Raw genomic sequence first — 87912 nt, forward strand, 5'->3', positions numbered from 1 at the left:
GGACACGGCTGGTCCACCTTCATACACGTCATGTGACAACGACCAGCTACGTGGACAGGTCGGCCCAGGTGCCGGTCCCGGTGCCCCGGCCGACCCGTCCGGTCGTCTTCTGCCCCTGCACGTCACGGCGGTAACGTCCAGGTGTCGATCCCTTGGAAGTGTGGAGGGCTCGGTTATGCGGTTCGGGCCTCCAGAGCCTGCACCGTTGATCGTTCGTAGTCGGTAGGTGATCGAGGCGGCGGTCCGCCGTCCCGGTAGCTCGTCCACCGATCTCGGCACCGGCACCCCTCCGGCCGTCGCGTCAGGACGGCCGGGCGTGGCGACTGGCCGCCGGTCGGGAGATGACTGCGGCGATGGCGACGGCCGCGACGGCGCAGCAGCTCGCGACTGCGGCCAGAACCGGGGCGTAGCTGCCGGTGGTGGCCTGCAGGGCGGCCGCCGCGAGGGGGCCGGCGGCTTTGGCGAGGGTCATGGGGACGACGAGGATACCGGCGAGGGTGGCGTAGCGGCCGGTGTCGTAACGTTCGGTGATGGTGGCGGCGAAGGCCGGCCGGTGGCCCCACGAGACGAGAGCCGCGATGAGGTGGACGGCGAGGGCGCTGATGGCGGCGGTGTGGGCGGTGAACCCGAGTGCGAGCAGCCAGAATCCGCGGTCGGCCAGCGCCCCCCGTATCGCCCCGTTGCTCGCCGCCGCATCGTGCCGGGGCCGGACGGGGTGCGCAGGCCGGCGTACCAGCAGGGCGTGCAGTGGCACGGTCACCGTCTGAAGGGCGGCCAGTGCGAGCAGGGCGGTGCGCCAGCCGTGGGCGTCGACCAGCCACCCGGTCAGCGGCAGGAACACCGTGCTGGCGAAGCCGGCGACGACGGTGACGGCAAGCAGGGAGCCCGCGCGGCGTTCGGGGCTGGTGAGGGCGATGACGACGGCGAACGCGGCTTCGTAGAGGCTGGCGGCGCAGGCGGCCCCCATGCCGACCTGCACCGCGTAGAGCTGCCACAGCTGGTCGACCCGGCTGAACAGCAGCAGGAGCAGCACTCCGGCCGCGGAGCCTGCGGCCATCAGGGCCCGGCCGCCGTGGCGGTCGAGCCACCGACCGACCGGCACTGCCAGGACGGCGCCGACGAGGACGCTGGCGGTGAACGCCCCGGTGACCGCCGTGGTGCTGGTGTGCAGGTCGGCGGCGAGTGGGTTGAGCAGGACGGCGAAGGCGTAGTAGAGGGTGCCGTAGCCGATGGTCTGGGTGATGGCGAGCGCGGCGACCGTGGTCCGTCCGCGGCGGTCCCCGCCGACGCTGGTGTGGCCGGCGGGGACGTCGGTGGTGGGGCTGGTGGTCACCCGCAGCAGCCGCCGCCGCCGGAGGAGACGTTGGCCAGGCCGAGTTCGGCGCGCGGGAGACCGGCGTCTGCCGTGCCCTGGCCGGTGGTGTCGAACTGGTTACCGGCGAGGGACGCGAGTTGCAGCGCGATGTCGGGGTCGATGCCGAGTTCGTCGGCGGCGGCACGGGTGGCGGCGGCGATGGTGCCTGCGGTGGGCAGGTGGCGCAGGGCTGCGGAGATGAGCTGGTTCGGGACGTCCGGGGCGAGGCCGTAGCGGCCGGCGGCGTCGTCGAGCATCGCCTGGTAGCCCTGGGTGGAGGAGCAGACGCCGGTTTCGGGGAGGTCGAGCTGCACGTCGCGGGCGGCCGTCCAGTCTCCGGCGAGGGCTGCGGTGATCGAGCGGACCTGCTCGTAGCCGGTGGCCATCAGGAAGGTCGGGGCGCGGCCGTAGGACTTCATGCCGACGGCAAAGTAGCCGGGCTCCGGCTGGGTGAGTTCGTCGACGCCGTGCGGGCGCACGGTGCCGCAGGAGTGCTCGTTCGGATCGATCAGCGGTGCCAGCGTCCGGGTGCATCCCAGCGCGGGGTCGAGGTCGAGGCGCAACTCGGCGGCGATGGTGTGGTCGGGACGGAAGCCGGTGGCGGCGACGATCCGGTCGGCGACCAGCGTGCGCCCGTCGAGGGCGGTCAGCTCGGCGTGCCCGTCGATGGCGGTGACGGCGTGTACGGCGAAGCCGGTGACCAACCGGACGCGCCCAGAGTCGACGAGCAGCTTGGTCCCGGTGCCCAGCGCGCCGCGGCCGGGCAGCGCGTCGGCGTCCCCGCCGCCGAGCGCACGGTCGACGGAACCGCCACGGGTGGCCCAGGTGATGGTCGTGCCCGGCTCCTGCTCGGCCAGCTCGGCGAGCGCGAGCAGCGTGTTCGCGGCGGAGTGCCCCGCGCCGACGACGACGGTGTGTCGGCCGGCGAACCGGTCACGGTCGGCGCCGAACACGTCGGGCAACGCGCCGTCGATCAGCGCCGTGCTCTGCGGGTCGGTCTCGCCGTGTGCGGCAAGCCCGTTGGCGCCGAGCACGTTCGGGGTGCGCCAGGTGCCGGAGGCGTCGATCACCGCCGCGGCGAGCACGTCCTCGCCGGTGGCGAGCCGGACGACGAACGGCGCGTTCTCGCGGCCGGCGGTCTTGACCCGGTCCACGCCGACGCGGCCGATCGCCACAACCGGGGCGTCATAGCGGATGTACGGCGCGACCTGCGGCAGCTTCGCCAGCGGCTGCAGGTACGCCTCGACCAGGTCGGCACCGGTGGGCAGCACGTCGGCGTCGGGGGCGGCCCAACCGGCGGCCTCCAGCAGGCGGCGGGCGGCGTGGTCGATGTTGTACCGCCACGGCGAGAACAACCGTACGTGCCCCCACGCTGCCACGGCTGCCCCCGTCGACGGCCCGGCCTCCAGCACGGTGAACGGTAGTCCCCGCTCGTGCAGGTGTGCCGCCGCGGCCAGCCCCACCGGACCGGCGCCGATGACCACGACCGGGTGCGGCCCGTCGACCCGCCCGGCCCGACCGGCCACCCCGGCCGGCTGGGCCGGCACCGTGTCATCAGCTGTGGCTGATGCGTTGCTGGTGCCGCAGCAGCTCGCGCCCGCGTCGATCGCCTCGGTCTTCGTGCCCGGGTCGCGGCAGGCGTCGGCCTGCTCGGCGGCCTGGGCGGGGCCGCAGCACGGTGCGGCGGTCTGGTCCTTGCTCATCAGACGACTCTCCCTGGTTCCTGGCGTGGGCAAACACGTGTCGCCGGACACGACGCCCGGATCGATCACGCAGGCTGGTCGACGGTTGTGACCCGTTTCAGGTCCAGGGGTATCAACCCCGACTGATCGGTGTCTCGATTCCCGTCGAACCGGATAGCCCACCTTGCATCTCGGTTAGACGCCTGTCAAGCTAGGCGCATGTCGGTTCTTCCCGTGCCGGACACCACGGGGGCGCAGGGCTGCTGCCCTCCCCTGTCGGTGCAGGCTCTCGCGCCACAGGCCGCCGGCGAGTTGGCGCCGCTGTTCAAGGCGTTGGGCGACCCGGTCAGGCTGCGGCTGCTGTCGCTCATCGCCGCTACCACGGAGATCTGCGTCTGCGATCTGACCGATGCCTTCGAACTCACCGGGGCGACCATCTCGCATCACCTGCGGGTGCTGCGCGAGGCCGGCATGGTCGACTGCGAACGCCGCGGCACCTGGGTCTACTACTGGGTGCGCACAGAGGCGCTGAACCTGCTCGGCAACCTGCTGACCAGCAACGCCGCCACGCCGCCCGGAGCCGGGTCTGCGGCTTCCGGCACCTCCTCGTTGGCAACTCATCCCGACTTGAATCAGGGCGCGCTGATATCAGCTAATTCTGATGTGGTGCGGTTGTTGGGAGACCCGCTACGGGCGCAGATCGTGCGGAGCCTCGCCGCCGGCCCGGCAACGACGTCGCACCTGGTCGCGGACACCGGCGCGAAGCAGCCCAACGTGTCCGGGCACCTCAAGCTGCTTCGCGAAGCTGGCGTCGTGACTGCCGAGCCACGCGGCCGCTTCACCTACTACCGGCTCGTCCCGGACGCCCTGCAGGGTGCGGCACTGCACCTGGCCGACCTCGCCGCGCAGGCCCGGGCCCACTCCGAGAACTTCAGGACCTGCTGACATGACGAACACCGCCACCGTCGGCGACGCATCGCCGACGGTCGTCGCGCGGCTGTCGCGCCTCGACCAGTTGCTCCCGCTGTGGATCGGTCTGGCCATGGCTGCCGGCCTGCTGCTCGGCCGACTCATCCCCGGCCTGAACACCGCCCTGGAAGCAGTCAGGATCGGCGGGATCTCCCTGCCGATCGCGCTCGGCCTGCTCGTCATGATGTATCCGGTGCTGGCCAAGGTCCGTTACGACCGGCTCGACACCGTCACCGGCGATCGTCGGCTGCTGCTGTCCTCGCTGCTGCTCAACTGGGTCCTCGGCCCGGCCCTGATGTTCGCCCTCGCCTGGATCTTCCTCGCCGACCACGCCGAGTACCGCACCGGCCTGATCATCGTCGGCCTGGCCCGCTGCATCGCCATGGTCATCATCTGGAACGACCTGGCCTGCGGCGACCGCGAAGCCGCCGCTGTCCTCGTCGCCCTCAACTCCGTGTTCCAGGTCCTCGCCTTCGGCCTGCTGGGCTGGTTCTACCTGTCCGTGCTGCCGGACTGGCTCAATCTGTCCGGCGCGCAGTTGCAGGTGTCTGGGTGGGACATCGCGGTCAACGTGCTGATCTTCCTCGGCATCCCCCTGCTCGCCGGCTACCTCACCCGCCGCCTTGGCGAGAGAGCCAGGGGTCGCACCTGGTACGAGAGCCGTTTCCTGCCGAAGATCGGGCCGGTCGCCCTGTACGGGCTGCTGTTCACCATCGTCATCCTGTTTGCCCTGCAGGGTGACGCCATCACGTCGCAGCCGTGGGACGTCGTGCTGATCGCCGTGCCGCTGCTGGTCTACTTCGCGGTCATGTGGGCCGGCTCCTACGCCTTCGGCCGGACCATCGGCCTGAACTACGAGCGCACCACCACCCTCGCGTTCACCGCCGCCGGCAACAACTTCGAGCTGGCCATCGCCGTCGCCATCGGCACGTTCGGCGTCACCAGCGGCCAGGCCCTCGCCGGTGTCGTCGGCCCGCTCATCGAGGTACCCGTGCTGGTCGCCCTGGTCTACGTCAGCCTCGCCCTACGCCGGCGCCTGTTCCCGGCCGCGAGCTCTCCTCGGGCCGCCACGACCTCTGGGGGCCGGTCATGAACCAGATGCCGCCGCTGACCGACGACGTGCTACGCGCCGTGCGTGACGACATCGACACCCGCGTACGGGCCCTGCTTGCCGACCTCACCGACCGATAAGGAAAATCCTCGTGCCCGACAAGCCCAGCGTCCTGTTCGTCTGTGTGCACAACGCCGGCCGCTCCCAGCTGGCCGCCGGCTGGCTACGCCACCTCGCCGCCGGCCGCGTCGAGGTCCGCTCCGCCGGCTCCACACCCGCCGAGACCATCAACCCCGCCGCCGTCGAAGCCATGCGCGAAGTCGGCATCGACATCACCGACCAGACCCCCAGGCTCCTCGAATACGACACCGTCGAAGCCTCCGACGTCGTGATCACCATGGGCTGCGGCGACGCCTGCCCCGTCTTCCCCGGCAAACGCTACGAGGACTGGAAACTCGAAGACCCGGCCGGCAAGGGCGTCGAGGCCGTGCGCCCGATCCGCGACGAGATCAAGACCCGGATCGAGAAACTGCTCGCGGACCTCACCCCCACGAACTGACCATGGCCCCGGTCCGACCACCAGCACGCCCGGAACGGCTCCCGCCGGGCGTCAGAGGTCGATCCCGGTGAGGACCATGACCCGTTCGTGGGTGTAGTCCGCCATGGCGTACCGGACCCCCTCCCGGCCGACCCCCGATTCCTTGACACCGCCGTACGGCATCTGATCCGCCCGAAATGACGGCACGTCGCCGATGATGACGCCGCCGACCTCGAGGTCGCGATGTGCGCGGAACGCGAGCTGGAGGTCGTGGGTGAAGACACCCGCCTGAAGACCGAACCTCGAATCGTTGATCCGCCGGAACGCGTCGTCGGCCCCGTCGACCCGTTGCAGCACGAGGACCGGGCCGAAGATCTCCTCGCGGACGACCCTCGCGTTCGCCGGAGCATCCTCCAGGATCGTCGGTGCGTACGTCGTTCCGGTCCGGGTCCCGCCGGTGAGCAGCCGGGCACCCGCCGTCACGGCGTCGGCCACCCAGGACTCGACCCGTTCGGCCGCCTCGCGGTTGATCAGCGGGCCGACCTGGGTCTGTTCGTCATTCGGGTCGCCGGTGCGCAGCGCCGCCACCGCCGCCACGAGGCGTTCCTTCAGCGGCTCGTACACCTGCGCGTCGGCGTAGACGCGCTGCACTCCGATGCAGGACTGGCCGGCCTGGTAGTTGGCGAAGGTGGCGATCCGCCGCGCCGCCCAGTCAAGGTCGGCGTCGCCGCCGTAGTCGGCGCTGACGTAGGCCGCGGCGTTTCCGCCCAACTCGAGGACGACGTGCTTGTGCGGTACCGAGGCCGCGATCGCCGCGCCGACCGGACCGGAGCCGGTGAACGAGACGACCGGTAGGCGCGTGTCGCCGACCAGCGTGCCGACCCGGTCGTCGGGCACGTTGAGCACGCTCACCATGCCGGCCGGCAGCCCGACCGCAGCGATGATCTCGCCGAGTAGCAGCGCCGACAGCGGCGTCTTGGGCGCCGGCTTGACGACGACGGGGGCGCCCACCGCGATCGCCGGTGCCACCTTGTGCGCGACCAGGTTCAACGGGAAGTTGAACGGGGTGATGGCCAGCACCGGCCCCTTGGGTACGCGGCGGACGTAGGCCAGCCGCCCCTCGGCGGACCCGTCGGTGTCCAGCCGCATCACCTCACCGGACCAGGTCCGGGTTGACTCCGCGGCCACCCGGAACACCGAAACGGCGCGGCCGACCTCGGCCCGCGCCCACTGCACTGGCTTGCCGCTCTCGGCGGTGATCAGCCGGGCGAGTTCCTCGGCCCGCTCGGCGAGCACGCGACTCGTCGCGGCCAGTGCCTCGGCGCGCACATGGATCGGAAGCGTGGCCGCTTCCCGGCGGACGGCGTCGGCGGCGGCCACCGCCCGTTCGGTCTGGGCGTCGGTGGCGTAGGTCGTGCACGCCACCGGGCGGCCGTCGTAGGGGTGGCGCACCTCTAGTGTCGTCTCGCCGTGGACCGCGGTTCCGGCGATCCACAACGGCAGCGGTTCGGTCATGGCTGGAAGGTACGCGCGGGCAGGGGGCGTCGCCGTTGTACGAAGTGGCACTGCTGGCGTGGTCACTTGGTCGGTGTGGACAGCGTCCGCTGCCGCGCGGTGATCGCGAACCACAGCTCCATCCTGGCGTCGACGGAGGAGAGGTCGCGCCCGAGCAGTGCCGCCGCCTTCTGCACCCGGTATCTGAGGGTGTGCCGGTGGATCCGGAGCGAGGCGGCCGCCGGGTCGTACTGCCCGTGCTGTCCGAGCCACGCCGCCAGCGACGCCACCAGGTCGATCCCGGTTGCTCGCGCGTACTCGTCGAGCGGGCCGAGCAGGCTGTCCGCGTACGCGGACAGCGCGGGCAGGTCCACCAGGCCGACCGCGCTGGTGCGCCGGACCTGGCTGTAGTCGAGGACGGGTGGCATCAGGTGGCGGGCGGTCGCCGCCGCCTGGCGAGCCTGGTGGATGGCCTGAGCCAGCCCCGCAGCGCTGGATCCGACGCTGGTGCCCGCCGCGACGCGCCCGTCGTCCGGAATCCTGGCCAGCAGGACGTCCTGGTCCCGCTGGTCGGCGGTGACCGCCAGGAGGTCACCGCCGACGACGGCCGCGAACACGTGGTCGTCGAGCCGGGCGATCAGGTCGAGCAGCAGCTCATCGAGGACGTCCGGTGGGCCGGTGAGGGCCGTGACGTGCAGTCGCTCATTGGTGAGCAGCGCCGCACCGAGCCCGACGAGGATCTCCTCGTCGGGCTGGCCCCCGTCGAGCAGCAGGCGTAGCAGCGCCGCCGAACGCGCCGTCACCTCCCCGACCTTCGTCTGCTCCAGGTCGAAGGAGAGCAGGGCGGTCGCGACGTTGATCAGGGACTGGTCGGTGGCGCCCAGCGGGCGGTCCATGCCCACGGCGAGGAAGCCGCGGCCGGGAGCGTGGCCGGCAGTGGCGGGCGACAATGGGTGGACCACGACGTGGGAAGCCCCGTGGACCAGGGAGAGCGCGGCGTGCCGCCGTCCCCGCAGCCGGCCCACCTCGTCGGCGAGCCCGGCGGCGGAGGGGCGCGCGCCAGCGGGCGAGACGTGCCGGATCTTGCCGCCGGGACTGAGGAGGGCCGCCCAGCCGCCGAGGGTCGCCGCGAGCCGGCTGACCACTCCCGGGGCATGCCCGGTGACCGCCGCGCGGGTCAGTGCCTGCTGGCCGGCGAACCCACGTTCCACCTCCGCGTACCGCTCGGCGGTGAGGAGGTCGGAGACCGCCTTGCTGATGGCGATGAACGGGGTCGGCTGGTCGACCTCGATGAGGGGCAGGCCCCGTTCCCGGGCGACCTGGACGAGCAGCGCCGGCACCGTGTCCGTGACGAGTCCGACGCCGTAGCCGAGCGCGACCACGTCGGCGTCGAGCAGACGGCCGAGGTACGCGTTGACGCCCGCCCGGTCCGGGGGCAGGCGTAGGCCGGTGGTCAGCAGCAGCTCGCCGCCCTGTAGATACGGCGTGGGATCGTCGAGTTCACTGGTGGCCGCCCAGCGGATGGGTACCTGGAGGGCGGCGCCCTCCGGCCCCGGGCTGGTCAGCATCCGCAGACCCAGGTCCGGGTGTGCGAGCAGGGCGTCGAGGGTGACCGGCATGTTCCCCCTCCCACGAACTGTTGTGCAGACTGTATAAGAGCCGTTTCGCAACTTGTACTCAGCGCCCGACGCGGCACCCCGCCCGGCTACCTACATTTGCCGGCATGCCGAACAGGATCTCCGGAGGCCCAGACCTTCCCCAGCAGCGCCGCGTCGTCACCGACATCCCCGGCCCGGCCTCACGGGAACGTGCTGCCCGCCGCCGGCGTCTCGTCGCCGACGGCGTAGGCACCACGCTGCCGGTGTTCATCGAGGCCGCCGGCGGCGGCGTGCTGCGCGACGTGGACGGCAACTCGCTGATCGACCTCGCCTCGGGCATCGCCGTGACCGGTGTCGGCAACGCGGCCCCGGAGGTCGCCGACCGGGTCGCCGCGCAGGCGCGGTTGTTCACGCACACCTGCTTCATGGTCACTTCCTACGACGGGTACGTCGATGTCTGCGAGCAGCTCGCGGAGCTGACCCCTGGTGACCACGCGAAGAAGTCCGTCCTGCTCAACTCTGGGGCGGAGGCGGTGGAGAACGCCATCAAGATCGCCCGTACCTTCACGGGTCGGGACGCGGTCGTGGTCTTCGACCACGCCTACCACGGCCGTACCAACCTGACCATGGCGATGACGGCGAAGAACATGCCGTACAAGCAGGGCTTCGGACCGTTCGCCGCCGAGGTCCACCGGGCCCCCGTCTCCTACCCCTTCCGGGACGACCTCTCCGGCGTCGAGGCGGCCGAGCAGGCGATCGACCGGATCGAGCGGCAGGTCGGTTCCGGGAATGTCGCCTGCGTCGTGATCGAGCCGATCCTCGGCGAGGGTGGATTCATCGTTCCGGCCGAGGGATTCCTCCCCCGACTCGCCGACTGGGCGCGCGAAAGCGGCGTCGTCTTCGTCGCCGACGAGATCCAGACCGGGTTCTGCCGCACCGGAGACTGGTTCGCCTGCGACCACGAGGGCGTCGTGCCGGACCTGATCACGACCGCGAAGGGGATCGCGGGAGGTCTTCCGCTGGCTGCGGTCACCGGCCGCGCCGAGATCATGGACTCGGTGCACGGCGGTGGGCTCGGCGGCACGTACGGCGGCAACCCGGTCGCCTGCGCCGCCGCGCTCGGCGCGATCGAGGTCATGCGGAGCCGGGACCTGAACTCCGCTGCTCGGCGGCTGGGCGAGCTGATGGTCGGCCGGCTGAGGGAGATCGCCCACGAGCACCCGGCGATCGGGGACATCCGCGGCCGGGGCGCGATGATCGCCGTAGAACTCGTCCGCGACGACGGGCGTACGCCGGACCCGGCCCGGGCGGCGGCCGTGTCCAGGCACTGCCACGCGCAGGGCGTACTGACGCTCACCTGCGGCAGCTACGGCAACGTGCTCCGGTTCCTGCCGCCGCTGGTGATCTCCGAGGATCTTCTCGCCGAGGCGATGGACGTACTCGCCGACGCCTTCACCACAACCGCCTGACGAGCGTGTCCGCCGGCAGGACCAGAGCGTTACGGGAGACGACATGAGCAGCACCAGCAGACGTACCGCGATCGTGACCGGGGCAGCCCGGGGCATCGGTGCGGCCATCGCCCGGCGGCTCGCCGCCGACGGCTTCTCCGTCGCGGTCCTCGACCTCGACGAGGCCGGCTGCGGACCGGTCGTCGACGCGATCGAGTCCGGCGGCGGTCGCGCCCTGGCGGTCGGCGTCGATGTCACCGACGCGGTCGGCGTCGAGGCTGCGGTGGCCCGGGTCGCCGCGGAACTCGGGGCGCCGACGGTACTGGTCAACAACGCCGGTATCCTTCGGGACAACCTCCTCTTCAGGATGAGTGCCGAGGACTGGGACGCGGTGATGGCGGTCCACCTGCGGGGTGCCTTCCTCCTGAGCCGCGTCGTGCAGCGGCATATGGTCGACCACCGGTGGGGGCGCATCGTCAACCTCTCCAGCACCTCGGCGCTGGGTAACCGCGGTCAGGCCAACTACTCTGCCGCCAAGGCCGGTCTCCAGGGCTTCACCAAGACCCTCGCCATCGAACTCGGAAAGTTCGGCGTCACCGCCAACGCCATCGCGCCGGGCTTCATCGAGACCGAAATGACCGCCGCGACCGCGGAGCGCGCCGGTGTCCCGTTCGAGGAGTTCAAGGCCCGGGCCGCCGCGCGGATCCCGGTCGGCCGCCCCGGCAGGCCGGAGGACGTCGCCCACGCGGTGTCGTTCCTCGCCAGCGAAGGGGCGGGCTTCGTCTCGGGCCAGGTCATCTACGTCGCCGGCGGTCCCCGCGCCTGAGCGGCCGGAAGGAGTACGGTGAAGGTCTTCCACGGCATCGAGGAGTTCGCCGACGCGGTCGGCACCCACCTGGGACACAGCGACTGGCACACGATCACCCAGGAACAGATCGACCTGTTCGCCGCGGCCACCGGTGACCACCAGTGGATCCACGTGGACCGGGAGAGGGCGGCGCGCGGTCCGTTCGGATCGACCATCGCGCACGGCTACCTGCTCCTGTCGCTGGTGCCGAAGCTGGTCCTGCGGGTCTATCGGGTCGAGGGGCTGACGATGGGCGTCAACTACGGCTGCGACAGGGTCCGGTTTCCCGCACCGGTGCCGGTGGGCTCCCAGGTCCGCGCCGGGGTCGAGCTGATGTCGCTGGTCCCGCGCGCCACCGGGGTACAGGCGATGGCCCGCGTCACCATCGAGCGTGCGGGGGCCAGCAAGCCGGCGTGCGTGGCCGAGACCATCAGCCTGCTGGTGCCCTGACCCGCGCGCACTCCGGTCGCCCGGCCCGCCCGGCACCGTCTGCCGGCCCGCCCGTTATCTCCCGGTTGTCCCCGGCCGGAGCCGCCCCGGCCACCCGGCTCGGTGCGACTTCCTGCCCCTGGCGTGGCTGCCGGCGGTCCGCCTGGACCCTCGTCCGCCTCGCCCGCCGCTGATGCGACGTTCTTTTCGCCATGCAGCATGCGGGAATCTCCGCCAGCCGTGCTCCACGACACCGTCCACTGTCCGACGGAACCGACCGGGCCGTCCGGCGGGCCGATGGACAAAGGGAGCGCCGCAATGACCTGCTCTCGACATCTGTCCGATGACAGCGCAGCGGACCTGCCGGTAATTCTTTAGCGACCTCACCGATGGGGAGCGGGATGAACAGTGATCATGGGCGACAGTCCGGACCAACGATTGAGTACGCGGCCGAGGCCGGAGTGGCGCGCATCGCGCTCAATCGCCCGAGCCGGCTGAACGCAGTCATCCCGCAGCTCGTACGTGAGCTGCTGGAAGCCATCGAGCAGGCCGACCGGAGCGGGGCGCGGGTCATCGTGCTCAGCGGCCGGGGCCGTTCGTTCTCCTCGGGTTACGATCTGAAACACGAGGTGGTCGGCAGCCCGCCGGACAACGAGCGCACCGAACGGCTGAGCCGGATCCAGGCGCTGACCACCCGATTGCGCAACTCGCCGAGTTGCGTTATCGCTCAGGTCCACGGGTACGCGTTGGGCGCGGGTGCCGAACTCGCCCTCGCCGCCGATTTCGTGGTCGCCGCCGAGGACGCGGTATTCGGGTTTCCCGAAGTCGAAGCCGGGCTGAGTGTGACCGGTGGCGTCTCCGCCATCCTGCCCCGGCTGATCGGGCCGGCCCGGGCCCGGCGGATGATGATCCTGGGGGAGCGGGTCGACGGGCAGCAGGCGTACGAGATGGGGCTGGTCAGCCACGTCGCCACCGCGGCGGATCTGCCGGCGGTCGTGAACGCGTTGGCCGAGACGGTCCGGAGTCGTCCCGTCCGCGCCGTCGAGGGCGCCAAACGGCTCCTCGAAGAGGGCACCTGGACGGACCTGGCGACCGCGCTCGACGCCGAGGTGCGCTTCGCCCTCCGGGCCCAGGACTCGGGCGAGGCTCTGGCAGCACAGCAACGATTCGACGCGAGGTCCAGCGGCTCACAGGCGGAAGGTGCGTGATGACGGCAGATCAGGACGGGGACGTCCTGCGGGTGCGGGACCTGGCCACGCTCGTCCGGCGGGCGGCTCGGCTGTGGCCGGACCGGCCCGCGCTGAGATTCGACCAGCACGACATCGGCTACACCTTCGCCGAACTCGACCACCTGTCGGACCACTACGCGGCCGTACTCGACACGCTGGGCATCGGGTACGGCGACCGGATCGCGCTGGTCTTCGACAACCGTCCGGACTATCCGCTGCTCTGGCTGGGCGCCGCCAAGATCGGTGCAGCGGTCGTGCCGGTGAACCCCAGGTACTCGGTCCGGGAGATTGTCCGGCTGTTGGAGCACGCGGAGCCGGCCCTCACCGTGACCTGCGCCGACTACCGGGATCTCGTACTCGCCGCGGCGGGCGGGCGGTATCGGGTGGCCGTCACCGACCCCGCGCCCCAGTCAGAGGTGATCCACCTGGCCGGCGTGGATGTCGCACCGGCGCCCGTGCGCGCGTCGGTGTACCCCGAGACGTTGGCCAACATCCAGTACACCTCGGGCACCACCGGCCAACCCAAGGGCTGCATGCTGTCGCACGGCTACTGGACGACGATGGTGCGCAAGTACGCGGACGGTTTTCCCTATCTCGGACCCGACGACGTGCTGCTCACGGCTCAGCCCTTCTACTACCTGGATCCGCAGTGGAGCCTCGCGGCGTGCCTGCTGGTCGGGTCGTCGCTCGTCGTCCTGGACCGCTTCCACCCCACCTCGTTCTGGGACAAGGTGCGGGCGTACGGCGTCACGTATCTCTACTGCATCGGAATGATGCCCACCCTCCTGCTGCGCCAGCCGGAGCGGCCCACCGACCGTGCTCACTCGCTGCGTGCCGTCGCCTGCTCCGGCATCCCGAAGCACCTGCACGCCGCCTTAGAGGCGCGGTTCGGGGTTGCCTGGTACGAGGGCTTCGGGATGACCGAGACCGGGGGCGATCTTCGGGTCCTGCCCGACGACCATGACGAACTGGTCGGCACCGGGTGCGTGGGGCGGCCGAACCCGCACCGTGAGGTCAGGATCGTCGACGAACACGGCCGGGCGGTGCCGCGTGGTGCCACTGGGGAGCTGGTCCTGCGTGGCATCGGCATGATGGACGGCTACTACCGGGACGAGCAGGCGACCCGCGCGGTGTTCCGGGACGGGTGGTTCCACACCGGTGACCTGGCCCGGATGGATGAGTACGGCCGGGTGTACCTGACCGGCCGGTTGAAGGACATGGCACGTCGCAGTGGGGAGAACATCGCGCTGAACGAGGTCGAGGCGGTGTTGACCTCGGCCGGCCGGGTCAGCCAGGCAGCCTGTATCCCGGTCGCCGACGACCTGCGCGGGGAGGAGGTCCAGGCGTTTCTCGTGGTCGGCGGGGAGGCTGACACCGCGACGACGCTGGGCGAGGTCGTGGCGCACGCGAGTGCGAACCTGGCACCGTTCAAGGTGCCGCGGTACTGGAGCCTCGTCGACGAGCTGCCGCTGACGCCGTCGCAGCGGGTTGCCAAGGAGAAGTTGCGGGCACTGTCGGTCCCGGCCTTCGACCGCACGACGGGGCAGCACGTCCGCCTTGGCCCGTCCGCCGCTCCCGGTGGGCACGTCGCCGAGCGATCCGATGGCTGAGCCGAGACTCACGATCGCGAACCACTCGGTCAGCGTGTCGGATGCCTGGGTGCTCCTGCAGTTGCCGTCCGATCTGGAGTTCGTCGGCTTCGACTACGCCGGCAGCCTCCGCAACGGCCCGCCGAGCCCGACCGACGTGGTGGAGTTGCAGGACTTCGGTCGGCTGCTGCTGCTCGGTGTCTCGCTGACCGCCGACGATGTCCGGTCGTGCCTCATGGCGGCCGAGCAGGCCCCGTGGGCGGCGGTCCCGAAGGACGCCCGTCTCGCCGACACCCCCTACGGCGGCGCGGGGACGCCGTACGCGCACGCCATAGCGCTCTACCGTCACTTCCGCTACCGGCACCGTCTCCGCGTCACGGTCGCGTCGGCGATCCTCCATCTGAAGCGTCCGTCGCTCGTGCCGCTGTTGAACAACCGGACCCTCGCCTTCTACAGCGAGCAGGCGGTGGACCTCGCCGCTACCAGCGGAAGCGACTCCCCGCTGTACTGGGAGGTGTTCCGGCGGGACCTGATCGCCAGCGCCGAGGGCGTCGACGCCCTTCGGCGGCAGTTCGCCGAGGCGGATGACGTCGTCTCGCACGCGCTGTCGCGACTGAGCGACGTACGGCTGTTCGGGATCGCGGTCAACAGCCTGGCGGCGAACTGACCGTCGCCGGCCGCTGCACCGCCCGATCCGGGCGGGGCCCGTTGCCGGATCTCTTCGTGGTCAGAGGCTGGCGTCCAGGATGGCGTGCATCTGTAGGGCGATTCCGAAGCTCAGCAGCCACTCCGGGCCACGGGGGTCCTTCCCGGTCAGCTCGGCGACCCGGTCGAGCCGGTAGGAGAGCGTGTGCCGGTGGATGCACAGCCGCTCCGCGGTGGGGCCGGGACGGCATCCCAGGTCGAAGTAGGCGGCCAGCGTCCGGACGAGTTCGCTGTTGTGCGTGGCGTCGTGGCTCAGCAGTTCGCCGAGCAGCGTGTCCACGAACGGCTGCATGACGCCCTGCGGGTCGAGCCCGGCGAGCAGTCCGGGCAGTCCCAGTGCGGTGACGTCCTGGATCTGGCTGGCCGTCTGCCTGGAGGACTGGGCGGCGGTGGCCGCCTCCCGGATGGCCAGGGCGAAGCTCTCCGCGTCGGTCTTGGGCCGGCTGCGCCCTACGGTGACCGCCTTCCAGCCGCGGTGGTGGCAGGCCTGGAGGAAGTCCTCGGGCACTGTACTGTCGACCGGCTGGACCAGGCAGAAGATCTTGCCCTGGAGCCCGCCGACGATGGGTTGGGTGCTGGCCGCCGCGATGTCCTCGAGTACGGTCAGCGCACGTGCGCCGGGGATGCTGCGGTCGAGGCGTACCGCGAGGACGCAGTAGCCCTCGGCCGGCTCGAGCCCCAGCCCGCGCAGTGCCGACGTCAGCTTCTCGTGGCTCATCGAGCCCTCGACGGCGGCCCGGAGCAGCTGCTCCACCGTGGCCCGCCGGGCATCGCGCCGGGACGTCTCGCGGGCGAAGCGCAGGAGGACCGCGGCGCGGGCACGTTCGACGAGCAGCAGCTCAGGGGCGCTCAGCCGACGGGGCCCGAGGTACACGATCGCACCTTCGACCTGGTTGTGCAGACCGACGCTGACCAGCACCGCAACCCGGCCGTCGCCCACCTCGACCTGGGTCGTGTCGATCGGCGGGGAGGTCTTCAGCACCATCGCGAGGTCGGCGGGCAGTCGCAGGCTGCGCTGGCCGCGATGGCTCCACGAGGAGATCACCGCGCCGGTGTAGTCGACGAACATCGCGTCGAACCCCGACACCTGACGGGCGGTGAGCTTCAGGATCGTCTCCAGTTCGGCACCCGACATGACCGCCGCGACCAGCGCATCGTGCAGTTTCAGGATTTTCGACAGGCTGGCCCGTCGCAGGGTCTCCACAACCTGATTCAGATCCCGCACGTAGGTCGTCACGTCGACCTGCTGCGCGCAGTGCGCGACCGACATTCCCGACGTGTCGACGGAAGCGGCCAAAGCCGACTGCGCGGCGATCTCGGGCAGCCCGACCGCGACAAGTGTCCCGCCGGGCTCGGGCAGCTCGCGGATACGCGCGACGGCGGCCGGTATGGTGGCGGCGTCCACGACGAGGATTTCGCCGCCGCCGTGAAAGGCCGCTGGTTCGGTGACGACGGCCGTCACCGGCAGCATTGCGTGGTCGGATTCGCGAATGAACCTGGTCGGGTACTCAACTGCGCTCAGCACAGCAGAAGTGGACACGTCGAGCACCCGTGAAGTGCTGGCGTGTGGCAAATTGTCTCCTCGTGCTGTGCCGCCGGGCAGGTCTTTCTAGTGGTTTGTCCCGTCACTGTCTGTCAGTTTGCGGCGGGGGACGGGCGGGCGATGGCCGCGGGGCGGTCGGGTGCCGGGCTGCCAACCCCACCTATTCTAGCGTTCTCAGCAGGCACGTTGGAGCGGCCGGCGGCCGTGCTCGCGTCCGGCGCCGTCCGAGGGAGCGCGCCACAGCGGGTGACCGCCCGGTTTTGGCCAGTTGGCCATGCGCCTGGGGAAGAGACTATCCATCCGTCGGCTGACGTGATTCGGGCCACGTGTGACTCTCTTACGACCGATCCGCCATAGCGCAACCGCTGTCGGCGTATTGGCTTGCGACGAGCCCTTCCGGTCGGCAGCTCCATAGCGGGTGGCCGATCACAAATACATGATCGGGAGATGAATCGTGACCAGGAGAATATCCCGGCGGGCCTTGCTGCCGCTCCTGTTGGCTCCGGTGGTGGCGCTTTCGGCGTGCTCGACGGGAGGCGACTCGGACGGCGTCGGCGACGGTGAGACCACCATTCGTCTGATGGCGTACGCGACCGGCGGCTTCAAAGAGAAGTACCTCAAGTCGGTTGTTGAGCAGTTCGAGAAGACAAACCCCGGCATCAAGGTGGAATACGACGGCGTCGTCTCGTCCGCCGAGATGCTCGGCCGGCTTCGTACGCAGAAGAGCAATCCGACGATCGACGTTGTGATCATGGATCTGTCGGTGGCTGAGAGCGCCAACAAGGAGAACATCTTCGCGCCGCTGGACCCGGCGGCCGTCCCCAACATGAAAGACCTCAGCGAGCACGCGAAGGTGCGGGACAACTTCGGTCCCGGTGTCACGTTCGACAACCTGACGCTCGCCTACAACACCAAGGCCGTGACCACCGCGCCGACGTCCTGGAACGACCTCTGGGACCCCGCTCACAAGGGGAAGGTCTCGATCAGCGCGCCACCCCAGCTGGACGGTATCGGGCTGACCGTGATCCTCGGCGACATGCTGGGCGTGGACTACCAGCGCTCCATCGACCCCGTGGTCGGGCGCCTGCGCGAGCTGGCGCCCTCCGTGCAGACCTGGAACCCGCAGCCAGACACCTACACGCTCGTCAAGTCCGGGCAGGTCAGCCTGGCCCTGGCCTGGAACGCGCGCAGCCAGCTACAGCGTGACCTGTCCGACGGCGCGCTGGGGGTCGCCCTCCCGAAGGAGGGCAGCATCATGCAGGTCAACACCATCAATCTCGTCAAGGGCAGCAAGCGGGCGAGCGCCGCGCAGACCTTCATCAACTACGCCCTCGGCCCCGAGGCGCAGGCCGCGTTCGCCGCGGAGATGTTCTACGCCCCGACCAACACCCTGACCAAGGTCAGTGACGCGGTCGCCCAGCGGACCGTGATGACGCCGGAGAAGCTCGAAACCATGATCCCCGTCGACTGGAACTGGCTCGCCGAGCACCGTGCCCAGTGGACCGACATCTGGCGCGAGGACGTCATCTCGAAGTAGTTCCGCCCACGTCGAGGAGTCCAGCGTGGAAGACGCCTATCTCGTACTAAGCAAGCTGACCAAGACATATCCGAACCAGCCCCGGCCGGCGGTGCGTGATGTCGACATCGACGTCGCGCGAGGCGAGTTCATCTCGCTGCTCGGGCCGTCGGGCTGCGGGAAGACGACGACCCTGCGGATGATCGCGGGTCTGATCGTTCCCACCTCCGGCGGTATCCGTGTCGGCCGCGTCGACATGACCAACCGCCCCGTGCACAAGCGGGACATGGGCATGGTGTTCCAGTCCTACGCGTTGTTTCCCCACATGTCGGTAGGGGAGAACGTCGACTTCGGGTTGCAGATGCGCCGGATCCCCAAGAGCGAACGCCGGCGCCGGGTCGCCGAAGCGCTCGACATGGTCCATCTGACCCACCTCGCGAACCGCCGGGTGAGCCAGCTCTCCGGCGGGCAGGCCCAGCGGATCGCCCTGGCCCGGGCGTTGGTGATCGAGCCGACCGTGCTGCTGCTGGACGAGCCGCTGAGCAACCTCGACGCGAAGCTCCGCGAGGAACTGCGCGTCGAGATCCGGCGCATCCAGCAGGAAACCGGGATCACGACGGTGTTCGTCACCCACGACCAGGACGAGGCCCTCGCGATGTCGGACCGCCTGGTGGTGATGTCCGAGGGGCGTGTCGAGCAGGTGGGCGAGCCGTGGGCGGTCTACGAGACACCGAGGAACCGGTTCGTCGCGGACTTCATCGGCAGGACCAACTTGTTCGACGGGCTGGCCGTCGGCCGCGACGACGGCCTGCTGCGCGTCGCGGTCGAGGGGCTCGGCACGCTGTCGGTACGGACGCCGGAAACCGGTCGGACGAGTGTCACCGTGATGGTACGGCCGCATCGCGTCCAGCTGGAGCCCGTCGAGCAGCTGGCGAACGAACTGAAGGGGCGCGTCGTCCAGTCGAGCTACCTGGGCGACGTGGAGTCCGTGGTGGTGGAGGTCGACGGCGTCCGCATCACCGCCGAGCGGACGCACAGCGGTCGCCCGCTCGCGCTCGGGGCTGAGGTCAGGCTTGGATGGGGTGACACGGATGCGTACGTCATCCCGCAGTAGCGGGGGCCGCACCTCCAGGGCGGCGCGGGCCGCCCTGCTCGCCCCCGGCCTGGTGGCCATCGGGGTCAGCTTCCTCGTGCCGCTGGCGTGGCTGGCCCGCATGTCCTTGAACCGGACCGTCGGGTCGGCCGAGCTCCAGTCGGCGGTGAGCCCGCAGTCCTACGTCGACGTGCTGACCGACGAGTTCGTGTGGAAGATCGCCTGGCAGACGCTGCAACTCGGGGTCCTGGTCACGGTGCTGGCGATCGCGGTGTCGTACCCCATCGCGCTCTTCCTCGCCCGGACGCGCTCGCGCCTGCGCGGGCTCCTGATGGCGTTGGCCATCGCGCCGCTGCTGACGTCGTCGGTCGTGCGTACCTTCGGCTGGCTGACCCTGCTCTCCGACGACGGGGTCGTGAACTCGGTCCTGAGCGGGCTCGGTGTCACCAGCGAGCCGCTCACGCTCACCAACAATCGCACCGGTGTGGTCATCGCACTCGTCGAGATCATGATGCCGTACGCCATCATCGCGATGATCGCCGGATTCGGGCGGGTGTCGAAGGACCTGGAGGACGCGGCCGGATCGCTCGGCGCGGGCCGGCTGCGCTGCTTCCTCCGGATCACCTTTCCGCTGAGCCTGCCGGGCGTCCTCACCGGGGCGTTGATGGTCTTCGTGCTGACCATCTCCGCGTTCGTCACACCACGTCTCATGGGTGGGGGCCGGGTGTTCGTGATCGCCACCGAGATCTTCGACCAGGCGACCACGACGCTGGACTGGCCCCGCGCGTCGGCACTCTCGATCCTCTTGCTTTTCCTCTTCGGAGTGTTCCTGGTGTTGTACCAGCGACTCTTCCGCCTGGTGGAAGGACGGTAGCCGACGTGAAATACCTGCCTGAAGCGATCTACCGCACCATCGGGGCCGTCGTGGTCATCGCCTGCTACCTGTTCCTGCTGGCACCGCTGCTCGTGGTCTTCGTCATCTCCTTCGACGCCGGCGCCAACCTCGAGTTCCCGCCCAAGGAATGGTCCCTGCGGTGGTACGCCGAGCTGGCCGGCAACAGCGAGTTCCTCGAGGGACTGCGGGTGTCACTGGTGCTCGGCCTGGTCGTGACAGCTGTCTCGCTCATCGTCGGGGTCACCGCCGCGCTCGCGCTCACCCGGTACGACTTCACCGGACGCGACGGCCTGGTCGGTCTGTTCACCTCGCCGCTGCTGCTCCCGAGCGTCGTGCTGGGCCTGGCCCTGCTGCTGGTGCTCGGGCCGGTGGGTCTGGTCGGCACGTATCCCGGCCTGGTCCTCGCGCACCTGAGCCTGACCATCCCGTACGTGGTCCGCACCGTGATGATGAGCCTCAACGCGGTGGACGCCTCCTGCGAGCAGGCGGCCCGGACGCTCGGCGCCAGCCCGTTCACCACCTTCCGCCGGATCACCCTTCCGTTGATCACGCCTGGTCTGATCGCCGGTGGGGCGCTGTCGTTCATCATCTCCTTCGACGAGGCGGTGGTGTCGCTGTTCGTGGTCGGCACGGGCCGCACCACGCTGCCCGTGGTGGTGTTCCGCTACGTCTCGAACAACACCGACCCGCAGGTCGCCGCGTTGTCGGTGGTGCTCATCGTCTTCTCGCTCGCGGCCGTCGTGTTGATCGAACGGGCGCTCGGGCTCAAGCGTGTGCTGAGCAGGGCGTGACGGCCATGGCGGAGATCATGACTGCGACCGGCGCCGTCGACGCCGCCGGGCTCGGCCTGACCCTCATGCACGAGCACCTCTTCATCAACCTGTTGCGCGAGTATCGGGGCACCGGGCTGATCCAGGACTTCCCGTTGGTGCGGTCCGAACTCGACCGCTACCGGGAGGCGGGCGGTGTGACGGTGGTGGACGTGACCCCTGCGGAGTTGACCTGGGGAGCGAGCCCGGACCCGAACGGCGTCTACCGCCCGGGTGGTGGGCTGGCCGCGGCCTCGGCCGAGCACACCAGGGCCCCGGACAACGTCGCGGCCCTGCGTGAACTGTCGGTGGCGACCGGCGTGCAGATCGTTCTCGGGACCGGGTACTACCGTGATCCCTACCTCGCGTCCGAGGACTTCGACCGCAGGAGCGTCGGCGCCATCTCGGAGTTGCTGGTCCGCGACCTGTGCGACGGGTTCGCCGGGACCTCGATCCGCGCCGGTCTCATCGGCGAGGTCGGCGCGGACCAGTGGTTCATCTCGGCCAGGGAGGAGCGGAACCTGCGTGCCTCGGCCCAGGCGAGCCGGCGTACCGGGGCGGCGATCAGCACCCACGCGGCGCGCTGGCCGGTGGGTCGACAGCAACTCGACCTGCTGCTGGAGGAAGGGGTGCCGCCCGACCGCGTGATCATCGGTCACTGCGACACGGTGAACATCCCGGAATACCACCTGGATCTGGCGAGGAGCGGCTGCTACGTGCAGTTCGACACCATCCGGCCGGGCTCGGAGTTCGCGCTGGAAACGCGGGTCACGCACGTGGTGTCGTTGATCCGGGCCGGCTTCATCGATCGCGTACTCCTCAGTCACGACGTGTGCGGTAGGGATCACCTGACGGCGTACGGCGGGGGAGGTTTCAGTTACATCCCCGAGCGGTTCTCCCAGCGGTTGCTGCGGGCCGGTGTCGATTACGGGGAACTGGAACACATTCTCGTCCGGAATCCGCGGCGAGCGCTGTCGGGGGAGGCGGGATGACGGCGTCCCGTGATTTCGAGCAGACCGTCCGGATGGCGGTGCGATTCTCTGATCTCGATGTCGCGGGGCACGTCAACAACGTCGCCTGGATGAGGTTCGTCCAGGTCGGGGTGTCGCAGGTGCTCGCCGCCCGGCGGGCGGGCGCGTCCGGCCGGCCCGGGCACGCGTGGGACCACCGGGAACGCGGGTGGCTGTGGGCGGACGTGCGATACCACCGAGCGGTCCGGGAGGCCGGAACCCCGATCACCGTCCGGGCCTGGGCCGTCGACCACCGCGATGGGGTCCTCGTCGCCTGCGAGGTGGGTGCCGGCACCCCGGACGGGCGGCTGGTCGGCTGCGTCACCGCGCAGGTCCGGGTCGGCCCGCCCGGCCCGGCCGGACTCCCCGCGAGAGCGACTGCGCGCCTCGGGCCCGGACCGGCCCCGCCGGCTGGGCAGTGGCCGTGGTCGTTGGTCGTCCCGGTCCGCCCGACCGATCAGGCGCACGGCGGATCGCTGGCCCCGCTCGGTGCGGCCGATCTGCTCCAGGAGGCCCGGCACGACGCGGTGTCCTCGTGGCGGCACGGGATCGACGGCCGCCTGGTCGTGGCCCGAACCGTCCTGGAGTTGACCCAGGCGTCCCTCGGGACGCGGATACGCCTCGACTCCCGGTGCTCCCGGATCGGCCGCGCGTCCTTCGACCTGGCCTCGCGCGCCGTCGAGTTGGCCAGCGGCGCGGTGGTGGTCTCGTCGACCACGAGGGTCGCCCGGATCCGGTCCGACTCCGACCAGTCCGCCGCCCCGTGGTCGGCGGCGGAGCGGGCGCTGCTCAGCGAGGTCCAGCGGGGTGTCGGGCCGGGCTCGCCCGGGCCTGTGGCTCCAATTGGCCACGCCCCGTCCGGCGGTTGTGGACAGATGGATATATGACCTGAAATCCGTAGCTCATACAGTTGCGGAGGTCGACGGAGAAAATTCAGTCCGGACAAACCCGAGTGCGATGTCTCGCACAGAATTAGGGACACCAGATGTACCGACTTGGAATTGACACTGGCGGGACGCACACAGACCTCGTCCTGTTGGACGAAAAGAGCGGTAGAACGTGGGTCGAAAAGGTCCCTTCAACGCCCCGACGGATAGTCGACGCCGTACTGTCGGGAGCCGCACGGATTCTCGACAAGGCGGCCATCGAGCCGAAGGACGTACACACGATCGTCTACGGGACAACCGTCGCGGTGAACATGATTCTCCAGGGCGAGCGGATCTCGGCGGGCCTGATCACGACCGCCGGATTCGGCGACGTCCTTGAAGTACGGAACTCCTACCGCTACGGCAACATCTATGACGTGCAGTGGGAACCGAGCCCGCCGATCATCGAACGGCGTCACTGTTTCGAGGTTCGCCAACGCCACGACTTCCGTGGACAGGAGGTGGAACCGCTCGACGAGGAGCAGGTCCGGCAGACCGCTCGGGCGATCAGGGACCTCGGCCTGGAGAGCGTGGCGATCTGCCTGCTCCACGGCTACACCCAGCCCGGCCACGAGGTGCGGGTGGCGCAGATTCTGGCGGAGGAGTTGCCCGGGCTCCCGGTGTCGTTGTCCTCGGTGGTGAGCCCCCGGATCTCCGAGTACGAGCGCGCCAGCACGACCGCCCTGGACGCCTACGTGAAACCGAAGCTGAGCGCCCACTTCGTGGACTTCGCCGAGCAGGCGGAGAAGGCCGGGTTCGGCGCCACGTTGTTGACGATGCAGGGCAGCGGGGGCACGTTCAGCCTCAGGCGTGCCGCGGAGCGACCGATCCGCGTGGCCAACTCCGGGCCGGTCGCGGGTGCCATCGCCGGTGCGTACTTCGCCGCCGAGGTCGACTGCGCCAACGTCATCACCTACGACATGGGCGGTACCAGCACCGACCTGGCAGTGGTGATCGACGGCGCGCCCACCGTCGTACCCCGTGACGAACTGCTGGGACACCCGATCCAGTTGTCCAGCATCGAGATCACCCCGATCGGGTCCGGCGGGGGGTCGATCGTCTGGATCGACGAGGGTGGCGCGTTGCGGGTCGGACCGGACAGCGCCGGCGCGAGCCCGGGACCGGTCTGCTACGGCGCCGGCGGGACGCGGCCCACCCTGACCGACGCGGCCGTGGTCACCGGCCGCCTCAACCCGGACTACTTCCTCGGCGGGCGGCAACGGCTCGACCGGGAGGCCGCCCGCGACGCGCTGGCGCTGTCGCGGGACGACACCGACGACTGGGATCCCGAGCGGTGGGCCGCGGGCGCCATCGCGATTGCCGCTGCCGACAGCGTCCGGGCGATCAGGCGGGTCTCCATCGCCCGCGGCCTCGACCCCCGTGACTTCGCGATCGTCGGGTTCGGCGGCGCGGGAGGTCTGATCGTCAGCGACGCGGCCCGCGAACTCGGCATCCCGACCGTGGTCATCCCACCGAACCCCGGCAACGTCTCGGCGATGGGACTGCTGCTGGCGGACCAGAGCTGCGACGCCGTCGCATCGCGGCTCTGCCCGTTGGACGAGGTCGACGTCGGCACCGTGACCGAGTGGTTCGACCAGCTTGAGGCCGAGGCGGCGAAGGAACTCCTGTCCGAGGGCATCGCAATGGACCGGATCACGGTGCGGCGCACGGCGGAACTGCGCTACCGGGGGCAGAGTTTCGAGCTCGTGGTGCCCTTCGAGAAGGGGTACGGCGACGGGGCACTCGAACACCTGGCCAGCTCCTTCCACCAGCTTCACGAACAGCGGTACGGCCACGCCTCGCCGAACGACCCGGTGCAACTGGTGAGCCTGCGGGTCTCCGCCGTCGCCACGACCGCCAAGCCGTCGTTCCCGAGACTGCCCCGAGCAGCCGGCGCCGGTGCCGACGCGGCGGTGAAGGAACGTCGCCCGGTCATGTTCGACCGGAAGATCGACACTCCCGTCTACGACCGGGCGCTGCTGCGCCCCGGCCATGTCATCGAAGGCCCGGCGATCGTCGAGGAGCCGGGTAGCACCACGGTGCTGTGGCCCGACCAGAGGCTGTCCGTGAGTCCGATCGGCACGCTCGTGCTCACCGCGCGCTGACACCACTTCCGAACAGGATTCAACACATGAGAGAGAAGTTCGTGAAATCAGCGGATACCCGAGACGCCAGCGCGGGCAGCGGCCCGGACGTGGTGACCGTGGAGGTCATCCGCAGCGCCCTGGAGTCGCTCGCGGAGCAGATGACCGAGACGATGACCCGTACGAGCTACTCCCTGCTGTTGAAGGAGGGCAAGGACTGCTCGTCGTCCATCTTCGACGCCCAGGGGCGGCTGGTCGCCGAAGGCGCGAACGTCCCGGTCCACCTCAACGCCCTCGGGCCCTGTCTCAAGGGCATGTTGAAGCACCACTTCCCGCCGCACACCCTCGTACCCGGCGACGTCATCCTCACCAATGACCCGTACGTGGACGGCAGTGTCGGGGCGCACCACACGGCCGACTTCATCGTCTACGAGCCGATCTTCTACGACGACGAACTCGTCGGCTTCTCCACGATCTTCGCGCACCTGGCCGGAGCGGGCGGTCTGGACCCGAACGACTGGCACACCAGCATCTTCGAGGAAGGTCTGCGGATTCCCCCGGTCAAGCTGTACTCCGGTGGAGTCCTGGATGAGGACCTGCTCAAGTTGATCCTCACCAACACCAGCGTGCCGTACGCGCAACGGGGTGACCTGCTGGCCCAGGTGTCGGGGGCGCACGTCGGTGCGGAGGGGTTCCGGCGCCTGCTGGACCGCTACGGCCGCGACGTGGTGCTGCAGGCGGTCGACGCGCAGATCGACTACGCCGAGCGCCGGACCGCGGAGTACATCCGCCGGGTCCCGGACGGGACCTACCAGACGGAGAAGCTGCTGCTCGAAGACGGCAGCATGGGCGGGCCGGTCAGGCTCAGGCTCGCCATGAGGGTCACCGGTGACCGGATCACTTTCGACTTCACCGGCTCCGACGCCCAGATCGCCGGGCCGATCAACTGTCCGATGTCGGCGACCATCTCGGCCTGCCTGTTCGGCCTGCTCGCGATGATGCCGCCGGACATCCCCAAGAACCAGGGCCCGGCGGACCTGGTGACGATCGAGGCGCCCGCGGGCTCCATCGTCAACCCCACCCCGCCCGCCGCCGTGTACCAGCGGATGGCGGTCACCCACCAGATCGTGGACATGATCTTCGAGGCGATGGCCGGGGTGCTGCCCAGGGCGGTGGTGGCCAACTCGTGTGGCCTCATCTACGGCCGCGGCTCGGCGATCAACACCACCACCCACCCCGACGGCGGCGACGTCTCGGCTCGGCAGGAGTGGCGCATGGGCACCGGACCGAGCACCGGTGGGCTCGGTGCCCGGGCGAGCCGCGACGGCCTGAGCGCCATGCCCGGATGGATCACCAACGTCGCCAGCCCGTCGATCGAGAGTTCCGAGTGGGAAGCGCCGGTGCTGTACCAGTCGAAGACCCTCTACACCGACTCCGGCGGCGCCGGTGAGTGGCGCGGCGGACTCGGCCTCAGGCTGAGCTGGCAGGTCAGGGGCGAAGAAGCCAGGTTCTCGCACACGTCGCAGTACTCGGCGATCCCGCCGAAGGGCCTCTTCGGCGGCCACAGCGGCGCACCGAGCCGGTGGATCATCAACGAGGGCAGGGAGTCGGAACAGGTCCTGCGGTACCAGACCGGCCCCACCATGCCGCTCGACCACGGCGACACCGTCACCCTCTACACCCCCGGCGGCGGCGGGTACGGTGATCCGCTGCACCGGAACCCCGACCGGGTACGGACCGACGTGCTCAACCGCAAGGTGAGCGTCGAGGCGGCCCGGGACGCCTACGGTGTCGTGATCACCGACACCCACGAGGTCGACGAGCCGGCGACCGCCTGGCAGCGGGCCACCCTGCGGACGGCACGGGACCAGGCATGACGACGGTGAACACGAAGAACGGCGCAACGGCGTCGAGGCCGACGGTCCTCGTCGGTGGTGGTGTGCTCGGGCTCTGCGTCGCATGGGAACTCGCCCGGTGCGGGCACCGGGTCGTCGTCCTGGAACGGGACCGAGTCGGCAGCGGAGCGTCCCGGGGAAACGCCGGGGAGATCTGCTCCCCGATCGTGGGTCCGCTGCCGGCCCCGGGCATCGTCAGCACGGCGTTGAAGAACATGTACCGCAAGGACAGCGCCCTCTACGTCCATCCGATGGCCGCACTGACCATGGGGACCTTCCTGCTGCAGATGGCCCGCAACGCCACCGCCGAGCGCTTCCGCGCGGGGGTCCGGGCGCTGGCGCAGCTCGGCGCGGACACGTACGACCGGTTCGCCGCCATGTCCGACAGCGGGGTGGACATCGAGGTCACCAGGCGCGAGTACCTGTACCTGTTCCCGTCCCGGGACCGTGCCGAACGCAAGCGCGCGTTCCTGCGCGAGCACTACCCGGTGCGGGACGATCTCGGCGAGCTCCTGGACGGGCCGGAGCTGCTCACGCTGGAGCGCTGCCTGGGGGAGCGGGCCCGGGCCGGGTTCGTGCTCTCCGGCCAGGCGCAGGTCGACCCGAGCACCTTCGTGGACGCGCTGGCCGACGCCCTGCGGGCGAACGGCGTCGTGATCCACGAGGGTGCCCGGGTGACCCGGATCGAACCCTCGTCGCACGAGGTCCGGGTCGAGTCCAGCGTCGACACCTTCGCGGCCGGGCACGTCGTGGTCGCGGCGGGTGCCGGTTCGGCCGTGCTGACCGCGAACCTCGGCCTCGACCTGCCCGTCCGGGCCGGCAAGGGCTACAGCTTCAGCATCGCGCCCGCGCAGCCGCTGACCCGGGTGCTGAAGCTGGAGGAGGCGCACGTGGGCGCCGTCCCGCTGGGCGACGGGGTGCGGATCGCCGGCACGATGGAGTTCGACGCCCGGGAGGACAGCTTCAACCCCAACCGGATCCGGGAGGTCGTCAACGCAGCGGCGCCGTACTTCACGGGCGTCGACTGGACCCGGCGGACCGCGCAGTGGATGGGGGCGCGTCCGATGACCCCGGACGGGCTGCCGTTCATCGGGGCGGCGCCCGGCCATTCGCGGGTGTACCTCGCGACCGGGCACAACATGCTCGGCGTCATGATGGCGCCCTCGACCGCGCACCTGCTGGCCCGGCTCATCGGCGGCCACGAGGTGCCGGCGCTGCGACCGTTCGACCCGGCGCGTGCGCTCGGGCGCCGGGCCCGCCCGGTCAACCGGACCGTACCGGGTACGTCGCGACGGAGGGATGAGTAGGTGCCCGAGGCGATGATTGTCGCGGCGGTGCGGTCGCCGATCGGCCGCGCGGTGAAGGGTTCGTTGGCCTCGGTACGGCCGGATGACCTGGTCGCCCAGGTCATCCGGCACGGCCTGGCGGCGGTGCCCGAACTCGATCCGGCGGACATCGAGGACCTGTTGCTCGGCTGCGCGCAGCCGGCGGGAGAGTCCGGCTTCAACATGGCCCGGATCGTGGGGATCCAACTGGGCCTGGACCGGCTTCCCGGGACCACCGTCAACCGGTACTGCGGCTCGTCCATGCAGACGACCCGGATGGCCTTCCACGCGATCAGGGCCGGCGAGGGCGAGGTGTACCTCTCGGCCGGTGTCGAGACGGTCTCCCGGTTCGACCGGGGGACGGCCGACGGATGGCCCGGTACCCGGAACGAGGTCTTCGCGGAGCCGGGCCAGCGGGCCGCCCGGCGGGTCGAGGAGCGGATCCAGGGGTGGGACGACCCACGGGAGCGCGGACTGCTGCCCGACGCGCACATCCCGATGGGTCAGACCGCCGAGAACGTGGCCTGGCTGAAGGGGATCGAGCGGACGGAGATGGACCACTTCGCCGTGCGCTCACAGTGGCGTGCGGAGAAGGCGACCGATATCGGGTTCTGGGCCCGGGAGATCTGCCCGGTGCGCCTGCCCGACGGACGGACCGTCAGCACCGACGACGGGCCGCGGCGCGGCGTGACGTACGAGGTGGTCTCCCAGCTTCCGCCGGTGTTCCGGCCCGACGGCCGGGTCACCGCAGGAAACAGTTGCCCGCTGAACGACGGCGCCGCGATGCTCGTCGTCATGAGTGACGCCAAGGTTCGCGAGCTGGGGCTCGTCCCGCGGGCGCGGATCGTGGCGACCGCCGTCACCGCGCTGTCACCCGAGATCATGGGCCTTGGCCCGGTCGAGGCGACCCGTACGGTGCTGCGGCGGGCCGGCATGAGCATCGCCGACATCGACCAGGTCGAGATCAACGAGGCGTTCGCGTCGCAGGTGCTGGCCTGCCAACGGGAACTGGACATCGCCGACGATCGGTTGAACGTGAATGGTGGCGCGATCGCCATGGGACACCCGTTCGGGATGAGCGGCGCCCGGCTGACCGCGACCCTGCTGAACTCGCTCGAGTTCCACGACGGTGAGATCGGCCTGCAGACGATGTGCACGGCGGGCGGGCAGGGCATGGCGATGATCGTGCAGCGGATCTCTTGACGTCCCCCCGTCATGAACCCGGGCACTCCGGTCTGCTACCTCCCGCAGGGGGTGAGCTTCCGGTGGGTTACCGCTTCCCGGCGCGGTGCCGGCATCGCCGCGTTGACATCCCGGTCCTGACTGGCCCCGCACGGGCAGGTCCACGACCGGACGTTCAACGCCAGCTTCTCCCCGACTACACCACCCACCCCGCACGTGGAGGTCGACGGAACCCATGACCCGCCGTCTCGCCCGCGGCGCACCAGCCACGCCCCAGAAAACGCCGCACCTGCGGCCGGCCTCGCCGGTCATGGTGGTGTTTGTCGATACCCTGATTAGATGCGCCTTTCCCGTGCGAGCATCGGACTGCTGCTGCTTCTTGCCCTCGCCGCCTGCTCGGGTCCCGACCCGGCCGCGACCGCGCCTTCCTCGTCGCCGGCCGCGCCGCCCCGGCCCGGGCGGCTGGTGTCGAGCACCCACCCGTACACCGCCGACGGCCCCGCCACGCCCACGGACTACGGCAAGCCCGGTACACCGCACGCGGAAGTCATGTACAAGCTGCAACAACAGGTGCTGAACCAGGCCGGCGCACCGGCGCACACGTCTGTGACCTGCAACAAGAAGTTCATCACCGGCAACGTGAAGGCGAGGTGCACGGTAAAGTTCGACGATCTCGCGGTGCCCATGGACGTGACCGTGTCGATCGCCGACCAGTACCTGACCTGGTCCGCCGTCGCCTCGGTCGGCGTGCTGTCCCAGAGGAACGTGGGCTGGCTGTGGATCAACGAAGCAGGCAACAACAACGCCCGGCCGGGCACCGCGATGTGCGACGCCGCGATGCCCGAACAGGCCGTGTTCCCCTTCGGCCCGACGCCGTTCTTCTGCTGGTACACCACAGAAATCGGCACCGTGGTGGAGAAGCAGGTGGCGATCGACCGGCAGGGCGTCACCTTCGAGAAGGCCTGACCGAGCCATGGGCAGACTTCGGCACGCCGCCGAAGCGCTCGGCCACACCGCCCGTCGCGGGGGTGCACGGTGCGTCCGTCGGACGACCAACAGAAGGCCAGGCCTTCTTCGGGTTGAGGGCGCAGCTCGTACCCCGCGCCGGGACATGGCAGCCCTACCTGTCCTGGCCGGTGCCCCGATTGCCCGTCGGCGGCTGCTGAGGAACGGCAACCGGCCGGACCGCGTGGGCCATCAACCTTCGGGCAGCGAATCGACCAGGAACACCTGGTCCGCTCCACCGGTGCACGGCTCGACCGCCGCCTCGGCCAGCACCTCGGTGTCATCGTCCCGGATGCCCATGCACAAGTCGCTGCCCGCCGGGCGGAGGCGGTAGGCGGTCGGCGCAGATCCGGTCGGCTCGAAGCGGAACAGTTGGGGCCAGAGGTCGCTGCGGCAGTCCTTCCAGGGCTCGATCAGGTTTCGGCCGGGATCCTCCAAGCGGACGGTGAGGCAGCCCAACCCCTGCACCGGGTGGTCCCACTTGATGATGTACAGGCCGTCGGCCACCGGCTCCAGGTAGGTTTCCGGTGGGGTAGCACCGGCGCAGGGACGCTGGACCGCGATCTCGCTGCGGTACCGGCCGCTGCGGTCACGCCCCTCGGAGATGCAGAGCTGCGGGGAGCGGGCGGGGCGGATCTGACTCCGGCCGCCGCTCGGCCTGGCCGAGGCGCCGGCGCTGCCGCTCGCCGAGGTGGCCGCACCGGCGCGCTCTGCCGCCGGCCGCTGCCCACCGTCGGGGCGACGGATCCAGGCGCCGACGCCGAGTGCGGCCAGCAGGACGCCGACGATGAGCAGGGCCAGCGGCGCGGGCCGCGCGAACCAGCGCCGACCCGCCGCGCCGGATCGTCGTACTTTCGTGCTCGCGTCGCCTGCGGTGGCATCGGCCGGTGGCGGTTCCGGCGGAGGCGTGGTCGGCATCGGATCGTACGGGGCGAGTGCGCTGGCGGCGAGGCGGTCCCGCGCCCGCAGCCACACCTCCACGTGATCCTCCCCGCCGCAGGCGCGGACGAACGCGGCCAGCACCTCGGGTCGCGGCAGAGTGGACCGGCGCAGGACATCGGCGGCGGTGCTGCGGGCCAGCACGTCACCGGCCGCAGCCGCGCGCTGCTCCAGTTGTCGGTACGTCAGGCGGGACCGGTCCTTGAGCCGGCGCAGCATGTCGACGAACTCGGCCGGGTCGGCCGCCTCGTCCGGTCGAAGCTCCCCCGTGGTCATCGCCCGATTCTCCAGACACCCGACGTGCCGGGGCAAGTCGCCGCCGAGCGGCTGTCCGAGATGGTCGGACAAGGACTCGGACAAGCCGCATTGAGCTGCCCGGACACGGCATCGTCCCGACCATGGGATTGTCCCCGCCGACCCGCTTGTCTAGCGTCGTTCACCGATGGCCGCACCGCTGACGGTGTACGGCCCGACGGGCTCGGCCCGGCACCGGGCCGAGCCCGACCACATCGACGACGCGGGGGATTTGATGGATGACTCTGCCCGGGATCCGGTGCCACAGGCCGCCACGGCGGGGGAGTACGTCGTGCTGCTCGGAAAGGTGCGACGGTGTTCCGGCCTGACCTACCGGGAGATCTCCCGGCGGTCCTCGGCTGCCGGGCACTGGCTGCCGCCGAGCACCCTCGCCACGATGCTGGGGCGGACTACCCTGCCCCGGGAGCGGACCGTCGTGGCGCTGCTGGCCGGGTGCGGTATGCCGGCCGGGGACATCGAGCGGTGGGTCGGGTTGCGGCGTGACATCGAGGCGCGACTGGGCGAGCCAGCGCGAGGGGACAGCCAGCCGACGGACCCCGACCCGACGTCTCCCGACGCTGGGCTCGCGGCCGTCGACCCGGCCGAGCCGCAGCAGGCACCAGCCGAGGCGGACCGGGCCAGCCGGCCGGCCCGTCGACGGCTGCGGCTGGGGGTGCTCGTGCTGGTGGGCGCGCTGGTGGGCGCGCTGGCCGTCGGCGCGTCCGGGGCGCTGCTGTCGCACGCCGACGGTGACGGCAGGAACGCCGCCTCAACCGATGGCTGCCCGCTAGTCCTGCGGCAGGGCATGTACGGCCCCTGCGTGCTGGATCTCCAGGAGCGGCTGGTCGCCGGCGGGCTGCGCGTACCGGTGGACGGCTGGTTCGGCCCGGATACCGCCAGCCGGGTGATGGCCTTCCAGGCGCTGGGTGGCCTGCCGGTCAGCGGCACGGTGGACGGGCGGTTGCTCGACGAGCTGTCGGGCGACCCGATGGTGCCGGCCAGTTGGCCGGAGGACCGGATCAGCAGTCGACTGCGGAAAACCTTCCCGGAAGACCCGGCCGGGGCGGTGCGGTTGGCGCGGTGCCTGTCCGGGCTGGACCCGTACCGTATCGAGGTTCTCGCGGACGGATCGCGGCGCTGGGGGCTGTTCCAGTTCAGCGACATGGAGTTGTCCCGGCTCGGCGTCGACCGCCGGACCGCGTTGGATCCGGACTGGAGTATTGGGGCGGCGCGGGATGTCTGGTCGCGCACCGGCGACTTCGGTCACTGGCGCTGCGCACCGTCGTAGTGAAACGCGCCTTCCCCTGCCCGGTTACGGACCGGGCAGGGCGCCCCCTCGCACCGGTGGACGACTCCCGGTCGCAGCCGGTTGACGTAGACGTACGCACCCACGGAATCGCCGGCGGCGCGGCCGAAGCCGGTCATGTGCCGGACCACGCCCTTAGCAGGTGGATCGTCGGTGGTGGCATCGAAACTGAAGCAGAGGAGGCGGCGGAGACTGCGACGGCGGTCGGGCTCGGCGACAACAGTGTTGCCGACAGGTTGGCCGGTTCGGGCATTCATCAAGCTCTCCTCTGAAGGGCGTTGCCGTCGCCACCGGTCGCCTTCTATCCGGCGAAAGTCGAGTTCCGCCGGAACGGCGTAAGCCGGAATCGTGCGGTTGGTTCAGATCCCCACTACCGCCGCGGCACTGGCGTCAACCATGAATCAGGTGCGGGGGCACGGGCAAGGAGTACGCCTGTTCGGAACTGTTCGGAAAGGGATCGGTACGCCCCGCCGGGTTGGCCGGCTCGCGCCCCGGACCACGGCCCTGTCGGCGTACAGCTTCACCCACACAGGCACGCAGCGGCGGACCGCGTCTACGGCTGAGGTCGCCGCTGCCGACCAGTTCATCCGTGGCGCAAGCCCACCCCGTCTGCACGTGGACTGACCAAGGCACCTCCGGCGTGGTCACCCTTCACCGGCAGAACGCAGGAAGTTTGGTCGACCTGCCGCTGCACGAGGCCGCTGACGACACCGCGACGTGCGCACCGCCCACCCGCCTTACCGGCGCATCCGGCGTCACCACAGCGGCATACGAGAGCAGTACCACGCCAGTCAGCCGACTGCCGGACCTGGCACGGCCAGGGACGATGCGGGCGGCGATGTGCCATGAACCTGTCCACGAACGGACGTCGGCAACGGTCAACATCAAGTCACCGCTCTCGCACCGAGCCGATGGGACGACGACCATGACTCTCTCCGTGACAGCCGATGATCCGCTATTCAGCGAGGAGGTCGTGACCGGGCTGACCAAGGATCATCTGGTTCGGCTGGCCACAGGAACCCTTGCCTGCGTGCACGCCCGCGCGTTCCTGCCCGCCGAACTGCGGGCGGATCTGGCCGGGCTGGTGGACCGGATGCCGTTGAGCTCGGTCAACTCGAAACGGGTCAACCCGCCTGTGCTGCGGTTCGGCCCGACGGTCAACGACTTCGTCGCCGATGGCCAGCTCGATCCCGGCTACTGGACGCACGTCGAGTCGGCGCGCACGGCGTGGGCGGCGGCCGACCTGGACCCCGATCCGCTCCGGATCTGCCTGGAGGGGCTCGGCGAGGTGTGGGGCGGGCCGCCGGAGGCGGCCCGGATAGCGGGTCGCCCGGTCATGGCTGGCACGATCCGCGAGTCGAACGGTGGGCTGCGGGTCCACTTCGACGACGTGGCACGGGAATTCCCGCGCGGGCTGTTCGACCAGAAGCTCGTCGCCCAACTGGCGATCAACGTCTACCTGATGATGCCGTCCGTCGGGGGTGAAACCACCATCTGGCGCCGCACCTGGGAGCCCACGGACGAGGCGGCCCGGATCGGCTTCGGCTATGACAGCGAGGTGGTGGCGGGCGTCCAGTCGGTGACGGTGCGACCGGAGCCGGGCGACGCTCTCGTGTTCAACCCGCGCTTCTACCACTCCGTGGCAGGCGGGCAGGACGGGCGCAGGGTGTCGGTCGCCATGTTCATCGGCATCACGACCGGTGGGAATCTGGCGATCTGGTCATGACGACACCGCGCGCCCGCGGTGCCTCCGCCGAGGAGATTCGTCTGGAGTTCGCCAGAAGACATCCGCGACTGCCGATGTTCACACCCACGGGTGGAACAGTGGTCGTGCTTCCCTCCCTCACCCTCTCGCCGGGGGAGTTGGCGCACATCGAGGGCTATGCCCGCTATGAGGAGCGACTTCTGTTCCTCCTGCTCATGTTGCGCGAGCCCGCCGTCTCCGTGATCTTCCTGTCCTCGGTGCCCGTCGACGCCGAGGTCGTCGACTACTACCTGAGCTTCCTGCCCGATCCGGCGGGCGCCCGTGCCCGGCTGCGGATGATGCCGGTGGGCCTGGCCGAGAACACCGAACTGTGCCCGTTGACGCACAGGATCCTCGCCGACCCCGCGATGTGCCACGAGATCGCGCGGGCGGCGGGCACCGATGCCTGGCTGTTTCCCTTTGTCGTGACCGAACACGAGGAGCGGCTGTCGGAGATCACTGGCCTTCCGCTGTACGGCGCGCCTGCGCGGCTGGCCGTTCTGGGGACGAAATCTGGCAGCCGGGCGATCGCAGAAGGCGCTTGCGTCGCGACGGTCCCTGGCGCCGGGGGGCTGGCCAGCGTCGGGGAGGTGGAGGCCGTCGTGGCTCGACTGGTCGCGGACGGCCCGGTCATGCTGAAGCTGGACGACGGATACGGAGGCCTTGGCAACGCCATCGTCGAAGCCATGCCGAACGGACGCCTGGCCCAGGCCCGGATCAGGTTCACCGCACCGGACGAGACCTGGACGTCGTTCGCGGCAAAGATCTCCGCGCGGGGCGCGACCGCGGAGCGGTACCTCACGACACCGGGTCTGCGCTCGCCGAGCACGTTCGCCAGCATCACCCCGGACGGAACGCCCGAGGTGATCGTCACCCAGGACCAGGTCCTCGACGGGATGGTCTACGTGGGATGCCGGTCCCCGGCGGACAGCCGGTATCGACCAGCGCTGCGCGCCGCCGCCCAACGCGTCGTGGACGCCTTGTCCGCACGTGGTGTCATTGGCGTGTTCAGCCTGGATTTCCTGGCCGTCGAGCGTGGTGGATGGGAAATCCTGTTGTGCGAGACCAACCTGCGGGTCGGCGGCACAACGCACCCGTTCGGTACGACGTTGCTCGTGACCGGCGGTTGCGTTGACGGCGCCACTGGCCAGGTTGTCGACGGCGGGCGCGCCAAGGCCTACGTCGGCACGGATCACCTGTGGGTTCCCCACTTCCGCGGCTGCCGCCCCGCCGACATCATCGACCGCTTGGGCGCCAACGCCTTCGACCCGCGCCGCGGTACTGGCGCGGTCCTGCACCTGCTGGGTGCCGCATGCGTGTACGGCAAACTGGGAATCACCGCGATAGGCGACACTCCCGGCGAAGCCGAGCAGGTCTATCAGGACAGCCGCCGAGCGCTCGGCGCGGCCGACTCCTGAGCCCGCTTGGCTTCGCCGTGGGTGTTACCGAAGTTCGGCGCGAATGGCGGCACCAGCCTCCTGGGTGCTCAACGAGCCACCGATGTCGGGCGTGCAGCGCCCTGCTGACACCGCCGTCGAAACCGCTCCACGGATCGCCAGTGCAGCCTCGGAGAGGCCGATTCCCTCACAGAGGAGCGCGGCGCTGAGGATCGCTCCGACGGGGTTCGCCTTTCCCTGCCCCGCGATGTCCGGTGCGCTGCCGTGGACCGGTTCGTACACGCCGAATCCGGTCTTTGGGTTGAGGTTCGCCGATGCCGCCATGCCGAGGCCACCGGCCAACTGGGCGGTGAGGTCGCTCAGAATGTCACCGTAGGAATTGTTGGTCACGATGACGTCGAACACTGACGGGTCGGCGATCAGTTTCATCGCCGCCGCGTCCACGTACAGGTGGGAACAGTCGATGTCGGGACGCCGTTCGACCGCCTCGCGCCAACAACGCTGCCACAGTTTCCCGCCATTGGGAACGGCGTTCGACTTGTCCACGAGGCACACCGACTTTCGCGCTATCGAGAACGCGTAGTCGAGCACGCGTGAGACACCGCGGTAGGTGTTGACCTCCTCGTCGATCGCGATCTCGTCCGGTGTGTCGGCACGCACCCTGCCGCCGACGCCGACATACAGTCCTTCGGAGTTTTCTCGCACGATGACGCAGTCGACGTTCCTGCGACGTTCGTCCCGCAGGGGGCTCAGCCGGGCGTCCCACAGAAACGCTGGCCGATGGTTCACGTACAGGTCGAGCTCGAAACGCATCTTGATCAGCACGCCCCGGCCGTACTCCGAATTGTTGATGCCGGGAGCGCCGATGGCACCGAACAGCACCGATTTCGCGGAACGTATCCGTTCGAAGTCCTCCGGGGACAGGCCTGCCCCGGTTTTCCGGAACGTGGTGGCGTTGACCTCGTCGAGGTGGTCGAAGTCGAGTCCGAGCCCCAGTTCATCGAGGACCTTGACGGCCTCGTCCGTCACCTCTGGTCCGATTCCGTCACCAGGTACAACAGCGATCACCGTCACTGTGATCTCCTCATAATCGTAGCCGTCACCGCTTGGGCTCCAGGGTCGCCAGCCGCCCCTGCGCGGTGTCGAGATATGCGTGCGGTTTGTTGAACGCGATACGAACGAAGCCGGAATCCGATGTCCGGTCGGACAGAAATAGCTGCCCCGGCGCGAGGAGCACACCCAGGTCGATCGCGAGCCTGCGAACGAAGGACCGGCAATCCTCTCGGCCGTATGGCCCGAGTTCGGCGACGACATAACAACCGCCCCGAGGAGACGTGCAGCGTAACCCCACACCGCGGAAGATACGCACCGCCTTGTCCCGCAGCTGCTGAAGATCCGGCCGTGGATCCCATTCTTGCCCGTCAACCAGTCCGGACCGGGCCACGGCCTGTTGCAGGGGCACCGGAGCTCCGCCCGTCAGGCCGATGTGGATGCTGCGCAACGCACGGGTGAGTGCGGGGGCGGCACGGAGGAAGCCGATTCTCCAGCCACTGATGGCGTGGCTCTTCGAGAAACTGCCGACCACGATCGCTCGGTCTCGCAGTCCCGGCACGTCCGCCGCCGAGATGTGCTGTCCGCCGTCGTAGACATATGAGGCGTACACCTCGTCGGAAATGACCAGCAGATCGTGCCGCTCACACAGTTCCGCGATGACCGCCCACTCGTCTTCCTCCAGCACATGGCCAGTGGGATTGTTCGGCGTGTTCACCAGAATCGCCTTGGTACGGGGACCGATCGCGGCGGCGAGTGCCGTGGCGTCCCACCGCCAGTCCGGCGGCCGGACCCGGACGAATCTCGGCACGGCCGACGCCGTTGCGATCGAGACGAGATAGGGCTCGAAGAACGGCTCGAACACGACGATCTCGTCACCCGGATCGAGGACGCCGAGCATCGCGACAGCCAGCCCTTCGGCCGCTCCCACCGTGATGGTGAGCTCGGTGTCCGGATCGGCCGGTGTCCGGAACGACTGGCCCAACGCCGCCCGGAGCTCCCCGTTGCCACGCATGTCGCCGTACTGGTTGTTCCCGTCCCGCAGCGCGGCGCACGCCTGGTCGATCATCGCCTTCGGCGGCCGTGGCCATCCGGGGCTGCCCAGCGCGAGGTCCACCGCACCCATCCTGCGGCCCGCCTCGATCAACTCGCTGAGGCCGTCGGCGGGTAGTCGAGCCAGACGACGTGCGCCGGTGGCCATGGGCGCACCGCCTGTCACCGCGTGCCCGCCCTGGCTTGCGTTGATCCACTGCCCCGCGGGATCTCGGGCAGCCACGATGGCCGGCTCCGCTCGTAGTCCGCGATGTCCGCCGCGTCGCGCAGCGTCACTTCGATGGTGTCGAGTCCGTTGAGCAGCAGCCAGCGTGCCCGTTCGTCGATGCTGAACGACCAACGGTCCTGGCCAGCGGCCACTTCGCACTTCGTCAGGTCGACACTGATCTCGAAGGACGGATCGGCTTCGGCGCGGTCCATCAGCGACGCGACGGCTTCGTCCGGCAGGACGACCGCCAGCAGGCCGTTGCGCAGTGCGTTGCGGTGGAAGATGTCGCCGAACCGGGTCGAGACGACCACCGCGAATCCCCACTCGCGCAGCGCCCAGACCGCCTGCTCACGCGAGCTTCCGGTGCCGAAGTTCGTGTCCGCGATCAGTACCGTCGCGCCTTCGTGTTCCTTGGAGTTGAGGATGAAGGCGGGGTCCTTTCGCCACCGCGCGAACAGGGCGTCAGAAAGGCCGTGCCGCGAGATCCGCTTGCCGAACTCGGCCGGAATGATCTGATCGGTGTCGACGTTGCTGCGCCGGAGCACCACTGTCCGGCCGGTGTGCGAGGAAAACGGTTCCATTGCCTACTCTCAGACCAGATCGTGTGGGGCGGCGAGCCTGCCGGTCACCGCTGTTGCCGCCGCGACGGCGGGTGAGACCAGATGGGTACGGGCCCTGCCACCCTGGCGCCCCTCGAAGTTCCGGTTCGACGTGGACGCCACCCGGTTGTTGCCGGAGATCCGGTCCGAGTTCATGCCGAGGCACATCGAGCAGCCGGGCAGGCGCCACTCGGCACCCGCCGCCTTGAAGACCTCGTGCAGGCCCTCCTGCTCGGCCTGGACGCGCACCCGGCCGGAGCCCGGGACCACGAGCATCCGGACACCGGGTTTGACCCGGCGGCCACGCAGGATCTCGCCCGCCGCCCGTAGATCCTCGATCCGCCCGTTCGTGCACGAACCGATGAACACCGTGTCGATCGGGATGTCACGCATCCGGGTGCCCGGCCGGAGGTCCATGTACTCGAGCGCGCGCTCGGCGCTGGCCCGCTCGACCGGATCGGTGAACGACTCGGGCGAGGGCACCGCCGCGTCGAGCGGAAGGGCGTGCCCGGGATTGGTTCCCCACGTGACGTGCGGGCTGAGCTCGGCCAGGTCGATCCGGACCACTCGGTCGAAGGCGTCCGGGTCGTCGGTCACCAGCGTCTCCCAGTCCGACACCGCGTCCTGCCAGGCCGCACCGGACGGCGCGTAGGGCCGGTCCCGCAGATAGGCGAGCGTGTTGTCGTCCGGGGCGATCATCCCGGCACGCGCACCAGCCTCGATGCTCATGTTGCACATGGTCATCCGGCCTTCCATGGACATCGAACGCACCGCCTCACCGCGGTACTCGATGAGGAAGCCCTGGGCACCGTTGGTACCGATGGCGCCGATGACCGCGAGGATGATGTCCTTCGCCTCGGTTCCCGCCGGGGGCAGCCCGGTGAACTCGACCGCCATGGTCCGGGGGCGGGCGACCGCGAGTGTCTGCGTGGCGAGCACGTGCTCGACGTCGCTGGTTCCCACGCCGAAGGCGAGTGCGCCAAGGGCGCCGTGGGTCGACGTGTGGCTGTCGCCGCACACCACCAGCATTCCGGGCTGTACCAGGCCGAGTTCGGGACCGACGACGTGCACGATGCCCTGGCTGGCGTCACCGATCGAGTACAGCTCGATGTCGTGCTCGGCGCAGTTGCCGCGCAACGCGTCGATCTGCGCCCGGCTCGCGTCGTCGGCGATGGTCAGCGAGTGGGTCGGCACGTTGTGGTCCTCGACCGCGAGCGTCAGTTCCGGGCGACGGACCCGGCGGCCGGACAGCCGGAGACCTTCGAACGCCTGGGGCGACGACACTTCGTGGATCAGATGCAGGTCGATGTAGAGCAGATCGGTCCGTTCGTCCAGTTCGCGGACGACGTGGCGCTGCCACAGCTTCTCGGCCAGCGTCCTACCGGTCATCGGGCCGACTCCGCGGTGTTCGCCATCTCGGCGAGGATCTCCTCACGCAGGACACCCAGCTCGACGCAGTCGCCGTCGGCACGACCGTTGACGTACTTCTCGTACAGCGAGTCGACCATGTCGTCGTGAAGGTCGAGCTTGGCCTGTGCGGCGACGTGCCGCAGCACCGCGCGGCCGGAGTGGCGGGCCACCAGCAGTTGCGACTCACGGCCGAACCGGCCCGGCTCGACGTACTCGTAGGTCAACGGGTTCTGCAGCATCCCCTGCTGGTGCATGCCCGCCGCGGTGGCAAAGGCGTACGTGCCGAACAGCGCCTTGTTGCGTGGCTCTTCGAGTCCGATCGCCGCGCGGATCGCCGAGTAGACCTCGTACATCCCCTCGGTCTTGACGTCGGTCGTGGCCCCGTAGACCTCACTCTTGTACGCCAGCAGGCCGACGACCTCCTCGAGTGCCGTGTTGCCGGCACGTTCGCCGATGCCGCCCAGCGTCACCTGGACCTCGTCCGCGCCCGCCTCGACGGCCGCCATGGTGTTGGCCAGTGCGAGTCCGAAGTCGTTGTGGCAGTGCACGGTGAGGCTCGCCGATGCCGGTGCCCACTCCCGGACCGTCGCGACCAGCTCGCCGAACTCGGCCGGTGTCACACACCCCATCGTGTCCCCGACACCGACCTGGGTCGCACCGGCCTCCAGCGCGGTCTCGACGGTGGCACGCAGGAGGTCGAGTGAACCGCGGCTGGAATCCTCCATCGCCAGGGTGATGAACGGAACGCCGAGCGAGGAGGCCAGCGAGATGGCGTCGTACAGCTCGCGCAAGGCGGCGTCGCGGGTGATGCCACGCTTGTGCTCGAGGTGGATCTCGCTGGCGGTGGCGATGACCTGCAACTGGTGGTTCTTCGTGCCCGCCGCCTCGACCGCCGCTTCGACGTCACCGCGGGCCGCCCGGCACAAGGTCGCCACCCGCGCGGTGGTGAGTGCCTCGGAGATCAGCCGGGTGGCCTCGACGTCCTTTGCCGACGAGGCAGGGAATCCGGCTTCGACGGCGTCGACGCCGAGTGCCTCGATCCGCAGGGCGAGGTCGAGTTTCGTCCGCGGACTCATCGCGTTGCGCGGGGCCTGCTCACCGTCCCGCAAGGTCGTGTCGAAAATCGAAATGCGCCGCGGTGCGCGGCCGGTGCTGTCAGTCATCCCAACCTCCTCGTTGGTGGTCACACGACGTTCAATTCGGGACGGCCTGCGGCGCCGGTGAACCGGCCCGCGTGGAAGCCGCTGATGTCGGTGAAGGTCGGCCGCTGCAGGCAGAGGTCACGCAGAACCTCGCCGACGGCGGGGCCCATCATGAAGCCGTGCCCGGAAAACCCGGCGGCGTAGAGGAATCGGCCGTCGCCGGCGGTCCCGATCAGCGCGTTGTGATCAGGAGTCATCTCGTAGAGGCCTGCCCAGCCCGTGGTGAGACCCACATCCGCGAGCGCGGGTGCCCTTCGCTGCACGGCCGCGGCGACACTTGCCAACCAGCTCTCCGACCGGTTCGTGTTGAATCCGGGCTTCTCGTCCGGGTCGGACATTCCCAGCAGCAGTCCGGCACCCTCGGCGCGGAAGTAGAAGGCGGTGCCGAAGTCGATGGTGAAAGGTGTCGCCGGATCGAGGCCGTTCATCGGCTCGGTGAGCACGATCTGCCGCCGCAACGGGACGACAGGCAGGTCGACACCGGCCCATGCGCCCACTTCGCGAGACCAGGCACCAGCCGCGCAGATGACCGTGTCGGTTTCGATCCGGCCGCCCTCGGTGCTGACCGCGATGATCCGATCCCCGTCGTACTCGATACCGGACGCAGCACAGTTGGTGACCAGCCGCGCACCGAGCCTGCGGGCCGTGGTGGCGAACCCGAGCACCACCGATTCGGGGGTGCAGTGTCCGTCCGTCGGCGAGTACACCGCCGCCAGAAGCCCGTCGGTGCCGATCAACGGCGACAGACGCCGCGCCTCGGCGACCGAGATCATCCGGCTGGGCACGCCGAGGTCGTTCTGCACGGCGACGGCCGACTCGAACTCGGCCACGGTTTCCGGCTGGTCCAGCAGGAACAGGTAACCCACCTGCCGCAGGTCGATGTCCTGGCCGAAGCGTTCGCCGAAACGTTCGTACGTCTCGAGACTGCGCGTCGCCAGCTCGATGTTGACGCGGTCGGAGAACTGGGCGCGGACTCCGCCCGCCGCGCGGCAGGTGGATCCGGACCCGAGAGCACCGCGCTCGATCAGCACGACGTCGCGCACTCCGGCGGCGGCCAGGTGGTACGCGGCGCTGACTCCGATGACTCCGCCGCCGATGATCACAACGGACGCCTTCGATGGAATTTCGGTCACTTCACGCCTCACAACCCACGTACCATCGAATGCCCAGCCTGCTCAGGAACTCGCCATGCGCTCACGCAGACTGCGCGGCCGCATGTCGGTCCATACCGTTTCGATGTGGGCGAGACAGTCCTGCTTCGAACGGGCCGTACCCACCGGCTTCCAGCCAGCCGGAATTTCCCGGCCCTCCGGCCAGATCGAGTACTGCTCCTCGTCATTCACGACGACGAGATACGACTGGTCGTCATCCTCGGTTGAGTTCATCTGCCTGCTCTCCTTCCCATCCTTTGGCAGAGGGGTGGTCCACGGTCGAATGCTCGGCGAGCAGCCGTTCGATCTCGTCGTCGGACATCTCGTCGACCTGACGGGCCAGCCGGGTGACGGTCTCGATCCGCCCTGGCGTGCCGGCGTGACGGACCACGTCGGCGAACGACGCGATCGTGGGAGCGCCGAACAGGGCACGCGCGGACAGGTCGATGTCGAAGGTCGCGTTGACGCGAGCGATCACCTGATGCGCGCGCAGAGAATGCCCGCCCAGCGTCAAAAAGTTCGCATGGATGTCGATCTGACCAGGCTCCGGCAGGTCCAGCACCAGAGCCCAGATCGCGGCGACCAGATCCTCAAGCGGATCCCGTGGCGTCTCGACACCGGATGACTCCGGAACAGGAAGATTGCCGACGTCTATCTTGCCGTTCGACGTGACGGGAAACCGTCGCAGCGGGACGAGGACCGCCGGAACCATCTGGCCCGGCAGGTGATTCACCAGGTGTTCGCGTACGGCGTCGACGTCGATCGCCCCGCCCGTCGCAGGAGTGACATAGCCGACGAGGTAGGTGTTCTCACGCTCGTCGACGCGCGCGGCGACCACGGCCTCGGCCACTGCCGGGTGCTCCCTGAGCCTGGCTTCGATCTCGCCGGTCTCGATGCGGACACCGCGAATGCTGACCTGACTGTCGATTCGCCCGACGAACTCGATCGCACCGTCGGGGCGGTAGCGGGCGAGATCTCCGGTGCGGTACATCCGCTCACCCGGCCGAGTGGCGAACGGATCGGGAACGAACCGCTCGGCGGTCAGACCCGGGCTGTCGACATACCCACGCGCGAGGCTCGTTCCGGCGATGTGCAGTTCACCGGAAACGCCTATGGCGACCGGCCGCAAGGCGTGGTCCAGGATGTAGGTGCGTACGTTGTCGATCGGCCGTCCGATCGAGGGTGCCCGCCACGAACCGGTGCGCCGCGGGACGACACCGGCCGTGGTGACCACGCTGGCCTCGGTCGGTCCGTAGTGGTTGATCAGCTCGTATCCGGTGTCGGATCGAGGTCGCTCGCCGAGCCTGTCACCGCCGGTGAGTAGCGCGCGCAGCACCAAGCCTGGCGGCGACGGCAGTTTCACGACCTCCGCGGCGAGCGGAGTCGGCAGGAACGTGACCGTGATCCGGTTGTCCGCCAACCAGTTCAGCAGCAGGTCCGGCCGCAGCCGCTCGTCGTCCCCGGCGATGTGCAGGGTGGCTCCGGCGGCCAGTGCGGGCCAGATCTCCCACACCGACGCGTCGAACCCGACGGCAGCACACTGTCCGACGCGGTCGGTGTCGCCGATCCGGTACGAATCCAGGTGCCACGCCACCAGATTGGCGAGACCCGCGTGCGCGACCGCGACACCCTTCGGCCGTCCCGTCGATCCGGACGTGTAGATGACGTACGCCAGATTGCCCGGATCCACCGGAGCATCGACCGGATCAATGCCTCGGGCGTCCGGGCGGAGGACTCGCACGCCCTCGGGGACGGAAAGCCGTGCACGAACGTCGTCCGTGGTGATCAGGACGGGAGCGCCGCAGTCCGTCAGCATGTACTCGAGGCGTGCGTCGGGGTGCTCCGGATCGAGTGGTACGTAGGTGCCGCCCGCCTTGAACACGGCCAGCATGGCGATGACCAGCTCGATCGAGCGCGGCAGGCAGATCGCCACCGCGACCTCCGGGACCACGCCTGCCTCACGAAGACAACGGGCCAGCCGGCCGGCGTCGGCGTCGAGATCCGCGTAGGTCAGCGACCGTGTCCCGTTGGTCACGGCGACCGCGTCCGGGCGCTCTGCGGCTTGTGCCGCGACCTGGACATGGACCAGGGTGACGGGCCGTGCCACCTCGGTCGCGTTCCACTCGACGACCTGGCGGTGGTACTCCTCGGGGGCCAGTACGGGCAGGCCGGGGTCTTCGTCGACGGGCATACGCATCACGGTCTCTTTCGCGTGGTTTCGCTGCTCGCCCATAGTGGATCGCGCGCTTGGTGTGGCACCGACGCGCAAAGGTCACCGAGATCAACGGCGCAGGCGTCGGTATCTCCTGGTGATCGCGACCTGTGCCGGATTGGGTACGGGTAGCCTACGGAATGCGTGTCCGGGCGGCGGGGGAGAGCGGCGTGGCTGGATGCTCGCGTGCCGGACGATCGGCGGGGTGCCGCCCGGACCGTCGCCGCTATCCCCGTACTCGACCCGTAGCAGTCCCTTGGACACCAATGGCAACGTGTCCGACCAGCGGTGTCGTCGCAGTCGGCCGACCACGAACGTGTCGATGCCGTACCAGCAGGCAGAGCCATAGTGGGCACCGAACCTGGTAAGTCCGCCTCACGCGGCGTCGGAAGCGAGGGCATCGCAGGATGAGCGCAGTTCCACAAGCTCGATCGGTCGCGAACAGACAGCGACTGCTGGATCTCATGCTCACCCGGGAGGGCCACTCGAATCGGATCACCCCGGCCGACCGGACCGCGGACCTGCCGCTCTCGTTCGCCCAGCAACGGCTGTGGACCCTCGACCGCCTGCTGCCTGACCGCTGTCTGTACAACGCGCCATTGGCCTACCGGCTGCGCGGCCCACTGGACCGCTCCGCCTTGCGGAAGGCGTTCACGGGCGTGGTCGCCCGCCATGAGGCGTTGCGGACCACCTTCGCCGTACGTGCGGGAACCCCCGTTCAAGTGATCGGCACATCCCGTCCTGTCGATATCCCGGCAGTGAGTCTGGCCGGGATGCCGGACAGGGAAACCGAAGCCGTCCGCCTGGCCATGGCCGAGGCCAGGGTTCCTTTCGACCTGGAAACCGGCCCGTTGCTCCGGCTCAAACTGATCGAACTGGCCGCCGACGACCACGTCCTGCTGATCACGCTGCACCACATCGTGACCGACACGTGGTCGCTCGGTGTGATGTTCCGGGAGATCACCACGTTGTACGCCGCGGCACGCGACGGGGCCTCGCCGACCTTGCCGGAACTCGCCGTGCAGTACGCGGATTTCGCCGTCTGGCAGCGCCGGACGATGTCCGGCGAACGCCTGCGGCGGGAACTCACCCACTGGAGCGACCGACTGAGCGGCGCACCCCAGATGCTCACCCTGCCCGCGGATCGGCAACACCGTGCCGTGCCGTCCTTCGGCGGTGCGGAGCACGTCTTCACCGTGCCCGAGCCGATTCTGGCGCTGTTGCGGTCAGTCGCCGCGGCACAGGACGCGACGTTGTTCATGGTGCTGCTGGCCGCGTTCAAGGTGCAGCTTTCCCGGTACTGCGGCGAGACCGACATCGTCGTCGGCTCTCCGGTCGTCGGCCGTGGCCACGTCGAACTGGAGCCGCTGATCGGCTTCTTCGTCAACAACCTGGTGCTCAGAACCGATCTGGCCGGTGATCCACCGTTCACCGAACTCGTCAGGCGGGTACGCCACACCGCGCTCGACGCCTACGACCACCAGGAACTGCCGTTCGAGAAGCTGGTGAACGAACTGCAGCCGACGCGCAATCTGAGCGTGCAACCGTTGGCCCAGGTCAACTTCCAGGTCTACGAACCGCAGAACCTTGATTCGGCCCGGGTTCCTTCGGCGGGGCGAACCTCCGTACACGGCGACGACCTGACCTTGCCTGGCCTGCACGTCGAGTCCCTGCCTGTCGCGACGCGCACGAGCAAATTCGATTTTTCCATCATGTTCAGCGAAGTCGGTCGGGATTTCGTCGGCCAGATCGAGTACTCGACCGATCTGTATGACAAGCCCACCATCGAGCGGTTCGCCGACAATTTCGCCGCCCTGCTCGACGGAATCGTGGCCCGCCCGGACAGCAGGCTGTCCGAACTGCCGGTGTTCGCCGAGCGGGAGCGCGTCCGTGTCCTGGAGGAGTGGAACGACACCGACCGGCCGGGTGCGGGTGGGCGCTGCCTGCACGAACTCGTGCAGGCGCAAGCAGAACGTACTCCGGACGCGATCGCGGTGATCGCCGAGGATTTCCGGCTGACCTATCGAGAACTCGACAACCGCGCCAACGCACTGGCCCATCACCTACGGGCGCTCGGCGCCGAGACCGAGTCGACGATCGGTGTCTGCATCGAGCGGTCCGCCGAGTTCGTCATCGCCGTCCTCGCCGTCCTCAAGGCTGGTGGCGTCTACCTGGCGCTCGACCCGGACCAGCCCGTCGACCGGCTGGCTTCGCTGCTCACCGACGCCGGTGCGGCGATGCTGATCACCCGGGCCCAGCAGACCACGGTTCCCGCAGTGGACGGCATCGGGACCTACGTCTTCGAACGCGACTGGGCCATCACCGAGAAGTACCCCACCACGCCACCGGTCGGCACCACCGCTCCGGAGAGCCTCGCGTACGCCATTCACACGTCGGGCTCCACCGGCCGTCCCAAGTGTGTTGTCACGCCGCATGAGGGCGTCGTCAACTACCTCACCTGGTTGCAGGCCGAACACGGTCTGTCCGCAGAGGACCGTGTGCTGCAGAAGGCACCGTTCGGCTTCGACGTGTCCGTGTGGGAGATTTTCTGGCCGCTCAGCACCGGAGCCGCGGTGGTGCTGGCCCGGCCCGGTGAGCAAGGAAATCCGAAATACCTCGCCGAGCTGATCAGGGACACGCGAATCACCGTCGCACACTTCGTGCCGTCCATGCTGCGGTTCTTCGTCGCCGAGCCCGCAGCCGCGGAATGCGCGAGACTGCGTCTGGTGATCTGCGGTGGCGAGGCCATCACCACGGACCTGGTGAACCGTTTCCACCGGACCTTCGATGCCGTGCTGCACAACCAGTACGGCCCAGCCGAGGCCGCTATCCAGGTCACCGGGTGCACCCTACGGCCAGGAGCAGAGAAGGCCTCGCTTGGTCGCGCGGTGTGGAACACCCGGTTGTACGTTCTCGACGCCGCCGGGAGCCCCGTTCCGCAAGGTGCGGCCGGTGAGCTCTACCTCGCGGGTGTCCAACTCGCTCGTGGCTATCTCAACCAGCCGGGCATGACCGCCGAACGCTTCCTGCCCAACCCTTTCGGCGCACCCGGCAGCCGGATGTACCGCACGGGCGACCTCGTCCGCTGGCTTCCCGACGGGACGCTGGAGTTCCTCGGCCGCACCGACCATCAGGTGAAGATCCGTGGCGTCCGGATCGAGCCCGGCGAGATCCAGAGCCACCTGACGGCCGATCCCGCCGTTCGCCAGGCGATCGTGGTGGCGAGGCAAGATCCGTCTGGTGACAAGCGACTGGTGGCCTACGTGGTCCCGCACGACACGGCGGACCCCGGCCGGTTGTCCGCGGCACTGCGTGCCGACCTGTCGGGTCGCTTGCCGAGCTATCTGGTGCCGTCGGCGTTCGTCGTCCTCGATTCTCTGCCCCTCAACCGCAATGGCAAGGTGGACGTGGCCGCACTGCCGCTGTCCACCGTTTCGTCCGACCGTCCGACGTTGGTCGCGGCGCGCACCCAGGTGGAACGGGTGCTGGGCGAGGTGTGGCAGACAGTGTTGCGCCTGGACGAGGTGGGCGTGCACGACAACTTCTTCGCGCTCGGCGGTGACTCGATCCGTGCGATCGAGGTCACGTCACTGGCTGCGGCTTCCGGGCTGCGGCTGCACCCCAACCAGCTCTTCCAGCACCAGAGCCTTGCCGAACTGGCCGCGGTCGCAACCGAGGCGGACGACGAGAACGTGGCCGGGTGCCTGGCCGAGCAGGGCGAGGTCACCGGGCCGGTGCACCTCACCCCGATCCAGCGTTCCTTCGTGTCGGTCGGGGACCCCCGCCGGGACTACCAGACGCAGTACCTGGCGTTGGAGATCACCGCGGACCTACCCGCCGAGATCATCGACACCGCCATCGACCACCTGGTGCGGCACCATGACGTGCTCAGGACGAGATTGGCATTCGACGGCGCGGCCTGGACCCAGGCTGTGGAGGCGTACCGGCCGGAGGAGCGGCTGGTCCGGCACACTGTCGACGACCTGGACGTCGGCGTCCTGCTGGACGACTACGCGACAAGGGCGGCCGAATCCCTCGACCCGGTGGCGGGCCGGATGGTGCGAGCGGTGTACCTGGAACGTCACGGCGCCAGGCCGGTGCTGCTGGTGATCATCCACCACCTCTGCGTGGACGCCGTCTCGTGGCGCATCCTGATCGAGGATTTCGATTCGGTGTGCCGTCAGCTTCTCGACGGCCGGACCGACCCGGTGCTGCCCGCCAAGACCACCTCCTTCCAGATGTGGGCTGGACGCCTGCACGATCTGGCCGGATCTCCCGAACTGGCCGATGAGGCACGCCATTGGCGCTCGATGGTTCCCCGCGAGCTGCCGTCCCTGCCTCGTGACGGCGTGGTGACCTCCGATCGAAGCACGTACGGCGACGTGGAGCAGTTCGACTCCGTGGTGTCCCGCGACACCACTCGTGCCCTGATCGAGGAGGTGCCCGACGCCTACCGGACCCAGGTCAACGACGTGCTGATGACCGCGTTGGCGCTGGCGTTCGGCGCCTGGACCGGTTCGCCACGGCTGTTGGTGGATCTGGAGGGCCACGGCAGGGAACCGCTCTTCGACGACGTCGACCTCACCAGGACCGTCGGCTGGTTCACCTCGGTCTTTCCGGTCTACCTGGACCTGCCCGACCCCGCCGACGTCGGTGGTTGCCTGATCGCGGTGAAGGAGACATTGCGCGCGGTTCCCCGCCGCGGCGTCGGCCTCGGCCTGCTGCGGCACGTCCGCGCGGACGAACACCGCATCGACGATCTGCCGCAAGCCGAAGTCCTGTTCAACTACCTCGGCCGGATCGACACCCCCTCTGGCGGGGACGCCCTGGTCCGCCAGGTACCGGATCCGCTGCGGGCTGGAAACGCACCGAGCCGGCCGCGTACCTACCCGATCGAAGCGTATGCCCGGATCCAGGGCGGGCGCCTCGTCGTGCACTGGTCGTACGATCGCAACGTCTACGACCGGAGCCGCATCGAAGGCATCGCCGGTGACTTCACCAGGGCGTTGGAACGGATCACCGAGTTCTGCCGCCTGCCGGACAGCGGAGGGCGCACGGCGTCGGACTACCCGCTCACCGGCCTGTCCACCGCGGACCTGAAGCGGCTTTTCGGCTCCTGCCGTGGCATCGAGGACATCTATCCGTTGTCCACGTTGCAGACGGGCATCCTGTTCCACACGCTCACCGCGGCCAACGCCGACGTGTACCTGACGCAGGCGAGCTGGGAACTCGGTGACATCGACGCGGACGCGATGGATCAGGCCTGGCAGGAGGTGACCCGCAGGACCGCCATGCTGCGTACCCGGTTCACGTGGAAAGCCGTGTATCCGGCGCTCCAGGTGGTCGAGCGCGACGTGCACCTCCCGGTCACGCATCTGGACTGGTCGGACCGGGATCACGCGCAACAGCGGTCGGCACTGGAAGACCTGCTCGACGAGGGCAGGCGGAACACCTTCGACCTCGAACGAGCCCCGATCGCCCGTGTCACTCTGATCAAGAGCGGTCCCGCGAACTGGCGCATCCTGGTGGAAACACACCACATCCTGTTCGACGGCTGGAGCATCACCATGCTCATCGGCGACGCGCTGGCCGTGTATCAGGCTCTGGTCGCCGGTGCGGAGTTGCGGCTGCCGGCCCGCCGTCCGTTCCGGGACTTCATCGAATGGCAGGGTGCTCGGAAGGCAGGCGCGGACGAGAGGTACTGGCGGAACTACCTCGCGGGGTTCACCGAACCGACGAGGTTGCCCGTTGAGCCGTCCGACGCCACCGGGTACGGCGTTCACCACCGGGAGCTTCCGGCAGAGTTGTCCAACGCGGTGCAGGACTGCGCGCGACGCCTGCGTATCACCCCCAGCACGCTGTTCCAAGTCAGTTGGTCGCTGATGCTCAGCCGGTACACGAACGCCACCGACGTGGTGTTCGGGGCCACTGTGTCCGGCCGGGCCGACATGCCCGGGATGGAGCGGATGATCGGCCTGTTCATCAACACGCTCCCGGTCCGCGTCCGGCTGGGACGTGGTGATCAACGGCTCGACGACTGGCTGCGGGAGGTGCAGACGGACTGGACCCGGATGCCGTCCGAACAGACCTCACTGGCGGACATCACCGCATGGAGCGAGATTCCGCCGCGGCAGTCACTGTTCGACAGCATCGTGGTGGTCGGGAACTACCCGGTCGACGATCCGGTCCGGACCGCGCTGGGCGGCATGTCCGCGCGAACTCTGCGGGTTCGCGAGATGAACAACTACCCGCTCAGCCTGATCGTCAACGGTGGGACACCGTACGAATTCGAGATGCAGTACGACCGGAGCAAATACAGCCCGGCCATGATCGAGGACATCGAGAGGTGTGTCACCTCGGTTCTGCACATGATCGTCACCGACACCGACGTGACGATCGCCGAACTGATTACCGCAGTCGGTTACCGCCCGCTGCCAGGTCACTGAGCCCGCCGACGGCGCGGATCCTGGCGTGGTGTCGGTTGACGGTCCTCTGACGGCGGCACAGTCGGGGCGGGTGCGGGGGGCGTTCGAGAACCGCTGGGTGCCTTTACCGTGGCACGAGACGGACCGGCATCGATTCGAATCCCCAGACTAGATTGGAGGTGAGGCGCTGCGGTTGGCCGGCCAGTTCGGCATGGTCCGTGCGACGGACCAGTTCCTCGAAGAACACCTCCATCTCGGTGACCGCCAGTGGACCACCGAGGCAGAAGTGGGGGCCGTGGCCGAAGGAGAAGTGACGGTTCGGTGAGCGTGTGATGTCGAACGTCTCCGGATCGACGAAGGCTTTGGGATCGCGGTTCACCGCCGGCAGCCACACGGCCAGCTGGTCGCCGCTGCTGATGGCGTGGCCGCCGATCTCGGTGTCCCGCACCGCGGTCCGGCGTACGTGCAGCACCGGGCTGGCGTATCGCAGGATCTCCTGGACCGCGGACGGCACGTAGCTCCTGTCGACCTGGAGTGCTCGCCACGAGTCTGGATTGTCGATCAGCGCCAGGAGTCCACCAACGGTGCCGTGCCGGGTCGTCTCGTTGCCCCCCGAGAGGAGACCGGTGCAGTTGAGGAACACCTCCTCGTCGGTCAGTGGCGCTCCGTCGATCTGCCCGTTGACCAGCGCGCTGGTCACGTCGTTGCCCGGGCTTCGTCGGCGCTGTCTGGCCAGGTCGTCGTAGTAGAGGAAAATGTCGGTGTACGCCTCCCTCATCTGCTCGACGCTGGTGTGCGGATCGTTCCCGAAAGCGGTCGCGGTCAGCCGCAGCATCAGGTCCCAGTCACTTTTCGGTACGCCGAGCATGTCGCAGATGACCGCCACCGGCAATCGTGCCGCCACGTCGGTGAAGTCGCAGACGTCCTGGTCGTAGGCCAGGTCCAAAGCCTCCGTCACCACCTCTCGCATCGTGTCCCGCAGCCGTGCCACCGTCCGGGGTGTGTACGTCGAGTTGATGATCCGCTTGATCGCGCCGTGTCGGGGCGGGTCGGTGACGATGAGCATCTTGCCGGCCGCGGCCTCCGCAGCGGGCTGATCGCTGCCGAGACGCATCCCCTTCCCGGAGACGAACGTCGACGGGTCGGTCAGGACCCGGGTGGCGGGCTCATGCTCCAGGACGGACCAGAACGCACCCCGATCGCTGACCGGCGTGTAGAACACGGGGGTTTGTGCTCGGAGCATCGTCCACAGGGGTACCGGGTCGACGGCCCGGTAGAGCTCGGGATCCGACAGGTCGGGCAGCTGGCTCTCGAGATCACTGCTGGGCATGAGGTTCAACCCTTACTTGTAGCTGGATCAGGGTTTGCTGGGCGGTGGGCCCGCCGGCGGGCGCGTCCGGTGTCAAGCAGGACGGCTACGGGACGTGAATTCGCCTGTGCAAGGCCGACTCCTGCCGATTGGCCGCACACCTTGGCCGACCAATCGAATGTGCCGTCGTCCATCAATGGCTGGTCAGGGGTAGTGTGCCCGAGAAGCGCAGGAATCGGTGATAAGCAAGAACGGTCCGGGGCGCTCCGTGGTCACAGATTGGCGTCCGGCCTGCTCGCATCGAGCCGGAGACGTTGGTGATCGATCTTAGATTCAGATCGACATGAGTGGTAGTGACGAACATCACGCGCCATGTAGTGACCTGGCAGTGATGAAGCTAAAAGTGTTTGTGGATTCACGCATCGACTCACGCCTTTTGATTTATCCGTGCTATTCTGAGCACTTTTCATCGTGTGTTTGGGCTGGCCTGGACGTGAGGTAGGGCGAGGATGGCCTGGACGATCGTGGTGGCGGTTGACGGTCTTCCGGCGGCGGGACAGCCGGGGCCGGTGCGGGCGGCGGTCAGGTCGTGCACTGCGCCGGGCAGGGTGGGCGAGGCGAGGCGAGGCCCAACAGTGCGACCGCGGCCGGGTGAGACAGCACAGCGAGGCTCCCGGTTGGGGCATCGGACCTTGGTCGACCGCTGCCTCACCGGGAGCCTCGTCCTATGCCGGCAAAGCCTCTCCGCACGTACCGTGAACAGGCCCGTCACGATGAAAGGCCGCACTGATCGCGGCAATCGCTGCCGCTGCGATCGCGTCGGTAATCGATACGACTGTGGCGTCCGGTCCGTCCGGCGTCCACAGCAGCGGTAGCTCGGTGCAACCGAGCAGGGAGGTGAACCCACGTCCGCGGTAGCGGCGGATGAGCTCGTCGAGAACGTTCACCTCGGCCGGACCGGTCCGGCCGCTCTTCACCGCGGTGATGAGCCGGTCCAGGGTTTCCTGCTCCGCGCTCGTCGGGTAGTGCAGCTCGACATCGTCCGGCCACGAAGGTTCGTACAGGCGTTGCCGCCGAGTCGGTGACGTGCAGAACACCACGCACCGGGTGGCACCGCGGACGGACAGTTCCCGCGTGGCCGCCCGCAGCCCATCGACGATGGTGGCGCCGGTCCGCTCCTGGATGTCCACCCGGTAGGCGTGTGTTGTCGCCGAAGCGAGTGCCAGCACTGTGCATCCGAGTGACTGCAGGGACCTGGTCGCCGCGACCAGGTGGGGGAGAGGCGATTCGACACCGGGCACCCCACTGAGATGCCCGATCCGGCTGGGAAACGGCCAACTGAGCAGGACGGCGGAGAAGTGACCCTGGTCCGTCTCGGCTGAGGTCAACCGGACGAACCGCTCGTACAGGTGAGCTCCGGCCAGCGGCCCGAGGCCGCCGACGATCCCGGCGACCGGAGCGGTCCGGATGCCGGTGCCATTGTTCAGACCCGGCATCGCTTCACTGCTTCTCCTGCGGATCCGTTCGTGACCCGCTCGGTGTCGCATCTATTTCCCGCCACACTTTGAAGGGCACGAGGCTGAACGTCGCCACCGCGTAGACACAGGCGAAGATGAGGAGGGTGCCGGTCAGGCCGGCGTAGGAGATGAGACCGCCTCCGACGATCGGGCCGAGTGGAACCATCGCGAAGGCTGCGGCGGATATCGCGCCCAGCCCCCGGGCACGCATGTTCTCCGGAATCCGGTGGTACTGCGCGGTGCGCAGGATCGGATTGATCATCCCGGCGCAGAACCCGGTCGCCGCGACCACTATGAAGATCAACGGCAGGGCGGGTTCCGCGGCAAGCACGAGACAGCGGGGCAGCCCGACCAGCATGAAGACCACGGTGAAAAGCAGCCTGCGGGGCAGCCGATGGGCCACGGCGCCAAAGGCGATACCACCGGCAACTCCGGCGACCGCCGAGGTGCCGATGAGCAGGCCGACTGCGCCCGCACCCGACAGCACCTCATCGCCATACACCGGTAGCACCACGCTGACGTAGGCCACATCGAGCATGTTCGTCACGGCCAGGAGCAACGCGATCGAGCGCAGCAACCGATCCCGCCACAGGAAGGTAAAACCCTGCAGCAGGCCCGCCAGATAGGATTCCCTGGTCGCGGCGGGTTTGGACCGCGGCGCTCCGGAAACGGCGACGATCAACGCCGCCAGCACGAAGGTTCCCGCGTCCACCAGCAACACGTTGACCGGACCGATCAGCGCTATCAGGACACCGGCAAGCGGAGCACCAGCCATTCGCGCCCCGCGTTCGACCACCTCCAGCACGCTCGACGCCCGTTCGATGCTCATTCCGGACCGTTGCGCCAACGCGGGCAACAATGCCTCGCGTGCGGCGTTGCCCGGTACGTCGAAAGCGGCCCCGAGGAAGACGAGGGCGAGCAGCGTCGGGAACGTCAGCATACCCGCGATGTGCAGGAGCGGGATCAGAGCCACCATCGCCGCGCCGAAGAGGTCGGCGATGACGCTCGCCCGGCGGTAGCCGATTCGGTCGACCAGGACGCCGCCGAAGGTCATGGACAGCAGGATCGGCAGGAACGACGCCGCCGCCGCGATGCCCGTCTGCGTGGCACTTCCCGTCGTCTCGAGCACGAACCACGGCACCGCGAGATAGGTCATCGAGTTGCCGGCGAGTGAGATGCCGTGTGCGGTCAGCACCGCGTACAGCGGGTACTGGCTTCGTCCTGCCACACGCGTGCCAGGTGCGCTGGGGGTCGCGTCCATCATGAGTCCTTCGAGAACACGGAAATCGGTAGGTCGGCGCGGTTGTCGTCGCCGTCGCCGTCGAGCACGGAATCGATCAGCCGGTCGACAGTTCGCACGGTCGAATCCGCCCATTCCGGGTCGAACAGCACGCTGTCGTACACGAAGTGCAGATCGATGTCCGAGGGGCGCTGGGTGACGAACAGTGCGATCGGATAGCGCGACCAGGCGTCGGGCGGATCGACCGGGGTGATCGTGAGCCCGGGAATCCCGCCGCCGTCGTCGGGCGCTTCCTGCATGTTGAACAGCGCCTGTGCGAGGTGAACGTCCGAAGTGAACTCCGCCAGGCTGCCGCGCAGACTCTCCAGTGGCGGCTCGGCGTGCGCGAAACCGTCGAGCAGACTGGCCCGGACCCGCGCCAACAGTTCGGACAACGTCAGATCCGCCGTGACGTCGGCGCGTATCAGCAGTGTGTTCGCCACGAAGCCGATCATGTCCTTGCGCTCGGGACGAGCACGGTTCGCCACCGGCGTCGCGACGTGGAAAGCCTCCTGGCCGAAAGCAAGGAACAACGCGGCCTGGAACACGGCCATCAGCAGCATGGACGGCGTTGCCTGGGAGCGGGCTGCCAGCCGCAGCAAGTTCCGGGTTCGTTGCTCACCCAGCGGTTTCGCGCGGTGCCGTCGGCGCTGATACCGGTCCTCGGTGAAGGGGTACCCGTCCGGCAGCCTGATCAGCGGAACCGCTTCGGCCAACTGGTTGCGCCAGTAGGTGATGTCGGAATCCCAGGTCCCCGCTTCGAGTTGCGCACGCTGCCAGGTGGCGAAGTCCGGGTACTGAAGTGGCACGGGGGTCAGCGGCGACGGCAGCCCGGACGAGAATGCCCGATACAACTCGGTCAACTCTCGGTAGTAGTTCCCCATCGAGTGACCGTCGAACACGATGTGGTGCGCCACCAGGAAGAAGACGTGCTCCTGACGGGACAGGCGGATCAGACCGGTCCGCCACAGTGGTCCGTTCGCGAGATCGAAACCCCGTTGCACCACGGCGTGGATGCGCTCGGTCAACATGCTTTGCGGCTCGGTACCGAGATCGTCAACGGACAGGGCGGTCGGTGCGGGTGGGTGCAGGCGGACCGTCGGTTCGCCGTCCAGGTCGGGGAACACCGTGCGGAGCGCTTCGTGGCGGCGGACGATCTCCGTGATGGCGTCGGTGAGTGCGGCGATGTCCAGGTCACCACAAATGCGGAAGATGCCCGCCACGTTGTAGCAGGCGTTGCCGGGGGCGAGGTGGCGGTCGACGTGCCAGATGTGCGACTGGGACGGCGAAAGCCGTGGACTGCCGTCCGGCGACGGACACACAGGCGTACGGGTGTGGTCGCCGGTCGTCCGCCCGACGAACTCGGCCATGGCCGCCACGGTCGGCGCGTCGAACACCGCCCGCAGGGGTATCTCGGTGCCCAGCACGTCGGAGATCCGGGCGGCCAGGCGCATGGCGAGCAGGGAGTGCCCACCGAGGTCGAAGAAGCTGTCGTGGACGCCCACCACGGTCGCGTCCAGCACCTCGGTCCAGACCGCGATCAGGGCATCCTCAAGCGGATCGCTCGCGGCGGTCGGCGCATCGAGCAGCGCGGACCGTTCCGCCGGAGGTTCGGGCAGTGCCTGACGATCGAGCTTGCCGGTTCGGTTGTGAGGCAGGGCGTCCATCGACACGAACGTCGTTGGTATCGAGTGGTCCGGCAGTGCGCTGGCCAAGCTTGCCCGCAGATCGCCGATGGTCGGCTGCGGGGTCGTGTCCGACCAGGCCACGTAGGCCACAAGCGTGGCGTCCCATACCCGGCACGCCGCTTCCCTGACCGCGGGCAGGGCGGACAAGGCGGCCTCGACCTCGCCGAGTTCCACGCGCTGACCGCGAATCTTGACCTGGTTGTCCGTCCTGCCAAGGAACTCCAGAAATCCGTCCGCACCCACCCGTGCCGTATCGCCCGTGCGGTACATCCGCTCGCCTGGGCGGCCGAAGGGATTCGGCACGAAGCGTTCCGCGGTGATGCCGGGGCGATGCCAGTACCCTTGGGTCAGCCCCGCCCCGCCGATGTACACCTCCCCGGATTGACCGACCGGGACCAGATTCAGCAACCGGTCGAGTAGCTGTACGGACACACCGGTGATCGGCTGCCCGATCGGCACGTCGGTGCCGATCGTCTCCCCGGGTATCTCATACGCGGTGGCCGTCATCGTGCATTCGCTTGGCCCGTACATGTTGACGATCTTCGCGTTCACGAAGACGCGCCGCAACGCGGCGACATCCGCGTGGTGCAGCTTCTCCCCGCTGACCAGGATCACCCGAACCGCTGGAACGGTGGTGTCCAGCCTGTCCGCCTCCCGGACGAGTTCACGCACCAGCGAGGGCACGACCGCGAGGACGGCGGTCACACCGGCGTCCACGATCACCCGCAACGCCGCAGCGGCGTCCCGGCCGCCTTTCGGCGTGATCACGGTGCGGGCACCTACCGTGAGCGGGAAGAACATGTCGCGCAGCGACGCGTCGAACGAGACCGCGGCGAGCTGGACCACCAGGTCGTCAGCGTCGATGTACCGCTCAAGGCACAGATTGTCGAAGTAGTTCAGCACGCCGCCGTGCATGCCGGCGATTCCCTTGGGTGTTCCGCTGGAACCCGAGGTGAAGTAGACGTAGGCGATGTCGTCCGGCTGGACCGACGGCGGGCTACCGATGGCGGGATCGTCCTGCGCGGACAACATGGCAGCGAGGTCGAGCCACGTTGTCACCTCGGGAAGCTCCGCCTGCCGGTGATCGGTCACTCCGAGACGCGGCGGATCGGTCGACAGCATGCGCCGCAACCGATCGAGTGGCTGGTCGGAGTCGAGTGGCACGACAGCCGCTCCCGATTGCCACACCGCCAGTATCGTCGCGACGAGCCAGGGAGAACGATCCAGCTGTACGGCAACGAACGTGCCAGGTCCGGCACCGTGCCGTTGGAGCTGGCGCGTGATGCGGTCCGCGGTTTCACCGAGCCGTTGGTACGTCCACGAAACGCCGTCGAACAGGACGGCGGGTGCATCGGGCGTACGCGTCGCGCACGCCTTGATCCGGGCGGGTATGCCACCGGTCCACTCACCGACCGAGGCGGCGGCTGGCCCTTCTCCCACAGTGTTTCCTCCGGTCATGTCCGCGCGGCGGTGTCGCTGGACATCGAAACCTCCTGTAGGAGCTGTTCCGCCGTCGCGGTGACCTTCCGCCATGTCGGCTCGTCCTGCGCAAGCACGGAACAGAACTCCCGGATGGTCGGCGCCTCGAATACCTGCGTGACCGCCACTTCCACGCCGAGCACGGCGTTGACCGCGGCGATGAGCCGCATGGCGCCCAGTGAGTTCCCGCCCGATTCGAAGAAGTTCGCCTCGGTGTCGAAAGCGGTCACGCCGAGAACGTCCTCCCACAGGCTCACGAGGACTTCCTCGATGGGCGATTCCGGCGTCCTTGGGCCGCTGCGGCGATCCGACCGGGGCGCCGGTTCGGGGAGCGCGGCACGGTCGACCTTGCCACTGGTCGTGAGGGGCAGGGCGACCAGGATGGACACCACGTCCGGGACCATGTAGCGCGGCACCTTCTCACGGAGGAACTCCCGCAGGTGATCACCGTCGAGATCCTCCGAACTGGTGGTCACGTAGGCGAAGAGGCGGCGGTCGCCCGCGGGATCGGGACGGGCCACGGCGACGGCGTCCTTCACGTCCGGGTGCCCGCGCAGCGCGAACTCCACCTCGCCCAGTTCGACCCGGAAGCCCTGAATCTTGACCTGGAAGTCTTTGCGCCCGAGGAACTCTATGTTTCCGTCGGGCAGGTAGCGGCCGAGGTCTCCGGTTCGGTAGAGGGCGTCGCCGGTGCGAAAGTCGGTGACGAAGCTCGCCGCCGTGCGTTCCGGATCACGCCAGTACCCGGCGCTCACTCCGGTGCCGCCAATGTGCAGTTCGCCCGCCACACCGATCGGGCAGGGCTTGCGGTCGGGGTCCATGACGTAGAACCTCTGGTTGGCCATCGGCTTTCCGTACGGAATGCTGCGCCAGTCCGGCGCCACCTCACCGATCGGATAGAGAATGGACCAGATGGACCCTTCGGTTGCGCCGCCCGCGCTCACCACCAGTGCGTCCGGGGCCAGCGCACGAATCCGGTCCGGCAGCGGCAGCGGCAGCCAGTCGCCACTCAGCAGCACCAGACGCAGTGCGGGCAGTGCCGCCGCATCGCCGCCTCGGCTTCGTGCCAGTTCCGTCACCATGTCCATCAACGCGGGCACGGAGTTCCAGATGGTCACGTCGTGTTTGCTGATCGTGTCCAGCCAGACCGCCGCGTCCGGCACCGCGGTGTGCGGCGGGAAGACGATGGTCGCCCCGGCACCGAGAGTGCCGAAGATGTCGTAGATGGCCAGATCGAACGTGAAGGAGGACACCGCGATCACCCGGTCGCCGGGACGGACCCCGAACCGGGAGTTGATGTCGAGAATCGTGTTCACCGCGCCCCGGTGAGTGATCATCACACCCTTCGGCGCACCGGTCGACCCGGAGGTGTAGATGATGTACGCCAGGTCATCGGGCGCCGTGGCGACAGGTGACACCGGACTGTCGCCCGGCCGCTGTTCGTCGATGCGAACCCGCCGGACGTTCTCCGGCCAGCGCAGGCGTTCGTCCACATCCGCGTGGGTGATCACGCAGCGCGCTTCCGAGTGCTGGAGCAGATGTGTGATCCGTGCCGCCGGAAAGTCCGGATCGATGGGCACGAAGACAGCGCCCGCACGCAGCGTGGCCAGCGCCGCGACCACCTGCTCCCAGCCCTTCCGCAGGACGATGGCGACGATGTCGCCGGGTTCCACCCCGCGTGCGATGAGCGCGTTGGCCAAGGCTTCGGCCTGATCGCCGACCTCGCGGTAGGTCAGCTCCCCGCCGGGGTGAACGATCGCGGGCAGCTCCGGTGCCCGGTCGGCCCACGAGTAGAAGAGCGCGTGGAGGGCCGAGTCGCCGTCAGGAAAGTCGACTCGTGTGCTGTTGGCCCGAGCGATCACATCGGAATCGGCCTCGATCGGCGATCCGTCCAGCTCGGCCATGACTGCTCTCCATCCTGATCACATCGGTTCCGCGGAAGAAGGTGCTGGTGTGCCGTGGAAAGCGTTCAGCGGCTTGTTGGGCGCCGCGGCTGCTGCCGTGAGCAAAGTCGTGTAGTGGTCGGCGAGCCGTCGTGCGGTTCCGTGATCGAACAGGTCGGCGGAGTAGGTGATGGCGCCTGCGATCCGGCCGTCGTCGATTCGGACGCCGACGGCGAGGTCGAACTTGGCAGGCTCAGCGCCCAGTGGCATGGGGCTCACCTTCAGGCCAGGCAGCTCAGGAACGCTCGGTCCGCCTTCCGCGGCGGAGAACATCACTTGGAAGAAGGGTGTGCGGCCCGGTTCCCGTCGTGGAGTGAGGCGCTCGACCAGCCGCTCGAACGGGACGTCCTGGTTGGCGTACGCGTCCAGCGCCACGTCTCGTGCCCGCCTGACCAGCTCGGTGAAATCCGGATCCCCGGACAGGTCCATTCGCAACACCAGCGTGTTGACGAAGAACCCGACCGTCCGCTCGATCTCCACCCGGTTGCGGCCCGCGACCGGAGTGCCCACGGCCACGTCGGTCGTCCCGCACCACCGTGCCAATACTCCACACCATCCGGCCAGCATCACCATGAACAGCGTTGCCCCGCATTCGCGGGCCACCCCGCGCAGACGTGCGGCCACGACGTCCGGCACGGAGAAATCCACCACGCCGCCCCGGCCGGAATCCGTGATCGGGCGGGGCCGGTCGGCCGGGACTCGTGCCGTCACCAATCCGGCCAGCTGCCCCCGCCAGTACGCCAGCTGCCGTTCGGCGACTCCGCTGTCCAACCAGTCCCGCTGCCAGTAGGCGAAATCCGAGTACCGCACCGACACGTCCGGTAGATCCGGCACCCCGCCGTCAGCCACCACCCCGTACACCCGCGACAACTCATCCCACAGGATCTCCATCGACCAGGCGTCGACCGCCACATGATGCGCCGCGAAGACGAAGACGAAGTCCTCAACGCCTGTACGTACCAGGAGACCCCGCACCAGTGGCCCGGCCCGCAGGTCGAACACGTCGAAAGCGCAGCCGTCGACCAGCCGCGACAGGTCCGCGTCCAGCCGCTCGGGTTCGACTCCGGTCAGGTCGACCACCTCGGTGCGGAAGGAGCCCGGTGGCAAGGTGATCAGCGACGGGTTGTCGTCCCGGCCGTGGATGCGTGAACGGAGGATCTCGTGACGGGTGACGAGATACGACAGAGAGTCGGCGAAAGCCTGCTCGTCGAGCGCTCCGGACAGTCGCAACGCGACGTAACTGTTGTAGTCGCGACGGTTCGGGTCCAGGTTGTAGAGGAACCACAGTCGCAGCTGCGACGCGGAAAGCCTGGCCTGGACGTCGTCGGGGCGCTTGGGTATCTCCGACTGTGCTTCTCGGCCCGCGCCCTTGACGGCGTCGACGAATCCGGCCAGCACCGGGAACTCGAAGAGTGTTTTCATCGCCAGCTCGATCCGCAGCGCCTGCCGGAGCCTCGACACCACCCTGGCCGCCCGCAGGGAGTGCCCGCCGAGCTCGAAGAAGTCGTCGTCGAGCCCCACCCGGTCGACCTCGAGTTCCCGTTCCCACACGCCCGCGACCAGTTTTCCGATGTCGTCGCGGGGCGGGACGTAGGTCCGCTCGGGCCGGTTGCGCACGACGTCGGGAAGCGCCGCCCGGTCCACCTTGCCGGTCGGCGTCAGCGGGAGACGGTCCAGTGTCGCGAACACGGTGGGAACCATGTGATCGGGCAGGGTCACCCGTAGGTGGGCGCGGAGTTCCGACCAGGCCGCCCGCGATCCTGGCTGCCAGACCACGTATCCGGCCAGTTCGGGATCCCGTTCCTCGCCGCGTACGGCCACCACCGCATGGGCGACAGCGGGATGCGCGGACAATGCGGCTTCGATCTCGCCCAGTTCGACCCGGTGTCCGTGGAGCTGGACCTGGTGGTCCTGCCTGCCGCCGTACATCAGCGATCCGTCAGCTGACCAGGACGCGAGGTCGCCGGTGCGGTACACGCGTGAGCCGGGCGGCCCATAGGGATCCGGCACGAAACGTTCGGCGGTGAGACCTGGCCTGCCGACATAGCCCCGTGCCACACCGAGTCCACCGATGACGAGCTCGCCCTGCACGCTGATGGGCGTCAACTGGCCGTGATCGTCCAGGATCCGGACCGTGGCGCCCCGGATCGGACGGCCGATGGGCACCCGGACGCCGGGTGCGCTGTCCTTCACCGTGTGCATTGTCGTGTAGACGGTGGCCTCGGCCGGGCCATAGACGTTCCACAACGTGTGCACCCGCGGAACCAGCCGCTGGGCGAGATCGCCGGGCAACGTCGCACCACCGGAGGAAATGCGCAGTTCGGCGGAGTTCCACCCGTCGGGGAGCAGCGACGAGGTCGCGGGGGAGGCGTGCGTGACCGTGACCCGGTACCGATCGATCGCCGCCGCGAACTGGTCGCCGTCCGCGGCGACCTCACGGGACAGCACGGCCACCCGCGCGCCACACGTCAACGGAGCCAGCAGCTCCACGATCACCACATCGGACGCCTGGGACGCGATGGCGCCCATGGTGTCACGTGGGGTCAGTTCCAGCCGGTCGCAGACGTCCAGCATCATGCCGGACAGTCCCCGATGGGTGATCATCACGCCCTTGGGCTCACCAGTCGAGCCGGACGTGAAGGCGAGGTACGCCAGGGTGTCCGGATCCGCGGCACGTTGCCCTGCCGTCCGCGCGGAGGGATCGACAGGCCGGTTCGCCGCCGAGTCGAAGTCGATCACGGTCACCGAGGCGGGTGGTCCGTCGGCCCGGACGCCATCCCGTACCACCACGGCCTCGGCTCCGGACAGAGTCACGATGCGTTCTATCCGGTTGACCGGATACGCCGGATCGATCAGGACGAACGCGCCACCAGCCGCCAAGACGGCGATCATCGAGACAATGACCGCGGGCGAACGTTCCATCAGGATGCCCACCACGGACTCCGGCCCGATCCCGTTGTCGCCCAACGACTCGCGCACGGCTTCGACCTGACGATCCAGCTCGCGGTACGTCAGTTCGCCGCCGTCCCAGACCACGGCCACCGACTCACCGTCACGGCGGGCTTGTGCCGCGATGACCTCATGCAGATACGGCAGTGTCTCGGCGGCTTCCGGACCGGTGCCGAGCTGGATCAGGTGGTCGCGCTCGTCGGCCGAGAGAAGACCAAGAGCACTCAACGGTGCTCCGGGTGACGCGGCGGCTGCCGTGAGCAACGTCGTGTAGTGGGCGGCAAGGCGTTGTGCGGTGTCGCGGTCGAACAGGTCCGCGGAGTAGTTGATGGTGCCGATGATCCGGTCGCCGTCGACTCGTACGCCGACGCCGAGGTCGAACTTGGCGGTGTCGACGCCCAGTGGCATCGGGGTCACCGCTATGCCCGGCAATCGCGGAACGTCCGGCTCGCCGTCCTCCACCGAGAACATCACCTGGAAGAAGGGCGTACGGCCCGGTTCGCGTCGACGGACCAACTGTTCCACCAGACGCTCGAACGGCACATCCTGATGCGCGTACGCACTCACGGCCACGTCGCGCACTCGCCTCACCAGATCGCTGAAACGCGGATCGCCAGCCAGATCTACCCGCAGCACCAACGTGTTGACGAAGAACCCCACCATCCGCTCAAGCTCTACCCGGCTCCGGCCCGCGACCGGAGTGCCCACGGCCACGTCGGTCGTCCCACACCACCGCGTCAACACCCCATACCAGCCGGCCAGCATCACCATGAACAACGTCGCGCCGCAGTCGCGCGCCACACCCCGCAACCGTCGGGCCACCACCTCCGGCAACACAAAATCCACCACGCCGCCCCGACCGGAACCCACCACCGGACGAGACCGATCCCCCGGGATCTCGGTGGTGACCAACCCGGCCAGCCGCTCCCGCCAGTACGCCAACTGTCGCTCTGCGACACCGCTTTCGAGCCACTCCCGTTGCCACGACGCGAAGTCCGAGTATTCCAGCGACACCTCCGGAAGACCCGGGACTTCGCCGCCGGCCGCCGCGCGGTACGCATGGGACAACTCGTCCCACAAGACGCCCATCGACCATCCGTCGACCACGATGTGATGGGCCACGAAGACGAAAGCGAACTCCTCAACACCCACCCGTACCAACAGGCCGCGCACCAACGGTCCGACCCGCAGGTCGAACACACCAAAGGCAGAACCATCGACCAACCGTGACAATTCTTCGGCACCACCATCGTGCCCAACGAGGTCGCGGTACTCGAAGTCCAGCCAGGAGTCCGTCTTCGTGCTCAGCTCCAGCTCGCCGTCCCGCTCGGTGAATACGGTGCGGAGCACGGCGTGACGCCGGACGACCTCGGTGACCGCGCGTTCCAGCGCCACGGCGTCCACCGGCCCGCGCAGGCAGAACGCATGGTGCACGTTGTACGCGGAGTGCTCGTCGATCAACTGTTCCGTCAGCCAGAGTCGTTCCTGGGCATAGGAAGCCACCGGGCAGTCCGGGTTCCGCCGTCGCATGGAGTCCTGCTCGGTAGCCCGTAACCGGACGTTGATCAGTCGCTTCAGTTTGGCCGAGCGCTCCAGGTCCCGCGCACCATCGCTGGGCTGTGTCGGCTCAGGCACAATTGCCTCCTCGGTGCATCAGGTCCACCAGATGAGCTCGTTGTCCCCGGTCAGGCCCGTGAAGCAGGTCAGCAGCAGACGCCTGCCGCTCTCCGGAGTCGGTCCGCCGAGGACCGCGTGCACGAGATTCCCGTTGATGACACACAGATCCCCGGTTTCGGCAGGGACGACGACGCTGGGAAAGTCGTCAAGCAGTTCGGGCGGATAGGGAAAGCCGCTGTGGGTGAGACCCAAGCGGTCCCTGCTGGGATCATCCGGCTCAAGGTTCCACAGCTTGATCTGACCTGTTCCCACAGGGACGTACGGGTAGACGTTCACCGCCATTACGCGCCGCACGGTCTGGACCTCGAAACCCGCCTGGAGCGGATCGCTGAGCTGAGCCAGATCGTCGTGCGGCATCAGCAGATAGGCGCCGGTCTTGTTCCAGCACACAGCCTTGGAGTCACCGGCGACGCGGCCGTTGTGCGTGGCCGCCCGGACCCGCTGCACCATGCCCTGTCCGGCGAGACGGTCGCGGAAGCCGGCGACCGGGTTGGTCGCCTTCCGATAGAGATCGGCCACCGCGTCCGCGACCCGCGCGGCCTCGGACAGGTACTCGTCCGTGGTCACTTCGATGTGCGAGGCGCCGACGATGTAGCCTTCCACGCCGTCCTCACCGTCGCCATACCGTGGCGTCCGCATGCCGGAGACCCAGAAGTTCTCGACTATCCGTGCGCAATCCGCGGGACCAACGAAGTTCCGCACCCGGTACGCGGCCAGATCGCCGCGCAGAACGTCGAACACGGCGTCGACGTCCACGTCGCGGACTGTCTCGTGCACCCGAAACCCGTCACGCGGCAGGGCACTGCCCGTGATCCGAGGCACCGTCGCGTTGTAGTCCACGGGTTTCTCCGTTCTCGGTCGCGATCATCGTTGCTCGCCTGCACCGGCGTGGTGCAGCAGCGAGCGGCGGGTGTGGAGGAAACCGAGCATCGCGGGCACCGGGCTGACGATGCGTGTTCTGCCGTCAAGCCGGTCGCGGAACCTCTCTCGCACCGCGGGCAACTGTGACCAGTGGGAGTTCGGGCTGAGGTGGTGCTCCTGGTGATACCCGTCGTTGAACGTCAACTTGTTGTACAGGCGGCTGTAGTGGCTCACCGAGTCCGCCGCCCGATCATCGGGGTCCGCCCCGTAGTGCCGGTAGTAGTTCTGCACGTTCACCATCGTCAGCGCCAGGAAGAACGCGGGCAGGTACGACAGCAGAGCCCACTGCCACGAAATGGCCGCGAACAGCACGAGAGACAGACAGTGCGCGGCCCGGTCGGCACGTATCTGGAGCAGTTCCCTGCCACGCCGGGGTTCGCGGCGGGAAGCGAGTGACAGCAGGTCGTCCTCGTTGTCGCCGACTCGCCACAGGCGGTATACATAGGACAGCTCCCGGCCACGGCTCACCAGGCTGCTCAGCGCGCCCCCGACCGCGTAGCGCAGGAGCGGCGTGTGTTCGCCGTCCTTTCCGTCGCGATAGGTGGACGTGAGGTCTTTCGTCGCGCCGTCCTGTCCGATCTGATCGTTGTTGAAACGGTGGTGGTTGCGTACATGCGTGAGTTGGTACGCCTGCACCGACTGCCCGATGTTGATCGAATTCAACAGCGACACCATCGCGTTCAACCGTGCCGACACGAACCACGGCACATGGGTGAACAAGTGGCTCACCACGATGATGTTGTATGAGATCAGCACGGCGATGCCCGCCGTCGAGACGACTTTCCACGGGAGAGACGCGTCGTCCCACGCGGTGGCCAGCCACAGCATGACAACCAACTGCGCCATGCTGAACCCGAGCAGTAACGCGTCCTTCGGCGCGTTCTTCCACACCCGCACGTGGCCTCCTAGAAGTACGATCGCAGAGCGCCCCGGCGGCGCACGTCCAACGTGGCACAGTGGAACGATCCGCCGAAGCTGTTGAAATTGCGAAAGTTGCACGGAATCGGCGTGAAGCCAAAGTTCTTCAGCAGCGAGATCATCGGTTCGTCCTGGCGCTCGACGACCACCCGTTCCTCGTCCAGCATCAGGATGTTCATGTTGATCCACTTGCTGGTCATGTACAACGGGTGCGAGTCCGGGATGATCGGCTTCGGCGCGTGGATGACGTCCCAGCCCTTGAACAGGTCCGGCACCCGCCGGACCCGCTCCGGATTGATCAGCACCTTGCCGGGTGCCATGGGGACCAGCGTCGCGTCGATGTGCATCGGATGAGCGTCGTCGAACTCGAAGACATGGATCCGGTAGTCGTCACCGAGGTGCCTGCTCAGCCATTCGATACCGAACGCGTTGGTGACATTGCTCATCTGGGCGATGATGTCGCGCCCGCACCGCGTGAAGTCGGCCGCGTCGAAGGTCGGCTCGAACTCGGTCACCACCAGCCGCCGTGGCCCGTCCTCGCCCGGATCGGCCCAGGTGGAGTCGTACTGCTCGTCCTTCAGCTCCGGCTTCGGACCCGCGCTCCACCTCGCACCGCCCCGGAAGTACTCCTTGAGCAGTGGCCGGTAGGCGAGGGTCTCGTAATAGCGGGAGCGCCACGCGGTCGGGCATTCGATGATCTCGTCGCCGACCACCAGCAGGACGTCGCGCGGCATTGCCGCGTACATGCCTGTGCTGGACCAGTCGAGGGTGCGATACGGGACGTTCTGGGGAATGGGCTCCGGCCGCCGGACTGTCACCCCTTCGCTTTCCAGGATGTGCACGAACTCGTCGAGCTCCTGGTTGGCCGCCGCGACCGCCTCCGGTGGAAACGGCTTGCCCGCGTCGCGCCGGAAGGTGTCGTGCTGATCGGCAGGCAACACCGGTGGAAGCGCGGCGTGCCAAGGCGGGAAGTGCGCCTCGTCGACAATTCCGACGATCACCTCTTCCAGTGGATCCCACTCCGTGTGGCACCACACCGGACTTGTCCGCCGGTTCTCGACGACCGGACGTGATCCACCGGTTTCCACTGCTTCAACTGTCATGCTGTGTTCCCTCAACGGTCTCTTCCGTTCCGGCGGCCCTCCGGCTCGTGCGGTGCGGTGCGAAGGTCTGCCGGTCTCCGGACCACGCCGACCGCGACGCCACGGCTTCCAGGCGTGCCAGATCCGTGTCCGACAACGACAGCGCCGCCGCCCTGACGTTCTCGGCGACCCGATTCCGGCTGCGGGTACCGGGAATCGGCACGATGTCATCGCCTTGAGCCAGCAGCCAGGCGAGCGCGAGTTGCGCAGGCGTGACGCCGGACTCCGCCGCGAGCTCACGCATGTCCGCGAGGGCGGCGCGGTTGCGCTCCAGGTGCTCACCATGCAGGCGCGGGTCCAGATGACGGTCGTCCCCGGCCGTCAGATCCGCCGCCCGCAGGTCGTTGCCGGTCAGGAAGCCCCGGCCGAGCGGGCTGTACGGGACGAGCCCGATGCCGAGTTCGCGTGCGGCGGGCACCACGTCGTCCTCGGGGTCGCGCCACCACAGGGACCATTCGTACTGCAACGCGGCGATCGGGTGAGTGGCAGCGGCACGCTTGAGGTCCTCCGGCCCGATCTCCGAGACCCCGAGATACCGCACCTTTCCCTTGCTGACCAGTTCACCCATCGCACCGACGGTCTCCTCGATCGGCACGTCGGGATCCACCCGGTGCAGGTAGTACAAGTCGATGTGCTCGACGTTCAACCTGGACAGCGACGCCTCGCAGAACCGGGCGACGTCCTCCGGCCGCGCCGAGACCCGTGCCGGACCGTCCCGCTCCTCCCGCAGGATGCCGAACTTCGTCGCCAGCACCACCTCGTCCCGCCGGCCGGCGATGGCCTGGCCGACGAGGCGTTCGTTGTCACCGGCGCCGTAGCTCATGGACGTGTCGATCAACGTCACGCCGAGATCGAGCGCATGCCGGACGGTGGCAAGAGATTCGTTGTCGTCGGCTGGTCCGTAGTCCTGCGACATGCCCATGCACCCGAGGCCGACGGGGAAGACGGCGAGCCCCGATCCGCCAAGCGGACGTGCGGGTGCGGGACTGGAGTTGACGTCCACATGGCCTCCACGGCGTAGGTCGCTGGCGGTGGAGATTTCCACCGCGGTGATCGAACTGACGCGTTTCATGATCGTGTGCGTGCGTGGCCGAACGCGGACATAACCGCGATCACCCGTACCGGCCAACAGTGCTGGTCAAGCCCATCGGCGCGGCCGGTAGGCGGGTCGACTACGGGAGTTGCCGCCACGTTCGACGCGCGGCCGTCACGCCCGTAGCCGAGCGCCATCGGCCAACTCGGCGGCGTACGCGTGCAGCAGGGTGTGCATGCTGTACCGCCGAGGCAGGACTTCCGTGATCAGGTGAGCACGGACGAGTTCGTCCAGCCACCGGCGGACGTGATCCGTGGACCCACCGGCGACCGCGGCCACGGCAGGAAGGTCGATCTCCGTCTGTGAACGCGCTCCCAGCTCGACGAACAACCGCGCCGCTCCCGAACTGAGATTGCGGTAGGACCAGGAGAACACCGTTCGCAGATCGGTCGACGCGTCGCCGTCGTGCAGTGCGTCCAGGATCCGTCCATCCGCCAGTTCACCGGCCAGCGCGGCCAAGGGATGCGTGGGGTTGATGGCGGCCTTGGCACCGACCACGGCCAGCGCGAGCGGCAGCTGAGCGCATCGGGCGATCAGTTGGTCCGTCGCCTGCGGCTCGGCCGCCAGCCGGTCGGCTCCCAGCCGCGTGCTCAACAACGCCCTCGCCTCGGTTGTGGTCAGCAGGTCGAGTTTCAGCGGATGAGTGGCTTCCGTGGCGACGAGCCCGAGCAGCGGATCACGGCTCGTCACCACGATGTGACACCCCGGAGAGCCGGGCAGGAGCGGACGGACCTGGTCGGCGTCACGGGCGTTGTCGAGCACCACGAGCACCCGTTTGCCCGCCAGCAGACTGCGGTACGCGCTGGCCCGGTCGGCGAGTCCGGCGGGAACACGCTCGGGCCTGCCCCCGAGCGCCTCGATGAAGCCAGGCAGGACCTCGCTCGGCGGCACCGGCTCCGCCTCCGGACCGAATCCACCGAGGTTCGCGTACAGATGCCCGTCAGGGAACTGCTCCACGACGCGCCGGGCCCAATGCACCGCGAGTGCGCTCTTGCCCACGCCTGCCGTGCCGGAGATGGCCACACTCGTTATCGCGGTCGAGTGCTGGTCGTCGGTAAGGATGGCATCGAGCCGCGCGATGGACTCGGCGCGGCCGACGAAACCGCGCGGTGCGGTCGGCAACTGAGTCGGCACAGGCCGTGCGGTGAAGGCCGTCTGCCTGGAAGGCGCCGAGGGCAAGTATGGCAAGTTGCTCACACCATCGAGTTCGCCACGCAGGATCGACTGGTGCAGGTCACGCAAGTCAGGACTGGGGTCCAGCCCCAGCTCACCGGCCAGCCGGTCACGCAGCCCGATGAACACGTGCAGCGCCGCGGCTTGCTGTCCGCTCCCGGCGAGGGCGACCATCAGCCGGGCGTGCGCTGGCTCGTGCAACGGGTTGGCCTCGATGAGCCGGTACAGCACCGGTAGCACGTCATCGTGGCGGTTCAGAGCGCTTGCCGTGGCAGCGTACTCGAGGATGGCCATTTCCTGGTGCCTGTTCAGCGCCGCAACGGCGGACTGGACCTGCAGCATCGGCAGGTCCTCCAGCGTCTGGCCGCGCCACAAGCCGATCGCCTGCTGGTACACGGTGAACGCCTCTTCCAGCCGCCCGGCGTCCCGGTCACGGCGGGCACGGGACACCAGACGCTCGAACGCAAGGTGGTCGAGCTGGCTGTGATCGGCTGTGAGCATGTACCCGCCGCCCGCCGAAACCAGCACGTCACTGGTTCGCGCCGGTGACTGGGTGGACTGCAGCTTGCGCCGCAGACGGGACACCTGGGACCGCACGAGCTCGCCCGCCTTCGGCGGGGGCCTGCGCCCGTACACCTGCTCGACCAGCGCCTCGATGCTGACCGGCACGCGTGGCGAAAGGGCGAGCATGCCAAGCAGGATGCGCCGGGGTTCCGAACCGAAAGTCACCGACATGCCGTCGACTCGGACGGACAGGATTCCCAGCACCCTGATCTGCAAATCTCTGGCCAGCAGCGGATAGTCCTGGCCGACCTGGATCAGGTCACGCGCCTCAGCGGGCGACAACCCTAGCACGGACGCGATGCTGTACAATGTGTTTGCCCGCGGTCGGCTGACCCGGTGCTGCTCGAGATCACGCAGTCCACCCAGGCTGATGTTGGCTTTCGAAGCGAGCTGCTGCTGCGTCAAACCGGCGCGAAGTCGAAGTGCCTGGATCCGTTGGCCGACTGACTCGGTGTTCGTCAGACCTCGTTCAACCATTTTCATGTGCCACCGTCTCTCTCAAAGGTGGGTAAAATCGGATCCACCGCTTAAACGGCACATTCCCAGCCGTGCTGGCCATTCGTCTCGCGGCGGGCATGGGTAGCGGCGCCGGACGAGCCACGGTGATGGAGCCGATCTGGAATACGGACAGTGAGGTTTTTCCAACTAGTTGTGCAGGTGGAGGAGGCTCGGGGACCCTGATGTGGGGCTGAGGTGAGGCTCCCGGTAAGACAAGCAATCGACCAAGAAGGGTGCCCCCGCCGGGAGGCTCGTTGCTGTCTTACCCGTCCTTGATCGCGCTGTCCACCCAGGCGCTGAACCACCTCGCCGACTTGATCCACACCCACCCCAGCAGCAGCGATCCCACTGGCGCAAGTGGAACCAGGCCGTCACGCCATGCTCGCTCTGGCTGCGGTTCCCCGCGTAGCATGGCGGCCAGGACTTGAGGGATAGAGGTTCATGGCTGAAACGAGACGGCAGTACGATCCGGATTTCCGCGTTGGTGCGGTGCGGTGCGGATCGTGGGGGAGACCGGCACGTCGATCGCGCAGACCGCTCGTGACCTGGGGATCAACGACGGCACACTCGCGAACGGGGTGAAGAAAGACCGCCTGGCCCGAGGGGAAGCCGCGGCCGCTGGTGGGGTGTCCGAAGACGAGCGGACGGAGTTGACGCGGTCGCGGCCGGAGAACGCCGAGCTGGCGCTGGGGCGTGCTGTCCTCACACGATCCGTGGTCCTGCGGGAGCACGACGTGCCTCACGCGGCGGCCTGTCGAGCGCTCGGTGCGTCCGTGTTCTGGTTCGACAAGTAGGGGGGCCGGCCACCCGCACCGCGGCAGGAGCGTCGGGTCCGGCTGGCCGACGCGGTGCGGAAGGTGTTCGGCCGATGACTGTCACCCGCTACGGAGCAGGGGGCAAGCCCACCTGCCTCCCACTCCATCACGGCGGTCGGCCTGGCCGCTTACCCACAGGCAGCAACGGCTCCAACGGCCCACCGCACATCGGTCAGGTCGAACCGCCCCGTCACCGCTAGGGTGGCCACGAGGCCTCCGGCTTCAGGTTCTGCTTGGTCGCTGAACCATCTACCGGAGACCTCACCCATTTCTGTCAGGGCAGCTCAGGTGCCCACGCTGACGTCGACACCGGCCCCTGGGTCAGCCGCGGGTGACGACGTTCGTGATCCGTGGCGCCCGGACGATGACCTTGGTGATCGGCGCCTCCCCGATGGCCCGGCGTACGTGCGGCGAGGCCAGGGCGAGTTCGCGCAGCTCGTCCTCTGAGATGGCGGTGGACACCTCGGCCGTGTCCCGCACCTTGCCGTCCACCTGGAAGACGCAGGTCGTCGTCTGCTGCGTCAGCAGGTCGGGATCGGCCTGCGGCCAGGACGTGGTGGCGACCGACGGCTCGTGGCCCAGCCGCTGCCAGCCCTCCTCGGCCGTGAACGGTGCGAAGCACGACAGCATCCGCACCAGCGCCTCCGCGCTCTGCCGCACGACGGGGTCGGCAGGGCCGGGCGTGGTGTCGATCGCCTTGCGCAGCAGGTTCGTCAGCTCCATCAACCGGGCGATGGCGACGTTGAGGCGTCGGTGGTCCATGGCGTCGGTCGCCGCTGCGACCAGCCGGTGTGCGGCGCGGCGCAGTTCCTGGTCGCCGGGGCCGCCGGCGGGCACCGTGGCGACGTCGTCGGCCAGCCGCAGCACGCGGCGGAGCCACTTGACTGATCCGGTCAGCGAGACGTCGGCCCAGTCGATGTCGTCCTCCGGGGGGCCGGCGAACAGCATCGTGACGCGAACGGCGTCGGGCCCGTGTTGCGCGATCTGCTCCTGCAGCACGACCAGGTTGCCCAGAGTCTTGCTCATGGCCTTGCCATTCATGATCACCTGGCCCTGGCTGATCAGCTTGGCGAACGGCTCGACGAACGGCACCAGGCCGAGGTCGTACAGGGCCTTGGTCATGAAGCGGGCGTACATCAGGTGGCCGGTCGCGTGCTCCTTGCCGCCGATGTACTCGGCGACGGGCAGCCATCGGGCCACTCCGGCCGGGTCGAACGGGCCGTCGGTGTAGTCGGGGTTCGGGTAGCGCAGGAAATACCACGACGAGTCCACGAACGTGTCCATCGTGTCGGTGTCCCGGGCGGCTGGCCCGCCGCATTGCGGGCACGGCACGCGTACCCAGTCCTCGGCGCTCTGCAACGGCGACCGTCCGCCGTCGGGGCGCAGCTGGTAGCCCTCGGTGGGCAACTCCAAGGGGAGGTCCTGATCCGGCACCGGCACGAGGCCGCAGTCGGGGCAGTGGATGATCGGGATCGGCGTGCCCCAGTACCGCTGGCGCGAGAGCAGCCAGTCGCGCAGCCGATAGGTGACGGCGGACGTGCCGGCCGCCGCCTCCTCTAGCGCGGCGATGACGGCCGCTGCGCCGTCAGCGACCGTCGACCCGTCGAATCGGCCGGAGTTGACCAGCAAGCCCGGTCCCTCCGCGGCCACACCGGTCTCGGCCGGGTCCGCCGCGCCGGTCTCGATGACCACGCGCACCGGCAGGCCGAGCGCGCGGGCGAAGTCGAGATCGCGCTGATCGTGTGCGGGCACCGCCATGATGGCGCCCGTACCATATTCGGCGAGCACGTAGTCGGCCGCGTAGACCGGGATGCGCTCCCCGTTGATCGGGTTGACGGCGTGCCGGCCGAGGAAGACGCCAGTCTTCGGCCGGTCGGTAGCCAGTCGTTCGATCTCGGTTGCCGTCGCGGTCTGCGCGCGGTAGCGCTCGAACTCGTCGCGCTGCTCCGGCGAGCACAGTTCCTCAGCGAGCGCCGAGTCCACGGCGACCACGAAGAACGTCGCGCCGAACAGGGTGTCGGGGCGCGTGGTGAAGACGCGGACCGGCTCGGTCCGGGAGTCGACCGCGAAGTCGATGTGGGCGCCCACCGACCGACCGATCCAGTTGCGCTGCATCGCGAGGATCTCGGCCGGCCAGGACCCTTCGAGCAGGGCCATGTCGTCGAGCATGCGCTGCGCGTACGCGCTGGTGCGGAAGAACCACTGGGTCAGGGCCCGCTGCACGACGTCGGCGCCGCAGCGCTCGCACCGCCCGCCGACGACCTGCTCGTTGGCGAGCACGGTGAGGTCATTGGGGCACCAGTTGACCGCCGCCTCCTTACGGAAGGCGAGGCCGGCCTCGAACATGCGGATGAACAGCCACTGGTTCCACCGGTAGTAGGACGGATCCGAGGTGTGCAGGCGGGTGCGCCAGTCGAACGAGATGCCCAGTCGCCGGAACGACTCGGCCTGCACAACGATGTTGGAATAGGTCCATCCGCGGGGGTCGAGTGAGCGCTTGAAGGCGGCGTTCTCGGCGGGCAGGCCGAGGGAGTCCCAGCCGATCGGGTTGAGGACGTTGCAGCCGCTCATCCGCAGGTAGCGGGCAATGGCATCGCTGATGGAGTACACCTCGGCGTGGCCCATGTGCAGGTCGCCGGAGGGATAGGGGAACATGCTGACGACATAAGAGCGCGGTCGGGTGTCATCGCCCCCGACAAGACCGTCCGCCTCGAAAGAGTGCAATTCGTCCCAGACCGACAGCCACTTCTCCGCCATCATGTCGTGGTTGGGCGACTCGTTCGGGGAATCGGCCACATTCATCTCTCGCGCTCCATCCGGCATTGACTCCACAATTCGGGAAAGTATGCCACAGCGAGTCCTTTTCACCGTGATCATGCTGGTCACGGCGGGTGTGAGTAACCCGGATGCATTCGCGGCCATCGTCGGCAGCGTCGATCCCGGTGGCGGCGCCCGGGCCCCGGCCGGCAGTCCCTGCGCACCCTGGCCCACCTGCGCACCGGCGACACCTACGCCGCTGTTGTGCCGTGCTCCGTGGCAGGGTCATTGCGTTCTGGGATTGCTGTTGGTGACGGCGGCGATGATGCCGTGGGAGCGGCGGATTGCGCGTCGGGTGGCGCGGGCGATGTTGGTTTCCCGCCGATCTGGTGGTAGCCGATCGCGGTGTTACGCAGGGTGGCCATGACAGCGGGTCCCGTTGCCGGTCCGGGCCTGATGCGAATCTTCACGGAACGGCGGTGGATGGTCAGCTCGGTCTCCAGCTCGGCGACACGCCGCCGAGCGGCCATCAACTCCCCTTGGTCGTGCGAGGTGACACCCGGCATCTGGGCGGTGTCGATCAGCTCCTGGCGGCGCCAGTTGTAGATCGTCTGATCACTGATCTCCAGGTCCCGGACCAGCTCAGCGACCGACCGGCCAGCCTTGAGCCAGTCTCCACAAGATCCGGGGCGGTCCACACCAGGCGTCCGCGCAAGGGCCGATCAATCGTGACGCACCCTCGCCGAGGGCTGGCCAGCCAAGTGTTGACATCGGAGAGAAGGATGCTCCAGAGTTACTGGACTAGCCCAGTATTCTGTGCGGTACTCCACACGAAGGTGGATCAAATGGTCACGAGATCGAGATCGAGATCGAGGACGGCGCTGTCGCTGCTGACGGTGGTGACGCTGGCGACCGGCCTGCTGGCGCAGGTACCCGAGGACGTCCAGGCGGCCGGCGTCCAGGCAGTCCGCGAGCAGGCGGCCAGCGAGCGGACGGCTCACGACCAGCCCGGCTCCCGCGATGACCTGACCCTGCCCGACGGCTACGTCGACCGAGTGAACCACGCGCTGGACCAGGGGACCGACCACTGGGGCGAGAAGTTGCTCGGCCTGCCCGACGGTCCGACGATGGCCAACGTCAAGCCGCTGTTGGTGCCGGCCAACCACGGCGGCACGACGGACGCCGCCTCGCCCTGGTACTACCTGCCCTTCACCTATCCGGCGCCGGACCCCAGTCGGTGGGCCGAGAAGCGGGACTTCTCGCTGCACGTCGCCGACGGCAGCGAGCTGATGTCGCAATGGTCGGACTCGCGGGCGACCCAGCGCGTCCGCTTCTTCGTCGGCGCGGACGGGGCCGAGCGCTACGGCCAGGCCGAGGCGAGGTCGGGCGCCCCCCGCCTGACCGGCGGATACCTGCCGATCCTCGCCAACTCATATCGTGACGCCGCCGGGGTCCGCTACGAGCGCGAGTCGTTCGTCACCGAGCTCACCCCGGGCGGCCCGGCAGTCAGCATGCTCCGGTTCGTCGTCAGTGGGCCGGCGAAGGCGCACCCGCGGCTCCGCCTCAACCTGAGCCGTAACAAGGTGGCAGACGTCGTCGCCAAGCCTGGGCGGCTGACCCTCGATGGGAAGACCGTGGTCGCGTACAGCGGTGCGGCGACCTGGTCCGCGACCGACCTGAGCTTCACGCCCGACCTTAGCCGCGGGAAGGCCGAGTTCTACCTGGTCGTGCCGAACGAGCCGGCCGAGCTCACCGCCGTACGTCCGTCGGCCGAGCTGTACGCCGCCGCGAAGTCCCGCACCGGCGACTACTGGACGGCGCAGCTCAACGCCGGCGCCAAGGTCCGGATCCCGGAGAGGTACGCCGCGGACGCCATGCGCAGCACGCTGCTGAACAACCTGGTGATGGGCTTCAATCTGACCGTCGGAAACGGTTACGAGTCGCTGGACAAGTCCTTCGCCTTCGTGCCGGAGATCGCGGCGACGGTCACCTCGCTCGGCGACTTCGGCTACCAGGACAAGGCCCGCGCGAACCTCACCGAGATGCTGCTACGCGGCCAGGGCAGCTTCTTCGTGTCCTGGGAGCGCGGCATCAAGCTGCAGACGGTGGCGACGTACTACCTGCAGAGCAATGACGGGTCGTTGCTGCAGGAGAACCTGCCGATGTTCCGCGACTGGCTTGCCGACTTCAAGCGGCAACGCCTCGCGGATCCGAACGGTCTGCTGGCCAAGACCCGCTACGCCTCCGACATCCCGGAGCCGGTCTACGGCCTGCACCACCAGTCCGAGGTCTGGCGCGGTCTGCGCGACGTCGGTGTCGCGTTGCGGCTGATGGGCCGTGCCGACGAGGCGAAGCTGTTCCTCGACGAGGCGACCGGCCTGCGCTCGTCGCTGCTGGGTGCCGTGGAGAAGTCGAAGACGGTGTTGCCGGACGGTTCGGTGTTCGTGCCGATCGCACTGCTGGACCCCGCGTCGTCGAAGCCGTACGACAAGGTCACCACCGACTACCTCGGCAGCTACTGGAACCTGATCATGCCGTACGCACTCGCGACCGGGCTGTTCGAGCCGGGCAGCGCGACGGCGACCGGACTTCGGGACTACCTCTACAAGCACGGGTCGCTGTTGCTCGGCCTCACCAGGTTCAACCTGTCGACCGCCGATCCCGGTGTCTGCCAGAACATCCGGCACAACCAGTGGCCGGCGATTGCTGGATACAAGTCCAGCGGCATCGACCAGCAGTACGGCTACTCGCTGATGCGGTTCCTGGCCGACAATGCCGAGTCCGATCGCCTCGACCTGAGCTTCTACGGGATGCTCGCGCACAACTTCACGCCGAACACCTTCGTCGGCGGCGAGGGTGCCACGATCTCGCCGTGCCCGCAGTTCGGTGAGTACTACCGGTCGCAGTACTGGCCGCCGTTGTCGCCGAACAACGCCACCTACCTGGAGGCGGTGCGCGGTCTGCTGGTCAGCGAGGACCTGGACGCCGACGGCGTGCCGACCCGGCTGCACCTGGCGCCGGCCACACCGCGGCCCTGGCTCGCGGACGGGGAGCGGATCGAGGTCGCCGACCTGCCGACCTCCTTCGGCACCGTCGGGTTCGCCTCCTCGTCGGAGCTGAAGCACGGCCGGCTGACCGTGCGGGTCGACCCACCGCGCGCGGTCGCCGGACGGGCGCCGCTGACGAACGTGGTGCTGCACCTGCGCGTGCCGCGCGGTCACCGGCTGACCGGGGTCACTGTCGACGGCCGCCCGGTGACCTATGACGCCGCGCGTGAACTGGTCGACCTCGGCCGGCCGACGACGGCGGTTACGGTCCGGGCGACGTACCGGGCGACGAAGGTGGCCGACGTGCCGAGCGCGGAGGCCACGAAGGTGACGACCCCGCGTCCGTTGGTGGAGCCGGGTGAGACGTTCGCGCTGGACCTGGAGGTCGAGGCGCTCGGGCAGCGTACGGTCAACGGCACCGTCGAGGTCGGCGCTCCGGCCGGGTGGACGGTCCGCCAGTCGAAGCTGCCGTTCCGCGTGAGCAGCAACCAGAGACTGGCCTGGTCCGACCTCGCGACCTCGGTCCGGGTCCCCACTGATGCGGCGCCCGGGAGCTACCGGATCGACGTGGTCACCCGACCGTCCGGTGGTACGGCACGGACCACCTCGCTGTCGGTCCGGGTCGCCCGACCGGACCCGGCGGACTACGCCGCGCTGGTGAAGCGGGACGCGCCGGTGGGCTACTGGCGGCTCGATGACGCCCAGGGCCAACCGGTGGTCGATGCCTCCGGCAACGGAAACACTGGTGCCTACCGTGGCAGTGTCGGCCGGTCCCAGCCAGGGGCGATCGCCGACTCTGCCGACACCGCAGTCCGGCTGGACGACGGCTACGCCGAGATCCCGGACAGCGCCTCGCTCAGCATCACCGGCGCCTACACACTGGAGGCGTGGGTCAAGGACGCGGCGGGTGGACCGCAGGGCATCGTCGAGAAGTACGACGGCGGCGACTGCCTGCCGTCGCGCAACGGCTACGCCTTGCGCCTGGTCAACGGCAACAAGCTGCAGGCGCTCACGGTCGCCGACCATGAGCAGTCCGGCGCGTCCAGCCCCCGCAGCGTCCAGCAGGTGCGATGGCAGCACGTGGCGGCAACGTATGACGGAACGACGCTGCGCACCTACATCGACGGGCAACTGCAAACGTCGACCCCGGTGGCCAAGGCGCCGACCGACGGCAAGGGCAGCCTCAAGCTGGGCGCCCGCGGAGACGACGGGGCGGACCGTTTCTTCGGCGGCTTGGACGAGGTCGCGATCTACGACAAGGCCCTGACCCCGGGCCAGATCGACTCCCACTACGTCAAGGGTGTGCTCGGCAACCCCGGCCCGTCGTCCAGTGCACAGCAGTCCGGTGTGAGTTCGGTGCAGAGCAGCTCATCGCCGGCTCCGGCGGGTTCGGCACCCGGGCAGACGTCGACGGGTCGGCAGCCGGCGGTCACCGGCCAGTCCTCCTACGCGGCGCAGGTGCTGGCCGACAAGCCGGTCGGCTACTGGCGGCTGGGTGAGGAATCCGGCACGAGCGCGGAGGACTCCTCCGGCACCGGTAACCGCGGCGCCTACACCGACGCGGTGACACTGGGCCGCCCAGGCGCGCTCACGGTCGATCCGGACACCGCCGCAGAGCTGACCGGCGGCCACATCGCCGTACCGGACTCGGCCTCGGTGAGCGTCAGCGGCTCGTTCACCCTTGAGGCATGGGTGAATCTCAATGACGTCTGCGGGCAGTACAGCGTGGTCGAGAAGTACGACGCGCCCGCCTACAACGGCTACGTGTTGCGCGTCCTGCCCGGAGGCAGAATCAACGCCCTCACGTTGGGCGGAGCCGGGCAGTTGGCGTCGGTCGAGGGGCAGACGGTGGTCACGCCGGACACGTGGCATCACGTGGCCGCGGTCTACGACGGGTCGACCATCACGGTCTACCTCGACGGACGACTCGACGGCTCGGCCGCCACGAAGGTGAACCCGACCGACGGGGCGGGAAGCCTCAAGCTGGGGGCCCGTGGTGACGACGCCGGTACCAGGCTCGCCGGGCTGCTCGACGAGGTTGCCGTCTACGACCACGCCCTCACCGCCGACGAGGTCAAGCGACACTACTCGGTCGGCACGACGGGCTAATCCTCAACGTCACGTGGCTCCGGCGTCGGACGTGGCGCCGGCATGAGGACGGCCACCGCACGATCACCGATGGTCCGTGAGGACCACCGAAGATCGTGCGGTGGCCGGAGCCACAGCGTGGACAGTGAGTACGGGACCCGTCGCCAAGCGAGGGATCTGTCGGACTGGTTCCGGTGGGGATGCCACAAGACCGGCCGAGGCGGTGACCCTGGAGGAGCCTGTGCGAGAGGCACCCAGCACTGTCTTGTCCGTCGCCCTCGCGGGCTCGTGCCGGCCCGACCCGGTGCGAGTGGAAGGACCGGCAGCAGCATGGCAACCACCACGGACGAGTTCCCTGTTTCCGTCGGCTGCGTCGCTCGGGCCGGGCGACCGGATGGCGGGCAAGTCAGATCAGCTTGACGCGTACCCCGCTGCTCGTGCCGTTCTCAACGGATCCGCGGCCGGTCTATCGAAGTCCCGCGCGGGTGCGGTGGAGGCCACCCGGTACTGCGTGTTGCTCGTCGTAGCGCGGTGAGGGCCCGCACCCTGGTGCGCCCCGCCGGCCCGCCGCGAGGCGGCCGGAGTCCCCGCCGAGTGGGGTGACCGGTGACGAGGTCTACGGCGTCGGCCCTGGGCCCCGGGCTGACCTGGAGCATCGCGGCCTGGGCCAACTCCCTGCGGTTGGATCCGACCAACGCGCCACCGTCAACGCCGACCGAACCCCCGTGCGCGTCGACGACCTCGCCACCCCCACCGCTGAGCCGCTGCGGAACCGGCGCGAAAGGACCCTACTGCCGGTGCCGGTCACCCAAGCCCGGATCAGATGAATATCGTGCGGGCCGGGTCGAGGAAGTCGGTCGCGATGATCTGGGCGACGCCGTACGGCATGGCGTCGAAGCCCTTGTAGTTGTGCCAGGCATTGATCTGGCCGTCGGTCTGGATCAGGGCGATCTCGGACCGGCCGTCGTCGTTGAGATCCATGAACCGCACCCTCGCGGGGTCGGTGAACCCGATCGCGATGATGACCGACCTTCCGTACGGCGAGGCGGCGAAGCCGACGTCGTTGTGCCAGGCTTTGATCTGGCCGTCGGTCTGGATCAGGGCGATCTCGGACCGGCCGTCATCGTCCAGGTCGGTGAACACCGTCCGGGCCGGGTCGGTGAACCCGGTCGCGATGATGACCGACCTTCCGTACGGCGAGGCGGCGAAGCCGAGGTCGTTGTGCCAGGCTTTGATCTGGCCGTCCGCCTGGATCTGGATCAGCTCGGACTTCCCGTCGTTGTCGAGGTCGGCGAACCGCACTCTGGCCGGATCGGTGAATCCGGCCCCGATGACGACCGAGGCGCCGTACGGCATCTGGGCGAAGCCGAGGTCGTTGTGCCAGGCTTTGATCTGACCGTCTGCCTGGATCTGGATCAGCTCGGACTTCCCGTCGTCGTCGAGGTCGGCGAACCGCACTCTGGCCGGGTCGGTGAAGGAGGTCCCGATGATCGCGGCGGTGCCGTACGGCGTGGCGTCGAAGCCCTTGTAGTTGTGCCAGGCCTTGATCTGGCCGTCGGTCTGGATCAGCCCGATCTCGGCGAGGCCGTTACCGTCGAGCGAGGACTGTCGGCTGCCGCCCTGAACCGGTACGCCGTTGACCCAGCGGAGGTTGATCGAGTACATGTGCCTGCTGCCGTCCGTGGCCGCGGCGTGCATCACGACCTTGTCACCGCCGCCCAGCCCCTCCTGGGCCGTCACGATGTCCGCGCCACCTGGACCGCAGAGTCCCGTGTTGGCCTGGGTCATGAAGGCGGCCGGCGCAGGCGTCCAGGGGCCGATGACCGCCGGCGCGGTGGCGTACGACGTGAAGTAGCCGCAACTGGCGAAAGACCCACCGGAGTAGAACAGCAGCATCTTGCCGTCACGCTGGACCAGGTCCGGCGCCTCGATGATCTGGCCTGCCGGAACGGTCAGCATCGCGGTCGTCGGACCGATCAGGGTGGTGCCGTTGTTGGTGACCTGGCTGACCCAGAGCGTGGACGGCCGGTTGATGGCGTTGCCGTCGTTCTTCCAGGTCAGGTAGCGCGTTCCGTCCCGTGCGACGAAGGTGTTCGCGTCGATCGCGCCGCCCTGGCTGAGGGGGCAGATGAGCGGCCCCGAGCCGTAGGGCACGAACCCCCCGATCGGAGAAGTCGCGAACGCCACGCCGATGCACTGACGACCAGAGGCGGCGTCCTGGGCCGTGTAGGTGAGCGTCAGACTGCCGTCAGGGTTGGGTTGAACGTCGGGAGCCCAGGTCCTGCCGGCGACGGCCCAGCTACCGGGCCCGCCCGGCATCGCGTCACCGAGGACCTGCCACGGCCCGTCGATGGTGGGCGCGCTGGCCACCGGGAGGTGCCTGAAGTCGTTGGTGGCGTAGGCGTACCACGTCTGGCCGATGCGGACCACGTCCGGGTCTGCGAATCCTTGTGCGATGAGCTCCTTGGGGCCTTCGGCTCCTGCGGTGACGGCACTCGGGCCTGCCACGACCGGCGCGGCCGGCACTACGAGAGTGAGGGTGGCAAGCACTGTGAGCAAGGCCGCGTGGGCCTGGCTGCGGCGGATGGGCGGGATACGCACGGCGATCTCCCTTCGGGGCCGGCCGTTGTCGGCTGCGGCACGACCAATACCGGGCTAGGCCAGTATCGTGAAGGTCGACCGAGTTGTTGTCAATGGCTCGCTACGCACAGCGACCCCTGCTCTTGGGCGCCACCGGCGACCTTCGTCGCGCAGTCGTTGGGCTTCGACGTCACCGCGTGCCGCGTCGACCTCCGCTCATCGTCATCCATGCCTCATCGGTGCAGCCGGTCGAGACCACTGCGCCCGCCCACCCGACTGCTTGAATGAGTGCGTGACTGACTCGCGCGCGGTGCAACCCCTGAGCTTTGGATACTCGTTCGACGCGGAGGACGCGCGCCGGCTGCGGTTACTCGATGAGCACGGTGCTGAACTCGCGGTCGTGGAACCTCGCCGTGGCGCAGAGAAAGCGGCATGGCCGCCCCGAACACGGGTTCTGGCCTTCCAGGCCGACACCGTCACGGTCACGCTGACCACCGGTGAACGGTTCGAGTTCGTGAACGGCAGGAAAGCGCCCTGCCGCCGACGTAATGCCGGCACCACATGGACCCTCCAGGGACGCACGTACGAGGTCGTCCACACAAGCTCACGTCAGGCGCAGCTCCGCCGAGACGGAATGATCCTCGCCTCGGCGCGCTCCTCCTCCCGCCGGTACGGCCCCGTCCGCACGACGATCGAGGCAGAGTGCGACGTCGCTGACCGTATCGGCGTCGTACTCCTCGAACAGGTCATCCGCCCCGGCCGGCCGATGGCATTCTTCGCAGCTCTCGACATGCTCATGATGGCAGGGTGAGATCGAAGCCCGTCGTCGAAGCGACCATCGCCGTTCCGCTGCCGCCCCTGGCATCTGCCGTGTCCGAGACCCCGGCACACGGTGACCGTCGATGGGACGCCCTTCGGATCACCCGGGGACACGGTCTTGTAGCGCTTCAGGCAGGCGGATCTGCCGTCGATCGGGCACTCGGTGGCTGAGCGCCGACGTGCGTGGCTGAAAGGTGGCGCGTCCACGATCGTGTCGACAGGCCGGCGCGGAGCGCACAATGGGGGGATGCCCGCCCTTGCCCCGCAGCCACGTCATGCGCTCCTGCCGGACCTCGAACGGTCCCGCGCCGTGCTGGTCGCCTGCGACGACGACGCCGTCCGCGTGCCTGAGTTTCAGCCCGCGGCACGGACCGCACAGCTGGCTGAGGCGTTGGCTTCCGCTAGGACCGGTATGGCTTTCCACCCCGGGAGCGTCGCGGTGGTCACGTCGTGGCAGCATCCCGCCGAGGTGTTCGACGCCGTCCGGCGCGCCGCTGAGGAGGCGTCGGACGTTCTGCTGTTCCACTACGCCGGCTCCGGTCTGCGACACAGGGAGTTCGCCCTCACCCGTACGGTCCCGGGATCGGACAATTCGATTCCGCTGCGAGCAGTTGCCGACATCGTGCGGGACAGCACTGCGGCACGCCAGGTCGTCCTCCTCGACTGCGAGCACTTCGAGGACGCTTCGAGCTATTTCACCCGCGACCCGGTGCCCGATGGGTCCAGCACGCCGCACACGCTGTCGCTGCTCGGAAAGCAACCGAGCATGTACTTCGCGTCCGGTGACGACAGGATTCCCGCAGGCGACGAGTTCACCGACACCCTCGCCGAGGCGCTGCGGTCCGGCGTCGAGGACGGCCCGGAGGCACTGGACCTGGTGGCGCTGCGGAACGCGATCGAGGGGCGATGGGCCCAGCTTCGGTACTACGTCGAGAACGAGTACATCGGCGCACCGGACACGTTGAACCTGGTTGGCGGCCGTGACGTGGCGCTGGGTGTCAACGTTGCCTTCGGACCTGACGGTGACCGCGGCCGGGGGCCCTTCTACCTCGATGCGGGAGTCGTCGACCTCATGGAGCGATGGTGGGATTAGGCGCGTCGGGAGCCCATCGACGAGGCCCGCCTCCTTCGACGAGCACTACCGCCGGGCCGCTGTCGAGCGGCGCCCGGTAGCGAGCCACCCGGGACCGCTGCCCGGTCATCGTCACCGCGGAAATCGGTTCGTCGGAACACTGCCCACCATGCCAGGGTCAGAGCGCCAGCCGACGAGATGGGTCCCGATTCCAATGCAGCGCCAGATCCGCGCCGACTTCGACAGCAGCACGATCGTGGTGTACCAGGCATACCCGGCCAGGATCGCGGAGGCGGCACTGGCGACTGGCCGGTTCGTGGCGCCGTTCTCGTTCACCCGCATGACCTGGATCAAACCGTCGCTGCTGTGGCTGATGCACCGGAGCAACTGGGGTCGCAAGCCTGGCCAGGAGCGGATACTGGCGGTGCGCATCACCCGCGCCGGCTGGGAGCAGGCGCTGGCCCAAGCCGTCCTCACCACGCCCGAACCAGCGATACACGACAGCGCCGCCGCCTGGAGCATGGCGTTCGGAAACGCGCGCGTGCACGTACAGTGGGATCCGGAACGGTCGCTGCGGGGCGCGGCGCTCAACCACTACAGCATCCAGGTCGGCGTCGGCCGGACGTTGATCCGCACCTATGTCGAGGACTGGGTTGTCGGTCTGACCGATCTCACCCCCACCGTGCACAAGATCGCCGCACTCGTGCGCGCCGGCCAGAACGCCAGGGCCCAGCGGCTGCTGCCACCGGAACGCCCCTACCCGCTCGACCCGAGGACTGCCTGGCGCATCAACGCCGACAAGTGACAGGAAAGGCCCGACCAAACCACGTCGCGAGAAGCGGATGGCCGACGGCCCGGGAAACGGGGAACTGGGCCATGGCGTGACGCCGGAAGAGGACGGCGTCCGCCGGTTGTGCTTAGCTGAGGTCGATGACTGGCCGAAGGAGGAGTTCGTTGACGTAGCCGTCGTCGGAGTTGAGCCAGGCGCCGAATCCGGCGTCGCGGTATGCCGTCGCCAGGGTGAGCCAGCCGAGGAAGAAACCCATGCCGCCGCAGGTGGCGCCGCCGCCGTCACCGCCGCAGACGATGGTCGGTTCGGAAGTCCATTCATGCTGATACGAGTCCTGGCCGATGGCCAGCGCCCACAGATTCGGTTCCCGATGTGACCCGGTCCGGTGGTCGTAGGGATAGCCGTCGCTCGGGCTGTCGTCGCCCCAGCGGAACAACGTGGCGGCGCCGGCGCCGCAGGCGTACTCCCATTCGTCCGGGCTCGCCGGACGCAGGCCCAACGTCGCCGCCTCACGGATCGCACCGTCGTACGAGATCTGCTCCAGCAGCCGCGCCCGGCGTACCTGCCCGGCGGAGTCCAGCTCCACCGACAGTTTGCCGCCGCCGCCGCCGCCGCCGGACATGGACAGGGTGGTGCCCGGCCGGACGTTGGCGGTCAGCAGTAGCTGCTGGACGCGAGGATCGTCGGACGGCAGGATCTTCGCGCACGCGTCCATCGCCTCGACGGCGACCAACATCGCCGGCAGGCTTACGACGCGCGCGGGCGAGGTCATGGCGTCGACGAACGCGGCGAGCGCGGGCAGGCCGTACTCATCCGCGCTCTCGGCGTAGCTGGCCGCCTGCTGCGGCGTGGGGACGAAGCGTGCTCCGTCGTAGCCCAGGTGCACCCGGCCGCCGGGAACCAGGGAGAACCGCAGGCCTGCCCGGTCGAACAACGCCACCCGCTGCCGCCGGCCCGCGTACTGGTGCCAGCGGACCTCAACCAGGTCCACGTCGTGGTCACCGGCGATCGCCCGCGCGACGCGAGTCGCTGAGCCGTCGGACAGCTCGTTCCACCGCGCGACGGTCAGATCAGAATGCGACATGACCATATTCTGTAGTACGCAGCGAAGCCGCCGGTCGAACGGGTCATGGCGGGTGCTCTGATCGCGGATGGATGCGGACGCAGCGTCGTCCCATCGAGCAGGTGTGGGCCTGATCCCGATGGCGACGCCACCGTCTACACCAGGCCCGAACCTTCCACTACCGGCGGCGCTGCTACCCATGGGCAACTGCCGTTGCGGTATCAGGAAGGGTCCCCTGCCATACGGAATCCGTATGGCAGGGGACCTTCCCTGCCCACATTGTTGCCGGGTTGCCGCTTTGTCTGTGCTGCTGGGGTTGTCGCGTTAGACGCGGGTGATGCGGATTGCGTCGGCGATCACGTAGCCGGTGCTGCCGGACCACCGGCTGATGCCCACTTTGTTGGTGTCTCCGGCGGTCAGGGTGAAGGTGCCCAGTGAGCGCCATCCACCACCGTTGGCTGTCTGGTTCACGGTGACCGTCTGGTTGCCGTTGCTGGTTACCACGATGTATGGGGTGGTGGTGTTGTAACCGGCGACGGCCGGGTACCAGGCCTCTACCCGGTAGGTGGCGGTGGCCGGGATGTTCACCTTGTACCAGGCGGCGTCGCTGGCCGCGACCGGGTCGGCGTATCGGTAGTCGGCGCCGTAGCGCTGCGACGAGTACGACGAGGTGCCCCAGTTGGCGCTTGCGGTGAATCGGCCGGCGGTGGTGTTGTCCACGATGGTCGACCACGAGGGCGGCGTGGTGGTGCCGGTGACGAGTTGCATGTAGTAGGTCCAGTTCCAGTTCGGTCCCGGGTCGGTGTGCGTGGCGCCCGGCACCTGGTTGTGACCGATGATGTTGTTGCGGGTCTTCGGGATGCCGTACTTGTCGCACAGGTGCCGTACCAGCGCGGCCGAGGACCGGTACATCGCGTCGGTGTACCAGGAGGCGTTGTCGACGTAGCCTTCGTGTTCCAGACCGATCGACTGGGTGTTGTAGGTCCAGTTGCCGGCGTGCCAGGCGACGTCCTTGTCCCGCACCATCTGGGTCACCGCGCCGTCGGAGGAGCGGAGCAGGTAGTGCGCGCTGGTGCCGGCGGCTGCGTTCTGGAACCAGCTGATCGAGCCGGCGTAGCTGCCCTGCATGGTGTGGATGACGATGTAGTTGATCGGGTACGACGACTCGCGGCTGGAGGCCGTGTAGTTGGACGAGTTCGCCGGCACCCAGGCCGCCGGGCCGTAGTCGGTGCTCTGGATGCCCATGTCGGCGGTGCCCAGCGGCGCCACGTCGGCGTAGTCGCCCCGCTGGGGCGCGACCGGACGGCCAGCCACGGTGACCTGGCCGGTGGCCGTGGTCGCGCTGAAGCCGCTGGCGAGCAGGTCGTACACGGCGTCGGCGTACAGCCGGGCGGTGGCCTTGTCCGACGAGCCGCCGTAGCGGGCGATCACGCCGTACCACTGGTTGACGTCGTCGCGCTGCGCCGCGGTGAGCCCGGCCTGATCGGCGTACGAGCGGAGCACCGCCGCCGCGCCGGCGACGTTC

At 68.7% G+C, this 87912-nt stretch carries 60 protein-coding genes and 3 pseudogenes; 31 read left to right on the plus strand and 32 right to left on the minus strand.

Translation table 11 applies throughout. The features are described from left to right. Positions 1–301: 301 nt before the first annotated feature. Both C5N14_RS21725 and C5N14_RS21730 read right to left on the minus strand, forming a co-directional pair. A complete protein-coding gene (locus tag C5N14_RS21725; protein ID WP_117670072.1) occupies positions 302–1333 on the minus strand; it encodes an MFS transporter in 1032 nt (343 codons plus the stop codon). Between the two features lie 305 nt (positions 1334–1638). Further along, positions 1639–3057: pseudogene (locus C5N14_RS21730) on the minus strand (NAD(P)-binding domain-containing protein); the annotation flags it as partial. Between the two features lie 198 nt (positions 3058–3255). Here C5N14_RS21730 and C5N14_RS33350 point away from each other — a divergent pair. From C5N14_RS33350 to C5N14_RS21745, 4 genes and pseudogenes are all read left to right on the plus strand, one after another. Further along, positions 3256–3606, plus strand: a pseudogene (locus C5N14_RS33350) (ArsR/SmtB family transcription factor); the annotation flags it as partial. A gap of 96 nt (positions 3607–3702) precedes the next feature. Further along, a complete protein-coding gene (locus C5N14_RS33355) occupies positions 3703–3981 on the plus strand; it encodes a helix-turn-helix transcriptional regulator (protein ID WP_256371546.1) in 279 nt (92 codons plus the stop codon). Position 3982: 1 nt separating this feature from the next. After that, positions 3983–5098 (plus strand): ACR3 family arsenite efflux transporter, encoded by a 1116-nt coding sequence (arsB, locus tag C5N14_RS21740; protein ID WP_117670076.1) that lies wholly within the window; start codon positions 3983–3985, stop codon positions 5096–5098. A gap of 109 nt (positions 5099–5207) precedes the next feature. Continuing rightward, on the plus strand, positions 5208–5615 hold the full coding sequence (locus C5N14_RS21745; RefSeq protein ID WP_117670078.1) for an arsenate reductase ArsC: 408 nt from the start codon (positions 5208–5210) through the stop codon (positions 5613–5615). A 51-nt stretch (positions 5616–5666) separates the two neighbouring features. Here C5N14_RS21745 and C5N14_RS21750 read toward each other — a convergent pair whose 3' ends face one another. After that, positions 5667–7109 (minus strand): aldehyde dehydrogenase family protein, encoded by a 1443-nt coding sequence (locus C5N14_RS21750; RefSeq protein ID WP_117670080.1) that lies wholly within the window; start codon positions 7107–7109, stop codon positions 5667–5669. Between the two features lie 62 nt (positions 7110–7171). Beyond that, positions 7172–8707, minus strand: coding sequence for a PucR family transcriptional regulator (locus C5N14_RS21755; protein ID WP_117670081.1), 1536 nt, complete (start codon positions 8705–8707; stop codon positions 7172–7174). Between the two features lie 104 nt (positions 8708–8811). Between C5N14_RS21755 and gabT the strand changes: the two genes are divergently transcribed. From gabT to C5N14_RS21785, 6 genes are all read left to right on the plus strand, one after another. Then, a complete protein-coding gene (gabT, locus tag C5N14_RS21760; protein WP_117670083.1) occupies positions 8812–10155 on the plus strand; it encodes a 4-aminobutyrate--2-oxoglutarate transaminase in 1344 nt (447 codons plus the stop codon). 43 nt (positions 10156–10198) lie between these two features. Continuing rightward, positions 10199–10960, plus strand: coding sequence for a 3-oxoacyl-ACP reductase FabG (gene fabG / locus C5N14_RS21765; RefSeq protein ID WP_117670085.1), 762 nt, complete (start codon positions 10199–10201; stop codon positions 10958–10960). 18 nt (positions 10961–10978) lie between these two features. Continuing rightward, on the plus strand, positions 10979–11431 hold the full coding sequence (locus C5N14_RS21770) for a MaoC family dehydratase (protein ID WP_117670087.1): 453 nt from the start codon (positions 10979–10981) through the stop codon (positions 11429–11431). A gap of 380 nt (positions 11432–11811) precedes the next feature. Next, positions 11812–12618, plus strand: coding sequence for an enoyl-CoA hydratase/isomerase family protein (locus C5N14_RS21775; RefSeq protein WP_117670165.1), 807 nt, complete (start codon positions 11812–11814; stop codon positions 12616–12618). Next, positions 12618–14249 carry an AMP-binding protein gene (locus C5N14_RS21780; RefSeq protein ID WP_117670089.1) on the plus strand — a complete coding sequence of 544 codons (1632 nt, stop codon included), beginning with the start codon at positions 12618–12620 and terminating at the stop codon, positions 14247–14249. The genes C5N14_RS21775 and C5N14_RS21780 overlap by 1 nt, the downstream gene beginning before the upstream one ends. Next, on the plus strand, positions 14242–14895 hold the full coding sequence (locus C5N14_RS21785) for a DUF6308 family protein (RefSeq protein ID WP_128763630.1): 654 nt from the start codon (positions 14242–14244) through the stop codon (positions 14893–14895). Before C5N14_RS21780 ends, C5N14_RS21785 begins: the two co-directional genes overlap by 8 nt. Positions 14896–14955: 60 nt before the next feature. Here C5N14_RS21785 and C5N14_RS21790 read toward each other — a convergent pair whose 3' ends face one another. Next, positions 14956–16482 (minus strand): CdaR family transcriptional regulator, encoded by a 1527-nt coding sequence (locus C5N14_RS21790; protein WP_128763631.1) that lies wholly within the window; start codon positions 16480–16482, stop codon positions 14956–14958. Positions 16483–16930: 448 nt separating this feature from the next. Between C5N14_RS21790 and C5N14_RS21795 the strand changes: the two genes are divergently transcribed. From C5N14_RS21795 to C5N14_RS21840, 10 genes are all read left to right on the plus strand, one after another. Then, positions 16931–18013: an ABC transporter substrate-binding protein gene (locus tag C5N14_RS21795; protein ID WP_128763632.1), complete on the plus strand. Its 1083-nt coding sequence runs from the start codon at positions 16931–16933 to the stop codon at positions 18011–18013. Between the two features lie 25 nt (positions 18014–18038). Next, on the plus strand, positions 18039–19106 hold the full coding sequence (locus C5N14_RS21800) for an ABC transporter ATP-binding protein (protein ID WP_117670097.1): 1068 nt from the start codon (positions 18039–18041) through the stop codon (positions 19104–19106). Next, entirely contained in the window at positions 19084–19959 is an 876-nt protein-coding gene (locus C5N14_RS21805; protein ID WP_117670099.1) for an ABC transporter permease, read from the plus strand. Before C5N14_RS21800 ends, C5N14_RS21805 begins: the two co-directional genes overlap by 23 nt. Before the next feature lie 5 nt (positions 19960–19964). Beyond that, positions 19965–20771, plus strand: coding sequence for an ABC transporter permease (locus tag C5N14_RS21810; protein ID WP_207892824.1), 807 nt, complete (start codon positions 19965–19967; stop codon positions 20769–20771). Positions 20772–20788: 17 nt separating this feature from the next. Continuing rightward, positions 20789–21781 carry a phosphotriesterase gene (locus tag C5N14_RS21815; RefSeq protein WP_165878187.1) on the plus strand — a complete coding sequence of 331 codons (993 nt, stop codon included), beginning with the start codon at positions 20789–20791 and terminating at the stop codon, positions 21779–21781. After that, entirely contained in the window at positions 21778–22686 is a 909-nt protein-coding gene (locus tag C5N14_RS21820; protein WP_117670102.1) for an acyl-CoA thioesterase, read from the plus strand. Before C5N14_RS21815 ends, C5N14_RS21820 begins: the two co-directional genes overlap by 4 nt. A gap of 98 nt (positions 22687–22784) precedes the next feature. Beyond that, positions 22785–24830: a hydantoinase/oxoprolinase family protein gene (locus C5N14_RS21825; RefSeq protein WP_117670104.1), complete on the plus strand. Its 2046-nt coding sequence runs from the start codon at positions 22785–22787 to the stop codon at positions 24828–24830. A 26-nt stretch (positions 24831–24856) separates the two neighbouring features. Beyond that, complete coding sequence (locus C5N14_RS21830) at positions 24857–26686, plus strand: hydantoinase B/oxoprolinase family protein (protein ID WP_117670106.1); 1830 nt, start codon at positions 24857–24859, stop codon at positions 26684–26686. Further along, on the plus strand, positions 26683–28011 hold the full coding sequence (locus C5N14_RS21835) for an FAD-binding oxidoreductase (protein ID WP_117670108.1): 1329 nt from the start codon (positions 26683–26685) through the stop codon (positions 28009–28011). Before C5N14_RS21830 ends, C5N14_RS21835 begins: the two co-directional genes overlap by 4 nt. Continuing rightward, the gene (locus tag C5N14_RS21840; RefSeq protein ID WP_117670110.1) at positions 28012–29232 is read left to right on the plus strand and encodes an acetyl-CoA C-acetyltransferase; all 1221 of its coding nucleotides are present in this window, start codon (positions 28012–28014) and stop codon (positions 29230–29232) included. Positions 29233–29267: 35 nt separating this feature from the next. On the opposite strand, the gene C5N14_RS34250 is transcribed toward C5N14_RS21840, so the two are convergent. Continuing rightward, positions 29268–29474 carry a zinc ribbon domain-containing protein gene (locus C5N14_RS34250; RefSeq protein ID WP_371685884.1) on the minus strand — a complete coding sequence of 69 codons (207 nt, stop codon included), beginning with the start codon at positions 29472–29474 and terminating at the stop codon, positions 29268–29270. A gap of 76 nt (positions 29475–29550) precedes the next feature. On the opposite strand from C5N14_RS34250, the gene C5N14_RS21850 reads away from it, so the two are divergent. Next, positions 29551–30177 (plus strand): hypothetical protein, encoded by a 627-nt coding sequence (locus C5N14_RS21850; RefSeq protein ID WP_117670112.1) that lies wholly within the window; start codon positions 29551–29553, stop codon positions 30175–30177. Between the two features lie 231 nt (positions 30178–30408). Here C5N14_RS21850 and C5N14_RS21855 read toward each other — a convergent pair whose 3' ends face one another. Continuing rightward, positions 30409–31431 carry an RICIN domain-containing protein gene (locus C5N14_RS21855; RefSeq protein WP_117670114.1) on the minus strand — a complete coding sequence of 341 codons (1023 nt, stop codon included), beginning with the start codon at positions 31429–31431 and terminating at the stop codon, positions 30409–30411. Between the two features lie 166 nt (positions 31432–31597). On the opposite strand from C5N14_RS21855, the gene C5N14_RS21860 reads away from it, so the two are divergent. Then, complete coding sequence (locus C5N14_RS21860; protein ID WP_117670116.1) at positions 31598–32737, plus strand: peptidoglycan-binding protein; 1140 nt, start codon at positions 31598–31600, stop codon at positions 32735–32737. On the opposite strand, the gene C5N14_RS31805 is transcribed toward C5N14_RS21860, so the two are convergent. After that, positions 32713–33012, minus strand: a complete 300-nt coding sequence (locus C5N14_RS31805) for a hypothetical protein (protein WP_128763634.1) — start codon at positions 33010–33012, stop codon at positions 32713–32715. The genes C5N14_RS21860 and C5N14_RS31805 overlap by 25 nt on opposite strands. A 383-nt stretch (positions 33013–33395) precedes the next feature. On the opposite strand from C5N14_RS31805, the gene C5N14_RS31810 reads away from it, so the two are divergent. Together C5N14_RS31810 and C5N14_RS21875 are read left to right on the plus strand one after the other, a co-directional pair. Beyond that, positions 33396–34481, plus strand: a complete 1086-nt coding sequence (locus C5N14_RS31810) for a hypothetical protein (RefSeq protein WP_128763635.1) — start codon at positions 33396–33398, stop codon at positions 34479–34481. Beyond that, a complete protein-coding gene (locus C5N14_RS21875) occupies positions 34478–35917 on the plus strand; it encodes a peptide ligase PGM1-related protein (RefSeq protein ID WP_128763636.1) in 1440 nt (479 codons plus the stop codon). Before C5N14_RS31810 ends, C5N14_RS21875 begins: the two co-directional genes overlap by 4 nt. 24 nt (positions 35918–35941) lie before the next feature. On the opposite strand, the gene C5N14_RS21880 is transcribed toward C5N14_RS21875, so the two are convergent. From C5N14_RS21880 to C5N14_RS21915, 8 genes are read right to left on the minus strand one after another with little or no spacing between them, the layout of a single operon-like run. Next, positions 35942–36970: an isocitrate/isopropylmalate dehydrogenase family protein gene (locus C5N14_RS21880; RefSeq protein ID WP_117670124.1), complete on the minus strand. Its 1029-nt coding sequence runs from the start codon at positions 36968–36970 to the stop codon at positions 35942–35944. Between the two features lie 25 nt (positions 36971–36995). Next, positions 36996–38147 (minus strand): pyridoxal phosphate-dependent aminotransferase, encoded by a 1152-nt coding sequence (locus tag C5N14_RS21885; RefSeq protein ID WP_117670169.1) that lies wholly within the window; start codon positions 38145–38147, stop codon positions 36996–36998. Positions 38148–38161: 14 nt separating this feature from the next. After that, on the minus strand, positions 38162–38788 hold the full coding sequence (gene leuD, locus C5N14_RS21890) for a 3-isopropylmalate dehydratase small subunit (RefSeq protein WP_117670126.1): 627 nt from the start codon (positions 38786–38788) through the stop codon (positions 38162–38164). Positions 38789–38797: 9 nt separating this feature from the next. Further along, on the minus strand, positions 38798–40195 hold the full coding sequence (gene leuC, locus C5N14_RS21895) for a 3-isopropylmalate dehydratase large subunit (protein WP_117670128.1): 1398 nt from the start codon (positions 40193–40195) through the stop codon (positions 38798–38800). Then, positions 40192–41379 carry a LeuA family protein gene (locus C5N14_RS21900; RefSeq protein WP_117670170.1) on the minus strand — a complete coding sequence of 396 codons (1188 nt, stop codon included), beginning with the start codon at positions 41377–41379 and terminating at the stop codon, positions 40192–40194. Before C5N14_RS21900 ends, leuC begins: the two co-directional genes overlap by 4 nt. A 20-nt stretch (positions 41380–41399) precedes the next feature. Next, positions 41400–42551: an FAD-binding oxidoreductase gene (locus C5N14_RS21905; RefSeq protein WP_243639898.1), complete on the minus strand. Its 1152-nt coding sequence runs from the start codon at positions 42549–42551 to the stop codon at positions 41400–41402. Positions 42552–42593: 42 nt separating this feature from the next. Further along, a complete protein-coding gene (locus C5N14_RS21910) occupies positions 42594–42803 on the minus strand; it encodes an MbtH family NRPS accessory protein (RefSeq protein ID WP_117670130.1) in 210 nt (69 codons plus the stop codon). Continuing rightward, positions 42784–44766 (minus strand): amino acid adenylation domain-containing protein, encoded by a 1983-nt coding sequence (locus C5N14_RS21915; protein ID WP_243639900.1) that lies wholly within the window; start codon positions 44764–44766, stop codon positions 42784–42786. The genes C5N14_RS21910 and C5N14_RS21915 overlap by 20 nt, the downstream gene beginning before the upstream one ends. Positions 44767–45245: 479 nt before the next feature. Between C5N14_RS21915 and C5N14_RS21920 the strand changes: the two genes are divergently transcribed. Next, positions 45246–51227 carry a non-ribosomal peptide synthetase gene (locus C5N14_RS21920; protein WP_165878188.1) on the plus strand — a complete coding sequence of 1994 codons (5982 nt, stop codon included), beginning with the start codon at positions 45246–45248 and terminating at the stop codon, positions 51225–51227. A gap of 103 nt (positions 51228–51330) precedes the next feature. On the opposite strand, the gene C5N14_RS21925 is transcribed toward C5N14_RS21920, so the two are convergent. The 11 genes from C5N14_RS21925 to C5N14_RS21975 form a co-directional block, all read right to left on the minus strand. Then, positions 51331–52536: a cytochrome P450 gene (locus C5N14_RS21925; RefSeq protein WP_117670136.1), complete on the minus strand. Its 1206-nt coding sequence runs from the start codon at positions 52534–52536 to the stop codon at positions 51331–51333. Positions 52537–53240: 704 nt separating this feature from the next. Beyond that, positions 53241–54011 carry an aspartate/glutamate racemase family protein gene (locus C5N14_RS21930; protein WP_117670138.1) on the minus strand — a complete coding sequence of 257 codons (771 nt, stop codon included), beginning with the start codon at positions 54009–54011 and terminating at the stop codon, positions 53241–53243. 4 nt (positions 54012–54015) lie between these two features. Then, entirely contained in the window at positions 54016–55293 is a 1278-nt protein-coding gene (locus C5N14_RS21935; RefSeq protein WP_117670174.1) for an MFS transporter, read from the minus strand. Further along, complete coding sequence (locus C5N14_RS21940) at positions 55293–58532, minus strand: non-ribosomal peptide synthetase (protein ID WP_117670140.1); 3240 nt, start codon at positions 58530–58532, stop codon at positions 55293–55295. The genes C5N14_RS21935 and C5N14_RS21940 overlap by 1 nt, the downstream gene beginning before the upstream one ends. Beyond that, positions 58454–60382, minus strand: a complete 1929-nt coding sequence (locus tag C5N14_RS21945) for an amino acid adenylation domain-containing protein (RefSeq protein WP_243639903.1) — start codon at positions 60380–60382, stop codon at positions 58454–58456. The genes C5N14_RS21940 and C5N14_RS21945 overlap by 79 nt, the downstream gene beginning before the upstream one ends. Positions 60383–60400: 18 nt before the next feature. Beyond that, the gene (locus tag C5N14_RS21950) at positions 60401–65005 is read right to left on the minus strand and encodes a non-ribosomal peptide synthetase (protein WP_117670142.1); all 4605 of its coding nucleotides are present in this window, start codon (positions 65003–65005) and stop codon (positions 60401–60403) included. Between the two features lie 18 nt (positions 65006–65023). Continuing rightward, a complete protein-coding gene (locus C5N14_RS21955) occupies positions 65024–65887 on the minus strand; it encodes a hypothetical protein (protein WP_117670144.1) in 864 nt (287 codons plus the stop codon). Between the two features lie 24 nt (positions 65888–65911). Then, on the minus strand, positions 65912–66865 hold the full coding sequence (locus tag C5N14_RS21960) for a fatty acid desaturase (protein ID WP_243639904.1): 954 nt from the start codon (positions 66863–66865) through the stop codon (positions 65912–65914). A gap of 8 nt (positions 66866–66873) precedes the next feature. Beyond that, complete coding sequence (locus tag C5N14_RS21965) at positions 66874–67989, minus strand: amidinotransferase (protein WP_117670146.1); 1116 nt, start codon at positions 67987–67989, stop codon at positions 66874–66876. Then, positions 67979–69100 (minus strand): aldo/keto reductase, encoded by a 1122-nt coding sequence (locus C5N14_RS21970; protein ID WP_117670148.1) that lies wholly within the window; start codon positions 69098–69100, stop codon positions 67979–67981. The genes C5N14_RS21965 and C5N14_RS21970 overlap by 11 nt, the downstream gene beginning before the upstream one ends. Before the next feature lie 135 nt (positions 69101–69235). Next, the gene (locus C5N14_RS21975; protein WP_117670150.1) at positions 69236–71341 is read right to left on the minus strand and encodes a BTAD domain-containing putative transcriptional regulator; all 2106 of its coding nucleotides are present in this window, start codon (positions 71339–71341) and stop codon (positions 69236–69238) included. 518 nt (positions 71342–71859) lie between these two features. On the opposite strand from C5N14_RS21975, the gene C5N14_RS21980 reads away from it, so the two are divergent. Further along, the gene (locus C5N14_RS21980) at positions 71860–72150 is read left to right on the plus strand and encodes a hypothetical protein (protein WP_207892826.1); all 291 of its coding nucleotides are present in this window, start codon (positions 71860–71862) and stop codon (positions 72148–72150) included. A gap of 342 nt (positions 72151–72492) precedes the next feature. Here the strand turns inward: C5N14_RS21980 and leuS are convergent, their stop codons facing one another. Beyond that, a complete protein-coding gene (gene leuS, locus C5N14_RS21985; protein ID WP_243639905.1) occupies positions 72493–75093 on the minus strand; it encodes a leucine--tRNA ligase in 2601 nt (866 codons plus the stop codon). On the opposite strand from leuS, the pseudogene C5N14_RS21990 reads away from it, so the two are divergent. Further along, a pseudogene (locus C5N14_RS21990) lies at positions 75082–75183 on the plus strand (IS5/IS1182 family transposase); the annotation flags it as partial. The gene leuS and the pseudogene C5N14_RS21990 sit on opposite strands and share 12 nt — an antisense overlap. On the opposite strand, the gene C5N14_RS21995 reads toward C5N14_RS21990, so the two are convergent. Beyond that, positions 75180–75626 (minus strand): transposase, encoded by a 447-nt coding sequence (locus C5N14_RS21995; RefSeq protein WP_117670156.1) that lies wholly within the window; start codon positions 75624–75626, stop codon positions 75180–75182. The pseudogene C5N14_RS21990 and the gene C5N14_RS21995 overlap by 4 nt on opposite strands. Positions 75627–75773: 147 nt before the next feature. On the opposite strand from C5N14_RS21995, the gene C5N14_RS22000 reads away from it, so the two are divergent. Then, on the plus strand, positions 75774–80084 hold the full coding sequence (locus C5N14_RS22000) for a LamG-like jellyroll fold domain-containing protein (protein ID WP_128763637.1): 4311 nt from the start codon (positions 75774–75776) through the stop codon (positions 80082–80084). A 798-nt stretch (positions 80085–80882) separates the two neighbouring features. On the opposite strand, the gene C5N14_RS22005 is transcribed toward C5N14_RS22000, so the two are convergent. Continuing rightward, positions 80883–82664, minus strand: coding sequence for a family 43 glycosylhydrolase (locus C5N14_RS22005; RefSeq protein ID WP_371685885.1), 1782 nt, complete (start codon positions 82662–82664; stop codon positions 80883–80885). 271 nt (positions 82665–82935) lie between these two features. On the opposite strand from C5N14_RS22005, the gene C5N14_RS31815 reads away from it, so the two are divergent. From C5N14_RS31815 to C5N14_RS22015, 3 genes are all read left to right on the plus strand, one after another. Next, entirely contained in the window at positions 82936–83454 is a 519-nt protein-coding gene (locus tag C5N14_RS31815; protein ID WP_128763638.1) for a hypothetical protein, read from the plus strand. 255 nt (positions 83455–83709) lie between these two features. Next, positions 83710–84555 (plus strand): hypothetical protein, encoded by an 846-nt coding sequence (locus C5N14_RS22010; protein WP_117670159.1) that lies wholly within the window; start codon positions 83710–83712, stop codon positions 84553–84555. Between the two features lie 193 nt (positions 84556–84748). After that, positions 84749–85339: a DUF4291 domain-containing protein gene (locus C5N14_RS22015; protein ID WP_117670161.1), complete on the plus strand. Its 591-nt coding sequence runs from the start codon at positions 84749–84751 to the stop codon at positions 85337–85339. 112 nt (positions 85340–85451) lie between these two features. Here the strand turns inward: C5N14_RS22015 and C5N14_RS22020 are convergent, their stop codons facing one another. Together C5N14_RS22020 and C5N14_RS22025 are read right to left on the minus strand one after the other, a co-directional pair. Beyond that, on the minus strand, positions 85452–86408 hold the full coding sequence (locus C5N14_RS22020; RefSeq protein ID WP_117670182.1) for a hypothetical protein: 957 nt from the start codon (positions 86406–86408) through the stop codon (positions 85452–85454). Between the two features lie 303 nt (positions 86409–86711). Then, on the minus strand, positions 86712–87632 hold the full coding sequence (locus C5N14_RS22025) for an N-acetylmuramoyl-L-alanine amidase (RefSeq protein WP_117670184.1): 921 nt from the start codon (positions 87630–87632) through the stop codon (positions 86712–86714). Positions 87633–87912 lie beyond the last annotated feature (280 nt).

Source organism: Micromonospora sp. MW-13, assembly GCF_003434305.1.
Lineage (GTDB): Bacteria > Actinomycetota > Actinomycetes > Mycobacteriales > Micromonosporaceae > Micromonospora.

Bases quoted from the DNA above. Each gene is read 5' to 3' on its own strand.
- arsB (WP_117670076.1), top strand. From the start codon at position 3,983: ATGACGAACACCGCCACCGTCGGCGACGCATCGCCGACGGTCGTCGCG.
- C5N14_RS21750 (WP_117670080.1), bottom strand. From the start codon at position 7,109: ATGACCGAACCGCTGCCGTTGTGGATCGCCGGAACCGCGGTCCACGGC.
- C5N14_RS21755 (WP_117670081.1), bottom strand. From the start codon at position 8,707: ATGCCGGTCACCCTCGACGCCCTGCTCGCACACCCGGACCTGGGTCTG.
- gabT (WP_117670083.1), top strand. From the start codon at position 8,812: ATGCCGAACAGGATCTCCGGAGGCCCAGACCTTCCCCAGCAGCGCCGC.
- fabG (WP_117670085.1), top strand. From the start codon at position 10,199: ATGAGCAGCACCAGCAGACGTACCGCGATCGTGACCGGGGCAGCCCGG.
- C5N14_RS21775 (WP_117670165.1), top strand. From the start codon at position 11,812: ATGAACAGTGATCATGGGCGACAGTCCGGACCAACGATTGAGTACGCG.
- C5N14_RS21780 (WP_117670089.1), top strand. From the start codon at position 12,618: ATGACGGCAGATCAGGACGGGGACGTCCTGCGGGTGCGGGACCTGGCC.
- C5N14_RS21785 (WP_128763630.1), top strand. From the start codon at position 14,242: ATGGCTGAGCCGAGACTCACGATCGCGAACCACTCGGTCAGCGTGTCG.
- C5N14_RS21805 (WP_117670099.1), top strand. From the start codon at position 19,084: ATGCGTACGTCATCCCGCAGTAGCGGGGGCCGCACCTCCAGGGCGGCG.
- C5N14_RS21815 (WP_165878187.1), top strand. From the start codon at position 20,789: ATGACTGCGACCGGCGCCGTCGACGCCGCCGGGCTCGGCCTGACCCTC.
- C5N14_RS21820 (WP_117670102.1), top strand. From the start codon at position 21,778: ATGACGGCGTCCCGTGATTTCGAGCAGACCGTCCGGATGGCGGTGCGA.
- C5N14_RS21825 (WP_117670104.1), top strand. From the start codon at position 22,785: ATGTACCGACTTGGAATTGACACTGGCGGGACGCACACAGACCTCGTC.
- C5N14_RS21830 (WP_117670106.1), top strand. From the start codon at position 24,857: ATGAGAGAGAAGTTCGTGAAATCAGCGGATACCCGAGACGCCAGCGCG.
- C5N14_RS21835 (WP_117670108.1), top strand. From the start codon at position 26,683: ATGACGACGGTGAACACGAAGAACGGCGCAACGGCGTCGAGGCCGACG.
- C5N14_RS21850 (WP_117670112.1), top strand. From the start codon at position 29,551: ATGCGCCTTTCCCGTGCGAGCATCGGACTGCTGCTGCTTCTTGCCCTC.
- C5N14_RS21855 (WP_117670114.1), bottom strand. From the start codon at position 31,431: ATGACCACGGGGGAGCTTCGACCGGACGAGGCGGCCGACCCGGCCGAG.
- C5N14_RS21860 (WP_117670116.1), top strand. From the start codon at position 31,598: ATGGCCGCACCGCTGACGGTGTACGGCCCGACGGGCTCGGCCCGGCAC.
- C5N14_RS31805 (WP_128763634.1), bottom strand. From the start codon at position 33,012: ATGAATGCCCGAACCGGCCAACCTGTCGGCAACACTGTTGTCGCCGAG.
- C5N14_RS21875 (WP_128763636.1), top strand. From the start codon at position 34,478: ATGACGACACCGCGCGCCCGCGGTGCCTCCGCCGAGGAGATTCGTCTG.
- C5N14_RS21885 (WP_117670169.1), bottom strand. From the start codon at position 38,147: ATGGCCACCGGCGCACGTCGTCTGGCTCGACTACCCGCCGACGGCCTC.
- leuD (WP_117670126.1), bottom strand. From the start codon at position 38,788: ATGGAACCGTTTTCCTCGCACACCGGCCGGACAGTGGTGCTCCGGCGC.
- leuC (WP_117670128.1), bottom strand. From the start codon at position 40,195: ATGACCGGTAGGACGCTGGCCGAGAAGCTGTGGCAGCGCCACGTCGTC.
- C5N14_RS21900 (WP_117670170.1), bottom strand. From the start codon at position 41,379: ATGACTGACAGCACCGGCCGCGCACCGCGGCGCATTTCGATTTTCGAC.
- C5N14_RS21910 (WP_117670130.1), bottom strand. From the start codon at position 42,803: ATGAACTCAACCGAGGATGACGACCAGTCGTATCTCGTCGTCGTGAAT.
- C5N14_RS21915 (WP_243639900.1), bottom strand. From the start codon at position 44,766: ATGCGTATGCCCGTCGACGAAGACCCCGGCCTGCCCGTACTGGCCCCC.
- C5N14_RS21920 (WP_165878188.1), top strand. From the start codon at position 45,246: ATGCTCACCCGGGAGGGCCACTCGAATCGGATCACCCCGGCCGACCGG.
- C5N14_RS21925 (WP_117670136.1), bottom strand. From the start codon at position 52,536: ATGCCCAGCAGTGATCTCGAGAGCCAGCTGCCCGACCTGTCGGATCCC.
- C5N14_RS21930 (WP_117670138.1), bottom strand. From the start codon at position 54,011: ATGCCGGGTCTGAACAATGGCACCGGCATCCGGACCGCTCCGGTCGCC.
- C5N14_RS21935 (WP_117670174.1), bottom strand. From the start codon at position 55,293: ATGGACGCGACCCCCAGCGCACCTGGCACGCGTGTGGCAGGACGAAGC.
- C5N14_RS21940 (WP_117670140.1), bottom strand. From the start codon at position 58,532: ATGGCGGAAGGTCACCGCGACGGCGGAACAGCTCCTACAGGAGGTTTC.
- C5N14_RS21945 (WP_243639903.1), bottom strand. From the start codon at position 60,382: ATGGCCGAGCTGGACGGATCGCCGATCGAGGCCGATTCCGATGTGATC.
- C5N14_RS21965 (WP_117670146.1), bottom strand. From the start codon at position 67,989: ATGACAGTTGAAGCAGTGGAAACCGGTGGATCACGTCCGGTCGTCGAG.
- C5N14_RS21970 (WP_117670148.1), bottom strand. From the start codon at position 69,100: ATGAAACGCGTCAGTTCGATCACCGCGGTGGAAATCTCCACCGCCAGC.
- C5N14_RS21975 (WP_117670150.1), bottom strand. From the start codon at position 71,341: ATGAAAATGGTTGAACGAGGTCTGACGAACACCGAGTCAGTCGGCCAA.
- leuS (WP_243639905.1), bottom strand. From the start codon at position 75,093: ATGGCCGCGAATGCATCCGGGTTACTCACACCCGCCGTGACCAGCATG.
- C5N14_RS22000 (WP_128763637.1), top strand. From the start codon at position 75,774: ATGGTCACGAGATCGAGATCGAGATCGAGGACGGCGCTGTCGCTGCTG.
- C5N14_RS22010 (WP_117670159.1), top strand. From the start codon at position 83,710: ATGCCCGCCCTTGCCCCGCAGCCACGTCATGCGCTCCTGCCGGACCTC.
- C5N14_RS22015 (WP_117670161.1), top strand. From the start codon at position 84,749: ATGCAGCGCCAGATCCGCGCCGACTTCGACAGCAGCACGATCGTGGTG.
- C5N14_RS22020 (WP_117670182.1), bottom strand. From the start codon at position 86,408: ATGTCGCATTCTGATCTGACCGTCGCGCGGTGGAACGAGCTGTCCGAC.
- C5N14_RS22025 (WP_117670184.1), bottom strand. From the start codon at position 87,632: ATGGGCATCCAGAGCACCGACTACGGCCCGGCGGCCTGGGTGCCGGCG.